Genomic DNA, 115,343 nt, shown 5'->3' on the forward strand with positions numbered 1-115,343 from the left:
GACACGTTACGACAAAACGGCGAGGAATTATCTGGCAATGTTGAAACTGAGCTGCATCCGATTGTTTTACCAGAGGTTATGTAATTAAGGGACACAGCCTAGTGCTGATTCGTGTGTGATCTCGCATGCACTTTTACTGCCAGGTCATTTACCTTCTTTAGGAGTGTTGTAATGCAACGTATTGTGTATGTTGACGGTCAGTATGTAGAAGAGCAGGACGCCAAGGTTTCCGTTTTTGACCGCGGTTTTTTGTTCGCCGACGCCGTCTATGAAGTGACAGCGGTCATCAATGGGAAACTGGCTGAATATGACGGCCACATCACGCGCTTGCAGCGTTCCTGCCGTGAACTCGCACTGCAGCTGCCAGTCTCTATTGATGAACTGAAAAAGATCCATTTAGCGCTGATCGACAAAAACCAACTACACGAAGGGGCGATCTATTTACAGCTCAGCCGTGGCAACGCGGGCGATCGCGATTTTCATTTTCCCGGTGCGGAAGTGAAATCCACGCTGGTGCTGTTTACCCAGGCACGCTCGGTTATCGATAACCAGAAAGCCGAAACCGGCCTGCACGTAGTGACCTGCCCAGATATTCGCTGGCACCACCGTGATATCAAAACCGTCAGCCTGCTGGCCGCCTGTCTGGCAAAAGAAGTGGCCCACAGCAAAGGCGCGGATGACGCGTTTCTGGTGGAAAACGGGTTTATCACCGAAGGCAGTTCCTGCAACTGCTATATCGTGCTGGCCGATAACACCGTGGTAACGCGCCAACTGAGCAATGACATTTTGCACGGCATCCCACGTCAGTCACTGCTTGAACTCGCCACCAAGGACAATATCGCACTGAAAGAGCGTCCCTTCACACCGGAAGAGGCCTACCATGCCAGCGAGATTTTCCTCAGTTCAGCCACCACCTTTGTACTGCCAGTGGTTTCACTGGATGGTAAAACCATCTGTACTGGTAAGCCCGGCCCGATCGCCAAACGACTGCGTGAAATCTATATCGCGCGAGTGAAAGCACAGGTCGAATAACAACGCTAAAGCAGCTTGTTTCAGGCTAATAAGTAAAACGCCCATCATGCTTTTTCACGATGGGCGTTTTTGTTATTCCGGCAGCAAGGTCGTGTCCGAGGCGTTTTCCAGCACCATTTTCTGAGGAGATGCCAGCAGAATGCTGGCTGTGCGCAACCGCTTGATAATCTGAAACAACAAGTCGCTTTTTGCTCCTGAGACCATACGGGGGCTGGGAACATACCCTGTCACACTCAGCACCATCCCCGTCGGCGTAAGCTAGCTAAAGGTTACCGAAGGCGCGAGGGTTTCCAAAATGGATTCATGATCGCCATAAGCGCTGAGCAAGATCTACCGAATGGTTTCAGGATCGGCATCCAGAGGGAAAGTTAGCGCCAGCGTTGCCACTCCCATCGCATTCCCCATGGTGATATTACGAACGTTTTGCGAGATGAACTGTGAATTTGGCACAATCACCTTGGAGCGGTCGCCAAGTTGAATTTCCGTCGCGCGCACATTGATACGTCGGATATCCCCTTCTACACCGCTGATATTAACCAAATCCCCAACTTTGACCGGACGTTCGGTAAGTAAAATCAGCCCTGAGATAAAGTTCTTAACGATCTCTTGCAGACCAAAACCGATCCCGACCGAAAGTGTGCTGACAATCCACGCCAATTTATTCCACTAGATCCCCTACGCAGCCAACGTCAACAGAATAAGCAGGATATAACCGATATTGGTAAACAGGGTAACCAGCGAGGCACGAATCCCCTTTTCCAGCGTGGTCTTCGGCAAGAAATCATCTTCTAACCAACGCCGGGATGAGCGTAAAACATAGATACCAATCACCAGACAAACAGCGGCATTTACCAGATTGGCCGGGACGATACTTAACGACTCCAGTCCCTTACCGCCCCAGATTTCCACTGATTTTTGTAAGAACTCGATCGGTGTCGTGGTACCAAAGGTGCCGTTTAGCAACGCCACGGCGCCCATCAGAATCAGAAAGACTGTTCCACACACCGACACCAAGGAAGTCGCCTGCGCCAGATGACGATCGTCCAGATTGAGAGAGCGTTTAATACGGCGCCCGCTGGCGGTATTCGGCGAAAAAATGCTTTCACTGAGATCGGTTACCAGGGTTATCAGCAGATACAGGCAGGAAAGCACCATCCCCACCCATATCAGCTCATAAATCAAGAAACGCGCCAGCGAGATATAGCCAATTGCCAATGAAATCAGCACGGCAATCGCCGTCAGCAAAGTAGCCAAATGCACCAACCCTGACAGCGTAGAGCGCGCTTCCGGCTGCTCACCCGCTTCTACCATCTGCCGTCGCACCTGATTGCTGCGCAGCGCAATCGCCCCCACCGTTAACGCCAACGCCAATGCAGACAGCCCGTTCCCAACGATAGTGACAGCAACGGAGGTGCCCACCGTGGTGTTAAGCTGTTCAAGCATGCCAAACACAAACATCAGACTGGCGGCAATAATCGGGAACGGATCCATCGCTTTGGCAACCGGGTTAGCCATAGCAGGCAAGCGCCAGGATGGACCATGGTTGGAAAGAAACGCCCGCCCCAACCCAGCAATCATGGCGCTAAACACGGCAAGCCGCACCAGGTTATCGAGAAAACTCCCGATAGTGGCCGGTACATCGCCGGGGCGCGCTAACGTATAGTCCAGCAGATTCGCGGCAAACCCGATGGTCGTGACGGAAGAGAGCACAGTAGCAGAAGCGAGGAAACTGCGGCGCAACCGTCCTTCCGGCAGCCAACGGATCCCGGCACGTGCCAGATATTTTTCCAATAGACGCTGGCCAGCCGTGGCTAACGCCAGCGCCAACAGCAGATAAAATAGCGTTCCATACCGTCAGTCGGGCTCCCAGGTCGCACTCAGCGTATCGCTGAGCTGCGCCTGAAACTGCGTCAATCGCTTTTCATCTTCGGCCTGAGACGCCAACAACGGGGAGCAGAAACGTGCGCCCAGAATGCTGCCCGAGTTAAGCGCCAGTTGCGTTTTTAGCGCATTGCGACGCAGAGTAATAATCTGCGCCGAGAGATTGAGAGCCCCCGTTCGGATGGCCTGAATCTGCTCAAGTTGCGCGTCCAGTTTGGTTTTTTGCACATTCAACGTGGCACGTTTACGAGTGACCTCGCTGGTTTCCGTTATCGCGGTCCCCTGTTCTGGCGCAGGCCCCAGCTCATCGACTTGCGCCTGAAGCTGTGCCTGAAGCGGTGCTAATGCGGTTGCGAGATCGTTAGTGTTGCCGATTAACTGCTGCACGGCGTCATTCAATTCGCCGTATTTGCTGTCGCTGGCAGCGTTGGAGAACTGCTGCTTGATGCCATCTAGCTGCTTGATGCCATCTAGCTGCTTTTGCAATTTGGCGACTTCACTGTCTACATTGATTTTTGCAGCAGCAGCCACATCCACAGGCGTCGTGTTATCAGCGGCCGTAGCCGATGGCGAGGCGCACAACAGAGTAAACAATACGGCAAAAATGACGGGAAGCCTACCTGCACAGCGCGTTGAGGCACTCGCATCAAAAGGTTTCGTTGCATCAATAGGGCTCTTCTCTTGGCAATTGTCAGACCTGCATGTGCTTAATACACAATATATTGCCTTTGTACGCAAGGGGGATAATCTGGAAGCGAGTTAACAGATATCGCGCAAAACTGTACAGCGATTCACCGGATAACATAATTCCGGGCGCAATGCGTTGACTCACCAAGACGGGTGGGTATAATCCAGCCCACTATGGTTACCTACCATAGTGACACCGCACTATATGCGCCCTTAGCTCAGTTGGATAGAGCAACGGCCTTCTAAGCCGTAGGTCGTAGGTTCGAATCCTACAGGGCGCACCAATACAATCAATGGGTTACTTGGTTTTGTCTCCTAAGCGTTATCCAAAAGTGCCAGATTAGTGACATCGTTCGCCAACGCCTCGTCAATTTTCTTGGCATGCTCGGTCAGGTGGCTGGGCGAAAGGTGTGCGTAGCGGCGCACCATTTCGATAGATTCCCAGCCTCCCATTTCTTGTAAAGCAGACAATGGCACTCCTGCCTGTACTAACCAGCTTGCCCAAGTATGACGCAGATCATGAAATCTGAAATCTTTTATCCCCGAGCGCTTTAGGCCATATCGTTATACACATCTTTTGGCCATTTTTTGAACAGGATGCTCAGAACCCCGTGAATTAAGGCATTCAAGCCATCCCATTGGCTTTTTGAGGTTCAAAATGCCACTCTGAGATAAACCCGTAACTCATTGATTAAACAGTGCGTTAGAAAGATGTGTATAACGATATGGCTTTAGGCCGGTCTTCCAGGCTGAGTTATCATCTACGCGCAGTTTCCTGACTTCCGGCGTTTTTCCTCCTCCTGCTTTATGTTTCGCTTTAGTATGGACAAAGACATAACGGTTGTGGCGTCCTATCTGGTCTCTCAGAACCTTGCAGGCGGTATCATTCAGAGCAACGCCTATCGCTCTTCCTGCTTTGGCATTTTCCGGGTGTATCCAGGCAACCTTCCGTTGCATGTCCACTTGTGACCACTCAAGATCGATGATATTTGAGCGGCGTAGCCCGGTAGCGAGCGCGAAGATGACGATGTGTCGGAAACTTTCAGGCATACATTTAATCAGTGTGGAAGCCTCATCTTGCGTTAACCAGCGGATCCGCCGACTAACGGGTTTTCTAACTTTGACCACAGGTGCTTTTTCAATCCATTTCCATTCATCAGCCGCAATCTTCAACAGACCTCGCATAAAAGAGAGGTGCTGGCTCCGCGTAGCGGCAGATACAGGTTTTTCAACATAATAAGGAACAGGTAGACCTTTACGTAGTGCAGCATCCCGTCTGGCCTCCCATATCTGACGATGTTTACGATTTGGCATTTTTGCTACAGCTTGCATAATGTTATTTTCTGTTAGTGATCTTGACCCACCATCTCCGGACAGTTTTTGTATCTTAAGTTAACGATGCCCGCTGGCGCCGATATTCTCTTGGGGAGTTGTATCCCAGCGCACTGTGCGGATGGTTTTCATTGTAATGATTGAACGCCGCTGCAAGGTTCTTCAGCGCTGTTCGCACATCGGGTTTTGGCATGAAGGCGATTTCATCGTCTTCACGAACCGTTCTGCCATGCCGTTACTCTGTGGACGGCTCACTGCTGTTGTGCAGGGCTCCAGATTCAGTTCTCTGGCGAACTTCCGCGTTTCATGCGCTGTGTACGCTGAACCATTATCCGTCAGCCATTGCACTGGTTTATCCGGCAGCGCGCTACCGAAGCGTTTTTCCACCGACCTCAGCATCACATCCTGCACGGTTGAACTGTCATAACCCCTGGTGCTCGCTGCCCAGTCTATGACCTCCCGGTCGCAGCAGTCCAGTGCGAACGTCACCCGCAGCTTCTCGCCGTTGTCACAACCGAACTCGAAGCCATCTGAGCACCAGCGCATATCGCTCTCTGCTACCGCGATTTTGCCTTTATGCTCCCGCTTCGGACGTTCAGTTTTATCATTCAACAACAGCAGGTTATGCTCGCTCATTATCCTGTAAAGCCGTTTGGCGTTCACCGGTGGAAGTCCCTCTGCACGACGTTGCTTACGCAGGATACCCCACACTCGGCGGTAACCGTAACTGGGCATGTCGCTGATGATACGGAGGATGTCCGATAATATCTCAGCATCAGCTTCGTCATTACGCCGGTTGCTGCGCCTGTCCAGCCAGTCGGCAGAACGGTTAACCCGCAGTGACAGCTGCGCACGCGACACGCTCATGGCGCGGCTGACCAGAGCTATTCCCCGTCCTTTGGCAACAAGGGCGCGTGCGCTATCCATTTTCGCGACTGGCGGTACTCCACTGCTTCTTTGAGGATCTCAACTTCCATCGTCTTCTTACCCAGAAGGCGCTGTAGCTCCCGGACCTGCTTGAGGGCAGTCGCCAGCGCCGAAGCTGGAACCACTTTTTCTCCGGCCGCAACGGCGGTGAGGCTTCCTTCCTGGTATTGCTTCTTCCACTTAAACAAAAGGCTGGGCTGGATGCCATGCAGGCGGGCTACATGGGAGACGTTCATCCCCGGCTCCATTGTCTGCTGAATGATGGCGATTTTCTCTTGCGGAGTTTTACGCTTACGGACTTCTTGCCCTAACAGGATCCCGGTCATTTCAAAATTAGCATGATTGTTAGACATATATCTAAGCCTATCTCTTATCTGGAGATACAGCTACTGTCTGGTGTTACAGGGGGCTACATCATGTTATTTTCTGTTAGACTGGATAAAGATTTCCCTGAAAAATAGGTGAGGAAAAACTCTATCTTGGTGCGATCATCGTCTAAAGAACGCTTATGCCCTTTTTCATTGATCCAGCGTAGGCAAGCTTCATCAAAAGTATGATCAGGGATTTCTCCTAATTTACTGATCCGCCATGCTTCCGCTTTCAGCTGATCATAGAGTTCCTGCGCTTGCTTTTTGTCTGTCGTGTTAAGGCAGCGTCTAATTCTTTTGCCACCCGGTTCAACGCATATCGTTATACACATCTTTCTAACGCACTGTTTAATCAATGAGTTACGGGTTTATCTCAGAGTGGCATTTTGAACCTCAAAAAGCCAATGGGATGGCTTGAATGCCTTAATTCACGGGGTTCTGAGCATCCTGTTCAAAAAATGGCCAAAAGATGTGTATAACGATATGGGTTCAACGAAGTCACAGTACCAATTCCCATAACGTTGTTTGATTGCCATTTAGATTTCCTCTCTGAATGGCCGTTCTCTACATTCACGGCCTGATTATGTTGCTGATAGTGGATATATTCAAGGCAGGCGGACTTCAAAATCTCGAATTGCCCACCCCCATTACATCCAGATTTACTTGCACGAAGTCGTTTATCTTTAATAAGTTTGCGTACAGTTCGTGGCGATTTTTTAAGAAATTGAGCAGCTTCGTGAAGATTGAAAATCTCATCGTCCATTCTAAGGATTGTCATAAATGACCTCTGCTAAAATAAAGCCGCTACGCCGTTCTTCATGACAGCCAGCGGGTGTGTAGTGGCACACTGATACTGGCCACCTGATCGGAGGTGATATGCTCACCTCATCAACACGACAGGTGACCTCATGGGTAAACATTTTACGGCGGAATTTAAGCTCGAAGCCGCAAAGCTGGTTGTCGACCACGGCTACACATACGTTAAGGCCGCAGAGGCGGTTAATGTCAGCCATTCTGCCATTAGTCGCTGGGTCAATAAGCTTCGCCTTGAACGACAGGGAAAAACGCCAACGGGACTTCCTCTTACCCCTGAACAGCTCGAGCTGCGTGAGATGAAGAAAAAAGTCCAATGCCTTGAAATGGAGAACGAAATCCTAAAAAAGGCTACGGCGCTCTTAATGTCGGACTCACTCAACGGTTCACGGTAGTCGACAGGCTGAGGGCGCGATACCCGGTCACGGCGTTGTGCCAAACTTTTGAGGTACATCGCAGCAGCTACAGGCACTGGCAGGCTTCCGCTAATGAACCCGACGGTGAGCGCGTGGTTAAGTGTAGCCGCGTCATGGAAGCCTGGAACGCCAGCGGCGGCTCTGCCGGCGCTCGAAGTATCGCGACCATCGTCACCGGCAGCTCTGGTGTCAAAATGGGGCGCTGGCTGGCTGGCTGGCAAGCTGATGAAGGAGCTGGGTATCGCCAGCTGCCAGCGACCGGCTCACAAATACAAACGCGGCGGCAATGAACACGTTGAAATACCGAACTATCTCAACCGCCAGTTCGCGGTTACCGCGCCGGATCAGGTCTGGTGCGGCGATGTGACCTACATCTGGACGGGCAAATGCTGGGCTTACCTTGCGGTGGTGCTAGACCTGTTCGCCCGCAAACCGGTGGGCTGGGCCATGTCGACGTCGCCGGACTCGGCGCTGACAGTTAAAGCGTTGCAGATGGCCTGGGAACTCCGGGGACAACCAACAGGAGTCATGTTCCACAGCGACCAGGGCAGCCACTATACCAGCCGTCAATACCGGCAAGCCCTGTGGCGCTGCCGGATAAAGCAGAGTATGAGTCGGCGGGGTAACTGCTGGGATAATGCGCCAATGGAGCGGTTCTTCCGCAGCCTGAAGACAGAATGGGTGCCGACAAAGGGTTACAACAGCTTCAGCGAAGCCCAGGACGCGATTATCCGCTACATCACGGGGTATTACAGCGCTATCCGGCCTCACTGGTATAACGGCGGCTTAACTCCAAACGAATCTGAGCGACTGTTCTACATACAGTCTAATGCGGTGGCCAATATTAGTTGACCACTACACTAACAAAAAACTGAATAAATATGGGTCTTCCCCGATCATGGTGGGAAGGCTCAGAACGCCATATCCAGCTTCCCGTAGTGGAACATCACTCCCAGCTTAAAGCGCTCCCGGTTTCGGTATCCCCTGGCTTTTATCCTCAGCAGCCTGATCTTGCTGTTCAGTGCCTCCGCATTTCCGTTTGAGACTCTGTGTCGCATGGCATTCAGGATCCCGTACAGCCTTTTTCCTATCGTTTTCGCCGCGTTTTTCATCATGGGAACGTCACTGTTGGCCGCCAGTGCCAGCCATCTCTGCCTGTCATTCCGTCTTTCCTCGCTCCATGGCCTGTTCCAGATATCCTTTGCCAGCTCTTTCAGCGCCCAGCACTGGCTCGTTAGCTTCATCTGTGCACGCAGCCATATCAGCTTTTCCTGCCTGGATTCGGTCATCCACTTATCGCTGTACTGCCACAGGAAGCGGGTCCCCTTTGCCTGACGCCGACTTTCAACAGGAAGGTGCGGATGTTCATTCTGGCGGGTTTTATCCACCACTTCGCCCAGTTGCTTTGCTACATGGAAGCGGTCGAAGGCGATTTTCTCAACCGCACTGGGTAAGTGGATACGTGCTGCTCTTATATATCCTGCATTCATGTCCATTGAGAGCGTTTTGATAGCCAGCAACTGCCCGTCAGTGAGCGTGAGAAGATAGCCGGCGAGACTCTCTGTGCCGCGATCATCCGTTAAGGCCAGCGCCCGTCCATCGCGATCGGAGATCACCGTTATGTAACGATGCCCTTTTTTAAAGGCGACCTCATCCACATTCATATGACGGGAGGATAATGGCTTTTTTATCCGGGCAAGACCTCGCTTAACGGCCCGGATCATAATGCCGTCAACCGCATTCCAGCTGAGCTTAAGTTGTTTCCTGACAGCATCAACGGTGCTGATTTTCAGCCATGAGAGCACGAACGATTCGAACAGCAGCGTATACCGGCTGCCAGGCCCTGCCCACGGAACAGGCAACGTCTGGCAGCCATGCTCCGGACACATAATGCGGGGAACCTCTGCTTCAACCAGCGTGGTGAACTGGCAGGTATCGAGGTGCCGCCATTTACGATGACGGTGATCGTGAACAGAACAGGATTTACCGCAGGTCGGGCAGGCTAACCGGGTGTTTTCAGCGATTCCAACAGTGACAGTAACAGAACCGGCATTTTCATCGAGAGAAAGGGACCTTACCTGCCACGGAACGGACAGGTTGAGAATATGAGCGTAGAGAGACTTTTCGTCCATGACGTTGACCTCTGGCGATTAAATGCACCATTATCATGCCTTCAGCCACCACAACAAGAGAAGACTCATAAATATCCAGTATTTTAATGCAACAATGTAACCAATAAAAAAAGTGTGGATGCAACATCGCGGGTACTCAGCACAGTGCTGGCATGTTATGATTTCTGGCTTAGACTTTACGTATTGACTCATCAGGAGACACAAGCATGGCCAGCAGAGGCGTTAATAAAGTGATTCTTGTCGGGAATCTGGGGCAAGACCCGGAAGTCCGTTATCTGCCGAACGGTGGTGCCGTTGCTAACCTGACTCTGGCCACGTCAGATACCTGGCGCGACAAGCAGACCGGCGAGCAGAAAGAGCGCACAGAATGGCACCGCGTCACGCTGTACGGAAAGCTGGCTGAAGTGGCTGGAGAATACCTGCGCAAAGGCTCACAGGTGTATGTCGAAGGTCAACTGCGCACGCGTAAATGGCAGGATCAGAGCGGGCAGGATCGTTACACCACGGAAGTAGTGGTAGACATTTCCGGCTCCATGCAGATGCTGGGCGGCCGTCAGGGCGGTGGTGCCCCGGCAGGCGGCAACGCAGGCAACAACGCACCGCAGGGTGGCTGGGGACAACCGCAGCAGCCTCAGGGTGGTCAGGCATTCAGCGGCGGTGCACAGCAAGCACCGCGCCAACAGAACAATGCTCCGATGCCTGGCGGCAATGAACCTCCGATGGACTTTGACGACGATATTCCGTTTTAAGTTGTTGGTTCAGCAAAAACATAACGCCCTGCTAAAGCAGGGCGTTATGTTTGAAACATTTATGTTGAAATATTCATAATGTGTATTAGTCGCGACTTGATCTGACACTGGACCTTGAAAGGTTGAGAGTTACCGGTTTTGATATGGGTGTCGAATCCTTATACAAAACACGAGGTAACTCTCATGCTTCATACTAACAATCCCATCATCAAACACAAAGCCGGCCTGCTCAATCTCGCCGAAGAACTCGGTAACGTATCAAAAGCCTGTAAAATCATGGGGGTGTCACGCGACACGTTTTATCGCTATCAGGAACTGGCGGCAGAAGGCGGCATTGACGCACTGGTTAACCAAAACCGCCGGGTTCCCAACCTGAAAAACCGTGCTGATGAAGCCACTGAACGTGCGGTTGTTGATTACGCCATTGAGTTCCCGGCTCATGGCCAGCACCGGACCAGTAATGAGCTGCGTAAAAAAGGCGTCTTCATTTCTGGCAGCGGTGTGCGCTCCATCTGGCAACGACACGATCTGGAAAACTTTCGTAAGCGCCTGAAGGCACTTGAGGAAAAAGTTGCCAGAGAAGGCATCGTACTTACTGATGCTCAAATCGCTGCACTGGAGAAGAAGGCGCACGACGACGAAGCCTGTGGTGAAATAGAGACTGCTCACCCGGGTTATCTGGGGTCGCAGGACACCTTCTACGTGGGTAATCTGAAAGGTGTTGGCCGTATCTACCAGCAGACGTTCGTGGATACGTACTCGAAAGTGGCGCACTGCAAGCTTTACACGAGTAAAGCACCGATCTCTGCCGCCGACCTGCTCAATGATCGCGTGCTGCCGTTCTACGAAGCTCAGGGGCTGCCAATGCTAAGAATACTGACCGACAGGGGGACGGAGTACTGCGGTAAAGTGGAACAACATGACTATCAGCTGTACTTGGCTATCAACGATATAGACCATACGAAAACGAAAGCGATGTCTCCGCAGACAAACGGTATCTGCGAGCGCTTCCATAAAACTATTTTGCAGGATTTTTATCAGGTTGCGTTCCGTAAGACGTTATACGAGGACCTAGAAAGTCTACAAAAGGATCTGGACAACTGGTTGTGGCATTACAATAATGAGCGAACTCATCAGGGTAAAATGTGCTGCGGGCGTACGCCAATGGCCACGTTACTTGATGGTAAACGAGTCTGGGCAGAAAAAAATCTGAACCAGATTTAATCTGACAGACACCTGTATAAATAACCGGTAACTGTCAGATCAGGTCTGAGCTAATACAAAGTATCAGACTTGCGCGATTCGCCGCACTCAATTAAACCAATCGTCTGCCGATTCCCACGTTTCCTGTAACAGCTCACTCACCTCATCCCGATCCCCGCCAAATACCGTTAATCCGTCGCTACCCGCACGCCGCACAGTTAACTGACAATCGGGATATCTGGCTTCCAGTCGGCGGCCAAACTCTTTTTGCAGCGCTTCAGCGGCACCGTTGGGTAATTTCTTCTCTTTGGCGATCGTGACTTCGATTTTCATGGTGAGATCCTCATTGTAATGATGAGGTATTTATACTGTATAAATAAACAGCAATCAATGATTATTGGTAGCAAATACACGAAAGATTTTTGTTACTCTTTTTTACAAATAGAAAAGCCTCTGAGGTTAAATCAGAGGCTTTCAAATGACGCTAATGTGCGCGTGCATTTCATGTGCATATTTTTGTCTGCGTTGTGTCCGGTCTGTGTCAAGTCGCTGTCTTTAACTTGTTATTTCTAAAGGATTTGTCCTATCACAGTCCTATCAAAAGTGGTGGAGCTGGCGGGAGTTGAACCCGCGTCCGAAATTACTACACCGTCGGCACTACATGCTTAGTCTAGTCTTTACATTCGCCGGTTAGCTGCGAACAGACACGCCACTAACAAACTAGCCTGATTGGATTTAACGCTTCAACCCCAGGCATGGCATCCACGCGATCTCTTTTGGGTTTGACCTCTCTTGATCCCCGTCCTAAGAGCGGAGGCTAGGGAGAGAGGGCTCAGAGCAGGTTATTAAGCTGCTAAAGCGTAGTTTTCGTCGTTTGCGACTATTTTTTTGCGGCTTTTTACGAGGCAAACCGCCCCTCGGCATGCTCCTAAGGCTACACAATCCCGTCGAATCCAGAATCAGCCCCAAGTACTTCAGGAGTATAACAGAACCTTGACGCCCTAATCCACTGTTAGCGGTTGGCGTTTTTCATGATGCGCGCCTTGTCCGTTTGCCACTCGCGCTCTTTGATATCCGAACGCTTATCGTGCTCTTTCTTACCTTTGGCAACACCAATCTTCACTTTTGACCAGGCGTTCTTCCAATACAGTGAAAGCGCGACCACGGTGTAACCTTCACGATTAACCCGTCCATAAAGTGAATCCAGCTCGCGCTTGTTCAGCAACAGTTTACGGGTGCGTGTTGGGTCACAAACCACGTGGCTTGACGAGGCCAGTAGTGGTTGAAAGGTAGCACCAAACAGAAAAGCCTCACCGCTGTGCAACAGTACATAGCTGTCGCTGATGTTGGCCTTACCTGCACGTAGTGATTTTACTTCCCATCCTTGCAACGCCAATCCCGCTTCGAACTCTTCTTCAATGAAGTATTCGTGGCGAGCACGCTTGTTTTGCGCAATGGTGGCGGAGCCGGGTTTATAAGCTTTTTTCTTTGTCATAGTGTCGTCATTATACCGGATGTTAAAGGGAAAGACATCACTGCCGCATCAGTGAACGCACGTTGAGGAAGGGATGCGATCGTCGCCTCAGAATTTTTACCATCCGTTCCATCGGTGCTATTATTCCGCGCGTTTGAAGTAATACGGAAAAAGCCATGCCCAAGATTAGTCGCTCTGCACTGGTGCCCTACAGCGCGCAACAAATGTACCAGTTGGTGAATGATGTTGCCTCCTATCCCCAGTTTCTGCCTGGCTGTTCCGGGAGCCGAATTATTGCTGCCAACGCTGAAGAGATGACGGCCGCTGTCGATGTTTCTAAAGCCGGGATCAGCAAAACCTTTACCACGCGCAATACGCTCACCGAGAGCCAATGCATCAGTATGCAGTTGGTTGATGGTCCGTTTCGCCAATTGAGTGGCGATTGGCGCTTTATTCCTTTAAGCGCCGATGCTTGCAAGGTGGAACTGCATCTTGATTTTGAGTTCACCAATGCGTTGATCGAACTGGCCTTTGGCAAGGTGTTTAAAGAATTGGCAAGTAATATGGTGCAGGCCTTCACTTTACGCGCCAAAGAGGTATACCGTGCCTGAAATTCGTGTCGATGTGGTTTATGCGCTGCCAGAACGTCAGTATATGCGGTCCGTGACTGTGGAAGAGGGCGCAACGGTGGAGCACGCTATTGTTGCCTCCGGGTTGCTGACATTGCGTACCGATATCGATTTACAGGTTAACAAAGTCGGGATCTTTAGCCGACCAGCCCGTTTGACGGATGCAGTAATCGAGGGCGATCGCGTAGAGATCTACCGTCCGTTGATTGCCGATCCTAAAGAATTGCGCCGTCAGCGCGCGGCGCGTTCCAAAAAATAAGGCACATTCTGTGCCTTATTATGCGTGTTCTGATCACCGCTTCACTATCAATTCAGCGTCGGTTGATTTTTGACGTTGGTCAAAATGCCATCCTGGCTGAAGGTCAGTGTCAGCGTTTGCTGTTTTACCGCTTCATGCCCGGGTTGCTGGCGGAAAACGTAGAACCAGGTGTCACTGCCAAAGGGGTCTTGCATCATCGGCGTACCCAATGTAAAGGCAAGCTGTTGCTTGGTCATACCGGTGTGGATTTTTGCCACATCAGCCGGTGCCAGATAGTTCCCTTGGTTGATATCTGGACGATAAACCAGTCTTTCCAGCGTAGAACAACCGGCGGTCAGCATAACAACCATCGCGGCGATGACGGTCAGCGTTTTACAGCGCATAGTAAATACATTCCTTAAGGGCATAGGTTGCCGATGATAATAGACCTTGCCTGTCTTGAAAACCGGCAAGGCGCTTGTATGACCACCGGAATGCAAAAAAGTTGATTATTTTTGTCTGAACGCTAACGGTAACAACGATAAAACGCACTCAATTAGCCATGGCTCGCGATGCCTGATGCTGTTTTTACGCAGCCAGTAACTCTTTAGCGTTCGCCAATGTGTTTTTGGTTACTGCGCTGCCCCCCAACAAACGTGCCAGCTCTTGCAACCTTGCGCGTTTGTCCAGCGGTTGCATCAGCGTTTCAGTAGCAGCACCGTCGGTATGTTTGCTGACAAAGAAATGTTGATGACCGCAGCCAGCAACTTGCGGTAAGTGGGTGACACACATCACCTGCGTGGATGTGCCGAGTTGACGTAGCATTTTGCCAACAATCGCGGCGGTTGGGCCGCTGATACCGACATCGACTTCGTCGAAAATTAGCGCTGGAGTATCCATTTTACGCGCAGTGATCACCTGAATGATCAGTGCGATACGGGAGAGTTCACCGCCGGAGGCTATCTTCGCCAGAGCCTGATGCGGTTGACCCGGGTTAGTTGTGACCAGAAACGCGATGCTGTCTGCGCCATAGGCTGTCAGGCGCTCCGGAGAAAACTCTACTTCAATGGAGAAATGGCCGTGCGGCATGGCGAGTTCATGCATCTGTGCCGTAATCAACTGAGACAATTCATGCGCATGGTGTTGACGGCGGGCATGTAACTGTTCCGCGGCGTGCAGCGCCTGTTGGTGATACTCGCTAACGGCCAGGCTGAGCGTGGAGTGGTTGCTCTCTTGTTCTGCCAACTGCTGCTGTTCATCCAGCAGCTGTTGGTAGAATGTCGGCAGATTTTCCGGGGCGACGTGATGTTTGCGCGCCAGCGCCATTTGGCGCGATAAACGCTGCTCCAGCTCATAGAGCCGGGTCGGGTCCAGATCCGTTTGTTCGCTGTAGTGGCGCAACTCATCACTGGCTTCGCTGATCTGAATGCTGGCTTCTTCCAGCATATTCAGCACGCTGCCCAGCTTTTCATCCATAGTGACGAGTTCGCCGAGTTGGTGCTTTGCGCTGTGGAGCATGCTCATGATGTTCTGATCGTCGTTTTCGCTGAGCAACTGCAATGTCTGCTGGCTGAGTGACAGCAGTTGACCGCTGTTAGCCAACCGTTTGTATTCGAAGTCAATTTGTTCGTATTCGCCGGGCTGTGGGGCAAACTCTTTCAATTCCTTGAGCTGGTATTGCAACAGTTCACGGTGTGCCTCACGTTCGATATTCGCTTGTTGCAACTGTGCCAGATCGCGACAACTTTGGTGCCACTGCTGCCAGATTTGTTGCATGGCAGCAAGCAGTTGCGGTTCGTCGGCATAGGCATCCAGCAGATGACGTTGGTGTTCAGGTTTGAGCAACAACTGGTGAGCGTGCTGGCCGTGCAGTTGGATCAGGTGCTGGCCGAGCTCACGCAACTGCGATAATGGCACGGCGGTGCCATTGATAAAACCGCGTGAACGCCCGTCTGCACTGATCACCCGGCGTAGCAGGCACTCGTTGCTGTCATCCAGTTGGTTTTGCTCGAGCCATGCTTTTGCCGCAGGAGTATCGCTGAGGGCGAAACGGGCACAGATGTCGGCACGCTGTGCGCCGGGACGCACCATGCTGGCATCAGAGCGGTTGCCCAGGCACAGGCCCAATGCGTCAATCGCGATAGATTTGCCCGCGCCGGTTTCGCCGGTGATAACGCTCATACCTGATTGAAAATCAATTTCTAACTCACGCACGATAGCGAAATGACTGATAGTGAGTTGCGCCAGCATGAATCACCTTCCTGTATGTAACAACAGACTGTAATTGTATGCAGTATAATGCCGTTTTTTAACCAGTAAAGTGGCCAGCGCGAAATTTTAAAATAATTTTTTCGACCACCCCAGCTTTGTGCTTAGTGTATTGAAATAGCTGTAATTTTCTGGGTGTATCAAATTTAGTGAGTATTGGCTGCGAGTAATCAGTACCTCTTCCCCTTCCTGTACTGGCAGGGTTATCTGGCTGTCACAGCTCAACTCCAGATCGTGTGTGATATGAGAAAACTTCAGGCGGATGGTGCTGCTGCTGTTTATCACCAGTGGGCGCGCTGAAAGCGTATGGGGAAACATCGGCACCAGCGCGATGGCATTCAGTGTCGGTGTCAGGATGGGGCCGCCACCGGAAAGCGAGTAAGCGGTGGAACCGGTAGGCGTTGAGATAATCAGGCCGTCCGAGCGTTGGGAGAAGGCGAAGCGATCGTCAATATAGACTTCAAATTCAATCATATGGGCGACTTTTCCGGGGTGCAGTACCACTTCATTGATCGCCGTGCTGGTGCTGTCAGGCTGATTGCGACGGCAAACGTGCGCTTCCAGCATAAAGCGCCGTTCGCTCAGGTAGCGCCCTTCCAACACCTCGGTAAGCTGTTGCTGTGACTGATCGGGATCGAGATCGGTCAGGAAGCCGAGATTTCCCCGGTTGACGCCAATCACATCAATATCATAGCGAGAGAGCACGCGAGCGGCACCTAGCATATTGCCATCGCCGCCAACCACCACGGCCAAATCGGCTTGCATGCCGATTTCCGCCAGGCTGCCGGTCAACGCATCGGGCAGGTTTAGCTCGTGGGCAATATGCTGCTCCAGCATGACTTGGTAGCCCTTGCTGTGCAGCCAGTGATACAACATCTCATGCGTCGCCAGTGCCGTGGGGTGGCGCGGGTGGCCCACAATGCCAATGCAATTGAACTGTTTCGTCATCGTTATGCTTTTCCTTACCCTGAGCCGCCCGGTATCACGAAATCTGTCGGTATATGTGACTACTTCTCTTGAATCCCCGGTTTTCATCCCCATAATAAGCGAACAAGCGAGATGAATGCTAAAACCGCGGAGAATTTCATGAGTAGTAAAGAACAGAAGTCGCCTGACGAGCAAGTCGTAGATCAAATGGAAGCGGCACAGGGGCAACATGCGGAAGTGGAACCTGCAACGACAGACGTCGCCGATCCGCGTGATGAACGTATTGCCGAATTGGAAGCGCAACTGAACGAACTACAGCAGCGCGAGCGCGATACCGTGCTGCGCGCGCGTGCCGAAACGGACAATATCCGCCGTCGCGCTGAAATGGACGTGGAAAAAGCGCATAAATTTGCGCTGGAAAAATTTGCGGGTGAAATGCTGCCAGTGATTGATAACCTCGAGCGTTCGCTCGATGCAGCCGATCGCAGCAATGAGTCCCTCGCCTCGTTGATTGAGGGAGTGGAACTGACGCTGAAATCGCTGCTGGATGCCGTGCGCAAGTTTGGTATCGAGGTGGTGGGTGACGTGAACGTGCCGTTTAATCCGGAAGTGCACCAGGCCATGACCATGCTGGAATCGGCCGACCATGCGCCAAATTCCGTAATGATGGTGATGCAAAAAGGTTACACTCTGAACGGTCGTTTGCTGCGTCCCGCTATGGTTGCCGTTTCCAATGCGAAGAGCTGATTTCCCTGAGCGACCCGCGTCTGCCTTGAAGACGAGCGTAACAAATTGAAATCAATAAAAACCCCAAGTGACTTTACCTTGGGGTTTAATGAGATGGTCACCCCCACTCTGTGAGCGGTACGCTGGCAGGGTGTTTTTCTTTCAGGAGAGGCCATCATGGAAAACGTTACTCTTATTGGTATCGATCTCGGTAAACATTCTTTTCATCTTCATTGCCAGGATAAGTCAGGTAAAGCGCTTCTGCGTAAGAAGTTTACGTGCACAAAGCTAATGCAGTTTTTGGCGACGTGCCCGCCCTCGGTTGTTGTTATGGAAGCTTGTGCCGGTGCACACTTTATGGCGAGGCGTATCAATGATAGCGGCCATGAAGCAAAACTTATCTCTCCGCAATTTGTGCGCCCGTTTGTCAAGGGCAATAAAAATGATTTTGTTGATGCAGAGGCGATATGTGAAGCCGCATCCCGGCCGTCAATGCGTTTTGTTCAGCCGAAAACGGAGGTTCAGCAGGCGATGCGAGCACTGCATCGGGTCAGGGAATCTCTTATCAGAGATAAAGTAAAAACCACTAACCAGATCCACGGTTTTCTGCTGGAGTTTGGGATAAGCCTGCCAATCGGCGAGGCGGTAATAAAGCGACTGTCTCTGGTGCTGGCTGAGCACGAAATCCCCGCATACCTGAGCCGTCTGCTGATGAAGTTACATGCCCACTATCTTTACCTTGTCGAGCAAATAACAGCGCTGGAATCAGAATTAAATCAGTCAATCAAAGCTGATGATACTGCACAGCGAATTATGACAATTCCAGGCGTCGGTCCGATTACTGCCAGCTTACTTTCATCACAGTTCGGCGATGGAAAACAATTTTCATGTAGCAGGGATTTTGCGGCTTCCACAGGGCTTGTACCGCGACAATACAGCACAGGAGGCAAACCGACTCTGCTGGGGATAAGCAAACGAGGTGATAAAAATTTACGCAAACTTCTGGTTCAATGTGCCCGCTCGTTCATGATGCGACTTGAATATCAGCAGGGCAGGCTTGCTGAATGGGTTCGGGGGCAACTCGATAACAAACATTCAAATATTGTCGCCTGTGCTCTGGCAAACAAACTGGCGCGAATAGCCTGGTCAATCACAACTAATCACAATGAATATCAGGCCTGATGTTATGTAGAACTAAATCAACAGACTGATTATTGATGACATAAACGGCATATCGGCCTGCTGAAAAACCTGACGACAAAAATGGCTCACTGAAGCCGAGGGCCTTTTCAGGTTCACCAGGCGCGGAACTCATCGAGGCGCGGGCATCTCGCCCACAGAGACGCCGGATAGATTGAAGCAAGCCCACCATTAGTCAAAAATCAGTGTTGCAAAAATGGGGGTGACCATAGATTTTGTTTATATTTTGTTAATAACCTGCCGCAGATCACATTTTTAGCGATGCGTGCGTGTCGGGGGCCGTGCTGGTAGAGAGGTAGTCGTGAACCTATCAGGCTAAACGGATGCCCCTGCTAACGGTGTTGGTTTTAGCTATTACAGCAATCTGTTTTACCACTCTAAATTCATTTGATAATCATTATCGTTCATTGCAGAGTGAATCATTATAGAGGTAATAAAGGGTCATTGTATGCCGGGAAGCCGAGTGATAGAGACTGCCAGCCGCACGTCAAGGAAGCTTAAGCTTTCTCTGATTGGGCCAGCATTTATAGCGGCGATTGGCTATATCGATCCGGGTAACTTCGCCACCAATATTCAATTGGGGGCAGCCTACGGCTATCAATTGCTGTGGGTGGTGGTATGGGCCAATCTGATGGCGATGCTGATCCAACTGCTTTCTGCCAAGCTGGGGATTGCCACCGGAAAAAATCTGGCAGAGCACATTCGCGATCGTTTCCCTCGCCCTGCGGTGTGGGCCTATTGGGTGCAGGCGGAGATCATCGCCATGGCAACCGATTTGGCCGAGTTTATCGGTGCTGCTATCGGCTTTAAGCTGCTGTTGGGGGTTTCGTTGCTTGAGGGCGCAATTCTTACCGGTATTGCGACCTTCCTGATTTTGGCACTGCAACAGCGTGGTCAAAAGCCGCTGGAGATGATTATCGGCGGGCTGCTGCTGTTTGTCGCTGCCGCGTATATTGTCGAACTGATCTTCTCGCGTCCTGAAATGTCTTCGCTGGTGCGTGGCATGGCGGTGCCGCAGTTGCCCACCTCGGACGCGGTGCTGCTGGCCGCAGGGGTGTTGGGGGCCACCATTATGCCCCATGTGATTTACCTGCACTCTTCATTGACCCAGCAGGGGGAAGACCACACCCGTGCCGAACGCTATGCTGCGACCAAAATCGACGTGGCAGTAGCGATGACCATTGCCGGATTCGTCAATCTGGCAATGATGGCTACCGCTGCGGCAGCGTTCCATTTTAGCGGCAATCAGGATATCGCCGATCTGGAGCGTGCCTATCTCACCCTCGATCCACTGTTAGGGAAGGCAGCGGCGACTATTTTCGGTTTAAGTCTGGTGGCTGCGGGGCTCTCTTCTACCGTCGTGGGGACGCTGGCTGGTCAAGTGGTGATGCAAGGGTTTATCCGCTTTCATATTCCCCTGTGGGTGCGGTGCACGGTCACTATGCTGCCTTCATTTATTGTGATTATGTCCGGTATGGAACCCACTCGCGTATTGGTGCTGAGTCAGGTGCTTCTCAGCTTCGGTATTGAGTTGGCGCTGGTGCCTTTGCTGGCATTTACCGGAAATCGGGCGTTGATGGGATGTATGGTCAATGGTCGTTGGGTTCAGAATGCCGGTAATGTGATTGTTTTTATTGTTATTTCCCTCAACGCTTATCTGCTGATTAGCACGTTCTTCCTTAGTTAACGCAATATAATATTTCTTACGTCTAACGGATTGTCGTCACAATAAATGTGATGGCAGTCCATTTTTTTTATCAAAAGGCTGGCGCTCATTTTTCCTCCTCTCTATTATCTGGATCATTAATACAAACAGTGTTCGCATATGCGAACAAAAAGAGGTGAAAGATGCCAGCTTTTGATTACAGTAATCCCGTCAAATTTCATTTTGGATTAGGACGACACAAGCAAGTGGGCGACATTGCCCGCCCTTACGGTAAAAAGGCGCTGCTGGTGGCGTCAGGCAGCTCCAAACCCACCGGGCAGTTGCAGGCGGTGCAGCAATCGCTAACGGAAGCAGGCGTCGCGTTTGCGGTTTACGATCGCTTTATGCAGAACCCGCTGTCCACGCTGGTGGCTGAAGGGGCGTAGGTCGCGATCGATGAAGGGTGCGATCTGGTGATCGGTCTCGGCGGCGGCAGTGCGATGGACATGGCGAAAGGAATCGCCTTTTCTGCGGTTAATGAAGGTAGCATCTGGGATTACGTGTTTGGTCGTAAAGTCGGCACCAGCGCGTTGCCGATCATCCTCATCCCTACTACGGCAGGTACCGGCAGTGAGGCTAACCGCACCACGGTGTTCACCAATCCGGAAACGAATGACAAGAAAGGCTTGGTGAATCCGCTCATCTACCCGAAGGCAGCCATTATCGATCCTGAATTGATGCTGACCCCGCCAAAACGCGTGATCGCCGGACCGGGAGCCGATGTGCTGTTCCATGCGCTGGAATCCTACATTTCCAAGAATGCCACGCCGTTCAGTGAAATGCTGTCCCTGCGTGCGATTGAGTTGATCGCGCAGAACCTGCCACTGGTCTATGAAGATGTCACCAACGTGGCAGCCTGGGAGAACGTCACGCTGGCCAGCTCATTGGCGGGCATGGCAATTGACTGCGCGGGCACCACATTGCCGCATGCGTTGCAGCACCCGATGGGCGGTTTGTTAGATGTGGTGCATGCGTAAGGTATCGCGGCCATTTACAAACCCTTTATGGAATATACCTGGCCTGCGGCACCGGAGAAATTTGCTGCTATCGCCAAAGCCATGGGGGTCGATACGCGCGACATGAGCCAGGAACAGGCGGCAGAAAGCAGTGTGGCGGCGGTTCATCAATTCCTGATGGGCATTAATATGGTGCCTACGCTGACGCAATTGGGCGTTAAAGAAGAGCACTTCGATTGGTTGACTAATAATGTATTAACCACCATGAAAGTCGTGCTTTCGAATAATCCACGTGTACCAGACAGAGAAAAAATTCGGGAAATTTATCAGGGCTGCTTGTAATTCTGAATGCGTTATCCACCAGGGATAAACGCTTATTTATCTGGTGCGTGGTGTAATTAGGCTGTGTCCCTTAATTACATAACCTCTGGTAAAACAGGCGGATGCAGCCCAGTTTCAACATTGCCAGATAATTCCTCGCCGTTTTGTCGTAACGTGTCGCAATGCGACGGTATTCTTTCAGACGGCCAAAGCACCGCTCAACAACGTTCCGATTGCGGTAGGCGTCACGATCGAGCTTTGAACGACCATCCACCGCCATTTTTTCAGTGAATTTTCGGGGGATGACAGTTTTTATACCTCTGTTTTTCAGCTCGTTACGTAATACATGCCCGGAGTACGCCTTGTCAGCGAGTACCGCATGACCACGGCGTTTCATACTGCCGTTCTGGCGTTGAACACCAATACCGTCCAAAAGACGTAGTGCAAACTGACTTTCATGAGCCTGACCGGGGCTCAACACGATGTTTAACGGAAGACCACTTCCGTCTGTAGCCATATGGATTTTGGTGCCAAAACCACCGCGAGAGCGACCCAGCCCATTATCTTCGGTGATATCGGGATGTTTTTTTGAGCACCGGCAGCACATTTCAGCGCCCTGATATTGCTACCATCCAGCGCAGTCGCTGACCAGTCCAGGAGGCCATGGGCATCAAGTGATGAAAGTAACTTATTGAAAATAATGTTAATGACTCCCGATTTTGACCATCGGTTAAAGCGGTTATAAACGGTTTTCCATGGGCCGTATCGCTCAGGTAAATCACGCCATGGGGCACCAGGCACAGCACCCAGAACATGCCATTGATAATCATGCGATGCTCAGCCCATGGGCGTCCGGCCTGTGGTGTTGCTGGTTCAGCAGGGAGTAAGGGCTGGATGATAGCCCATGCTTCATCGGGAAGGTCGTAGCGAGCCATAGTTCAAAATGATGTAGAAACAAACAGTTAGTATAACTCATGGGATTAAGGGACACAGCCTAATATCAATCCGCACCAGACAATAAAAAGCTATTCCGACTGATGAGATTTTATCGTCAGAGGACTTCTATACCCTATTTTTATGGCCGTTATAAATATTGTGACAATAAGAGGCTAACGATTATGTTTGTGGTTATTGATTGCGGTTCTACCAATACTCGCCTTTATCTGATCAAAGATCAGGCGGTAATCAGTAAAAATGAAATTCCGGTCGGGGTAAACAGCACGGTAGCGACCGGTAATAATGTCGCTTTGAAAGAGGGCATTGCCGCCGGTTTCCAACAATTGCTGGCGCAGGAAAGCCTGACACTCAACGATGTGCGTTTTGCCATCGCTTCAGGAATGATCACCTCTAACCTGGGACTGGTAGAGATCCCGCACCTGACCGCCCCGGTCAACATTGATGATCTTGCCACCTTTGCCCGCCAGTATCGCGATCCGGCCATTTTCCCGATCGATATTCCCGTGGTGTTTATTCCCGGCATTAAAAATGCGGCTGGCAAGGGGGGTTGGGAAGGGATCGCATCGCTGGATTTGATGCGTGGTGAAGAAACGCAGGCGATTGGTGTGTTGAGCCGCCATAAGCCCGCGTTGCCATGCACCATTATTGAGCTGGGATCGATCACCAAGCTGATTCACATTGATGCGCAAGGAAGACTGGCGGGCAGCATGACATCGCTGAACGGTCAGGTGTATGCCGCTGTTCTGAAAGAGACCTTTATTGGCTCCAGCGTTAAAAGTGCTGAATCCCAACCCGACGACTTCTCTGAGCAAATTGCCGATGCGGCCTACCGCAGCGTGCAGCAAAGTGGTCTGTTGCGCACCATTCTGCTGACCCGCTTTATTCAATTCTCACTGGATACCCAACCGGCGGAACGCAAGCTGTTCTGCGAAGCGGCGATGGCGGCTGACGACATGAAACTGTTTGCCGATGCCTAGCGGCAAGGGTTTGACCTGAAGGGTGAAGTTATTTTTGTCGGTAGCGCGCAGCGCTGCCATATCTACCAGCACATGATGAAAAACGCGCTCGGTCTGACGCGTCCGGCGACGCTTATCACCGCGCGGGACGAGATTGACAGACTGGTGGTGGAAGGCGCGGGCTATATCGCCGCTCGCGTTGAACTGGGGCAACAGGGTTAAGGGCCATATCGTTATACACATCTTTCTAACGCACTGTTTAATCAATGAGTTACGGGTTTATCTCAGAGTGGCATTTTGAACCTCAAAAAGCCAATGGGATGGCTTGAATGCCTTAATTCACGGGGTTCTGAGCATCCTGTTCAAAAAATGGCCAAAAGATGTGTATAACGATATGGGTTAAGGGCAGGAGAGATACATGTATTCCGTTACGATTGATACTGGCACCACCAACACGCGCGTTTTTGTCTGGCAGGACAATCGCATTATTGCTGAAGTTAGTCAGGCGGTTGGTGTGCGCGACACGGCTATCACCGGCAGCAAAGAAACCCTGACGCGTGGCGTCCAGGCGGCAGTTCAGGTCGCGCTGGCACAGGCTGCGTTACCGCCAGAGGCTAAAGTGACCTACCTTTCTGCTGGCATGATCACCTCCAATGTTGGCCTGTGTGAGATCCCACATGTTGTGGCTCCAGCGGGCATTAACGAATTGGCGGCGGGCATGGTGCAGCAGGTTATTCCTGAAGTGAGCGATAAGCCGATCTGGTTTGTTCCTGGCATTCGCAACAAAGACGGTGCGGTTGCGCCGGATAACGTTGAAAAAATGGATGTGATGCGCGGTGAGGAAGTGGAAACCATCGGTGCCATTGCCGCGTTAGATATTCGTGGTCCGGCGCTGATTATCCAGCCAGGCTCTCACTCCAAATTCATTAAAGTCGATGCGGATAACCGCATTGAAGGCTGCGTAACGACTATTGCCGGTGAGTTATTGGATGTTATTACGCAACGCACCATTCTGGCCAGCTCGCTGAAACACCAGTTTGCCAATGAAGTAGAAGCGCAGTATCTGCTGCAAGGCGCACGTGATTGTGCCGCCGTCGGTCTGGCGCGCAGCTGCTTCTCGGTGCGCATTCTCGATATGTTCGCTTCACTGAGTGATAACCAAAAGGCGAACTATTTGCTCGGTGCGGTATTGCAAACGGATATTCTCGCGATCAAAAACAGCAAAGCGCTGAATATCTCCCCGGATGCCACGTTGGTGATTTGCGGCAAGAAAATATTAAAGAACGCTTTTGAAATATTAATTAAGGATGATGCCTTTTTTACCGGCGACGTGGTGGTGATTGATGATAATCAGCCTTCGCTGTCTGGCTTAGGTCACCTCGTTATACACAAGTCCGCAACGCCTTATATGCCAAGGGTTAGCGGGCTGAAATAGGCAGCCGGTGGGATTGTAAATGAAGTGAAACCGACGTGTACTATCGCCATTTACGGCGCTGAAAAATGACACGGGATTCAGATGGCTGGGCACACCAAGAACTGGAAGGGGTAAATCTTGGTGACATGAGGCTCAATAAGCGTGCCAAAGGGCTTTTGATACGGCTGGCTGAGAATCCGCAAGCCAGCATTCCGCATGCGTGCCTCGGATGGTCTGAGACGCTGGGTGCTTACCGCTTCATGGAGAACCAAGCATTCGAATGGCGAGACATTCTGCAACCTCACTGGCAGCGTACGCAGGAAAGGATCCGAGAACACGAGGTTGTGCTGTGTATCCAAGACACTACCGAGCTTGACTTCAACGGGCAGCAAATCCAAGGCTTGGGTCCCTTGAACTACGAAGCCAGGCGTGGTCTGTACCTGCATCCGACCTACGCGGTCAGTCCGGATCGCGTGGGGTTGGGCGTACTGGATGCGTGGATGTGGGCAAGAGAGCCGAAGGATGCAGACGGAAAACGCGATGGGCTCAAGGAGAGTACGCGCTGGCTCGAGGGATACGAGCGAGTTGCTGAACTCGCCTCGGAGTTGCCAAACACACGTCTGGTGTACTTAGCCGATCGCGAAGCGGATATCAAGGCGTTGATGCAGCTCGCTGATGACCTTGGCACTCCGGCTGACTGGTTGATCCGCTCGACTCATAATCGCAGTCTGGACTGTAATGAGAAGCTTTGGCAGAAGGTTGGAAAGACCGTGCCGGTGGGAGAAATCCAATTCGTTATGGCGGCTCGCGCGGGGCAGAAGGCGCGTACGGTGAAACAGGCGCTGCGCGTGAAGCGAGTGTCGCTGCGTTGCGGATTGGCAGTGACTTGTGTGATAGCCAAGGAAATTGAGCCGCCAGCAGGCGTGAAGCCGGTCGAGTGGCGGTTGCTGAGCAATCGCGTACCTGAAGGACGAGAAGATATCGTGGAGCTGATCGACTGGTATCGGGCTAGATGGGAAATCGAGATGTTCTTCAATGTGCTGAAGAACGGCTGCTGTGTCGAAGCGTTACAGTTATCGACCGTGGATCGCATTGAGCGGGCATTGGCGCTGTTCATGATCGTGGCATGGCGCATCGCCTATTTAATGCGTATGGGACGAACCTGTCCAGAGCTGGACGCAATGTTGTTCTTTGATTCCGACGAGACTCATGGCGCTTACCTACTGATGAACAAGCGTATGCCCAAGGGCCGCCCTAAGCTAAACGAAGTATTGCGCTTAGTTGCGCAACTGGGAGGCTTTCTTGCTCGAAAAGGCGACGGTGAACCAGGCGCAAAAACTATCTGGAAAGGCTTGCAGAAAGTCATGACGGCCGCCGAAACGCTACGCGCGCTCAGGCACGAACAGAGATGTGTATAACGAGGTGGGCTTAGGTCATATCGTTATACACATCTTTCTAACGCACTGTTTAATCAATGAGTTACGGGTTTATCTCAGAGTGGCATTTTGAACCTCAAAAAGCCAATGGGATGGCTTGAATGCCTTAATTCACGGGGTTCTGAGCATCCTGTTCAAAAAATGGCCAAAAGATGTGTATAACGATATGGGCTTAGGTGCATTGGAAATTGCCCGAGTCAGGAAAATTATTTAACGAACATTCCGCCTGTTAGCAGGCAGAAGAATGTCATTACCTCTTACCCTACAGGTATTATTATATGTATTAGTCGCGACTTGATCTGACACTGGACCTTGAAAGGTTGAGAGTTACCGGTTTTGATATGGGTGTCGAATCCTTATACAAAACACGAGGTAACTCTCATGCTTCATACTAACAATCCCATCATCAAACACAAAGCCGGCCTGCTCAATCTCGCCGAAGAACTCGGTAACGTATCAAAAGCCTGTAAAATCATGGGGGTGTCACGCGACACGTTTTATCGCTATCAGGAACTGGCGGCAGAAGGCGGCATTGACGCTCTGGTTAACCAAAACCGCCGGGTTCCCAACCTGAAAAACCGTGCTGATGAAGCCACTGAACGTGCGGTTGTTGATTACGCCATTGAGTTCCCGGCTCATGGCCAGCACCGGACCAGTAATGAGCTGCGTAAAAAAGGCGTCTTCATTTCTGGCAGCGGTGTGCGCTCCATCTGGCAACGACACGATCTGGAAAACTTTCGTAAGCGCCTGAAGGCACTTGAGGAAAAAGTTGCCAGAGAAGGCATTGTACTTACTGATGCTCAAATCGCTGCACTGGAGAAGAAGGCGCACGACGACGAAGCCTGTGGTGAAATAGAGACTGCTCACCCGGGTTATCTGGGGTCGCAGGACACCTTCTACGTGGGTAATCTGAAAGGTGTTGGCCGTATCTACCAGCAGACGTTCGTGGATACGTACTCGAAAGTGGCGCACTGCAAGCTTTACACGAGTAAAGCACCGATCTCTGCCGCCGACCTGCTCAATGATCGCGTGCTGCCGTTCTACGAAGCTCAGGGGCTGCCAATGCTAAGAATACTGACGGACAGGGGGGACGGAGTACTGCGGTAAAGTGGAACAACATGACTATCAGCTGTACTTGGCTATCAACGATATAGACCATACGAAAACGAAAGCGATGTCTCCGCAGACAAACGGTATCTGCGAGCGCTTCCATAAAACTATTTTGCAGGATTTTTATCAGGTTGCGTTCCGTAAGACGTTATACGAGGACCTAGAAAGTCTACAAAAGGATCTGGACAACTGGTTGTGGCATTACAATAATGAGCGAACTCATCAGGGTAAAATGTGCTGCGGGCGTACGCCAATGGCCACGTTACTTGATGGTAAACGAGTCTGGGCAGAAAAAAATCTGAACCAGATTTAATCTGACAGACACCTGTATAAATAACAGGTAACTGTCAGATCAGGTCTGAGCTAATACATATTATAGGAATATCACGATGAGTACTCTGGTTAATACCGATGCCGCGAGTAAAAAAATCGGCAAGAAACGGTGGTTTGTCGTTTTGGTAATGACTCCAATTAGTAGAACATGTGTTTTTCGATGAAGGCTCCGATGACTTTTTCGTGGATCTCGACGGAGCGCGAGAAGCAAATCGTTTTACGCGCCAGTCGTTTAATGCGGGTACGGAGCGTCAGGTTATTGCGCTCTATGCGTTGCGTGAAGATCTTGCCAGTCAGATGTTTCTGCTTCGGAACCTCTCTTGCATAGCTGCCCCAGTTGTCACTGGTAATCATGCCGATGTTGAACGGTGTCAACAGAGCCAGCAATTCACGGCAGGTCTCATCGGTTCGGGGGCCAAAAGTGTAGGCCAGAACACCGCCCGTTTTGGTATTGTAAGCGTACCAGAGCCAGTGCTGTAGCGCCTTACTGCCAATGAAGCTCCATTGCTCATCAAGTTCACAGATAAGGGCGACGTCGGCGTGAGCAACGGGAGAAGACGTTATCCTGCGGGGCGAGAGCTTTTTAAAGCCCGGATGACCGTATTGATGCCGATTTTCAACATTCTGGCGGTATCGCGAACACCGGCACCGTTGAAGGCCATATCAACGATCTGCTCTTTGACTCCCGGCTTTCGCGCTTCATAGCGGTAGGTAAGCTGGAATACACGGCGACAGCACTGACACCGGAAGCGTTCGCGCTTAGTTGGACTAAGGCCATGTCGATAAACTTTATCTGAATGGCAGCGAGGGCAATGAACAAAAACAGTAACCACGTGGAAACCTCAAATAGCGGCAGAATATCACAAAAGCCAACTATTTGAAGGCATTACCGTCGTTTTCTTGTTATTAATTGGCGGCATTATCAATTATCTCGATCGCGCTGCATTATCCATTGCCGCACCCGATATGATGAAAGATCTGCATTTGACCAATACCGATATTGGTTTGATGGGGTCCGTGTTTGCACTGATTTACGCCATGTGCCAACTGCCTTCCGGCTGGCTGGTCGATAAATTTGGTCCGAAGAAAGTCTACAGTTGGGCAATTGGCCTGTGGAGCGGTGCCACCATGCTGACCGGCGCTTGCAGCAACCTCACCACGCTGCTGTTTGCGCGCGGCATTCTGGGTATCACGGAAGCGCCGTGCTGGCCGGGTGCAGCGAAAATTACTGCCTCTTGGTTCCCGAAAAAAGAACGCGCACTGGCAACCGGTTTCTGGGATGCGGCATCCAAATGGGGCCCGGCCATTGCACCGCCGATTCTGGTGGCCATTATTGTCCCGTTCAGCTGGCGCGTCCTGTTCTTTATCGCCGGTGGTATTAGTCTGATCTTCTTGGTATTTTTCATTTTTGCTTACCATCAGCCGGAAAAGCATCCGACGTTGAGCAAAGAAGAGCTGGATTACATTAAAGAAGGTGGCGGCGGTACCGCAGAAAAACTGGGCAACAGCGAAGTCACCATTAGCTGGTGTGGGCTGTTCAAGTACAAATGCGTATGGGGCATGATTCTGGGCTGGTTCTGCTATGTGTGGATGATGAATATCTTCACCACCTTCCTGCCGCTCTATTTGATGAAAACCCAGAACATCGAACTTAAAGCATTGGGCATTTACGCCAGTATCCCTTACTTCGGCGGTATCGTTGGGGCGATTGGCGGCGGGTATCTTTCCAAATATTTGATAGACAGGGAAATTTTTAGTGATTCACTGGTTGCCAAACGCGTCACCATCAGCGTCTCCGCGCTGTTGGCAGGCGTTGCCGTGGTGGCGATTCCGTTCGCGACCAGCCTGACCGGTACGCTGGCTCTGTTGGTGATTGCGATGGCACTGCTCTCGGCGCTCTCGGCAACCGGCTGGGCATTACCGGGTGATGTCGCTCCGGCGTCAATGGTGGCCTCCGTAGGCAGTATCCAGAATTTCGGCGGTTACTTTGCCGGTTCACTCTCACCGTTGGTGACCGGCATGATCGCCGATGCTACCGGTTCTTACACCATGGCGTTCGTCAGCGGCGGGATCATCGCTGGCTGTGCCGCCCTGTGCTACTGGTTCATCGTCAGAAAACCGATCGTTGCTAACGCATGATCGCAGTGAAGGCGGCCTCGCGCCGCCTTTTTCGCCGTTTGTTGCAGTCGATTTAATAGTTAATTAAAGGGTTAGAGGTTATCAATGATTAAGCACCGAGTGATTCACGCTATAGAAGACACGGGCATTATCGCGATTGTCAGAGGCTACGATGGAGGCGTGCGCGTGTTGGAAGTGACCTGCAACACGTCAGGTTATCTGCGCAGTATTGAAGCGCTCACGGTGGAATTGGGCGATAAGATGTGGATCGGTGCGGGAACCGTTATCAATCCGGTAATGGCGCAGTTGGTGATGGATGCGGGTGCCAATTTTGTACTGGCACCGGATTTTAATCCGCAGGTGGTCAGCATGGTGCATGAAAAACAGAAGCTGATGATCCCAGCTGTCGCCACGCCGTCAGAAATATTGCAGGCGTGCCGCATGGGCGTCAACTACCTGAAGGAGTTGCAGGGGCCGCTCAACAATCTCTCCATCATTCCTGTTGGCGGCGTGACGTTGAATAATGTCGCTGACTTTGCACAGGCCGGTGCATTTGCCGTTGGGGTGGGTAGCGAACTGATCAATAAAACGTTAGTGGCTGAACAGGCGTGGCAACAGTTAACCGATCTGGCACAGACTTTTATTACCCGTTTCCGGGAAAATAAAAAGCCAGACGACGTTTGTTATCCTCTCTGATTGGCTATCATCTTCCGATAAAGGCTGCCTGCCGCATTATCAACGCGGGTTGCCCTTATCGGGCACTTTTATTTTTTCTTACCGCTATGGTTATCTTGTATAATCCCGCGCAAGCGAATGCATGGGGATGGATGGCGTGGAAAAAATCAATCGCTCGGTGGCCAGAGCGCTGGATATGCTGGAGTTGGTAGCAGGAACGTGGGATGAGTTAACCATAACGGAAATCAGTACTCAGTTAGGCATACCGAAAAGCACCACCTTCGATATTATTTATACGCTGGTGGATAAAGGCTACCTTGAAATCGCCAATCCCCGTGTCAAATCTTTCCGTCTGGGGCTTAAATTGTTCCAGACCGGTGCGGTTTATCTAGATCAAACGCCGTTTCATAAAGCCGCGCGTTCCGTGCTGGAAGAGCTGGCTGCCAGCGCGCAGGAAACCTCGTTCCTGGCGATGGAAAACGACGGTATGCTGGTCTATCTGGATAAAGTGGAGAGTGCTGCATTAGTACGCACATCTGCGCGCATCGGTTCCAATAACCAACTTTATTGCACCGGCCTTGGCAAGGAGCTGCTGGCGACCATGCCGGATGAACAGGTCAAAGCCATTCTCGATAAAACCGGTGGTTTGCAGCCGATTACCCCCTTCACAGTGACGGATGAAGCGCGTTTTTTCGGCGTGCTGAACGAAGCGCGCCAGCGCGGCTACGTGATTGACGATCGTGAGCATAACGCGGAAGTCTTTTGTGTCGCGGCACCTATTTATAACGCGCGAGGTAAGGTGCAAGCGGCGCTGAGTATTGCCAGCCTGTTTTCCAAAGTAAAAAACAACACTGAACGCATTGCTGAGCTGGGGGCGCTGACGCTATCACGTCGTATCGGTTTTCGCGGTGAACATCTGTATCAGGAGTTTCGTTAAGTCAGCCGTGTGTGTTCGCACGTGATGGAGTGTTGTGATGTCGTCTCCCATAAAGCTCATTGAAAAGAAACTGCTGTCCGATAACTGGTATGTGCTGCACAACTACACGTTCGATCTGCAACGTAAATGCGGCGGTGTGGTGCGACAACGGCGCGAAGTTTATGACAAAGGCGACGGTGCTACCATTCTGCTCTATAACCGGGATAAAAAGACGGTAGTGCTGACGCGCCAATTTCGTATCCCGACTTACCTCAACGGTAATGAGAGCGGCATGCTGTTGGAAACCTGCGCGGGATTGCTGGATGAGTTGTCGCCGGAAGCGTGCATCCGTAAGGAAGTCATGGAAGAAACCGGCTATCGTATCGAGCAGGTCGAAAAATTGTTTGAAGCCTACATGTCGCCCGGTAGCGTGACGGAAAAGGTGCATTTTTTTGCCGCAGAATACGCGCCTTCCCAACGTCTGGCGAGCGGAGGCGGCGTGGAAGATGAAGACATTGAGGTTATCGAACTGCCGTTTACTGACGCGCTGGCGATGATCAAGGACGGGCGTATCTGCGATGGGAAAACCATCATGTTGCTGCACTATGCACAGCTACAGGGGTGGTGTGCATCCTAAGTACTCAAGACCTGTAACCACGTCTTTTGAAACTGTAGTGGCACACTGATACTGGCCACCTGATCGGAGGTGATATGCTCACCTCATCAACACGACAGGTGACCTCATGGGTAAACATTTTACGGCGGAATTTAAGCTCGAAGCCGCAAAGCTGGTTGTCGACCACGGCTACACATACGTTAAGGCCGCAGAGGCGGTTAATGTCAGCCATTCTGCCATTAGTCGCTGGGTCAATAAGCTTCGCCTTGAACGACAGGGAAAAACGCCAACGGGACTTCCTCTTACCCCTGAACAGCTCGAGCTGCGTGAGATGAAGAAAAAAGTCCAATGCCTTGAAATGGAGAACGAAATCCTAAAAAAGGCTACGGCGCTCTTAATGTCGGACTCACTCAACGGTTCACGGTAGTCGACAGGCTGAGGGCGCGATACCCGGTCACGGCGTTGTGCCAAACTTTTGAGGTACATCGCAGCAGCTACAGGCACTGGCAGGCTTCCGCTAATGAACCCGACGGTGAGCGCGTGGTTAAGTGTAGTCGCGTCATGGAAGCCTGGAACGCCAGCGGCGGCTCTGCCGGCGCTCGAAGTATCGCGACCATCGTCACCGGCAGCTCTGGTGTCAAAATGGGGCGCTGGCTGGCTGGCAAGCTGATGAAGGAGCTGGGTATCGCCAGCTGCCAGCGACCGGCTCACAAATACAAACGCGGCGGCAATGAACACGTTGAAATACCGAACTATCTCAACCGCCAGTTCGCGGTTACCGCGCCGGATCAGGTCTGGTGCGGCGATGTGACCTACATCTGGACGGGCAAATGCTGGGCTTATCTTGCGGTGGTGCTAGACCTGTTCGCCCGCAAACCGGTGGGCTGGGCCATGTCGACGTCGCCGGACTCGGCGCTGACAGTTAAAGCGTTGCAGATGGCCTGGGAACTCCGGGGACAACCAACAGGAGTCATGTTCCACAGCGACCAGGGCAGCCACTATACCAGCCGTCAATACCGGCAAGCCCTGTGGCGCTGCCGGATAAAGCAGAGTATGAGTCGGCGGGGTAACTGCTGGGATAATGCGCCAATGGAGCGGTTCTTCCGCAGCCTGAAGACAGAATGGGTGCCGACAAAGGGTTACAACAGCTTCAGCGAAGCCCAGGACGCGATTATCCGCTACATCACGGGGTATTACAGCGCTATCCGGCCTCACTGGTATAACGGCGGCTTAACTCCAAACGAATCTGAGCGACTGTTCTACATACAGTCTAATGCGGTGGCCAATATTAGTTGACCACTACAGTTCGTGCCTGAGCGCGCGTAGCGTTTCGGCGGCCGTCATGACTTTCTGCAAGCCTTTCCAGATAGTTTTTGCGCCTGGTTCACCGTCGCCTTTTCGAGCAAGAAAGCCTCCGAGTTGCGCAACTAAGCGCAATACTTCGTTTAGCTTAGGGCGGCCCTTGGGCATACGCTTGTTCATCAGTAGGTAAGCGCCATGAGTCTCGTCGGAATCAAAGAACAACATTGCGTCTAGCTCTGGACAGGTTCGTCCCATACGCATTAAATAGGCGATGCGCCATGCCACGATCATGAACAGCGCCAATGCCCGCTCAATGCGATCCACGGTCGATAACTGTAACGCTTCGACACAGCAGCCGTTCTTCAGCACATTGAAGAACATCTCGATTTCCCATCTAGCCCGATACCAGTCGATCAGCTCCACGATATCTTCTCGTCCTTCAGGTACGCGATTGCTCAGCAACCGCCACTCGACCGGCTTCACGCCTGCTGGCGGCTCAATTTCCTTGGCTATCACACAAGTCACTGCCAACCCGCAACGCAGCGACACTCGCTTCACGCGCAGCGCCTGTTTCACCTTACGCGCCTTCTGCCCCGCGCGAGCCGCCATAACGAATTGGATTTCTCCCACCGGCACGGTCTTTCCAACCTTCTGCCAAAGCTTCTCATTACAGTCCAGACTGCGATTATGAGTCGAGCGGATCAACCAGTCAGCCGGAGTGCCAAGGTCATCAGCGAGCTGCATCAACGCCTTGATATCCGCTTCGCGATCGGCTAAGTACACCAGACGTGTGTTTGGCAACTCCGAGGCGAGTTCAGCAACTCGCTCGTATCCCTCGAGCCAGCGCGTACTCTCCTTGAGCCCATCGCGTTTTCCGTCTGCATCCTTCGGCTCTCTTGCCTACATCCACGCATCCAGTACGCCCAACCCCACGCGATCCGGACTGACCGCGTAGGTCGGATGCAGGTACAGACCACGCCTGGCTTCGTAGTTCAAGGGACCCAAGCCTTGGATTTGCTGCCCGTTGAAGTCAAGCTCGGTAGTGTCTTGGATACACAGCACAACCTCGTGTTCTCGGATCCTTTCCTGCGTACGCTGCCAGTGAGGTTGCAGAATGTCTCGCCATTCGAATGCTTGGTTCTCCATGAAGCGGTAAGCACCCAGCGTCTCAGACCATCCGAGGCACGCATGCGGAATGCTGGCTTGCGGATTCTCAGCCAGCCGTATCAAAAGCCCTTTGGCACGCTTATTGAGCCTCGTGTCACCAAGATTTACCCCTTCCAGTTCTTGGTGTGCCCAGCCATCTGAATCCCGTGTCATTTTTCAGCGCCGTAAATGGCGATAGTACACGTCGGTTTCACTTCATTTACAACCCCACCGGCTGCCTATTTCAGCCCGCTAACCCTTGGCATATAAGGCGTTGCGGACTTGTGTATAACGAGGTGGCTTGAGGGCAGTCGCCAGCGCCGAAGCTGGAACCACTTCTTCTCCGGCCGCAACGGCGGTGAGGCTTCCTTCCTGGTATTGCTTCTTCCACTTAAACAAAAGGCTGGGCTGGATGCCATGCAGGCGGGCTACATGGGAGACGTTCATCCCCGGCTCCATTGTCTGCTGAATGATGGCGATTTTCTCTTGCGGAGTTTTACGCTTACGGACTTCTTGCCCTAACAGGATCCCGGTCATTTCAAAATTAGCATGATTGTTAGACATATATCTAAGCCTATCTCTTATCTGGAGATACAGCTACTGTCTGGTGTTACAGGGGGCTACATCAGGTCACTTAGTTCATCGAACTGAATGACCCGTAATTTGACTCACTTTTTTCCGGATACCTAGGGATAACTAAGAGCACATCAGGATAGATTTTTACGCCACACTGATTACATTACAAACACATAGGGATTTATAGGAACGTATAGGGAGGCATAAAAAAGGAGAAGTGGTGCCCGGACTCGGAATCGAACCAAGGACACGGGGATTTTCAATCCCCTGCTCTACCGACTGAGCTATCCGGGCAACGGGGCGCATTAAACCGTATTGGCCGCTTGCCGTCAACGGGTTTGTGCAGGAAAAGCATCAAAACTACGTTGATTGCCGACTTTTCAGTCAGGATGATGCATTTCTCAGCGTTGCGGCCCCGGTTCTATCAGGTCAGTGCTCCGTTTTTGCGGCATAGTGCAAAACGCAGTACATCCTCCGCCAGACGGCGGGCGGTTGCAATGTCATCCGCGTGGTGTTTTACCATCAATCGACTCAGGCAACCTTCGAGGATCAATTCCATCTGCTGAGCGACCATTTCAGGATCGTCCGTTTCCAACTGCGCCAGAAGTTCGCGCGTGTAGTGGAGTGATGCCTGTTTTTGACGCTCTGCAATCTGATGAATGGGGTGATGGATATCAGGATAAAAACTGCATGCGGCAATAAACAAGCAGCCTGGATAGCGTTGGTTTTGCAACGCCTCATACAGTACCTGATAGCGTGCCAGCAGCTTTTCCTCAATGGAGAGCGATTCATCCAACAACAATTGACGCCGCCAGGTATCCACCTGCTAACTATGATGCCGTAGGCAATCATAGAGGAGTGCTTCACGATCTGGCCAGAAGGCAGTCATGGCCTCGGCGGTGATGCTGTGCTTCTCAGACAGGGTGTCTAATGTTAAGGCGGCAACACCCTGTTGTTCCAGTAAGATCAGCGCGTTCTCAAGAACCTCGTCCCGCTGTAGTTGCATGATATTCCCCTTGATTCAGACTGGGCCCGCCACCGTCGCAGTGGCTTATACCCGTCATATTTCAAGTTGCATGTGCGTTGGCTACGTTCGTTATTCGGCCCATCCTTGGACCTCACCTCTTACGAGGCCGCAGCACGCGGCGTTCAAATCTGCTCCCGGCAGATTTGTCACCCGAATCACTTACTGGAGTAAGCTCATCGGGATAAATGAATCTCATCCCTGATATTCATCTTGTGGGCCAGCGCAGTCGCTGGTCAAATCTGTCCCAGACAGATTTGTCCTTCACTTGCCGCCTTTCTGCAACTCGAATTATTTAAGGTATATTGCCCAGTTTTTGCAAATGTGCCCTGAACTCCTCGGCATTAATAAAACCCGTAATGCGTGAGTCGGGAATCTCCCGGCCATTACTGTCAAAAAAGAGTATGGTTGGTAATCCCATAACCTGAAATTTTTTCAGCAATGCATTTTGCTGCGTGTTGTTGGCGGTCACATCCGCCTGAAGAAGTTGAAACCTGGCCAGATCCTGTTTGACGCTCGCATCGCTGAAGGTGTACTTCTCAAACTCTTTGCAGGCTACACACCAGTCGGCATACAAATCCAGCATGGCAGGCTGCTGGCTGATCGCCAGAGATTGGTTTACTTCCTCCAGATTATGCACCAGTGTAAATGGCAGAGAAGTGGTGTGAGCGGTGCTGGCTTGGCTTGATGAAGGCATTAGCCACTCTTGCAGTGGACGAGCGGCGGTCACGGCACCAATCAAAAGCAGCAGTTGTATCAAACGCATACCGCGCCAATGGCTGCGTAAACCCAGCATGATCAGCCAAGCCAGGAAGGAAATCGCCAGCAGGCTCCACAGACGCGCTCCCCAGGTATCGCCTACAACGCGTTCCAGCAGAAAAATAGGCAAGGCCAGAATGACAAACCCAAAAGCGGTTTTGATGTGCTGCATCCAGGGGCCGCTGCGGGGTAAAAAGCGATTGCCAAACAGGGTTACTGCGATAAGCGGCAAGCCCATGCCAAGCGCGTAGAGATAAAGAATGCCGCCTCCGGCGACGCTATTACCGCTTTGCGCAATATAGAGCAGGATGGCGCTGAGAGGGGCGGTGGTGCAGGGCGAGCAAATCAGCCCAGCCAATGCCCCCATGCAAAAGACTCCGCCAAGAGAGCCGCTTTGTTGCCGATTGCTCCACTGTGCCAGACGGGTTTGTATGGCGGAGGGCATCTGTAGGTTATAGAGACCAAACATCGACAGCGCGAGTGCGATAAACAGCAGTGATAAGCCGATCAACACGGCCGGATGCTGTAGCGCCGCCTGAAAGCGCAGTCCTGCTGCCGCGATGATAATGCCGAGCAACGTGTAGGTCAGCGCCATGCCTTGCACATAGGTGAACGCCAGCAGCAGGGTACGGCGTGCGGATAATTGCTGTTTCCGGCCAAGAATCAGCCCGGAAATCAGTGGGTACATTGGGAGTACGCAGGGAGTGAAGGCAACACCGATACCGATTAACAACGCCCAAAGTGGAGAAAATGGCAGCTGTGCTGGTGCTATAGGTGCTGTGACGGTTGGCGCTGTATTGCTGGTCGTTGGCTGGTGGCCTGCGGTCACTGTACTTAATGGAATTTCCCGCGTTTCAGGTGGGTAGCAAAAACCCGCATCGGCGCAGCCCTGATAGGTAACACGCACCGTTGCGCCCGCCGTGCTCTGCGTAATAGGGACGGTTACTGTGAGACTATCGCGAAAGATTGCCACTTCGCCAAAAAAATCGTCTTTGTGCGGCAGGCCAGCGGGTATGGATATGTCGCCGAGTACGGCTTGGCTGGGAGTAAGACTGATTTTGTCTCGATAGAGGTAATAGCCCGTTGGATTTGCCAGCGTAGCGTCAGCGTTTCTTGCTGTTGCTGAAAATCGAAAGCAAATGCGCGATCTACCGTCAAGAAGCGGCTGTTTTGTACCGAAGATGACGGTGCAAACAGGGATGCACCTGCCAGTTGAGGGCAGATCAGTGTGCTTAACAGCAGGATCAGCGTAAGGATGCGGTTAGCCATGTCAGGTAATCTTTGTCGCCATCCGTGATCGGAACCACCAGCAGTTCCGGCGTTTGATAAGGGTGTTGCTGTTTCAGGCGTTGCAGCAGCGCAAGTTGGTGCAAGGTATCGCTCTTGATCACCAGTTGCACTTCCTGTTGCTGCTCCAACTTACCTTCCCAGACATAGAAAGAGTGCGCGCCAGGCAGTACTGTGACACAGGCTGCCAGCCCGGCATTGAGCACATCCGTCGCCAACTGTTGTGCTATGGGTTCGTCAGGTGCAGTACACAGGACAACGATGGCGGTGCAGCTCGCAGAATTTTCCATGGTCACCCCAGTGAAAGAGGAACTGGGGCGTACTATACCCTGCTTTGGGGGCCGAGGGGAATGGATGCCGGGCGGCGAGGTGCCGCCCGGGGTGAATACCGGAGGGACGTTACAGCACCAGATTCCCTAAATAGCTGTTCCTAATACCGCTACACTTTTGCCTGTCCATGTTTTCCACTGGGAAACGGGCTGACGGTTTCCATGAAGCGGCGAACCTTGTTCAGTAACTGCCACATTGAACAGCATTGATGATTGCGGGTGATGGTTTCATGCAACGCCTGCCATAACCGCTCTACATGATTTACCCATGGTGAGTACACCGGCTGATAAATAACCCTGAATTTCGGGTTTTCTTCCAGCCAGCGCTGCGTCTCCCGGCTTTTGTGAATAATGTAGTTATCAACTATCAGCGTGAGCGTTTTTGCCCGTCTGTACGTTGCTCTCAGATGCTCTAACATACTGATAAACAAACACGAACTTTTACTGCTTCCTCCAACATCGCTGACTTTTCCCGTCCCGCTGTGTAATGCACCCGCCAGATAATATTTCTCGTTCTGGCCCGGCGTCACGATGCGTTTCTGCTTCCCGCGAACCTGCCAGTCCGCGCCAATTTTGGGATTCAGATGAATATCCACTTCGTCTTCGTAAAAGACGGGATGTTCCGCGCTGCATTGTTCCAGCGCCATCGCGATGGCCTCCATTTTTTCTTCATTATGCGGGTCGCGGATACGCAGCGTAGGAGCTGCGCGTCGCCACACCAGACCGGCAGAAGGCCGCCAACGGCGCACCGTGGAAGCATGCAACTGGCAACCGGTTATCTCATTGATTTTTATCGCTAGCAATTCCGTGCTCCAGCGCGAACGCTGATAGCCAAAATCATGAGGGGAACGCTTTACGAGCTGGATTAATAGTGCGCAGATCTGTTCAAACGGCCAGCGACGGCCACGACCGGGCCGCAGAGATTTGAGGCCTTCAATGCCGTACAGGGTGAGCCAGTTAATCCATCTGCCGATTGACGAACGGGCGCAGCAAAGCATTCTGGCGACATCGCTCACGCGCTCGCCCCGGTGCAACATCAGGATGGCGGTCAGCCTGCGGGCGTGATTCTTGTCACGCGTTTTATGGAGAGTTTTCTTCATCAGGCGTCGTTCGTTACGGGGTATCGGTGCTATGCTCGACATCGCTCAGTCCGGTTGATGATTTGGGATCTTTATCGATTGATCAGATCGCTCAACTCGGACTGAGTTCCCTTCAGGTGATCTACTATTCGGAACAGTTATTTAGAACAAAGCCAAAGATGACGGATAGCGTAATCGCCAGAACTCCAGGTACCAGGAACGCGTGGTTGAAGACGTATTTGCCGATGCGGGTTGAACCTGTGTCATCCATTTCTACGGCAGCGAGCAGCGTGGGATAAGTGGGCAACACGAACAGCGCTGACACGGCAGCAAAAGATGCCACGGCAGTGACTGGCGTCACGCCCAACAATAGCGCGGCAGGCATCAGCGCCTTGGCTGTCGCCGCCTGTGAGTAAAGCAGGGTAGAGGCAAAAAACAGTATTACCGCCAGCATCCACGGGTAATTCTGCAACAATGCGCCTGCCGTGCCCTGAATTTCACAGATGTGAGCTTTTACGAACGTATCGCCTAACCAGGCTACGCCCATTACGCAAATGCAGGCGCTCATGCCGGATTTGAAGGTGCTGGCAGAGAGGATTTTGGCGGTATCCAGCTTGCAGGTGATGCAGATCAGGGTGGCGACCGTCAGCATAAAGACCACAATGGCTTCGTTACGGGGCAGTATGGGTTTGGCGATGAGCCCAACGGTGTCGCTGATGGCGGTGGCGTAAAGCATCACCGCGACAATACCCACTAAAAACAGCAGTACAGAGCGCTTGGCCCCAGTTTTTATCTCCAGCTTGCTGACGCCGCGCAGCACGGTTTCACCCTTTGCCAACCGAGCCTGATAAATCTCATCGTCTTTCAATTCCTTGCCCAGAAAATTGGTCACCACGGCGGTAAGCAACACCGCACACAAGGTCGTAGGGATACAGATTCCGAGCAGCAGCAGATAGCTGACGCCTTTTGGTTCAAGAATGCTGGCAACGAAAACCACGGCGGCGGAAATCGGTGAGGCAGTGATGGCGATTTGCGACGCCACAACGGCAATCGATAACGGGCGAGAGGGGCGAATCCCTTGTTCTTTAGCCACTTCTGCAATCACCGGCAGCGTCGAGAACGCTGTGTGCCCCGTTCCTGCCAACAGTGTCATAAAATAGGTGACGAAAGGGGCCAAAAAGGTGACGTATTTAGGCTGACGCCGTAGCAATTTTTCCGCCAGACTCACCAGATAATCCATCCCTCCCGCGACCTGCATGGCCGCGATCACTGCCATGATGATTTGAATCACGTCGAAGGGAATGGCGCCGGGTTTTATTTGAAATACCAGTGTCAGAACCAAAACGCCAAGACCGCCCGCGAAACCGATACCGATCCCACCGAGCCGTGCACCGAGGTAGATAGCCAATAAAACGATAACCAACGCAAAGGCAAACATAGTAATGCTCCTTTTTTAGATAAGAAACTCTTATGGTTATGAGCAAACCTGAGGCCATAAAAAAGGCACGCCCGCAAAATGCCGACGTGCCTGTCAGGAGTAACGCTAGCGCGCCCGATGGTTAGACGCGCTGGGTTAACCGATCGAACGCTTAAGACGCGTCGTTATCATCCGTGTAACGTTTGGCCTTGTAGGCAGGGTGCATCAGGTTTTGTACTGAGAAAATGTCATCCAGTTCGCTTTCGGTCAGCAGACCGCGCTCCAGTACCACTTCACGCACGCTCTTGCCGGTTTCGGCGCAAATTTTGCCGACAATGTCGCCATTGTGGTGGCCAATAAACGGGTTGAGGTAGGTAACAATGCCGATGGAGTTGAACACGTAGGCTTCGCATACCGCTTTGTTGGCGGTGATGCCGTTAACGCATTTTTCCAACAGATTGTGGCAGGCGTTGGTAAGAATATGGATAGATTCAAACATCGCCTGACCGATAACCGGTTCCATCACGTTGAGCTGCAACTGACCCGCTTCAGAGGCCATAGTGACGCAGGTGTCGTTGCCGATCACCTTGAAGCACACCTGATTGACCACTTCCGGTACCACCGGATTGACCTTGGCTGGCATGATGGAAGAGCCTGCCTGCAATTCCGGCAGGTGGATTTCATTGAGGCCAGCGCGCGGGCCGGAAGAGAGCAGGCGAAGGTCGTTACAGATTTTCGACATCTTCACCGCCAGACGTTTTAGCGCACCGTGTACCATCACGTAAGCGCCGCAGTCGGAGGTGGCTTCGATCAAATCCTCGGCCGGCACGCACGGCAGACCGCTCACTTCAGCCAGACGTTGTACCGCCAACTGCTGGTAACCGTCCGGTGTGTTTAACCGCGTGCCGATGGCCGTCGCGCCCAGATTTACTTCCAGCAGCAACTCGCCGGTGCGCAGCAGGTTTTTGTTCTCTTCGTTAAGCAGCACAGAGAAAGCGTGGAATTCCTGACCCAACGTCATCGGCACAGCATCCTGCAACTGGGTACGCCCCATCTTCAGAATGGTTTCGAATTCTTTGGCCTTGCGCTCGAAGCCATCCGCCAACTGGGTGATAGCCTCTACCAGCGTCAGGATGGCGCTGTACACCGCAATACGAAAGCCGGTGGGGTAGGCATCATTGGTGGACTGGCACTTGTTCAGATGATCGTTAGGGTTGAGGTACTGGTATTCACCTTTGTTATGGCACATCAGTTCCAGGCCAATATTAGCCAGCACTTCGTTGGTATTCATGTTCACCGAGGTGCCCGCGCCGCCCTGATAGACATCAACCGGGAACTGATCCATGCATTTGCCGTTGTTCAACACTTCATCGCAGGCACGGATAATAGTATCGGCAATTGGGCGGGGAATGGTTTTCAGCTCGCGGTTTGCCAGGGCAGCGGCTTTTTTGACCATCACCATGCCACGCACGAATTCGGGGATATCGCTGATTTTGTGGTTGCTGATGTAAAAATTTTCAATTGACCGCAGGGTATGAATACCATAGTAGGCATCGGCGGGAACTTCACGGGTACCTAACAGGTCTTCTTCAATACGGATGTTGTCTGACATGAGAGCCTTCTCTTGAATCCTGCAACTTGATGAGAACGCGTTTTGCTAACCACCTTGGTGTTAACAAAAAAGCGTGTTAACAAATAATCGTCCCAATAAATGCGAGTTATTATCACGATGGTGTTACCACAAAATGTATCACCACAGGCAACAGTCGCAGAACGATTGACCATCACTGCCTCCGCTGGGGTGATGATATATTGTATAGAATCCCAAAAGCGTAGTTTCGATCACTAAATGAAGATGTGTAATTAATAAAGTAAATAAATTGTGATAGTCGTCACTCGTGATTATTGCGAAATGAAATTTTCTGCCTACAGGTTGAAAATGCTCGCTTGCGCTACCACTTCATTAAATTATAAGGGTTGATGTTTGATCTCAGGTGATATGTCTTAATGATGGCCGGATGCACAACAGATGACGGCAGGCTGTGAGTCATGCTGGCATCAATCATATTAGTCCTTTTTATAACAATCAGTTAAATAAATAAGGAGAATCCAGTGCGCTGGTTACCGCTATTCCTACTCTTTCTTTTTGCCTACATTGAAATTTCGCTGTTCATCCGCGTTGCGGAAGTACTGGGCGTTGCGGTGACGTTGCTGCTGGTAGTGTTCACCTCTTGTATTGGTGTTTCTCTGGTGCGCAATCAGGGTGTGAAAACGTTTATTCAGATGCAGCAGAAAATCGCGGCGGGAGAGAGCCCTGCGGCGGAAATGGTCAAAAGCGTATCGCTGGTATTGGCGGGCTTTTTGCTTCTGCTTCCCGGTTTTTTCACTGACTTCCTTGGATTGCTGCTGCTGTTGCCCCCGGTGCAAAAACGATTGACGGTCAAACTGATGCCTCATCTGCATATTTGGCGCGGCGCTGGCACCACATCGTCCGGCAGTAACGGCAATACCTTTGACGGTGAGTTTTACCGCAAAGATGACGATCGCAAAAATCTCGAGCATAAAGACGATCAAGACAAATGATACTGATTGAGAAAAAGACATTAACTGCATGTTTTATATCTTTTTTTATTTCATCTCATCAGAATTTCATCACTATCGCAAAAAAAATCCTTTTTCTCCCTTGAAGGGACGCGAATCGTCCCCATTTAGAAATTGACAAGGCGGGTATGAGAATGTACCCGGCGTTAATCCCAAACTGATATGGACTTTCTCAAAGGAGAGCTATCAATGAAAATTCGTCCATTGCATGACCGCGTGATCGTCAAGCGTAAAGAAGTCCAGTCCAAATCTGCTGGCGGTATTGTTCTGACCGGTTCTGCTGCGGCTAAATCTACCCGTGGTGAAGTACTGGCAGTTGGCCATGGTCGCATTCTGGAAAACGGCGACGTAAAACCGCTGGATGTGAAAGTTGGCGATATCGTCATTTTCAATGATGGCTATGGCGTGAAAGCCGAGAAGATCGACAACGAAGAAGTCCTGATCATGTCTGAAAGCGACATCCTGGCGATTGTTGAAGCGTAATCATCTGAATCGAAAGAATTTAAGGAAAATAAACCATGGCAGCTAAAGACGTAAAATTCGGCAATGACGCGCGCGTAAAAATGCTGCGCGGTGTGAACGTTCTTGCTAACGCAGTAAAAGTGACTTTGGGCCCGAAAGGCCGCAACGTCGTTCTGGATAAATCTTTTGGTTCTCCGATCATTACCAAAGACGGCGTGTCAGTAGCGCGTGAAATCGAGCTGGAAGACAAGTTCGAAAACATGGGCGCTCAGATGGTGAAAGAAGTGGCCTCCAAAGCGAACGACGCAGCGGGCGACGGCACCACCACGGCAACCGTACTGGCACAGGCTATCGTAAACGAAGGTCTGAAGGCCGTTGCCGCAGGCATGAACCCGATGGATCTGAAGCGCGGTATCGACAAAGCGGTTATCGCTGCGGTTGAAGAACTGAAAAAACTGTCCGTCCCTTGCGCTGACACCAAAGCCATCGCTCAGGTCGGTACCATCTCTGCTAACTCTGATTACACAGTGGGTAAACTGATCGCTGAAGCCATGGAGAAAGTGGGCAAAGAAGGTGTTATCACCGTAGAAGAAGGCTCCGGCTTACAAGATGAACTGGCCGTTGTGGAAGGGATGCAGTTCGATCGCGGTTATCTCTCCCCGTATTTCATCAACAAACCGGAAACCGGTTCTGTTGAGCTGGAAAGCCCGTTCATCCTGCTGGCTGACAAAAAGATCTCCAACATCCGTGAAATGCTGCCGGTACTGGAAGCCGTTGCCAAAGCAGGCAAACCGCTGTTGATCATCGCAGAAGATGTTGAAGGCGAAGCGCTGGCGACGCTGGTAGTGAACACCATGCGCGGTATCGTTAAAGTTGCCGCTGTGAAAGCACCGGGCTTTGGCGATCGTCGTAAAGCCATGCTGCAAGATATCGCTACCCTGACTGCGGGTACCGTTATCTCTGAAGAGATCGGTCTGGAACTGGAAAAAGCCACTCTGGAAGATCTGGGTCAGGCAAAACGCGTTGTGATCAACAAAGACACCACCATCATCATCGACGGTGTGGGTGATGAAGAAGTTATTAAAGGTCGTGTAGGTCAGATTCGTCAGCAGATCGAAGACGCAACCTCCGATTACGATCGCGAAAAACTGCAAGATCGCGTTGCCAAACTGGCAGGCGGCGTTGCAGTTATCAAGGTCGGCGCAGCCACCGAAGTGGAAATGAAAGAGAAGAAAGCACGCGTCGAAGATGCGCTGCACGCGACCCGTGCTGCCGTTGCAGAAGGCGTGGTTGCTGGTGGTGGCGTAGCGCTGATTCGCGTAGCCAATGCCATTCGCAGTCTGCAAGCTGAAAACGAAGACCAGAACGTTGGTATTCGTGTTGCGCTGCGTGCGATGGAAGCTCCGCTGCGTCAAATCGTGGAAAATGCCGGTGAAGAACCTTCCGTTGTGGCTAACAACGTGAAAGCAGGCGAAGGTAATTACGGTTACAACGCCGCAACAGAAGTTTACGGCAACATGATCGACATGGGTATTCTGGATCCGACCAAAGTGACCCGTTCTGCACTGCAATATGCCGCATCCATTGCTGGCCTGATGATCACCACCGCATGTATGGTGACCGAGTTACCGAAAGAAGATAAAGGCGACTTAGGTGCTGCTGGCGGTATGGGGGGCATGGGTGGTATGGGTGGTATGGGCGGTATGATGTAATCAACACCGGGCTCTCTCGCGCCGCGCTGAGAACCGGATGAGTAACATCAACACGTTTTTACGCTTACATGAACACTATCTGGTATATCACCAGATAGTGCTTTTTTATGTCCCGTTTTTGTCTTTTTTCTGTGCAAGCAGCGATCAAATTTTGCCAACGCGCTGTCAAAGATTAAAAAAATGTTTGATCTTGACCCACCATCTCCGGACAGCTTTTGTATCTTAAGTTAACGATGCCCGCTGGCGCCGATATTCTCTTGGGGAGTTGTATCCCAGCGCACTGTGCGGATGGTTTTCATTGTAATGATTGAACGCCGCTGCAAGGTTCTTCAGCGCTGTTCGCACATCGGGTTTTGGCATGAAGGCGATGTAATCTTCCTTCATCGTCTTCACGAACCGTTCTGCCATGCCGTTACTCTGTGGACGGCTCACTGCTGTTGTGCAGGGCTCCAGATTCAGTTCTCTGGCGAACTTCCGCGTTTCATGCGCTGTGTACGCTGAACCATTATCCGTCAGCCATTGCACTGGTTTATCCGGCAGCGCGCTACCGAAGCGTTTTTCCACCGACCTCAGCATCACATCCTGCACGGTTGAACTGTCATAACCCCTGGTGCTCGCTGCCCAGTCTATGGCCTCCCGGTCGCAGCAGTCCAGTGCGAACGTCACCCGCAGCTTCTCGCCGTTGTCACAACCGAACTCGAAGCCATCTGAGCACCAGCGCATATCGCTCTCTGCTACCGCGATTTTGCCTTTATGCTCCCGCTTCGGACGTTCAGTTTTATCATGCAACAACAGCAGGTTATGCTCGCTCATTATCCTGTAAAGCCGTTTGGCGTTCACCGGTGGAAGTCCCTCTGCACGACGTTGCTTACGCAGGATACCCCACACTCGGCGGTAACCGTAACTGGGCATGTCGCTGATGATACGGAGGATGTCCGATAATATCTCAGCATCAGCTTCGTCATTACGCCGGTTGCTGCGCCTGTCCAGCCAGTCGGCAGAACGGTTAACCCGCAGTGACAGCTGCGCACGCGACACGCTCATGGCGCGGCTGACCAGAGCTATTCCCCGTCCTTTGGCAACAAGGGCGCGTGCGCTATCCATTTTCGCGACTGGCGGTACTCCACTGCTTCTTTGAGGATCTCAACTTCCATCGTCTTCTTACCCAGAAGGCGCTGTAGCTCCCGGACCTGCTTGAGGGCAGTCGCCAGCGCCGAAGCTGGAACCACTTCTTCTGCGGCCGCAACGGCGGTGAGGCTTCCTTCCTGGTATTGCTTCTTCCACTTAAACAAAAGGCTGGGCTGGATGCCATGCAGGCGGGCTACATGGGAGACGTTCATCCCCGGCTCCATTGTCTGCTGAATGATGGCGATTTTCTCTTGCGGAGTTTTACGCTTACGGACTTCTTGCCCTAACTGTAGTGGTCAACTAATATTGGCCACTACAAACGGTATCTCTGCCATCATCATGCTCCGCCAGCCACAATTGGAGTAGGGATATGCCCGATGCAGCGCTAACACTGCTGCGCAACATAGCATGGTTGCACGCGACTGATTGGTTAAAAGAAACGCCGATGGAGCTGCCATCCCCTGTCGATACCTGGCTGAAAGAAACCAGTTCGATGACGCAGCGGCTGGAACGACATTGCACACAGTTGACGGTGGTACCGTACTATAATGGTTACATTGCGACTGAGATGCTGGGTGATGAACAGCGCGAGTTACCACACAGCGCGCGTTATTGGTTGCGAGAGGTGATAATCTACGGTGATGGACAGCCCTGGGTGGCCGCCAGAACCTTGATTCCGCCTTCAGCCCTTGACACCTCTGTGTCGGCGTTGACAACGCTTGGTGATACACCGCTCGGGCGCTATCTGTTTAAACAGGATTCCCTGCAACGCGATTACATTCACATTGGGCGCTGTGAAAACCTGTGGGCTCGGCGATCCCGTCTGCGTTTGTTTAATCAGCCAATACTGCTGACAGAATTGTTTTTGCCCTCGTCGCCTGCATATCATTTTCAAGGCGTTGAGCGGGGTAACCGTTAAGGAGAAATGACGTTGGAAAGAAGTATGACAGCGGGAAAATGGGGCGCTTATTGTAGGTTAATGCGAATTGATAAGCCGATTGGTTCCCTGCTGTTGCTCTGGCCAACCCTCTGGGCATTATGGCTGGCGGGCGGTGGCGTGCCGAGCCCGTGGACGCTGCTGGTCTTCGTTGCGGGCGTATTTCTGATGCGCGCGGCAGGCTGTGTTATCAATGATTACGCTGACCGCCATTTTGATGGGCATGTAAAACGCACCGCATCTCGTCCTTTACCCAGCGGCTTAGTGAGTGAGCAATCGGCAAAAGTGCTGTTTGTTGTTCTGGTGCTGATGGCGTTTGCTCTGGTGCTGACATTAAATCGTATGACCATTTGGCTCTCCGTGGCAGCGTTGGCATTGGCATGGATATACCCCTTCATGAAACGCGTCAGCCACCTGCCACAGTTTGTGTTGGGCGCAGCGTTCGGCTGGTCAATCCCCATGGCGTATGCCGCTGTCAGCGAATCCCTGCCCGCAAGCGCCTGGATCATGTTTTTAGCTTACATCTGCTGGACCGTCGCCTACGACACACAATATGCCATGGTCGATCGCGATGATGACCTCAAGATTGGCATCAAATCCACCGCTATTCTGTTCGGGCGTTTTGATACCTTGATCATCGGCTTGTTGCAGGCGAGCATGCTGGCACTGATGGTGGTACTAGGCTTGCAAATGAAACTGGGGGCGGCATTTTACCTCACGGTACTGATGGCGGCTGGTCTGTTCGGCTATCAGCAATGGCTGACCGCCGGGCGTGAGCGCGATGCCTGTTTCCGTGCGTTCCACAACAATAACTTTGTGGGGATGGTGTTGTTTGCGGGGATTGTGCTGGGGCTGTGATGTTCCCCGGCATCACACATGGCGTGTGATGCCGGAGTAGCGGCAATAAACCGCGCAGTCGCACAACACTACGCTTGCGCTACTTCCTGCTTTTCATCTTCCGATTCTGCGCTGGCAGGTGTGCTGGCACTTTCAATCGTCAACCGAACTTCCGGTGTGATCAAATAGCTAAGAATGCGGTAGAGTTCCAAAGTATTGCGCGTATCCACGCTGCTGCTGTCGCTGATGTAACCCTCTTGGCGCAGTGTGGCAACCAGCGTTGAGAACACCGCCTTATCAAAGAACTCAGGCGCATTGATGCCATGCAGCACGGACAGGCGCTGCGCCATATTACGGCTCTCTTTTTCCAGCGTACCGCGGTTCATTTCCGGGTTAGCACCGAGTAATGACAGCGTAATCGCGTAGCGTTGCAGGGTCTCCCGCACGCCGGCTGCCAACAGTTGGAGTGTGCGAATTCGCAGCGGGTTCAACACCAGCGCATCTTGCTTGATGACAATAAGTTCCTGACGCACCAGTTCTGCGGTCAACGTTTCAATGACGGCAGGCAGTGCCTCTTTACTGTAATGCAAGAACAGTTCGGCTTGAATTAACGGGTAAATCAATGACATCTGCCGTGTTAACTCATCCGGCGTGATCCTTCCTCGGTGCATGACAATGCTGGCGATCATCGATGGCAGTACCAGCAAATGCTGGATGTTATTGCGGTAATAGGTCATCAACACAGCCTGTTCACGCGGCAGGATGATGATCTCGCCAATATTGTCTTGCTCGACCTCGAATTTGTTCATTGCCAGCGCGTGTTCCAGCAGTTCCCGCGCAGTCTTTTTCGGTGCAGTGACATCTTTGCTGTAAGGCACGTTGCGCAGCAACTGCAAATAGCAGTCCAGTTGCTCATGCATTTGCTCACGGGTCAGTGCGCGCTGACGTGACGCCAGCAGAGCCGTGGAGCACAGGTTCATGGCGTTGGCGGCGGCGGCATTGTTAATGCGCACCATGACGATATCGGCAATATCCTGCACGGTAGGCGTGAGCCAGGTAGGACGCTGCGCTTCAATCGGATCGATAGCTTCGCGCCACTGCGGTACATGGTGGTTGAGGTAAGGCGTCAGCGACAGCGGCTCGCCAAAATTCACATAGCCTTGCCCCAGATTGCGCAGTTTGCGTAACCCGCGCACCATCTGCATGAAACCTTCTTTCTCTTTGGTGGCACCGCGCAGTTCTTTCGCATAGCTGCCCACTTCAATCACATGCTCATAACCCACATAAATCGGCACCAGCGTAATGGGGCGGGTACCGCCGCGCAGCATCGTCTGAAGGGTCATGGCCAGCGTGCCGGTCTTGGGCTCCAGCAAACGACCCGTGCGCGAACGCCCCCCTTCCATAAAGTATTCGACGGAGTAGCCGCGAGAGAACAGCTCGCCGAGATATTCACGGAAGATGGTGGAGTAGAGCTTGTTGCCCTTGAAGGTACGGCGAATAAAGAAAGCACCCAGACGGCGGAAAATCGGGCCTGCTGGCCAGAAATTCAGGTTGATACCGGCTGCGATATGGGGAGGAACCAGACCTTGATGATACAGCACATAGGAAAGCAGCAGGTAGTCCATGTGACTACGGTGGCAAGGCACATAAACCAGTTCATGGCCATCCTGCGCCAACTGGCGTACGCGCTCGGCATTATGTACGTTGATGCCTTGATACAGGCGGTTCCAGGTCCAGCTCAGAATGCGATCGGAAAGCCGCACGGCCTCATAAGAGAAGTCTGCTGCAATCTCTTCCATCAGGGCGATGGCATTTTGCTGAGCTTTTTCATGGGAGATTTTCTTGCTGCGCGCCTCATCTTCAACGGCTTTCTTGATGGCCTTAGAGTCCAGCAGCTTATGGAATAACTCCTGACGTACCGGCAGACGTGGGCCAACGGCGGCCAGACGCTGACGGGCAAAATGCATGCGGGCGACACGCGCCAGTTTGTGCGCTATGGTTTTGTCAGTACCGTGTTCGGTTGCCATATGGCGCAGTGACACGATGCTGGAGAAGCGCACAAAGCTGTCGCGTCCCAGCCAGAGCACCGCAAAGAATTTCTCAATGCCGTTCAACAGACGCAGATGCGGCGTCGCGCCGTGCTGTCCTTCTCGGCCCGGAGAGCGGCCAAACATGACAGACACGAGCACCATCTGTACATCGAGATAGGGATTGTTGCGGTGCAGATCCAGATAATCATGGAACAGTTTGACGGATTCCTGCTTGGGCGTGTAATAGCGGAACACGCGCGGGCCATCGTTAATAAACACGTGGCTAGGCAGTGATACACCGTCAATTTCAGTGGGTTCCAGCGGATCGGGCAGTTCTAACGCTTGGCATTTTGCGCGCAGCGTCAGTAAATCCGCCTGTGAGTTATAGGGCAGCACATAAAGGATGGTGCGAGACGGATCTAGCCCTAACTCCGCCACGGGATCGTTAGGAATTATCTTGCTTTTCACTAACAATTTAAGTGGGAAATTCAGTAATTTATAGTAAATTTTACGCCAGCCGGACATAACAACCAGAAGCCTCTTGAGTAGCAATGCGCCGCAAGGATACCAGAAAGTACACGGGAGATCTGTGGTGTGATACAACGGTGTTACGGGAAAATTGCAAAAAATCTCTGATAAACGGGTGAAAAAACATGAATAAGGCTACCGGGGTAACTCGGATTATCAAAGCAACCGGGTACTCTCTCAAAGGGCTGAAACAAGCATGGCAGCACGAAGCCGCATTTCGGCAAGAACTGATGCTGCTGGTCGTAGCGGTATTGGTTGCGTGTTGGCTCCCCGTGTCACTGCTGGAACGGCTATTGTTGATTGGCGTGGTGGTGGTGGTGGTGGTGGTCGAGTTGGTCAACAGCGCGATTGAGGCCGTTGTCGATCGCGTGGAGCTGGAGCACCATGAACTCTCCGGGCGCGCCAAGGATATCGGTTCGGCGGCCGTGTTTGTGGCCTTGGTCTTTGCCGCCGTTGTCTGGGTGAGCATTCTCTGGCCGCTCGTGCTGGGGTGATTTCAGCATGATTTTGAGGTAAAGAGCATAAAAACACGGGTATTTGCCTCTCTGTCATTCCCAAGCCGCGATGACCTGTATATACTCACAGATAAACTGTATAAAAAACCAGGGGGCGGGATGAAAGCATTAACAACCAGACAGCAGCAGGTCTATGATCTGATTCGCGATCATATTGCGCAGTCCGGCATGCCGCCAACGCGTGCCGAGATCGCCCAGCAACTGGGTTTCCGCTCACCCAACGCGGCGGAAGAGCATTTGAAGGCGCTGGCGCGTAAAGGCGTGATTGAAATTGTCTCCGGTGCATCGCGCGGTATCCGTCTGCTGATGGAAGATGAAAATGTAGGCCTGCCGCTGATTGGTCGTGTTGCTGCGGGTGAACCGCTGCTGGCGCAAGAGCACATCGAGTGCCACTATCAGGTCGATCCGTCTATGTTCAAACCGCACGCAGACTTTCTGCTGCGCGTCAGCGGTATGTCGATGAAAGATATCGGGATACTGGACGGTGATTTGCTTGCCGTGCATAAAACGCAAGAGGTGCGTAACGGCCAGGTCGTTGTGGCACGCATTGAAGATGAAGTGACGGTTAAGCGATTGAAGCGTCAAGGTAATACCGTACAACTTCTGGCGGAGAATGAGGCATTTTCTCCCATCGTGGTTGATTTGCGTGAGCAGAGTTTCACTATTGAAGGGCTGGCCGTCGGTGTTATCCGTAACGGTGAGTGGAGCTAAACCGCGTTAGCCGACAGGGCATTTCTTTCAGAGAAAGCCTTGTCGGTGACGTGATGCCCTCTCAGCTCAACGACCGGGTTTCGAATTTTTGATGGGCACCGTATGGTCGTGATGACAGTGCCCATGTTCACGGCAATCAGCCACTTCCTGACAGGCTTCGCACAGGCCATGTGCCTCGACCACGCTGTGACGCAGCGTGAAATTGGCGCTTTGTGCCAACGGCTGAAGAATGGCTTCAATGCCTTCCGTCTGACGTTCCGTAACTTGCACGCAGCGATCGCAAATAAACAGCGCTGAAGTATGGCTATGCTCTTCAATGTGGTGACACATGACATAGCTGTTGGTCGATTCCACTCGATGGATAAACCCTTGCTCTAGCAGAAAATCCAGAGCGCGGTATACGGTAGGGGGTTTGGCTTGCGGTTCTGAGACGCGCAGCAGATCCAACAGATCGTAAGCACTGATAGCGCCGTGTTGCTGGGCCATCAGCCGAAGCACTTCGAGTCGCTGTGGCGTAAGGCGCACGTTGCGCTGTTGGCAAATACTTTCCGCCTGGGCAAGGAGTTTGTCTTGGTCGCTTGAATCCATTGGCCTGATCCTACCGCATGATGATGAACATGTTGTCCATCTTACCATGTAAGGCGTGGATCGCGCTGTGATAATCCATCAGTAGGTCGAATGTGCCTCAGGCAACCAGGATCGATAAGCAACGCGCGCAGCGGGGCTTTGGCGCGGATAGTCAGCTGTTTTTCCTGCTGAATGAAGGCGCCGTCTCCACACTGTAACATCGTTGCGTTCTCTTGCGGCGTCATGGCTTCCATCGCACCGTGAACCACCTGAAAATAGGCGCGGTTGCCGTTGAGCGTAAACGTGTGTTGTTCGCCTTCGTCCAATTGCAAATGGTGTACCCAAACCCACCTCGTTATACACAAGTCCGCAACGCCTTATATGCCAAGGGTTAGCGGGCTGAAATAGGCAGCCGGTGGGGTTGTAAATGAAGTGAAACCGACGTGTACTATCGCCATTTACGGCGCTGAAAAATGACACGGGATTCAGATGGTTGGGCACACCAAGAACTGGAAGGGGTAAATCTTGGTGACACGAGGCTCAATAAGCGTGCCAAAGGGCTTTTGATACGGCTGGCTGAGAATCCGCAAGCCAGCATTCCGCATGCGTGCCTCGGATGGTCTGAGACGCTGGGTGCTTACCGCTTCATGGAGAACCAAGCATTCGAATGGCGAGACATTCTGCAACCTCACTGGCAGCGTACGCAGGAAAGGATCCGAGAACACGAGGTTGTGCTGTGTATCCAAGACACTACCGAGCTTGACTTCAACGGGCAGCAAATCCAAGGCTTGGGTCCCTTGAACTACGAAGCCAGGCGTGGTCTGTACCTGCATCCGACCTACGCGGTCAGTCCGGATCGCGTGGGGTTGGGCGTACTGGATGCGTGGATGTGGGCAAGAGAGCCGAAGGATGCAGACGGAAAACGCGATGGGCTCAAGGAGAGTACGCGCTGGCTCGAGGGATACGAGCGAGTTGCTGAACTCGCCTCGGAGTTGCCAAACACACGTCTGGTGTACTTAGCCGATCGCGAAGCGGATATCAAGGCGTTGATGCAGCTCGCTGATGACCTTGGCACTCCGGCTGACTGGTTGATCCGCTCGACTCATAATCGCAGTCTGGACTGTAATGAGAAGCTTTGGCAGAAGGTTGGAAAGACCGTGCCGGTGGGAGAAATCCAATTCGTTATGGCGGCTCGCGCGGGGCAGAAGGCGCGTACGGTGAAACAGGCGCTGCGCGTGAAGCGAGTGTCGCTGCGTTGCGGGTTGGCAGTGACTTGTGTGATAGCCAAGGAAATTGAGCCGCCAGCAGGCGTGAAGCCGGTCGAGTGGCGGTTGCTGAGCAATCGCGTACCTGAAGGACGAGAAGATATCGTGGAGCTGATCGACTGGTATCGGGCTAGATGGGAAATCGAGATGTTCTTCAATGTGCTGAAGAACGGCTGCTGTGTCGAAGCGTTACAGTTATCGACCGTGGATCGCATTGAGCGGGCATTGGCGCTGTTCATGATCGTGGCATGGCGCATCGCCTATTTAATGCGTATGGGACGAACCTGTCCAGAGCTGGACGCAATGTTGTTCTTTGATTCCGACGAGACTCATGGAGCTTACCTACTGATGATGTATGCCCAAGGGCCCCCTGTAACACCAGACAGTAGCTGTATCTCCAGATAAGAGATAGGCTTAGATATATGTCTAACAATCATGCTAATTTTGAAATGACCGGGATCCTGTTAGGGCAAGAAGTCCGTAAGCGTAAAACTCCGCAAGAGAAAATCGCCATCATTCAGCAGACAATGGAGCCGGGGATGAACGTCTCCCATGTAGCCCGCCTGCATGGCATCCAGCCCAGCCTTTTGTTTAAGTGGAAGAAGCAATACCAGGAAGGAAGCCTCACCGCCGTTGCGGCCGGAGAAGACGTGGTTCCAGCTTCGGCGCTGGCGACTGCCCTCAAGCAGGTCCGGGAGCTACAGCGCCTTCTGGGTAAGAAGACGATGGAAGTTGAGATCCTCAAAGAAGCAGTGGAGTACCGCCAGTCGCGAAAATGGATAGCGCACGCGCCCTTGTTGCCAAAGGACGGGGAATAGCTCTGGTCAGCCGCGCCATGAGCGTGTCGCGTGCGCAGCTGTCACTGCGGGTTAACCGTTCTGCCGACTGGCTGGACAGGCGCAGCAACCGGCGTAATGACGAAGCTGATGCTGAGATATTATCGGACATCCTCCGTATCATCAGCGACATGCCCAGTTACGGTTACCGCCGAGTGTGGGGTATCCTGCGTAAGCAACGTCGTGCAGAGGGACTTCCACCGGTGAACGCCAAACGGCTTTACAGGATAATGAGCGAGCATAACCTGCTGTTGTTGCATGATAAAACTGAACGTCCGAAGCGGGAGCATAAAGGCAAAATCGCGGTAGCAGAGAGCGATATGCGCTGGTGCTCAGATGGCTTCGAGTTCGGTTGTGACAACGGCGAGAAGCTGCGGGTGACGTTCGCACTGGACTGCTGCGACCGGGAGGCCATAGACTGGGCAGCGAGCACCAGGGGTTATGACAGTTCAACCGTGCAGGATGTGATGCTGAGGTCGGTGGAAAAACGCTTCGGTAGCGCGCTGCCGGATAAACCAGTGCAATGGCTGACGGATAATGGTTCAGCGTACACAGCGCATGAAACGCGGAAGTTCGCCAGAGAACTGAATCTGGAGCCCTGCACAACAGCAGTGATCAGTCCACAGAGTAACGGCATGGCAGAACGGTTCGTGAAGACGATGAAGGAAGATTACATCGCCTTCATGCCAAAACCCGATGTGCGAACAGCGCTGAAGAATCTTGCAGCGGCGTTCAATCATTACAATGAAAACCATCCGCACAGTGCGCTGGGATACAACTCCCCAAGAGAATATCGGCGCCAGCGGGCATCGTTAACTTAAGATACAAAAGCTGTCCGGAGATGGTGGGTCAAGATCAGTCATGACGGCCGCCGAAACGCTACGCGCGCTCAGGCACGAACAGAGATGTGTATAACGAGGTGAGATAACCCCCATGCCCGCTGCTATGCCCAATATACCGGCGACAGCATTCTTCAGGTTAAAGTTAAGCGTATTGGTTATTGTCAGCAACACCCCCGGGCCTGGACTGGCAATGGTCAAGCTTGATAATAAAATATAGAGATAGAGTTGAGGCATGTGTTATTTATCACCTATTTATTAAGTGAACTTCGATTATTAAATCGTTTTAATAATAAAATACTGTGTTTGAACCGTATAATCCTGTGATTCAACGCATGAGTATACGAACAAACATTACTTTATATCTTTGTTTATAAATAACAGAAACCACTCGATATGGATACGTTAAATAATGCCACACGAAATAAAGGTGCAAAAGAGGAAGTTTTGCACGCGCAGGAATGACGGAAGAAAGAGATATATAATGCGGCCGAGCCGATAAATCAGCCCGGCCCACAGATTACGGATGAGCGACGAAACCTACCGCATCGTACACTTTTTTCAGCGTCGCAGTTGCTTTGAGACGCGCTTTTTCAGCACCGTCACGCATCACCTGTTGCAAGAAAGCTTCATCGTTGCGGAAATGATGATAGCGCGCCTGCAACTCGGTCAGCATACCGGAAACGGCTTGTGCGACCTCACCCTTCAGGTGACCATACATCTGGCCTTCAAAGGCTTTTTCCAGTTCAGGAATCGGTTTTCCCGTAACCCCGGACAGAATATCCAGCAGGTTGGATACCCCCGCCTTGTTGACAATGTCATAACGCACTACTGGCGGTTCATCGGAATCCGTCACCGCACGTTTGATTTTTTTCACTACGGCTTTCGGATCTTCCAGCAGTCCAATCACGTTATTGCGGTTGTCATCCGACTTGGACATTTTTTTGGTGGGGTCCAGCAGCGACATCACACGCGCGCCGGATTTGGGAATAAACGGCTCTGGCACTTTGAAAACGTCACCGTAGAGCGCATTGAAGCGCTGAGCAATATCGCGGCTCAATTCCAGATGCTGTTTCTGATCTTCACCCACCGGCACTTGATGGGTTTGATACAGCAGAATATCGGCCGCCATCAGTACCGGATAGTCAAACAAACCGGCAGTGATATTGTCGGAATAGCGCGCTGATTTGTCTTTGAACTGCGTCATGCGACTCAGTTCACCAAAGTAGGAATAGCAATTTAGCACCCAGCTCAGTTGCGTGTGCTCTGGCACATGAGACTGAACGAAGATGGTGCTTTTCTGTGGATCAATACCACAGGCCAGATAGAGCGCCAGCGTATCCAACGTTGCTTTGCGCAACTGCTGGGGGTCCTGACGCACGGTGATGGCATGCAGGTCAACGATGCAGTATATGCAATCGTAATCATCCTGCATGTTCACCCACTGACGTAATGCACCCATGTAGTTACCAATGGTAAGTTCACCGGACGGCTGTGCGCCGCTAAAAACTATGGGCTTATTCATGCTGACGCTTCCTGATTTTTTGACGTAAGTGGCCCCAGGGCAAAAGTTGTGAGAAGCGCTCAAGCACCACGTCAGGTTGACTCAGCGCAATGGCTTCTCCGTAGTTATAGCCATAAGTCATGCCCACGTTCGGGCAACCTGCGGCCTGTGCCGCCTGAATATCGTTGCGCGAATCGCCGACAAACAACAATTCGGATGCCAGTAAACCCTGCTGTGCCAATACCAGATAGAGCGGCGCAGGATGCGGCTTTTTCATTTTGACATCATCACCGCCGACAATCTGGCTAAACAACCCGGCAATACCCATATCGTTATACACATCTTTTGGCCATTTTTTGAACAGGATGCTCAGAACCCCGTGAATTAAGGCATTCAAGCCATCCCATTGGCTTTTTGAGGTTCAAAATGCCACTCTGAGATAAACCCGTAACTCATTGATTAAAAAGTGCGTTAGAAAGATGTGTATAACGATATGGGCAATACCCAGCGTCTCCAGCAGCGGCGCGACAAAAGGCGTCGGCTTATTGGTGACTAACGCCAGCGGGTAGCCCCAGTCAGCCAGTTGGGTCAGCGTGGCGTGCACGTCGGGAAACAGCTTACTGCCGCTGTCCACCGTTTGCGCATAGTAGCGATCAAACAGTTCGCGCGCCGTGCGGGTATCTTGCGCCGTAGGCGTCATTCCCGCCCAGCACAACGCCCGCTCCACCAGCACATCAGCACCGTTGCCGATCCAGGTAGCAACGCGCGCTTTACCCGCCGCAGGCAGATTCAGCGCTTGCAGCGCCATATCAACGGCATCCGCCAAACCCGGCGCGCTGTCGACCAGCGTGCCATCCAGATCGAAAGCCAACCCGCGAACCATACTGATGTCAGCCATGAGATACCTTACTCAATTCACTGCGCATGTTATCAATTACAGCGCGATAATCGGGGTGACCGAAAATAGCAGAGCCTGCCACGAACATATCCGCACCGGCTTGCGCAATCTGGGCAATATTATCGACTTTTACACCGCCATCCACTTCCAGTCGAATGTCATAACCGCTCTCATCGATGCGTTGACGCACCTGACGCAGCTTATCTAACGTGCCGGGAATAAAAGATTGCCCGCCAAAGCCAGGATTGACCGACATCAACAGAATGATATCCAGCTTGTCCATTACATAATCAAGGCAACTGAGCGGCGTCGCCGGATTCAGCACCAGCCCGGCTTTGCAGCCGTGATCCTTGATCAGTTGCAGCGAGCGATCGACATGCTCGGAGGCTTCCGGATGGAAGGTGATAAAGCTGGCACCGGCTTCGGCGAAATCGGGAATAATACGGTCTACCGGTTTCACCATCAGATGAACATCGATAGGGGCGGTAATGCCATAGTTGCGCAATGCTTTAAGCACCAGCGGCCCGATAGTCAGGTTGGGGACATAGTGGTTATCCATGACATCGAAGTGAACCACATCGGCTCCAGCAGCCAGCACACTGGCGGTGTCTTCCCCTAACCGGGCAAAGTCGGCCGATAAGATGGACGGAGCGATCAAGAAAGGCTTCATTCGTATCTCCAAACAGTTTGTAGGATAACCAGCGCTATGCGCGCGCATCGGGTATTAACGCAGTGGCGCACCATAGAGCGCCAACAGCTCATTAACCTTGCTCCGCCCCATGATATTGCGACTGATGGTGCGTCTCGCCCTTACCACATACAGCGCCGCATCCTGATACCACGCTCGAGTCAGCTCGGTATCATGGTTGGATATCAGTACGGGAATGGCACTCTCCACCGACAACCGATACGCCAGCGTCGCCAGGCTCTGTTGATCGATGTTGTTGAAATTATTCGTGTGATACGCCGTAAAATTCGCCGTTGCGGAAAGCGGAGCATAAGGAGGATCGCAATAGACCACCGCACCTTGCGTTGCTTTGAGCAAAGTCTGCTGATAATGCTCACAAACAAAAGTGGCATTGCGCGCTTTGAGAGCGAACCAGCGTAACTCCTCTTCGGGAAAATACGGTTTTTTGTAACGGCCAAAGGGCACGTTGAATTCGCCCCGCATGTTATAGCGGCACAATCCGTTATAACAGTGGCGATTCAGATACAAAAACAGTACCGCACGACGATAGGGCACCGCACAAAGATTGAACTCATCACGCAACAGATAAAATATTTCCGCCACGTTGTACTCATCGGTGAACAGTTCGCGCGCGTCACGAATGAAATCGTCGGTTTGCGTCTTAACGATATCGTAGAGATTGATGAGGTCACTGTTAATGTCCGCCAGGATGTAACGGGCGTATTCCGTATTCAAAAACACCGAACCGGCCCCGACAAACGGCTCAATTAAACAGTCTCCTTCAGGTAGATAGCGGCGAATCTCTTCTACCAGCGAATACTTCCCACCAGCCCATTTTAAAAAAGCGCGGTTCTTCTTCATGCCGTCGTTAGTTACTCATTACATTTCAGAGCCGCGGATTGTACTCTGTGTCAGACAGCACATCAGGGCTAAAATTGGTGTTACTTATTCAAGTCCTGCTTCACCTGACGGATCGGCTTAACCCATGGTTTTTCTGCCTGCACGGCCGCAGGAAGCGATGCTGCCGCCTGTTTCGCTTCCGCAGAAGAAGCGTAAACACCGTTCACCAATACATACCAGGGCTTACCGTCCCGCTTGGTTTCATAAACCCAGGCGTTGGGTAGGTTGTGCTGTGTGGCGTAAGCTTTCAGCGTATCTGAACGTGATGCACTGCTCAATTGCAGTGTGAAATGGCTGGCGGGCGCATTCTGAATCGATCCCCCCTGCCCTGAAACCGTAGCCTTGTTCCCAGAGGATGTCGGCTTGTCTGATGTCATCGGCACTTTTTGCGCTGGCGTTAGGGCTGATTTGCTCTGTGCGGCCTTATCCTGAACGTTTTTAGCATGTGCAGCCTTCTCCTGCGCCGTCTTCTCTGAGACGTGCGGCGGGTTTTTCGCTGAAGGAACCACAGTAGCAGGCGCAATCGGCAGAGTAGTTACCGGCGAGGAGCCCGAGGTCGCTCCTTGCGAGAAGGCGTTAACCTTCTCTTGCTGCGTCGAAAGCGCATCCGTCATGTTGCCCGGCAACTCAACACGCTGCTGCCCGACAGGCGGAGGCGTGACTTGTGCTTGTGTCGGTGAACTTGCGACCAGCGGCGCATTCAAGGTTTGCGGCTGACCCGGCGCGGTAGCGTTTACTGATGCGGCGTCCCCTTGGGCGGGCGTTACCTGCGCCATCGAAGAAGAAGAGGATAAATCGATACTCTTCTCACCGTTACCCGACGCTGCCGTTGGCGCGCCTTCCGCCGGTTTAGACGGCGATTGCAAGGCTGAGCCTACGCCGATGATCAACAACACCAGCACCACGATCCCGATACCAATCATCAAATGTTGACGAGAGAGCGCTAACTGCGGCGCAGAAAGACGGGGGCTGCGTTGCTGACGTTGTGGCCGCCGATCACTGGTATCCGGTTTTAACGCATCTTCTGGTTTAAATTCGTCCATTTAAACCCCTCCAACTATAAAAAACATATACCCGCTGCGCGGTAAGCGAATTGTTGAATTATAAGACATTATCTTCTATTAACCATAAACCATCAGCGTGAATATGTCTGCAAATACCCGAAAAACCGCATTCACGCCCGGCAATCAGCGATAGACGCCAACACAATATCGTGTGATACGCCGCCACGGACTTCCGAGCGTCCAATTGCGGTAGGTAAAACCAGGCGCAGCTCGCCCGACTGTACCTTTTTATCACGCATCATATGGGGAAGATAAGATTCTGGCGACATCGCATCTGGGCCCTGAATCGGCAATCCTGCAAGCTCGAGCAATGCGCGAATACGATCGATGTCCGACACGCTGAACTGGCCTAGCCTTCTCGCCGCGTGCGCGGCCATCATCATGCCCGCCGCCACCGCTTCACCGTGTAACCAGTTGCCATACCCCATTTCAGCTTCGATTGCATGACCATAAGTATGACCCAGGTTAAGCAGCGCACGCACCCCGCTTTCGCGTTCATCCGCAGCCACCACCTCGGCTTTAAGTTCACAGCAACGGCGAATGCAGTAAGAGAGCGCCGCAGGCTCCAGCGCACGTACAGCGTCAAGATTATTCTCCAACCAAACGAAGAACTCGCCATCAAGAATAATCCCATATTTAATCACCTCGGCCAGGCCGGAAGAAAACTCCCGGGCCGGTAAGGTGCGAAGACAATCCAAATCGATAACCACAGAAGCGGGCTGATAGAACGCGCCAATCATGTTTTTACCGAGCGGATGATTGACCGCCGTCTTCCCGCCGACAGAGGAGTCAACCTGTGATAGCAGCGTTGTAGGTACCTGAATAAAGCGCACGCCACGTTTATAGCTGGCGGCAGCAAAGCCCGCCAGATCGCCAATCACACCTCCACCCAGAGCAACGATCGTTGTGTCCCGACCATGGGGTTTTTGCAGCAATGCGGTAAAGACGTCGTTCAATACCGTTAGCGATTTATACTGCTCGCCGTCTGGCAATATGACGTGGTCGACTTTCACGCCAGCCTGTTCCAGCACACGGCTCACTGCCTCAAGATAGAGCGGAGCCAGCGTCTGGTTGGTCACCAACATCACCTGTTCGCCCGCGGTCAGCGGCATAAAAGAAGCCGGGTCAGCAAACAACCCAGCGGCTATCGTAATGGGATAGCTGCGTTCCCCTAATGTTACGGTAATTCTTTCCATGCGCGTGGTTCACCCGCTTGGCCCCGGAGCTCAGGGCGATGTTGTTACTCAGTTGCCATCCAACATACTGATAATCTGGTTGGCAACCACCTTGGCGCTCTGCTCATCCGTGCGAATGGTGACATCAGCAATTTCTTCATACAGCGGGTTACGCTCTCTTGCTAACGCCTCCAACACTTCGCGCGGCGGATCCTCTACCTGAAGCAAAGGACGCTTTTTGTCACGCTGCGTGCGCGCCAACTGTTTTTCAATGGTGGTTTCCAAATAGACCACAACGCCGCGCGCAGACAGGCGATTGCGCGTCTCGCGTGATTTTACTGAGCCACCTCCGGTAGCCAGTACGATACCCTGTTTTTCGGTCAATTCGTTGATGACTTTTTCTTCGCGTTCGCGAAAACCTTCTTCGCCTTCGAGATCAAAAACCCAGCCAACATCAGCCCCGGTGCGTCGCTCAATTTCTTGATCGGAGTCGAAAAACTCCATATTGAGTTGCTGAGCTAACTGACGGCCAATAGTGCTTTTGCCGGCACCCATAGGCCCAACCAGAAAGATATTGCGTTTCTCTGCCATGTTTTTTGGTGTTACTAAGACTATTCGTTAATGATAACCCGCCCCGCCAATCAACCCAGCGGCGGGACCTAAACTGAAACCTCATGAGCGATAGTTCGAGAATCAGACAGAAAATTATCTCAATACTCAGGGGCATTTGGCAACCGAATAAAATGTCTCGCCCCGCGCCAAACAGCAAAAAGAGTATTAATTAGGCATCTTTCGGTAAGATAATTCCGCTTCGACAGACCGCAGCGCTCAATGGGCTAACCTTGTATGCTAAATCCAGCTCAGCGTCAAACTGGGAAAGCGGAAACGGGTAAAACGTGGATCGCCGAGCACACCGTTATACACCTATCACGACGAAGCGGCGACCAATGTCGGAGTGATAAAAATCACCAGTTCACGCCGCCTACGCTCAGTTCTTTGATGTTGAAACAGTGAACCCAGCAGCGGTACTTTTCGTTCCCCTCGATTTTTTTGTTGTTGAAAAATCCCACCCAACACAATCGTCTCACCATCAGACACCGTAACCTGGGTTTGAATTTCTTGTTTATCGATCGCGAGTGTTTCGCCATTGTCGCTCTGTTTAATCACCAACCCTGGCATGTTTTGGCTGATTTTCAGGTTAAGGATAATTTTGCCCTCACGCAGCACCGTAGGCGTTACTTCCATACCCAATACCGCTTCTTTAAACTGGATGGCGGTCGCACCGCTGGTGCCGCTGGATACCTGATAGTGAATTTCCGTACCCTGCTTGATGCTGGCCATCTGCTTATGCGCAGTAAAAAGACGCGGGCTGGCGATGATTTCAACCTGGTTCTCATGCTCAAGCGCTGACAATTCTAAATCGAGCAATCTGCCACTCAAGCGCGCCAGATTGAATCCAACGCTACCCGCGGGCGATTCCACCGGCAGGTTAACGTTAAAGTCATTCAGGCGCAGCGTTCGGCTCGCTTGCGTCGGCTCGCCCATGCCCCAACTAACCCCTAATTCCCGTAAACTGTCGCTGCTGATGGTGACAATGTGTGCGGCTAATTGTACTTGAGCAACAGGCCTATCCAGCGCGTCAATCCACGCCTGTAACGACTGCACTATCGCCGGAACATCGCGCACCAAGAGGGTATTGGTGCGCGTATCAGCACTCACGCTACCCTGTTCCGATAACAGCGTACTGCGCTGTGCCAGCACGCTGGTGGCAACCTCTTGCGCATCGGCGTATTGCAGGGTGAAAAGGCGATTTTCCAACACTGCCTGACGAGTTTCTGTCGCAAGTGAAGACACCAGCAACACATTACCCCTGCGCTCAATTGACAGCGCGCCCTGAAGCGCAACAATGTCTAACGCCTGCTGCCAGGGAACGTGGTTTAAACGCAGGTGTAGTGGCACACTGATACTGGCCACCTGATCGGAGGTGATATGCTCACCTCATCAACACGACAGGTGACCTCATGGGTAAACATTTTACGGCGGAATTTAAGCTCGAAGCCGCAAAGCTGGTTGTCGACCACGGCTACACATACGTTAAGGCCGCAGAGGCGGTTAATGTCAGCCATTCTGCCATTAGTCGCTGGGTCAATAAGCTTCGCCTTGAACGACAGGGAAAAACGCCAACGGGACTTCCTCTTACCCCTGAACAGCTCGAGCTGCGTGAGATGAAGAAAAAAGTCCAATGCCTTGAAATGGAGAACGAAATCCTAAAAAAGGCTACGGCGCTCTTAATGTCGGACTCACTCAACGGTTCACGGTAGTCGACAGGCTGAGGGCGCGATACCCGGTCACGGCGTTGTGCCAAACTTTTGAGGTACATCGCAGCAGCTACAGGCACTGGCAGGCTTCCGCTAATGAACCCGACGGTGAGCGCGTGGTTAAGTGTAGCCGCGTCATGGAAGCCTGGAACGCCAGCGGCGGCTCTGCCGGCGCTCGAAGTATCGCGACCATCGTCACCGGCAGCTCCGGTGTCAAAATGGGGCGCTGGCTGGCTGGCAAGCTGATGAAGGAGCTGGGTATCGCCAGCTGCCAGCGACCGGCTCACAAATACAAACGCGGCGGCAATGAACACGTTGAAATACCGAACTATCTCAACCGCCAGTTCGCGGTTACCGCGCCGGATCAGGTCTGGTGCGGCGATGTGACCTACATCTGGACGGGCAAATGCTGGGCTTACCTTGCGGTGGTGCTAGACCTGTTCGCCCGCAAACCGGTGGGCTGGGCCATGTCGACGTCGCCGGACTCGGCGCTGACAGTTAAAGCGTTGCAGATGGCCTGGGAACTCCGGGGACAACCAACAGGAGTCATGTTCCACAGCGACCAGGGCAGCCACTGTACCAGCCGTCAATACCGGCAAGCCCTGTGGCGCTGCCGGATAAAGCAGAGTATGAGTCGGCGGGGTAACTGCTGGGATAATGCGCCAATGGAGCGGTTCTTCCGCAGCCTGAAGACAGAATGGGTGCCGACAAAGGGTTACAACAGCTTCAGCGAAGCCCAGGACGCGATTATCCGCTACATCACGGGGTATTACAGCGCTATCCGGCCTCACTGGTATAACGGCGGCTTAACTCCAAACGAATCTGAGCGACTGTTCTACATACAGTCTAATGCGGTGGCCAATATTAGTTGACCACTACATGGAGATAAAAACCTTCGCCGATTGCTTGTTCAATGTGCGCGGGTATTTATCCTAAGAATTGACCATCAATCAGGGAGATTAGCTGATTGGGTAAGGTCTCAGTTGGGCAGGAAACATTCTTGCGTTGTGTGCTGTGCATTAGCAAATAAATTAGCTCGAATAGCTTGGGCAATAACGACACGAAATACCGTGTTTGAACAGTAATGCTGGTCTAACAGTCAGCAATTTAACGAAGTTACCCATCTGGTTTTGCGAAGACTGATTATTGATGACATGAACGGCCTGACGGCCTGATATAAAACCAAAAAATGAAAATGGCTCAATGAAGCCGATGGCCTTTTTAGGAATATCAGGTGCGAAACTCATCGTGGCGCGGGCATCCTTGGCCATAAAGACGCCGGATAGATTTAAGCAAGCCCACCATTAATCAAAGATCAGTGTTGCAAAAATGGGGGTGACCATAGAAAAAATGGGGGTGACCATAGATTTCATCTTGTTTCCCTCCGTGTGCAGCGCTGCAAAACTCAGCGTATCGCGCCATGGCGCGATGACCGTGCAACAGGCAGCGTTCGCACCCAATGGCGTGCTTGTCCGGTTACATCCACCACCGACTTTTCCACCTGAACACCGTACTCGTCGATGGCGCTAATGGTCCACCCCGTGGATGCCAGCGCATCGCCCACGTTCACCATGAGCCAAGTCTCCCCTGGCATAGAAAGCCAGCCAAACCACCCTGCGCTATCCTCAATCATACCTTCCAGCCGCCATCGCACAATTTCATCCCCATCGACTGTGTGCCTGGCGACTGGCTGAAAGGGATCACGCCCTGTGCGTGCAAGATCGCTGAGTGCTACCGGTGAGTACAGCGCCAGCACCAGTATCCAGCCATAAGTCACTTTCACCGTTGCGCCTCCTCACCAGAGCCAGGAACAGCAATCTGCATTTCCAGATGCAACACGTCGTGTTGCACATCAATGGAGAGCGAGTGTATATGCAGCGGTTGCGTAGATGCAGTGATGTGCTGAATGAGCATCAACGCACCAAAAAAGTCAGTACTTACTATCATTTTCCACGGCTGTAGATGTGGGGTATTCGGAGGTTGTAATGTTATTAATGCTGCATTCGATGCAGAGAGCGGCAGCAGCAGGCGCTCTGTCAGCGCCACCGTCGCGTGATGAACTGGTTTATCCGGCAAGGTATCCCACTGTTGTTGCAACGTCGCCAATGCAGGGAAATTATCCAAACGCAGCACCAGCGCAGCGTTCGCCTCACTAGAGTGCGCAAGATGTTGTCGCAAGCGCTCCACGGCAACACGTTCCGGTTGCAGCGCCGTGTAATATCCCAACGCAGCTAGCATTCCCATCACCAGACCTTGCACCAACCACTGCGTCCATTGTGAGGTTGCCATAAACCTCAGCCACAGAGAGCGCACACTACTCATCATGGGGCTCGTCCTGCCAAGAAAGGCGCTCAACGCGCCAATCCGCCTGAAGGTGGAACGTCAATACCGGCACGTCACCCTTGGGTGACGCCATTATTTCCTGCCGTGTTTGCATCAGACGTGCTGACGTCAGCGCTGTTTCGGTTGCGAGTCGGGAGCTGAAGTGCACGATATCGGCATACTCATGGCTTCTGCCCGTCAGATAGACCTTGCCATCCTGCACGGTGATGGCGGTAAGCCACAGCCCATCAGGCACCCACTACGCCAGTTGCGTTAACAGCTGTTCATAACCCCGGTTAAGCACTCGGGTGTTGTTTTCTGCTTGCTGCTGCGCGTGCCACTGTTGCAGGGCGACCATCAACCGTTCTACCTCACGCAGTTGTGCGCTGTCGGCGAGGTGCTTTTGTTGCAACGTGTGCAGCGTTTCCTCCATCGCGCCACGTTGTTGGTCAAGCCCCCCACGGCACACCGCCAGCGCGATCAACAAGCTCCCCAGGAAAAACAGCAGCCACAGCCACCAACGGCGAGTATCTCGTACCCATCGGCGTTGACGCCATGGCAGCAGATTGACGCGAAAAGGTGTGCATTAATCGTCCGCCCGCAGGGCCAAACCACCCGCCACCACAAACTGGGACGGGTTAAGCGGCAGCGGCGGATAGGCTTTATGCAAAATGTCAAACGGCGACCACGATGCCATCGGGTGCACAGAGAACGAAATGTCCTCGCCGCATTCACCACTGTAATACGTCATTTCACCGCGCTTACCAGGGTAGTGATTGCTCACACAGGTGACGATATCGCCACACTGTGTCACCACGTCTTGCGAGATAACACCAAACGACAGCGGCTGAGATAACGGCGAAACCCACAGCCAGTGATCGGTATCAAGGCGGTGCAACAGCAGGGAATCAGAAGCCACCCCCGCCAATTGGGCATGGTGCGCAACGCGCAGGGCACAATATCCAACACATCCGGCGTTAGCCCGGCACGATGCAGGCAATCTTGCCACTGCGCCACCTCTTCACGTTTGGCCGCGGTGATCAGTAATGCCCCCGGTGACTGGGACTCACTGCGATAGTCGAGCACCAACGATTCTCGACCAATGGGAAACTGACGCGCCGCCTGATGGTCAATATACCAGCCACGCTCTGGCTCCCGCAGACGGCTGTCAGGGGCCGCCATAAGCTGCTGCAACACACGCTGGGCCGGAAAGCCAACGCGCAACGATATTCGGCGCGGTAGCACCCGCCGCCATTGCGTCAGGACATCGCACAACGCGTCGGAATGCTGTAAACTCCCCTCCCTTAATGTGTCCGCAGGCAGTGGGATTTGCCACCACTGACGCAGTTGCCAGCCATAGCGGCGGCGCTGTACGGCCAGGGCACGCAGACATCCGTTTTGTATATCTAATCCGACCTGCCAATGGTGATAAGCCATGTTCAATGCGACCTCTCCCTCGTCGTTGAGAAGGGCACGCGTTGCTGAAAACGTGTGCTGAATAAAAGAACGTATCCACAGTGCAGGCTTACCTTTATACTAGCGGGCAATTGTTTAGAAACTGTCCACACGCTACTGAATGGAAAATTCCCGGTGAAGTTCGTAAAGTATTTATTCATACTTGTAGTGACTTGCATTCTGCTTGGAGCCGCGTCGATATATGGGCTATATCGTTATATCGAGCCTCAGTTGCCCGATGTAGCAACGTTGAAAGATGTCCGGTTACAAACGCCTATGCAGGTGTTCAGCGCCGACGGTGAGCTAATTGCCCAGTTCGGTGAGAAGCGCCGCATTCCGCTGAAGTTGGGTCAGATTCCGCCTGAAATGGTCCACGCGTTTATCGCTACCGAAGACAGCCGCTTCTACGAGCATCACGGTGTCGATCCGGTAGGGATTGTGCGCGCCGCCACTATTGCGTTGACCTCCGGGCACGCATCGCAAGGGGCGAGTACAATCACGCAGCAGTTGGCGCGCAACTTCTTTTTGAGCCCTGAACGCACGCTGATCCGTAAGATCAAAGAAGTGTTTCTGGCGATCCGCATTGAACAGTTGCTGACCAAAGACGAGATCCTGGAGCTTTATCTCAACAAGATTTATCTCGGATATCGCGCCTACGGGGTAGGTGCTGCTGCGCACGTCTACTTTGGCCGCTCAGTTGACCAACTGACGCTGAGCCAAATGGCCACCATCTCCGGTTTACCTAAAGCACCGTCCACCTTTAACCCGCTCTACTCCTACGATCGCGCCGTGGCGCGCCGCAATGTGGTGCTGGCCCGTATGCGCGATGAAAATTACATCACGCAGGCCCAGTACGATCAGGCGCGTAATGAGAAGCTGGTGGCCGACTACCACGCACCGGAGATTGCCTTCTCCGCATCATATCTGGCCGAAATGGTGCGTCAGGAGATGGTGAAACGCTACGGTGAAGACGCCTATAACAATGGCTACAAGGTCTACACCACCATCACCAAGAAACGTCAGCTCGCCGCAGAAGAGGCGCTGCGCAATAACGTCATGGCCTATGATATGCGCCATGGCTATCGCGGCCCGGAAAAAGTGCTGTGGAAAGTGGGTGAAAGCGCCTGGGATCAAACCCGCATTATCAATGAACTGAAAAACACGCCTAACTACGGTCCGCTAAATCCCGCGGTTATTACCCAAAGCGATGCCGACAAAGCCACCGCGCTGATGGCCGATGGCAGCAGCGTTGTGCTGCCACTGGCCGGTATGAAATGGGCGCGTCCGTTTAAATCTGACGTACTGCAAGGGGCGATGCCACGCCACGTCACTGATGTGGTGCAAACCGGCCAGCAAGTGTGGGTGCGTAAAGTGGGCAACTACTGGTGGCTGGGACAAGCGCCGGACGTCAACTCCGCGCTGGTGTCCATGAACCCGGCCAACGGTGCCATTGAAGCGCTGGTGGGCGGCTTTGATTTCAATCAGAGCAAGTTCAACCGCGCCACGCAGGCGCTGCGTCAGATCGGTTCCAATATCAAACCGTTCCTCTACACCGCCGCCATGGATAAGGTGCTGACGCTGGCTACCATCCTTAACGACGTACCGATCACCCGTTGGGATGCGGGCGCTGGCTCAGACTGGAGTCCGAAGAACTCTCCGGCAACCTACGACGGTCCGATTCGCTTACGTCAAGGGCTGGGTCAGTCTAAAAACGTGGTGATGGTGCGCGCGATGCGCGACATGGGCGTTGATTATGCGGCTGATTACCTACAGCGTTTCGGTTTCCCGCAGCAAAACATTGTGCGTACCGAATCGCTGGCGCTGGGTGCTGCCTCCTTCACGCCGCTCCAGGTAGTCAGAGGCTATGCCGTGATGGCTAACGGGGGTTACCTGGTTGACCCTTACTTCATTTCCCGTATCGAGAATGACGCTGGTAACACGCTTTTCAACGCAACGCCGAAAACCGTGTGCGACACCTGCAATCTGCCGCTGGTTTATGGTGAAACACCGCGCTCAGCCGTACTCTCAACGGACAGCATGGAGAACGTCGCCACTTCGCAAGAGCAGCAGGGCACTGTGCCTCAACCACAGATTGATGCCGTCACGCCAACCGAAGCGCAGGTAAGTACGTTGCCGTATGCACCGCATGTCATCAGTACGCCGTTGTCGTTTCTGATGAAGAGTGCGCTCAACAGTAACGTCTTTGGCGAACCCGGCTGGATGGGAACGGGCTGGCGTGCTGGTAAAGATTTGCAGCGCCATGACATCGGCGGCAAAACCGGCACCACCAACAGTTCCAAAGATGCCTGGTTCTCCGGCTACGGACCCAACCTTGTCACCTCGGTGTGGATTGGCTTTGATGATCATCGCCGCGATCTGGGCCGCAGCACGGTTTCTGGTGCAATTAAAGATCAGATATCGGGTTATGAGGGCGGCGCAAAAAGCGCCCAACCCGCGTGGGATGACTATATGAAAGTCGCCTTGCAAGGCGTGGCAGAGCAGCCGCTGACGCCGCCGCCGGGCGTCGTTACCGTCACCATCGATCGCTACACCGGTAAACTCTCCAGCGGCGGTAGCAACAGCCGTGCGGAATATTTTATCGATGGCACACAGCCTACGGAGTTTGAAGTCCACGAGGCAGGCACCACCTTGATGGAAAACGGTCAGAGCGAAGAGCTGTTTTAACGCTTCGCCACGGACGAGCACCTTCCCGTCATTCCCGCGCAGGCGGGAATCGCTTACAAACCAAACGGATTATTTCTGCAAGCGTTCCCCGACCTAGGCCGGGGACGATGAAAGTGTCTGTCCTGCCAACCACTCGCGCGTTAAAAACAGCGCACTGACGTTACGCGCTTCGCGAAAATCCGGTTCCTGCAACAGGCCCAACAGATTATCCAACGGCCAGCGCACTGGAATCAGCGGCTCAGGCTCATCCCCTTCTCGCGTCTGCGGATAAAGGTCACGCGCAACCACGATATTCATGCGGTTGGAGAAATAGGAAGGCGCCAACGTCAGCGTCGCCAACAGCGACATCTGGTGTGCGCCGAATCCCGCTTCTTCCATCAATTCACGATTCGCCGCTTCAAAAACGGTTTCCCCCGGATCGATGAGTCCTTTGGGGAACCCCAATTCATACTGCTCGATACCGACGGCGTATTCGCGCACCAGCACCAGTTGATTGTCGATAATCGGCACAATCATCACCGCTTCTCGCCCCGAAGGGCGCATCCGTTCATACACGCGGCGCACGCCGTTGCTGAACTCAAGATCAACCGATTCCACGTTAAACAGGCGCGAGCGAGCCACCGTATCCACGTTCAGAATTTTCGGTTTTTTCAGATTGTTATCCATAAATATATTCGCCCTACGAGGCATTCCTGCGACAACAAAAAAAACTGATGTCCGTCAAAAAAAGGTGAGGAACCGGCACTGTAGTGGTCAACTAATATTGGCCACCGCATTAGACTGTATGTAGAACAGTCGCTCAGATTCGTTTGGAGTTAAGCCGCCGTTATACCAGTGAGGCCGGATAGCGCTGTAATACCCCGTGATGTAGCGGATAATCGCGTCCTGGGCTTCGCTGAAGCTGTTGTAACCCTTTGTCGGCACCCATTCTGTCTTCAGGCTGCGGAAGAACCGCTCCATTGGCGCATTATCCCAGCAGTTACCCCGCCGACTCATACTCTGCTTTATCCGGCAGCGCCACAGGGCTTGCCGGTATTGACGGCTGGTATAGTGGCTGCCCTGGTCGCTGTGGAACATGACTCCTGTTGGTTGTCCCCGGAGTTCCCAGGCCATCTGCAACGCTTTAACTGTCAGCGCCGAGTCCGGCGACGTCGACATGGCCCAGCCCACCGGTTTGCGGGCGAACAGATCTAGCACCACCGCAAGGTAAGCCCAGCATTTGCCCGTCCAGATGTAGGTCACATCGCGGCACCAGACCTGATCCGGCGCGGTAACCGCGAACTGGCGGTTGAGATAGTTCGGTATTTCAACGTGTTCATTGCCGCCGCGTTTGTATTTGTGAGCCGGTCGCTGGCAGCTGGCGATACCCAGCTCCTTCATCAGCTTGCCAGCCAGCCAGCGCCCCATTTTGACACCGGAGCTGCCGGTGACGATGGTCGCGATACTTCGAGCGCCGGCAGAGCCGCCGCTGGCGTTCCAGGCTTCCATGACGCGGCTACACTTAACCACGCGCTCACCGTCGGGTTCATTAGCGGAAGCCTGCCAGTGCCTGTAGCTGCTGCGATGTACCTCAAAAGTTTGGCACAACGCCGTGACCGGGTATCGCGCCCTCAGCCTGTCGACTACCGTGAACCGTTGAGTGAGTCCGACATTAAGAGCGCCGTAGCCTTTTTTAGGATTTCGTTCTCCATTTCAAGGCATTGGACTTTTTTCTTCATCTCACGCAGCTCGAGCTGTTCAGGGGTAAGAGGAAGTCCCGTTGGCGTTTTTCCCTGTCGTTCAAGGCGAAGCTTATTGACCCAGCGACTAATGGCAGAATGGCTGACATTAACCGCCTCTGCGGCCTTAACGTATGTGTAGCCGTGGTCGACAACCAGCTTTGCGGCTTCGAGCTTAAATTCCGCCGTAAAATGTTTACCCATGAGGTCACCTGTCGTGTTGATGAGGTGAGCATATCACCTCCGCTCAGGTGGCCAGTATCAGTGTGCCACTACACCCCGAAAAAAATAAAAGTCAACACATCGCAATAAATTCAGATTTTCCCCATGTTTTCTTCTGATTTTCTCTTGGTAAGATCGAAGAAATATAGGAAAAATTTATTGCGTTAATGAGTGATTCAAGCTGATTAACAATGACATACGGATTATCACTCTCGGGATAAGTTTGCTAGTATCCGAATTATCAGCGTTGGAATGAGGATGGCATGAGCACAATAGTTATTCTTTTATCCCTATTGTTTGCCTGTCTTATCGTCATCGGAAGTTACACTGGATACCGTATGCGTCGCCATTTACCCTTTACAAAACCGTCCTTCGCCGTCATGCACGCGCGAGAACGCACATTAACGCACGATGAGCGTGCCGCAATCGAGCGCTATTTGACACTCGCCAATCTGCAACTGTCAGCATCCAGCACGTTGCCTGTGTTACAGCGTACTCGCCAAGATCCGCGCGTCTATGTGCTCACTCACAGCATTACGCGTTATGGCCTCACTACCAACACGGCGAACAAATGGCGTTATTTTATTGATACGCAAGAGATACACCTGCCTGCTGACTGGGAACAATACATCACCGAGAACAACCATATTGAGCTGATTAACACCCGCTCAATTCCGCTGGTCGTTGCGCTCAACGGACATTCCTTGAGTGAATGCGTTGAGCACAGCGATCAGAGCATTTTACCGCCGCCGGTAATACCTGAACGTAATGCCTCGATTCGAGAAGAGGGGAATGAACGCGCCGAGCTGGTTGCCGTTCGCAAGGAAACACAAGAAGAATACGCAGTGCATCACGCCTCGGGCATTCGGGAATCGCTTTTGATTTCATTGGCTTTTCTGCTGTTTTTTATCAGCCTGATGACGCCGTTGGCGGTGATGCCCTGGCTTGCCGCTGCCGCCGTGCTGCTGGCGGCCTGGAGCTGCTGGCAGCTGTTTCGCGCCCCCTCCGAGCGTGAACTGCAAGAGGTACATTGCCTGAATGGCACGCCACAGTGCCTCGGCCTGTTTGGCGAATCGAACCAGGAGCAGATTGGCAATATTTCGCTGGGCAATATCGATCTTATCTATCCACCCCATTGGCAGCCTTATATCGCCTACGATCTGGCGCAGAAAACCCAAGTCGACATCTATCTGAATCGTCAGGTCGTTCGCCAAGGCGAATTTCTCTCGCTCCACGAGGAAGTCAGCCGTTTCCCCCTTCAGCGCTTTGGAAAAAACCTGATTCTCTCTGCGGGTGCGCTACTGCCCCTGATCTTGCTGCTCAGCTTCTTGCCGTTGAAATTACCGCTCAACCTGAGCATGAGCTGGCTGCACGGCGCACAGAATATCAAAGTGGTACAGGTTGACGAATTGCAAAACGCCCACCTGAAAATCGGCGATAAGTTGGATATTCAAAGCACCGGCATGTGCGATGTGCCTGCGGGCAACCGCTATCCGAGTAACGTAAAGCCCTATGCTTTTACCCCGTTTGATTGCTCTGCCATCTACTGGAACAAGGCCGGGTCGTTACCGCTACCTGAGTCGGACGTGATCGAAAAAGCGTCGGCGCTACTGTCCGTGGTGAACGCACAGTTGCATCCCGTGGCCAACGGTGAAGGTAAAGTCAGTACGCAGCTCGCGTCCGCCATTCAGAAATCAGGTATGGTACTGCTCAACAATTTCTCTGATATCGTGTTGAAAACTCAGGAGCTGTGTACGCGTGAAGAGGATTGCACGCGGCTGAAAAATGCGCTGGTCAATCTGGGCAATGTGAAAACCTGGGATGCTTTGGTCAGACGCGCAAAATCAGGATCGCTTAAGGGGATGAACGTTCTGCTGCGCTCCGTTAATGCTGAATCGCTGGAATCGTTGGTGGTCAGCGCCACGGAGTCCTTTTTCTACCAAGAGATTAACGCGGCCACCGACTCGCTGAACAGCCCGCCACCCAGCGGCTTTCTTATCCGCAGCGACGAAGGCCGCCAACTCGTAAACTACCCGCTGCCGCCCAAACCGTTTAATGAATATCATGCAACAGAGCAATGGCAAGAGTTGCAACGGCTTTCCGCCATGCTGCTGCACACGCCCTTTAGCGCCAAAGGGGTTATCACACAACTCTCCACCGATGCCAACGGAACGCAGCACATCAATTTACGCAGCGATCCTGACGCAATCACGCCGTGGCGCTATTTCGGCACTGGGTTATTGATGCTGGTGCTCTCGGTAGTACTGGTTGCCAATCTGGCGCTGATGCTGGTAAAAATGCGCAAAAGTCAGCAGCGCGAACGCGATATCAAACAGTACTACGATGCGTGCTTTTCAACCCGACTCGCCACACCTATCTTGATGGAAGGCCGCGCCTACCGGATGAATGATTAGGCGCGTCTAAACACGAACTGTTGCTGACGACCGCAGAGAGCATGCTACCGACGCCGTGCGACGCGGTGTTTTTCTGCACGATGCCCCCACCGCCGCTACTGGAGTAGAGATGCAGCAAGAGCTCAATTGGAATGATATCGATACCGTTATCCTGGACATGGATGGCACCCTGCTGGACCTGGCCTTTGACAGCTACTTCTGGCTGCAACTGGTGCCGCAGCGATTGAGCGTGGAAAGGGATATCTCCCTGAGGGATGCCAAAGCGGTGATTGAACGGGAGTATCACGCCGTCCAACACACATTGAACTGGTACTGCTTTGATTACTGGAGCGAACGCCTCGGTCTGTAGTGGCACACTGATACTGGCCACCTGATCGGAGGTGATATGCTCACCTCATCAACACGACAGGTGACCTCATGGGTAAACATTTTACGGCGGAATTTAAGCTCGAAGCCGCAAAGCTGGTTGTCGACCACGGCTACACATACGTTAGGCCGCAGAGGCGGTTAATGTCAGCCATTCTGCCATTAGTCGCTGGGTCAATAAGCTTCGCCTTGAACGACAGGGAAAAACGCCAACGGGACTTCCTCTTACCCCTGAACAGCTCGAGCTGCGTGAGATGAAGAAAAAAGTCCAATGCCTTGAAATGGAGAACGAAATCCTAAAAAAGGCTACGGCGCTCTTAATGTCGGACTCACTCAACGGTTCACGGTAGTCGACAGGCTGAGGGCGCGATACCCGGTCACGGCGTTGTGCCAAACTTTTGAGGTACATCGCAGCAGCTACAGGCACTGGCAGGCTTCCGCTAATGAACCCGACGGTGAGCGCGTGGTTAAGTGTAGCCGCGTCATGGAAGCCTGGAACGCCAGCGGCGGCTCTGCCGGCGCTCGAAGTATCGCGACCATCGTCACCGGCAGCTCCGGTGTCAAAATGGGGCGCTGGCTGGCTGGCAAGCTGATGAAGGAGCTGGGTATCGCCAGCTGCCAGCGACCGGCTCACAAATACAAACGCGGCGGCAATGAACACGTTGAAATACCGAACTATCTCAACCGCCAGTTCGCGGTTACCGCGCCGGATCAGGTCTGGTGCGGCGATGTGACCTACATCTGGACGGGCAAATGCTGGGCTTACCTTGCGGTGGTGCTAGATCTGTTCGCCCGCAAACCGGTGGGCTGGGCCATGTCGACGTCGCCGGACTCGGCGCTGACAGTTAAAGCGTTGCAGATGGCCTGGGAACTCCGGGGACAACCAACAGGAGTCATGTTCCACAGCGACCAGGGCAGCCACTATACCAGCCGTCAATACCGGCAAGCCCTGTGGCGCTGCCGGATAAAGCAGAGTATGAGTCGGCGGGGTAACTGCTGGGATAATGCGCCAATGGAGCGGTTCTTCCGCAGCCTGAAGACAGAATGGGTGCCGACAAAGGGTTACAACAGCTTCAGCGAAGCCCAAGACGCGATTATCCGCTACATCACGGGGTATTACAGCGCTATCCGGCCTCACTGGTATAACGGCGGCTTAACTCCAAACGAATCTGAGCGACTGTTCTACATACAGTCTAATGCGGTGGCCAATATTAGTTGACCACTACACACCTTGATTTATTACTTTCCACCCATACGTATGGGTATCCGAAGGAGCATCAGCAACTGTGGCAACAGGTGCACGCGCAGGTAGGATTTGATCCTGAACGCACGCTGTTTATCGATGACAGCGAACCGATTCTGGATGCTGCCAAAGCGTTTGGCCTGCGCTACTGCCTGGGAGTCACCAATCCTGACTCAGGCCAACAGGAGAAATCCTTTGCTCGCCATCCAGCTATGAATGATTATCTGGCGTTCCTGCCCGCTTTACGCCACCTCGTTATACACAAGTCCGCAACGCCTTATATGCCAAGGGTTAGCGGGCTGAAATAGGCAGCCAGTGGGGTTGTAAATGAAGTGAAACCGACGTGTACTATCGCCATTTACGGCGCTGAAAAATGACACGGGATTCAGATGGCTGGGCACACCAAGAACTGGAAGGGGTAAATCTTGGTGACACGAGGCTCAATAAGCGTGCCAAAGGGCTTTTGATACGGCTGGCTGAGAATCCGCAAGCCAGCATTCCGCATGCGTGCCTCGGATGGTCTGAGACGCTGGGTGCTTACCGCTTCATGGAGAACCAAGCATTCGAATGGCGAGACATTCTGCAACCTCACTGGCAGCGTACGCAGGAAAGGATCCGAGAACACGAGGTTGTGCTGTGTATCCAAGACACTACCGAGCTTGACTTCAACGGGCAGCAAATCCAAGGCTTGGGTCCCTTGAACTACGAAGCCAGGCGTGGTCTGTATCTGCATCCGACCTACGCGGTCAGTCCGGATCGCGTGGGGTTGGGCGTACTGGATGCGTGGATGTGGGCAAGAGAGCCGAAGGATGCAGACGGAAAACGCGATGGGATCAAGGAGAGTACGCGCTGGCTCGAGGGATACGAGCGAGTTGCTGAACTCGCCTCGGAGTTGCCAAACACACGTCTGGTGTACTTAGCCGATCGCGAAGCGGATATCAAGGCGTTGATGCAGCTCGCTGATGACCTTGGCACTCCGGCTGACTGGTTGATCCGCTCGACTCATAATCGCAGTCTGGACTGTAATGAGAAGCTTTGGCAGAAGGTTGGAAAGACCGTGCCGGTGGGAGAAATCCAATTCGTTATGGCGGCTCGCGCGGGGCAGAAGGCGCGTACGGTGAAACAGGCGCTGCGCGTGAAGCGAGTGTCGCTGCGTTGCGGGTTGGCAGTGACTTGTGTGATAGCCAAGGAAATTGAGCCGCCAGCAGGCGTGAAGCCGGTCGAGTGGCGGTTGCTGAGCAATCGCGTACCTGAAGGACGAGAAGATATCGTGGAGCTGATCGACTGGTATCGGGCTAGATGGGAAATCGAGATGTTCTTCAATGTGCTGAAGAACGGCTGCTGTGTCGAAGCGTTACAGTTATCGACCGTGGATCGCATTGAGCGGGCATTGGCGCTGTTCATGATCGTGGCATGGCGCATCGCCTATTTAATGCGTATGGGACGAACCTGTCCAGAGCTAGACGCAATGTTGTTCTTTGATTCCGACGAGACTCATGGAGCTTACCTACTGATGAACAAGCGTATGCCCAAGGGCCGCCCTAAGCTAAACGAAGTATTGCGCTTAGTTGCGCAACTCGGAGGCTTTCTTGCTCGAAAAGGCGACGGTGAACCAGGCGCAAAAACTATCTGGAAAGGCTTGCAGAAAGTCATGACGGCCGCCGAAACGCTACGCGCGCTCAGGCACGAACAGAGATGTGTATAACGAGGTGGCTTTACGCATGGCGCAACGCGCGTCCGGATAATGCGTTTTATGCTCCAGACGTATATGAGCAAGAGGTTGATATGAAAGAGAAGACCGAGTCAGATGACAGTATTCGCCTGGACAAATGGCTCTGGGCTGCTCGATTTTACAAAACCCGTGCTGTCGCGCGCGAAGCCATCGACGGCGGCAAGGTGCATTACAATGGGCAGCGCACCAAGCCCAGCAAGCTGGTAGAACTGGATGCTGAAATCAAACTGCGCCAGGGCAACGACGAACGCACCGTACTGGTCTTAGCCCTGAGTTCACAACGTCGCTCGGCTCCTGAAGCGCAATTGCTGTATCGAGAGACCGAGCAAAGCGTCGAAAAACGCGAAAAGGTCGCCTTGGCTCGCAAGATGAACGCCCTGACGATGCCGCACCCGGATCGTCGTCCCGATAAAAAAGAACGGCGCGATCTGATAAAATTTAAACAAAGTGATTCAGAGTAGTTCCTGACCATTAAGAGAGAAACCATGTCCAACCATGACCAACTACACCGTTATCTGTTTGAAAATCATGCCGTTCGCGGCGAGTTGGTGACGGTCAGTAATACCTACCAACAGATTCTGGAAAACCACGACTACCCGGCACCGGTGCGACTGATTCTGGGTGATATGCTTGCCGCCACCAGCCTGTTGACTGCGACGTTGAAGTTCAATGGCGATATCACCGTACAGCTTCAAGGCGACGGCCCGCTGAAACTCGCCGTCATCAACGGCAATAATCAGCAGCAAATGCGCGGCGTTGCCCGCTTGCAAGGCGAGATTACGCCTAACGCGACGCTGCGAGACATGGTAGGCAATGGCTATCTGGTGATCACCATTACGCCCGAGGAAGGTGAACGCTATCAAGGCGTGGTGGGTCTGGAGGGCGATTCGGTTGCCAGCTGTCTGGAAAACTATTTCCTGCAATCCGAACAGTTGCCTACCCGGTTGTTTATTCGCAGCGGGGAGCATGAAGGCAGCCCGGTTGCCGCAGGCATGCTGCTGCAAGTGCTGCCCGCCCAGCACGTTGGCCACGACGATTTTGATCATCTGGTGCAATTGACAACAACCATCAAAAACGAAGAGCTGTTTACCCTGCCTGCGAACGAGGTGTTGTATCGCCTTTACCATCAGGAATCGGTGACGCTCTACGAGCCGCAGGCCGTATCGTTTCACTGTCACTGTTCGCTTGAACGTTGCGCAGATGCATTAATGACGCTGTCGGATGCCGATCTACATGAGATGTTGGAGCAAGAACAAGAAATCGATATGCATTGCGATTACTGTGGTACTCACTACTTGTTCAGCGCCAGCGAGATCAGTGACATTCGTCACGCCAGCGCAGACGCCACAAGGCATTGATCGTAGAGATCATTAATACCAAGCTACTGACTAAGCGGGCACTTCGGTGCCCGTTTTCATTTTTCGCCCCCACAGGAGGAGAATCGTTTCACTTAACGAAAATTAAACAAAACTATGTCTTAAATTATTTAATTTTATGATTGTTATCCCAGCTAAAATAGGCTTACTCCGTACAATGATTATCAGTATGACTATTGAGGAGTAGAGATATGCAGATCAAATGTATTGCACCACAAGCCCTCTCCGCTTATGGAATCCGCGATGTCAGCGAGATTGTCTACAATCCGAGTTATGAAGTACTTTTCCAGGAAGAGGTCGCTCCCGACCTGGAGGGATATGAACGCGGCAGAGAAACCAAGCTGGGCGCTATCGCCGTCGACACCGGGGTTTTTACCGGTCGTTCGCCCAAAGATAAATATATCGTTCGTGATGACACCTCGCGTGAACACGTGTGGTGGTCGGATCAAGGCAAAGGCAAGAACGATAACCACCCCATGACGCAAGAAGTCTGGAGCCACCTGAAACAACTGGTGACCGAGCAACTGTCCGGCAAACGTCTGTTTGTCATCGATGCCTTCTGCGGAGCCAACCCCGATACCCGTCTGAAAGTGCGTTTTATCACCGAGGTTGCCTGGCAGGCCCACTTCGTCAAAAACATGTTTATTCGCCCGCAAGAGGATGAGCTCACGCAGTTTGAGCCCGATTTCATCGTGATGAACGGGGCGAAATGTACCAATCCACAATGGCAGGAGCAGGGGCTGAACTCAGAGAATTTTGTCGCCTTCAACCTGACGGAGCGGATCCAACTGATCGGCGGCACCTGGTACGGCGGCGAAATGAAGAAAGGGATGTTCTCGATCATGAACTATCTGCTGCCGCTCAAGGGTATCGCTTCCATGCACTGTTCAGCCAACGTCGGAGAAAAAGGGGATGTGGCCATTTTCTTCGGTCTGTCCGGCACCGGAAAAACCACGCTGTCCACTGATCCGAAGCGCCAGTTGATTGGCGACGACGAACACGGCTGGGATGATGACGGCGTGTTTAACTTTGAAGGCGGCTGCTACGCCAAAACCATCAAACTGTCGAAAGAAGCAGAACCGGATATTTACGGTGCCATCAAACGCGATGCGCTGCTGGAGAATGTCACGGTACGGGAAGATGGCAGCGTGGATTTTAACGATGGCAGCAAAACGGAGAACATCCGCGTCTCCTATCCCATTAACCATATTCACAACATCGTCAAACCGGTTTCCAAAGCGGGACACGCTCGTAAGGTGATTTTCCTCACGGCCGATGCTTTCGGCGTTCTGCCGCCGGTATCGCGCCTGACGCCCGACCAGACGCAGTACCATTTCCTGTCCGGCTTCACCGCCAAACTGGCTGGCACAGAGCGCGGGATCACCGAGCCTACGCCGACGTTTTCCACCTGTTTTGGTGCGGCGTTTCTGTTGCTCCATCCCACGCGTTATGCAGAAGTTCTGGTCAAACGCATGAAAGCCGCAGGGGCACAAGCCTATCTGGTTAACACCGGCTGGAACGGTTCGGGGAAACGCATCTCGATTAAAGATACCCGCGCCATCATTGATGCCATTCTCAATGGCAGCATTGATGATGCTGAAATGCATACGTTGCCAATCTTCAATCTGGCTATTCCGCGCTCACTGCCCGGCGTCGATGTTCAGATTTTGGATCCGCGCAACACCTATGCCAGTCGGGCTAAGTGGCAAAAGAAAGCCGAAGATTTGGCACAGCGTTTTTGCACCAACTTCGACAAGTATACCGACACCCCTGCGGGTAAGGCGCCGGTGAGCGGCGGACCAGAAATTGGGGCGGAAATCACACCATAAAATGCAAAAGCGCGGGATTGCCCGCGCTTTTTTCTTCTGCGTAAACCGCCGTGTTTCACCCTTCTGACGCCTCTTTTTCAACAGCTGACGACCCTTCTTTGGTCCGATCATAGGGTAAGGGCAGATAAGCACGCACGCACAGCCCACCGCGTTCGCTGGTGCCCACGTCTAGCGCGCCGTCATGCGCATCAATGATTCGCTGCACGATTGCCAGCCCTAATCCCGTACCGCTGGTAGTACGCGCGCTGTCGCCGCGCACAAACGGTTGGAACAGATGTGCCAGCTGCGCAGGATCGATACCCGGACCATCATCCTCCACCTGGAACCAGACGCGTTGCAGTTCTCGTCCGCTGCTGACCTTGATCCAGCCGTTACCATAGCGCGTCGCATTGACTACCAGATTCAGCGCCGCACGTTTGATGGAGAGCGGACTGATACGCACCATCAGTTCACCGTCGGAGAAATCGCTGTCAATCTGGCGCTCGTAGCCGCTCTCAGCCGCCACGACCTCGCCCAGAATACTGTTCAGATCCGCCGCTTCCATCTGCATCTCCTGGCCCGTACGCAGATAGTCGATAAACTGTTCGATAATGGCATTACACTCTTCAATATCCTTGTTGATGGACTCAGCCAGATAGTCATCATCCTTGCTCATCATCTCGGTTGCCAACCGGATACGTGTTAACGGCGTGCGTAAATCGTGGCTGACGCCCGCCATCAAGAGCGTGCGATCGTCGGCCAGCAGTTTGACCCCTGACGCCATCTGGTTGAAAGCGCGCGTTACCGAACGAACCTCGGAGGCACCATACTCACGCAAAGCGGGCGGAATAATGCCTTTCCCCACTTGCAGCGCCGCATACTCCAGCGCCACCAGCGGCCGGTTCTGCAAACGAATAAACAGCCACGCCCCGCCGATGACCAGTAGCATAATCGCCAGCGTGTATCGGAATAGCGGAGAAAAGTCGCCTTGATGGATTTCCGTCAGGGGCACCCTCACCCAGATATAGGGTGAAAGCCAGGTTTTCAACCACACCACGGGGGTGTTCTTGCTGACTTCAACGCGTACATCCGTCGGGCCGCCAAGCTGCTGGGCCATTTGCTGGCTCAAAAACTTGTAGTGCTGCGCCCAACGTAGGCCGCTCTCCTCCGCCGCGGCGTTGGTATACAGGGAAATCCCCAGCTCGCGATAGATTTCACGCCGGAACGCCGGTGGCACTTCCAGCGAAGAGCCATCCTCCAGTTGCAGCCTGTCGGTCATCAGCATGCGCACTTCGTAGGCCAAAACTTTGTTGAATTGCTGCAAACTTGGCAAAATGGCAAAATTGAGCACCACCAGATAGGTGGTGACCAGGCTGACAAACAACAGAGTAACAATCAGCAACAGCGTCCGGGCAAACGAACTGCGCGGAGAAAAGCGCCATCGTCTCATGCTTTACTGCCGTCCGGCACAAAGACATATCCCAGGCCCCAGACGGTTTGGATATAGCGCGGATGCGCCGGATCTTCCTCCACCATACGGCGCAACCGCGAGATCTGCACGTCGATGGAGCGCTCCATGGCGCTGTATTCACGACCACGCGCCAGGTTCATCAGTTTATCGCGAGATAACGGCTCACGCGGGTGGCTGACCAACGCTTTCAACACCGCAAATTCGCCACTGGTCAACGGCATCGGCTCATCATCGCGAAACATTTCGCGCGTGCCAAGGTTAAGCTTGAACTTGCCAAAGGCGATCACCGCCTCTTCCTGTGACGGCGCCCCCGGTAGTTCGTTCGCCTGACGGCGCAACACGGCACGGATACGCGCCAACAGCTCGCGCGGGTTAAATGGTTTAGGAATGTAGTCATCAGCGCCAATTTCCAGGCCAACGATACGGTCAACCTCTTCCCCTTTCGCCGTCACCATAATGATGGGCATCGGATTGCTTTGACTGCGCAGGCGGCGGCAAATAGAGAGCCCATCTTCGCCCGGTAGCATCAGGTCCAACACCATCAGGTGAAAAGACTCACGCGTCAGTAAACGATCCATCTGTTCAGCATTGGCTACGCTACGTACTTGAAAACCTTGCTCCGTCAGGTAACGCTCCAGCAGTGCGCGCAGGCGCATATCATCATCTACTACCAGAATTTTATAGTTCTCTTGCATTTTCATTCTCCAAAAGCGTAATCGATGCCGTATTGTTCAAAAACCTATGAATTACTGACAGTCGTTTCTGGTATATATTGCAGGCAAAATTGTTACAAAGCATAATAAAATAGGGATTAATCAATCATTTCACAGGCGCAATCGCCTTAGGATGTAGCAACGCCTATACTGCTCACAGTGTATCAACGCCGCGCTATGCGTACTCGTAATAACCGATGGGCTTTGTTGAATAAATAGAAAGTTTGGGTAATCATCGGATCAGATCACCATAGTTGTTTCAACATCAGGTCTCCATGGCAAAACAAAATTTTAAAATCACTAACTGGCCCTCCTATAACAAGGCCCTCAAGCAGCGCGGTTCTCTAACCGTATGGCTAGATGAATCAGCCATTGCTGCATGGACGGAAAAAACGACTACTGAACGGCGTGGACGACCGCTCCACTACTCAGATATGGCCATCACCACAGTCCTGATGATGAAACGCGTGTTTGGTCTAATGAGATGGTCACCCCCACCCTGTGAGCGCTACGCTGACAGGGTGTTTCTTTATGGAGAAGGCCATCATGCAAAACGTCACGCTTATTGGTATCGATCTCGGCAAACATTCTTTTCACATTCATTGTCAGGATAAATCAGGCAAGGCATTACTGCGGAAAAAGTTTACCCGCACCAAACTCATCGAGTTTCTGGCTACGTGTACACCTACTACCGTTGTAATGGAAGCCTGCGCCGGTGCCCATTTTATGGCTCGTCGGATCAGTGAGCTGGGGCATGAAGTAAAGTTGATCTCTCCGCAGTTTGTCCGCCCTTTTGTCAAGAGCAACAAGAACGATTTCGTTGATGCCGAAGCAATATGCGAAGCCGGATCACGCCCTTCCATGCGGTTTGTGCAGCCAAGAACTGAGGCTCAGCAGGCTATGCGAGCCTTGCATCGCGTCAGGGAGTCGTTGGTCAGAGACAACGTTAAAACGACTAACCAAATGCATGCTTTTTTACTGGAGTTTGGTATCAGCATGCCGAAAGGTATTGCGGTAATCAAAAGGCTTTCAGCTGTTCTGGCTGATAATGACTTGCCACCTTATCTGGCACAGTTGCTGCTTCGATTACACGATCATTACCAATATTTGGTTGGGCAGATAGCAGAGCTCGAAAGAGAACTTGGGCAGGCACTCTCTCTAACTAACTGTTCCGAATAGTAGATCACCTGAAGGGAACTCAGTCCGAGTTGAGCGATCTGATCAATCGATAAAGCTCCCAAATCATCAACCGGACTGAGCGATGTCGAGCATAGCACCGATACCCCGTAACGAACGACGCCTGATGAAGAAAACTCTCCATAAAACGCGTGACAAGAATCACGCCCGCAGGCTGACCGCCATCCTGATGTTGCACCGGGGCGAGCGCGTGAGCGATGTCGCCAGAATGCTTTGCTGCGCCCGTTCGTCAATCGGCAGATGGATTAACTGGCTCACCCTGTACGGCATTGAAGGCCTCAAATCTCTGCGGCCCGGTCGTGGCCGTCGCTGGCCGTTTGAACAGATCTGCGCACTGTTAATCCAGCTCGTAAAGCGTTCCCCTCATGATTTTGGCTATCAGCGTTCGCGCTGGAGCAGGGAACTGCTAGCGATAAAAATCAATGAGATAACCGGTTGCCAGTTGCATGCTTCCACGGTGCGCCGTTGGCGGCCTTCTGCCGGTCTGGTGTGGCGACGCGCAGCTCCTACGCTGCGTATCCGCGACCCGCATAAGGAAGAAAAAATGGAGGCCATCGCGATGGCGCTGGAACAATGCAGCGCGGAACATCCCGTCTTTTACGAAGACGAAGTGGATATTCATCTGAATCCCAAAATTGGCGCGGACTGGCAGGTTCGCGGGAAGCAGAAACGCATCGTGACGCCGGGCAAGAACGAGAAATATTATCTGGCGGGTGCATTACACAGCGGGACGGGAAAAGTCAGCTATGTTGGAGGAAACAGTAAAAGTTCGTGTTTGTTTATCAGTATGTTAGAGCATCTGAGAGCAACGTACAGACGGGCAAAAACGCTCACGCTGATAGTTGATAACTACATTATTCACAAAAGCCGGGAGACGCAGCGCTGGCTGGAAGAAAACCCGAAATTCAGGGTTATTTATCAGCCGGTGTACTCACCATGGGTAAATCATGTAGAGCGGTTATGGCAGGCGTTGCATGAAACCATTACCCGCAATCATCAATGCTGTTCAATGTGGCAGTTACTGAACAAGGTTCGCCGCTTCATGGAAACCGTCAGCCCGTTTCCCAGTGGAAAACATGGACAGGCAAAAGTGTAGCGGTATTAGGAACAGCTATTTAGATGAAACTGGCCAGCATTTAATGACCATCCCTGGTGTTGGACCGATAACAGCCAGCGTTTTGTCATCACAGTTAGGCGATGGCAAGCAATATGAAAACAGTCGTAATTTTGCCGTTTCCACCGGTCTTGTACCCCGCCAATACAGTACTGGAGGGAAGAATACTCTGCTGGGTATTAGCAAGCGTGGAGATAAAAACCTTCGCCGATTGCTTGTTCAATGTGCGCGGGTATTTATCCTAAGAATTGACCATCAATCAGGGAGATTAGCTGATTGGGTAAGGTCTCAGTTGGGCAGGAAACATTCTTGCGTTGTGTGCTGTGCATTAGCAAATAAATTAGCTCGAATAGCTTGGGCAATAACGACACGAAATACCGTGTTTGAACAGTAATGCTGGTCTAACAGTCAGCAATTTAACGAAGTTACCCATCTGGTTTTGCGAAGACTGATTATTGATGACATGAACGGCCTGACGGCCTGATATAAAACCAAAAATGAAAATGGCTCAATGAAGCCGATGGCCTTTTTAGGAATATCAGGTGCGAAACTCATCGTGGCGCGGGCATCCTTGGCCATAAAGACGTCGGATAGATTTAAGCAAGCCCACCATTAATCAAAGATCAGTGTTGCAAAAATGGGGGTGACCATAGATTCATTGAGGGCTTTACAGGGTTTTGTTGACTCGATTTTTAAACTGATTAAATTGTCGCTGCATTGTCCAGACTATTCGCTGCTCAGCAAGCGAGCAAAGACAGTGAACATCAGCATAAAAACGCCAACCCGTGGTGAAATCTCACATCTGGTCATTGATGGAACCGGCCTGAAGGTCTTTGGCGAAGGCGAATGGAAAGTCCGGCAGCATGGTGCCGACAGACGCAGGGTGTGGCGTAAGCTGCATCTGGCAGTAGACAGTGCGACGCATGAGATTATCTGTGCGGATTTGTCGCTCAGTGGTACGACTGATGCCCAGGCTCTACCGGCACTGATAAACCAGACCCACCGGAAAATCAGAGAGGCATCGGCTGACGGCGCTTACGATACAGGTTACTGCCATGATGCTCTGCTGAGGAAGAAAATAAGGCCGCTTATCCCGCCGCGAAGGGGGGCGCAATATTGGCCGGACCACTACCACGAGCGTAACCACGCTGTTGCAAATCAGCGCCTGAGCGGCAGCAACGATACCTGGAAAAAGAAAGTGGGCTATCACCGACGTTCAGTGGCTGAAACGGCCATGTTCCGGTTCAAAACGCTTCTGGGTGGTCATCTAAGTCTGCGTGACTACGATGCTCAGGTGGGTGAAGCCATGGCGATGGTCAAAGCGCTTAACCGGATCACGCTATTAGGAATGCCGAACAGTATTCGCATCAGGTAACAATCGACCTGGGGCACAGTCGTTACAAGTTCTGATTTATTCAACAAAGCCACGGCAACCAGCGCCACCAGGCAACGCTCGCCGCCATTGCCGCGTTTGAAAAAGCGCACCCGGACATCAAGGTGAAAGCAGAACCCGCGGGGTGGGATGGCTACCTCTCCAAATTAACCACCCAGTTGGCGGGCAACACCGAGCCGGACGTGATGCAAACCAACTGGAACTGGCTGGTGCTGTTTTCCAAGGACGGCAACGGTTTCTATAATCTCAACAATGCCAAAGGGATAGACCTGACACAGTTCTCCCCGAAAGCGCTCAAAATGACCAGCGTGGACAACAAGCTTAACGCTATTCCTGTCGCTATGACGGGGCGTTCCATGTATTACAACCCGGAGTTGTGGAAAAAAGCGGGATTGAGCTATCCGCAGACCTGGGATGACATGCTGGCGGCTGGTCCGGTTTTTAAACAGAAACTGGGCGACGATCACTACCCGTTCGTGCTGGCTAATCACGACACCACCATCATGACGTTTCTGAACTCGTACATGATTCAGAAATACAACAAAACCATGATCGATGATAAAACCCAGTCCTTCACCTTTAACCCGCAGGAGTGGCTGGACTACTTCGGGATGTATAAAAAACTGGTCGACAGGCACGTCATCCCTAATATGAAGTTTTTCGCCGCCTACGGCAAAACCAACGCTTGGGAAATTCCCAATTGGCTGGAAGGCAAGATTGGCGGAGTTCACACCTGGAGTACCGACAACACCTTCTCCGGCAGCCTGAAAGCGCCGACCACGCTGGAAGTGGGGCCCTATCCGACGCTGCCGGGCGCCAAAGACAGCGGCATGTTCTACAAGCCTGCCATGATGTTATCCATCGGCAAAAACACTCGATATCCCCAAGAGTCTGCCCAGTTGATCAACTTCTTGCTGAATGCGCCAGAAGGGGTCAGCGCCATGGGGCTGCAACGCGGTGTGCCGCTGAGTAAGGTTGCCAGCAAACAGTTAATGGATGCGGGTACGCTCAATGCCACGCAGTTGCCCGTGCAGGGGCTGAAACAGGTGGAATCGCTGTATGGCAATATTGCGCCGTCTCCCTATATGGAGAACCCACAGCTGTTGGCCTCGTTCCTGGAACACCTGCAAAAATACGACTATGGCCAGATGACGCTGGAAGAGATGGCGCAGTCGTTCCCCAAATCGGGGCAGCGCATTCTGAAAAAAATCATGTAATACTTGCACCTGCGCTACACAGCTGTGTGGCGTAGGCGCTATTAGCAATGGGTAAACCGTTTTATTCTGTCACTACGTTATTTGTAAACATGCGAGAAAACTATGAACGCCTTTGACACTGCGCACACGGACACCGCGGCAGACGCACGCCGCTACGACGCGATTTATCAAAAACTTGAGCTGTTGTTCAATGAGATCATTACCGTTCGCACGGACGATGCCGCATTGAAGAAGCAAAAGGTGATCGCCTCCGATCTCTCGATCGAAAACTGGGACTGGTCGCAAGGCCTGGGGATCTACGGTATCTGGCGTCTTTATCAGGTCACGGGCGAACAGCGTTATCTGGACTATGTGCTGGCATGGTACCAACGCCGCCTGGCGGAAGGATTACCGGAGAAAAACATCAATCGCATGGCACCAATGCTGACGCTCACCACCATGGGGATCGTCCAGGAGACACGCGAGCATCAGGCGCTGATCGAGGAATACGCACACTGGATTGAGCACGAACTGTTGCGCACCCAGGAGAATGGGTTCACCCACTGCACCAGCGATCACCTTAATGAAGAGCAGCTCTGGGTCGATACGCTGTTTATGAGCGGCTTGTTCTACACTCGCGCCAGCACCTACCTCAATCTCCCAAACTATCTGGATGAAGTCAGCTATCAGTTCCTGTTGCATATCAAATACCTGATCGACAGAGATACCGGACTGTGGATGCACGGTTGGAACTTCACCGGCAATGGCAACTACGGTAAGGCACTGTGGGGGCGTGGTAACGGTTGGGCAGCCATCAGCACCGTCGATTTACTCGAGATGCTGGACCACCAAGATGCCAGCTATCAGATGATCCTCAACACGTTCAGCCGTCAAGCCGATGCAGCCGTGCGCTATCAGGATGCCAGCGGTATGTGGCGTACCCTGCTTAACCAGCAGGACAGCTATCTGGAGGCTTCCGGCACCGCCGGTTTCACCTACGCGCTGTTAAAAGGCATACGCCTTGGTCTGCTCGACGAACGCTATCACGATGCCGCCTGGAAAGGTGTCAATGCCCTGTTGAGCCGTATCAGCCCGCAGGGAGAAGTCGCAGATGTCTCCGCAGGGACGTCAGTCGGGCACGATCTCGATCACTATCGTAAGATTGCCATCAAACAGCGCGCGTATGGTCAGTCGCTTACCATGCTGGCGTTGACAGAGGCATTAGCCGGGCTGAAGTAACTCTGGCAGCCCCGTGGCGTATCGGGCCGTCGCGGGGCTTTTTCACTGCTGCTTACCGCGCCGTTTATGGGGTAAAAACCTGCTCCGCATCCGGTGGCAACAATCCGGCTTTCCAGCGTTGCTGCCAGCTGTGCGCAAAAGTTTGCATCCCGCTTTGACCGCCCATCTGCAACAGCCCCGGCAACTGATGGCTTTTGCCCTCACGAATCAGGCTGGCCACAGCTGTATTGGTCAGCAACACTTCATACAAAGCGACGCGCCCTCCTCCGCGTCGTGGCACCAGTTGCTGCGCCACCACACCTTGCAGGCACAGCGCCAGTTGGCTGCGCACAAAATCTTTCTCCTGTGCGGGATAACACATCCAGCAGACGTTCTACCGCCTGAGCGGCACCGCGTGTATGCAGCGTCGCCAGCACCAAGTGCCCGGTTTCTGCCGCCGTTAACGCCAACCGAATGGTTTCACCGTCGCGTAATTCCCCCAGCAAGATGACATCCGGGTCTTCACGCAGAGCACCGCGCAAGCCGTGGGCAAACGACGGGCAGTGTACGCCGATCTCACGCTGTTGGATCAGGCCGCGATCGGCGCAAAGCGCAGATGAGTAGACAAATTCAATAGGGTCTTCCAACGTAATAACATGGCAAGCCTGCTGCTGTCTGAGCGCATTCACAATCGCCACCAATGTGGTAGATTTCCCACTGCCGGTTGCGCCGGTCACCAGAATCAACCCGGCGTGTCGCGTGATTAACGAAGCAAGGATCGGTGGCGCATGCAGTGTTTCCAACGCGTGTGCCGTCGTAGCAATGTTACGTAACGCAACGGAAAGCCCGGCATGCTGACGAAACAGATGTGCGCGCAGCCGAATGCCGTCGGGTGTGGTCAACGCGCCATCGGCCTGCCCCTCAGTGTGTAATTGCTGGCGCTGATGGGCCGTCATCCAACGGTCTCCCCAACGCTCCAACTGCGCAGCGTTGCAACAGGCGCTGATCTGTATCGGTTGTAACTCGCCATCAATACGCCACATCGGTCGATATCCGCTACACAGGTGCAGATCGGAGGCATTCTGTTTTACACTACAGGTTATCCACTCATTGATATCCATAGACCCCATCCTTAGCATGACCATGAACCCGATTGAGCAGAATCTACAGAACGTCAGAGAGAAGATCGCCGCCGCCGCATGTGGACGCGACCCGCACGCGGTGACCTTGCTTGCCGTCAGTAAAACCAAACCTGTGGCAGCGATCGAAGAAGCGATTGCCAGCGGGCAGCGAGGTTTTGGGGAAAATTATGTACAGGAAGGCGTGGACAAGGTGCTTTATTTCCGTGAGGTCATGCCTCAGGTGGCATTACAATGGCACTTTATCGGACCACTGCAATCCAACAAGAGCCGTCTGGTTGCCGAACATTTTGACTGGTGTCACACCGTCGATCGCCCTAAAATCGCCCAACGTCTGAGCGAACAACGCCCAGCGGCATTATCGCCATTGAACGTGTTGCTGCAAGTGAACATTAGCGGTGAAGCCAGCAAATCGGGGATCGAACCAGCAGATCTTCCCGCCCTGGCCGCTACCGTCGCTGTCCTGCCACACCTGACGCTGCGGGGCCTGATGGCAATTCCGGCACCGGAAAGTGACTACGCACGGCAATTAGCCGTGTTTCAATCGATGAATGCCCTGTTTGCGCAGTTAAAATTGCATTATCCTCAGGTGGATACCCTCTCCATGGGGATGACGGATGATATGAGCGCCGCGATTGCGGCAGGCAGTACGCTGGTACGCATCGGCACCGCCATTTTCGGCGCACGGGATTATCCTCAGCATGTATAGGCCTCAACATGGATAATTCTCACCATGGATAATCCCCTTCGGGACTGAACGCTGCCACTGGCCGGTTGACGAACACGAGAGAACATAAATATGCAACACCGCAAGCTTACCTTTATTGGTGCCGGAAACATGGCTCAGGCCATCATTGCAGGGCTGGTTAACGGCGGTTATGCTGCCGATCGTATCCGCGTCTGCGCACCGAGCGCCGCACGACGGGATGCGCTGGCACAGCGCTATGGCGTTATCAGCAGTGACGACAACCTCGCGGGCGCGCAGGATGCTGACGTCGTGGTACTGGCGGTGAAACCGCAGTTGATGGCAAGCGTATGCGAGCCGCTGCGCGGCGTCCTGAACGCGCCGGGTAAGTTGGTGCTGTCTATCGCGGCTGGAGTGAGTGTGGCGCGCTTTCAAGCGCTGTTAGGGGAGCCGCTAACGCTGGTGCGCATTATGCCAAACACACCGTCATTGGTGGGCAAAGGCATGAGCGGCCTTTACGCGCCCGCTAACGTATCGGCGGAAGATCGTGCCTTTAGCGCTGAACTGATGCAAAGCGTGGGTAAAGTATGCTGGGTTGAGCAAGAGAGCGGCATCAACGGCGTTATTGCCGCCGCAGGCAGCGCACCGGCCTATTTTTTCCTGTTTATGGAAGCTATGCAGCAAGAGGCCATACGCCAAGGATTCACACCGGAAAGTGCACGTCAGTTGGTGCAGCAAGCCGCACTGGGTGCAGCTGCACTGGTAGAAGCCAGTCCGGATACGCCGCTTGCGACGCTGCGTGAGAATGTGACGTCCAAAGGCGGCACCACCGCAGAGGCGCTGCGGGTGTTTAACGAACGCCAACTGACACAAACCGTCGCCGATGCCATGCAGGCTGCCGTGCATCGCGCGCAGGAAATGGAAAAACTGTTTTAACGCACCGTTATTCTCTATATATCTGATAAGGAATCGATGTTTCTATGCTAACCCTGATGTTTCTGGTCAAGACACTGATCGACCTGTATGTAATGGTGCTGCTGTTACGCATTTGGATGCAATGGTCACTCAGTGATTTTTATAACCCGTTGTCACAATTCGTGGTGAAAATCACGCAGCCTATCGTCAGGCCGCTGCGCCGTATTCTGCCTGCACTCGGCCCCATCGATAGCGCATCGCTGCTGTTGGCGTTTCTGCTGACCACGTTGAAATACCCCCTGCTGATGCTGATTCAGGTTGGAGCCTTCGCGATAAGCCCGGTCAACTTGCTGGTGGGTTTGTTGGCACTGTTAAAATCCGCGGGCTATCTGGTGTTCTGGGTAGTGATTATTCGTGCGCTGATGAGTTGGGTGAGTCAGGGACGCAGCCCGGTGGACTACCTGCTGTTCCAACTTACCGAACCGTTTATGGCCCCGATTCGCCGTATTATTCCAGCCATGGGCGGCATCGATTTCTCCGCCATGGCGGTGATTTTGATCCTGTATCTTCTGAACTACCTCGGCATGGATCTGTTTCCTGAATTTTGGTTCCTGCTGTGAGTGCAATAGCACTGATGCCCGACGGGTTGGTCATTCGGCTCTATATTCAGCCGAAGGCCAGCCGAGACCAGATAGTCGGCCTGCACGGTGATGAGCTTAAAGTAGCCATCACCGCGCCGCCGGTTGATGGTCAGGCCAACGCGCATTTGGTCAAATACCTTGCCAAGCAGTTACGGGTGGCAAAAGGCGCAGTGAGCATTGAAAAAGGTGAGCTGGGCCGTCATAAACAGATTAGAATTGTTAATCCGCAGCACATTCCTACGGAAATCGCCGCATTGATCTCGCAGTAACCCTCCACAGGGAACTGCGCATCGCAACAGATAACTCCCCGCCATTCCCGACGATGGCATTAACAGAATGCAGGACACACGCATGGATACCACGAGGCAAAACGTCGTTTTAGCCACCGGCAACCCCGGAAAAGTTCGCGAACTCGCCGATCTGCTGGCAGATTTTGGCATGAATATCGTCGCACAAACCGAGCTGGGCGTTGATTCTGCCGAAGAGACCGGATTGACCTTTATCGAGAATGCACTGCTCAAAGCGCGCCACGCGGCGCACATCACCGGATTGCCTGCGGTGGCCGATGACTCGGGTCTGGCGGTTGATGCATTGGGCGGTGCGCCGGGCATCTACTCCGCGCGCTACGCCGGAGTAGATGCCAGCGATCAAGCCAATCTGGACAAACTGCTCGATGCCATCAAGGATGTCCCTGACGAACAACGCGGAGCCAGCTTCCATTGCGTGCTGGTCTATCTGCGCCACGCCGATGACCCGACGCCGCTGGTCTGCCACGGCCGCTGGCAGGGTGTGCTGACGCGTAAAGCTGTGGGCGAAGGCAGCTTCGGCTATGACCCTATCTTTTACGTGCCGAGTGCAGGCAAAACGGCCGCAGAAATGACGCGCGATGAGAAAAACGCGCTGTCGCACCGTGGTCAGGCGCTGCGTTTACTGCTGGATGAGCTGCGTCATGCATAAACTGCCGCCGCTCAGCCTGTACATTCACATTCCCTGGTGTGTGCAAAAATGCCCGTATTGCGATTTTAACTCCCACGCTCTTAAAGGTGAGGTGCCGCATCAGGAATATGTGGAGCACTTATTGGCGGATCTGGATGCGGATCTTCCGCTGAGCGGCGACCGAGCTCTCAGTTCAATCTTTATCGGCGGCGGCACGCCCAGCCTGCTGAGCGCAGAAGGCATGCAGGCACTGCTCGATGGAGTGCGTGCCCGCTTGCCCCTTAGCGCGGATGCCGAAATCACCATGGAAGCCAACCCCGGCACGGTAGAAGCCGATCGCTTTAGCGGCTATCAGCGTGCGGGAATTAATCGAATCTCCATTGGCGTGCAAAGTTTCAGCCCGGAAAAACTGACGCGTCTCGGACGTATTCACGGCCCGGAAGAAGCTAAGCGTGCCGCGCGTCTGGCGGCTGGACTTGGGCTGCGCAGTTTCAATCTGGACCTGATGCACGGCTTGCCGGATCAGACGCTGGAAGAAGCGCTGGACGATTTGCGTCAGGCGATTGCGCTCAATCCACCGCATTTGTCGTGGTATCAATTGACGATTGAGCCGAATACCCTGTTCGGTTCGCGCCCGCCGGTGCTGCCCGATGACGATGCGCTGTGGGATATCTTTGCGCAGGGCCATGCGCTGCTCACTGCCGCAGGCTACCAGCAATATGAAACGTCCGCCTACGCCAAACCGGGCTATCAGTGTCAGCACAACCTAAACTATTGGCGTTTTGGCGATTATCTGGGGATTGGGTGTGGTGCGCATGGCAAGATCACGCGCGCTGACGGGAGTATCCTGAGAACTGTAAAAACCCGCCATCCGCGCGGTTATATGCGCGGCACTTACCTGGACCAGCGCAATGAGGTGCAAGCGGAAGATCTGCCGTTCGAATTCTTCATGAACCGTTTTCGGTTGCTGGAACCCGCGCCGCGTAGCGAATTCAGTGCCTACACCGGCTTGGCAGAAAGCGCTGTGCGCCCGCAAATAGACTGGGCGTTGGCGCAAGGCTATCTGACAGAAACCGAGACCCACTGGCAGGTTACCGAACACGGTAAGCTGTTTCTGAATTCCTTGCTGGAAGGGTTTCTGGAGGAATGATTGCAACCAGAAAAAGAAAAAAACAGGTGAACGGTTAGATAATGCTGACCGTCACTTGTCCTCTGAATGTAGTGGTCAACTAATATTGGCCACCGCATTAGACTGTATGTAGAACAGTCGCTCAGATTCGTTTGGAGTTAAGCCGCCGTTATACCAGTGAGGCCGGATAGCGCTGTAATACCCCGTGATGTAGCGGATAATCGCGTCCTGGGCTTCGCTGAAGCTGTTGTAACCCTTTGTCGGCACCCATTCTGTCTTCAGGCTGCGGAAGAACCGCTCCATTGGCGCATTATCCCAGCAGTTACCCCGCCGACTCATACTCTGCTTTATCCGGCAGCGCCACAGGGCTTGCCGGTATTGACGGCTGGTATAGTGGCTGCCCTGGTCGCTGTGGAACATGACTCCTGTTGGTTGTCCCCGGAGTTCCCAGGCCATCTGCAACGCTTTAACTGTCAGCGCCGAGTCCGGCGACGTCGACATGGCCCAGCCCACCGGTTTGCGGGCGAACAGGTCTAGCACATATCGTTATACACATCTTTTGGCCATTTTTTGAACAGGATGCTCAGAACCCCGTGAATTAAGGCATTCAAGCCATCCCATTGGCTTTTTGAGGTTCAAAATGCCACTCTGAGATAAACCCGTAACTCATTGATTAAACAGTGCGTTAGAACGATGTGTATAACGATATGGGTCTAGCACCACCGCAAGGTAAGCCCAGCATTTGCCCGTCCAGATGTAGGTCACATCGCCGCACCAGACCTGATCCGGCGCGGTAACCGCGAACTGGCGGTTGAGATAGTTCGGTATTTCAACGTGTTCATTGCCGCCGCGTTTGTATTTGTGAGCCGGTCGCTGGCAGCTGGCGATACCCAGCTCCTTCATCAGCTTGCCAGCCAGCCAGCGCCCCATTTTGACACCAGAGCTGCCGGTGACGATGGTCGCGATACTTCGAGCGCCGGCAGAGCCGCCGCTGGCGTTCCAGGCTTCCATGACGCGACTACACTTAACCACGCGCTCACCGTCGGGTTCATTAGCGGAAGCCTGCCAGTGCCTGTAGCTGCTGCGATGTACCTCAAAAGTTTGGCACAACGCCGTGACCGGGTATCGCGCCCTCAGCCTGTCGACTACCGTGAACCGTTGAGTGAGTCCGACATTAAGAGCGCCGTAGCCTTTTTTAGGATTTCGTTCTCCATTTCAAGGCATTGGACTTTTTTCTTCATCTCACGCAGCTCGAGCTGTTCAGGGGTAAGAGGAAGTCCCGTTGGCGTTTTTCCCTGTCGTTCAAGGCGAAGCTTATTGACCCAGCGACTAATGGCAGAATGGCTGACATTAACCGCCTCTGCGGCCTTAACGTATGTGTAGCCGTGGTCGACAACCAGCTTTGCGGCTTCGAGCTTAAATTCCGCCGTAAAATGTTTACCCATGAGGTCACCTGTCGTGTTGATGAGGTGAGCATATCACCTCCGATCAGGTGGCCAGTATCAGTGTGCCACTACATGCAGCAATGGCTGATTCATCTAGCCATACGGTTAGAGAACCGCGCTGCTTGAGGGCCTTGTTATAGGACACCTCGTTATACACAAGTCCGCAACGCCTTATATGCCAAGGGTTAGCGGGCTGAAATAGGCAGCCGGTGGGGTTGTAAATGAAGTGAAACCGACGTGTACTATCGCCATTTACGGCGCTGAAAAATGACACGGGATTCAGATGGCTGGGCACACCAAGAACTGGAAGGGGTAAATCTTGGTGACACGAAGCTCAATAAGCGTGCCAAAGGGCTTTTGATACGGCTGGCTGAGAATCCGCAAGCCAGCATTCCGCATACGTGCCTCGGATGGTCTGAGACGCTGGGTGCTTAGCGCTTCATGGAGAGCCAAGCATTCGAATGGCGAGACATTCTGCAACCTCACTGGCAGCGTACGCAGGAAAGGATCCGAGAACACGAGGTTGTGCTGTGTATCCAAGACACTACCGAGCTTGACTTCAACGGGCAGCAAATCCAAGGCTTGGGTCCCTTGAACTACGAAGCCAGGCGTGGTCTGTACCTGCATCCGACCTACGCGGTCAGTCCGGATCGCGTGGGGTTGGGCGTACTGGATGCGTGGATGTGGGCAAGAGAGCCGAAGGATGCAGACGGAAAACGCGATGGGCTCAAGGAGAGTACGCGCTGGCTCGAGGGATACGAGCGAGTTGCTGAACTCGCCTCGGAGTTGCCAAACACACGTCTGGTGTACTTAGCCGATCGCGAAGCGGATATCAAGGCGTTGATGCAGCTCGCTGATGACCTTGGCACTCCGGCTGACTGGTTGATCCGCTCGACTCATAATCGCAGTCTGGACTGTAATGAGAAGCTTTGGCAGAAGGTTGGAAAGACCGTGCCGGTGGGAGAAATCCAATTCGTTATGGCGGCTCGCGCGGGGCAGAAGGCGCGTACGGTGAAACAGGCGCTGCGCGTGAAGCGAGTGTCGCTGCGTTGCGGGTTGGCAGTGACTTGTGTGATAGCCAAGGAAATTGAGCCGCCAGCAGGCGTGAAGCCGGTCGAGTGGCGGTTGCTGAGCAATCGCGTACCTGAAGGACGAGAAGATATCGTGGAGCTGATCGACTGGTATCGGGCTAGATGGGAAATCGAGATGTTCTTCAATGTGCTGAAGAACGGCTGCTGTGTCGAAGCGTTACAGTTATCGACCGTGGATCGCATTGAGCGGGCATTGGCGCTGTTCATGATCGTGGCATGGCGCATCGCCTATTTAATGCGTATGGGACGAACCTGTCCAGAGCTGGACGCAATGTTGTTCTTTGATTCCGACGAGACTCATGGCGCTTACCTACTGATGAACAAGCGTATGCCCAAGGGCCGCCCTAAGCTAAACGAAGTATTGCGCTTAGTTGCGCAACTGGGAGGCTTTCTTGCTCGAAAAGGCGACGGTGAACCAGGCGCAAAAACTATCAGGAAAGGCTTGCAGAAAGTCATGACGGCCGCCGAAACGCTACGCGCGCTCAGGCACGAACAGAGATGTGTATAACGAGGTGGTTATAGGACATATCGTTATACACATCTTTTGGCCATTTTTTGAACAGGATGCTCAGAACCCCGTGAATTAAGGCATTCAAGCCATCCCATTGGCTTTTTGAGGTTCAAAATGCCACTCTGAGATAAACCCGTAACTCATTGATTAAACAGTGCGTTAGAAAGATGTGTATAACGATATGGGTTATAGGAGGGCCAGTTAGTGATTTTAAAATTTTGTTTTGCCATGGAGACCTGATGTTGAAACAACTATGGTGATCTGATCCGATGATTACCCAAACTTTCTATTTATTCAACAAAGCCCAAGAGAGATAGAAACTGGATTTTTTTCAAAAAAATAATTGCGTTTAGCCAACGCAGCGTCATTATCAATAATTGACGATGGATTTTCTTTATAAGCAAAAGAGGCGGAATCAGAACGGTGTAAAAAATTAAACAACAGCATGAGTTGAATGGTCTTTGCCATTGCACTTCTTCGGGCGAAAAATGGGGTTAATGATGGACTCAATATTCTCGGTAAGTTTTCTACATGGCTAATCTGGGAACTGAAATAATAAATATTTGCAGAGGGATTTGAATTAATTGATTCTAAAGTTTTCTCATGCTTATTCTTGGGCGACTTATCGCAATAACATGCTGTAGATAGACGATGTTGTATAGCTGAAATAGGCATTTTTGACTCCATTCAAAAAAGAATGGACTATAGGCATCACATTTATGCCATCGTTATTAAAAAATAATCTGTATTAGTCGCGACTTGATCTGACACTGGACCTTGAAAGGTTGAGAGTTACCGGTTTTGATATGGGTGTCGAATCCTTATACAAAACACGAGGTAACTCTCATGCTTCATACTAACAATCCCATCATCAAACACAAAGCCGGCCTGCTCAATCTCGCCGAAGAATGATGTAGCCCCCTGTAACACCAGACAGTAGCTGTATCTCCAGATAAGAGATAGGCTTAGATATATGTCTAACAATCATGCTAATTTTGAAATGACCGGGATCCTGTTAGGGCAAGAAGTCCGTAAGCGTAAAACTCCGCAAGAGAAAATCGCCATCATTCAGCAGACAATGGAGCCGGGGATGAACGTCTCCCATGTAGCCCGCCTGCATGGCATCCAGCCCAGCCTTTTGTTTAAGTGGAAGAAGCAATACCAGGAAGGAAGCCTCACCGCCGTTGCGGCCGGAGAAGAAGTGGTTCCAGCTTCGGCGCTGGCGACTGCCCTCAAGCAGGTCCGGGAGCTACAGCGCCTTCTGGGTAAGAAGACGATGGAAGTTGAGATCCTCAAAAAAGCAGTGGAGTACCGCCAGTCGCGAAAATGGATAGCGCACGCGCCCTTGTTGCCAAAGGACGGGGAATAGCTCTGGTCAGCCGCGCCATGAGCGTGTCGCGTGCGCAGCTGTCACTGCGGGTTAACCGTTCTGCCGACTGGCTGGACAGGCGCAGCAACCGGCGTAATGACGAAGCTGATGCTGAGATATTATCGGACATCCTCCGTATCATCAGCGACATGCCCAGTTACGGTTACCGCCGAGTGTGGGGTATCCTGCGTAAGCAACGTCGTGCAGAGGGACTTCCACCGGTGAACGCCAAACGGCTTTACAGGATAATGAGCGAGCATAACCTGCTGTTGTTGCATGATAAAACTGAACGTCCGAAGCGGGAGCATAAAGGCAAAATCGCGGTAGCAGAGAGCGATATGCGCTGGTGCTCAGATGGCTTCGAGTTCGGTTGTGACAACGGCGAGAAGCTGCGGGTGACGTTCGCACTGGACTGCTGCGACCGGGAGGCCATAGACTGGGCAGCGAGCACCAGGGGTTATGACAGTTCAACCGTGCAGGATGTGATGCTGAGGTCGGTGGAAAAACGCTTCGGTAGCGCGCTGCCGGATAAACCAGTGCAATGGCTGACGGATAATGGTTCAGCGTACACAGCGCATGAAACGCGGAAGTTCGCCAGAGAACTGAATCTGGAGCCCTGCACAACAGCAGTGAGCCGTCCACAGAGTAACGGCATGGCAGAACGGTTCGTGAAGACGATGAAGGAAGATTACATCGCCTTCATGCCAAAACCCGATGTGCGAACAGCGCTGAATAATCTTGCAGCGGCGTTCAATCATTACAATGAAAACCATCCGCACAGTGCGCTGGGATACAACTCCCCAAGAGAATATCGGCGCCAGCGGGCATCGTTAACTTAAGATACAAAAGCTGTCCGGAGATGGTGGGTCAAGATCAAATCTCGCCGAAGAACTCGGTAACGTATCAAAAGCCTGTAAAATCATGGGTGTGTCACGCGACACGTTTTATCGCTATCAGGAACTGGCGGCAGAAGGCGGCATTGACGCTCTGGTTAACCAAAACCGCCGGGTTCCCAACCTGAAAAACCGTGCTGATGAAGCCACTGAACGTGCGGTTGTTGATTACGCCATTGAGTTCCCGGCTCATGGCCAGCACCGGACCAGTAATGAGCTGCGTAAAAAAGGCGTCTTCATTTCTGGCAGCGGTGTGCGCTCCATCTGGCAACGACACGATCTGGAAAACTTTCGTAAGCGCCTGAAGGCACTTGAGGAAAAAGTTGCCAGAGAAGGCATCGTACTTACTGATGCTCAAATCGCTGCACTGGAGAAGAAGGCGCACGACGACGAAGCCTGTGGTGAAATAGAGACTGCTCACCCGGGTTATCTGGGGTCGCAGGACACCTTCTACGTGGGTAATCTGAAAGGTGTTGGCCGTATCTACCAGCAGACGTTCGTGGATACGTACTCGAAAGTGGCGCACTGCAAGCTTTACACGAGTAAAGCACCGATCTCTGCCGCCTACCTGCTCAATGATCGCGTGCTGCCGTTCTACGAAGCTCAGGGGCTGCCAATGCTAAGAATACTGACGGACAGGGGGACGGAGTACTGCGGTAAAGTGGAACAACATGACTATCAGCTGTACTTGGCTATCAACGATATAGACCATACGAAAACGAAAGCGATGTCTCCGCAGACAAACGGTATCTGCGAGCGCTTCCATAAAACTATTTTGCAGGATTTTTATCAGGTTGCGTTCCGTAAGACGTTATACGAGGACCTAGAAAGTCTACAAAAGGATCTGGACAACTGGTTGTGGCATTACAATAATGAGCGAACTCATCAGGGTAAAATGTGCTGCGGGCGTACGCCAATGGCCACGTTACTTGATGGTAAACGAGTCTGGGCAGAAAAAAATCTGAACCAGATTTAATCTGACAGACACCTGTATAAATAACCGGTAACTGTCAGATCAGGTCTGAGCTAATACAAATAATCTCAATTAAGAATTAACGCAATTTTCATCCCTCCGTTGAGGGAGTGTTTATTATTAAAACACGTTATAGATTTGAACAATTCTATTATCTTTACCCATAAAAAAGCCAGCGCGCTCGCGCTGGCTTTTTCTTGGTTAGCGTGGATTAACCTTTAATTTGCGCATGCATTTCCTGCACCGAGGTCACCTTCTCGGTCGGATCCGCATTGAGCGCCATCGCCGTGGCGAAGCCGCCGTTCATGGTCGTATCGTAGTGCACCTTGTACTGCAACGCGCTGCGGCGAATCAGTTTGGAATCTTCAATCGCCTGACGCCCTGCGGTCGTGTTGACGATATACGTGTACTCGCCGTTCTTGATACGGTCCTGAATGTGCGGACGTCCTTCATGCACCTTGTTCACCAGACGCGGATTAATACCCGCTTCACCTAGCTCAATGGCGGTGCCGTGAGTCGCGTCCAACTCAAAGCCGTGTTTCAACAGCTTGGCCGCCAAATCCACAACGCGTGCTTTATCGCCTTCACGAACCGAGAGCAAGGCACGTCCTGATTTCTTCATCGGTGAGTTGCTGCCCAGCATCGCCTTGGCGAACGCTTCGGCAAAGGTGCGACCCACCGCCATTACTTCGCCGGTAGAGCGCATTTCTGGCCCTAAAATCGGGTCAACGCCGGGGAACTTGTTGAACGGCAGCACCACTTCCTTCACGGAGTAATACGGTGGGATAACTTCTTTGGTGACACCCTGCTCCGTCAGCGTCTTGCCTGCCATCACGCGCGCGGCCACTTTCGCCAACGGTACACCGGTCGCCTTGGAGACAAATGGAACGGTGCGCGCTGCACGTGGGTTCACTTCAATCAGGTAGACTTCGTTGTTCTTCACAGCGAACTGCACGTTCATCAACCCACGCACGCTCAGCTCGAACGCCAGTTTTTCTACCTGCTGGCGCATCACATCCTGAATTTCTTTTCTCAGCGTATAAGCCGGCAATGAACAGGCAGAGTCACCGGAGTGCACGCCCGCTTGTTCGATGTGTTCCATGATGCCGCCAATCAGCACGCGCTCGCCGTCACAGATAGCGTCCACGTCCACTTCAATGGCATCATCGAGGAAACGGTCCAGCAGCACCGGCGCATCGTTGGACACGCTGACCGCGTTCTGGAAGTAACGGCGCAAATCGACTTCGTCGTAAACGATTTCCATCGCACGGCCGCCCAGCACGTAGGAGGGACGAACCACTAGCGGATAACCGATGCCGCGCGCTTTTTCCACCGCTTGCTCGATGGAGGTAACGGTGGCATTTTCCGGCTGTTTCAGGCCCAGACGATTCACCGCCTGTTGGAAACGCTCACGATCTTCTGCACGGTCAATAGCATCCGGGCTGGTGCCAATAACCGGCACACCCGCAGCTTCCAGCGCACGCGACAGTTTCAGCGGCGTTTGGCCACCATACTGCACGATAACGCCTTTCGGTTTCTCGATACGGACAATTTCCAGCACGTCTTCCAACGTGACGGGCTCGAAGTAGAGACGATCAGAGGTGTCGTAATCGGTTGAAACCGTTTCCGGGTTACAGTTGACCATGATGGTTTCATAACCGTCTTCACGCAGCGCCAGCGCCGCATGCACACAGCAGTAGTCAAACTCGATGCCCTGTCCGATACGGTTCGGCCCGCCACCCAAAACCATGATCTTGTCGCGATCCTGATTCGGATTAGCTTCGCACTCTTCATCGTAAGTGGAGTACATATATGCGGTATCGGTAGCGAACTCTGCCGCACAGGTATCGACACGTTTGTAGACCGGGTGCAGATCATATTTGTCGCGCAGTTTGCGAATTTCGTTTTCAGACACACCGGCCAGCTTCGCCAGACGCGCATCGGCAAAGCCTTTACGTTTCAGGGTGCGCAGGAAATCGGCCGTCAGTGCCGTTGCGCCCTTCTCAGCAACCTGCTCTTCGAGACGCACCAGCTCTTCAATCTGCACCAGGAACCAGCGATCAATGTTGGTCAGGTTAAACACGCCATCCACAGACATGCCAGCGCGGAAAGCATCTGCCAGATACCAGATACGCTCAGCGCCCGCGTCTTTCAGTTCGCGGCGAATTTTGGTCAGCGCTTCCGGATCGTCCAGATCCACTTTCGAATCGAAGCCCGTTGCGCCGACTTCCAGACCACGCAGCGCTTTTTGCAGCGACTCTTGCTGGGTACGGCCAATCGCCATCACTTCACCGACCGATTTCATTTGGGTGGTCAGGCGATCGTTGGCACCAGCAAATTTTTCGAAGTTAAAGCGCGGGATCTTGGTAACAACATAGTCAATGGAGGGCTCGAACGATGCCGGGGTACGACCACCGGTGATATCATTCATCAGCTCATCCAGCGTATAGCCCACGGCCAGCTTGGCGGCAATCTTGGCAATCGGGAAACCCGTCGCTTTGGAAGCCAGCGCGGAGGAGCGCGATACACGCGGGTTCATTTCGATAATGATCTGGCGACCGGTTTTCGGGTTAACCGCAAACTGCACGTTGGAACCGCCGGTTTCTACCCCGATTTCACGCAGTACCGCCATGGAGGCGTTACGCATGATTTGGTATTCCTTGTCCGTCAGGGTTTGCGCTGGCGCAACTGTAATGGAGTCACCGGTGTGGATACCCATGGCATCCAGGTTTTCAATGGAACAGACAATGATGCAGTTGTCTTTCTTATCGCGCACCACTTCCATTTCATACTCTTTCCAACCGATGAGGGATTCATCAATCAGCAGCTCTTTGGTCGGTGACAGATCCAGACCGCGCGCGCAAATTTCTTCAAACTCTTCACGGTTATAAGCGATACCGCCACCGCTGCCGCCCATGGTAAAGGAGGGACGGATAATGCAGGGATAGCCCACATCGGCGGCCACGGCCAATGCTTCTTCCATGGTATGCGCGATGCCGGAACGCGCGGTTTCCAGGCCAATTTTCTTCATGGCGATATCGAAGCGGCGGCGATCTTCCGCTTTATCGATAGCATCGGCGGTCGCACCGATCATGGTGACGCCAAACTCCGCCAGCACGCCCTGCCGCTCAAGCTCGAGCGCACAGTTCAGCGCTGTCTGGCCGCCCATAGTCGGCAGCACCGCATCAGGACGCTCTTTTTCGATGATTTTACGCACCACTTCCCAGTGGATCGGCTCGATATACGTCGCATCGGCCATTTCCGGGTCCGTCATGATGGTCGCCGGGTTGGAGTTCACCAGAATGACGCGATAACCCTCTTCACGTAACGCTTTACACGCCTGCGCACCAGAGTAATCGAATTCACAGGCCTGACCGATAACGATCGGGCCGGCACCAAGGATCAGGATGCTTTTAATATCAGTACGTTTTGCCATTTTTCTGCTCCCGATTATTTACCATTGGCACGATAAGATTGAATCAGTTCGATAAAGTGATCGAACAAAGGGGCCGCGTCGTGCGGACCAGGGCTTGCTTCCAGGTGTCCCTGGAAACTGAATGCCGCTTTATCCGTGCGATGAATCCCTTGCAGGGAGCCGTCAAACAGCGATTTATGCGTCGGGCGCAGCGTCGCTGGCAGTGAGTTTTCATCCACCGCGAAACCGTGGTTCTGCGCGGTGATCATCACACAGTCGGCATCCAGATCTTTCACTGGGTGGTTACCACCGTGGTGGCCAAATTTCATTTTGACCGTTTTAGCACCACTTGCCAGCGCCAGCAGTTGGTGACCCAGGCAGATGCCAAATACCGGAATATCAGTCTCCAGGAAGGCTTTGATCGCCTTGATGGCGTAGTCACACGGCTCCGGGTCGCCGGGGCCGTTGGAGAGGAAAATACCGTCCGGATTCAGTTTGAGCACTTCTTCAGCAGAGGTCTGGGCAGGCACAACCGTCAAACGGCAGCCACGATCGACCAGCATACGCAGAATGTTGCGCTTCACACCGTAGTCGTAAGCCACTACGTGGTACGGCAATTCACTTTCCGCTTTGGCAGCAGGCAGGTCGCCGGTCAACGTCCAGCGACCTTGCGTCCAGCCATAACGTTCCTGCGTTGTCACTTCTTTTGCCAGATCCATGCCTTTCAGGCCAGGGAACGCTTTGGCTTTTTCCAATGCCAGTGCCGCATCCGGCGCATCCCCGGCAATAATGCAGCCATTCTGCGCCCCCTTCTCACGCAGCAAGCGAGTCAGCTTACGCGTATCGATATCGGCGATGGCAACGATGTTATTGCGTTTCAGATAATCTGAGAGGCTCTCTTCATTACGGTAGTTGCTGGCAATCAGAGGCAGATCGCGAATAACCAGGCCTTGAGCATGAACAGAGGGGTATTCTTCGTCGCTGGCGTTAGTGCCGACATTACCAATATGGGGATAAGTGAGAGTGACAATCTGGCGGGAATAGGAAGGATCAGTGAGGATTTCTTGATAACCGGTCATCGACGTATTGAAGACCACTTCCCCCACTGCCGTTCCCTCTGCCCCGATGGCACGACCGTGGAATTGGGTTCCGTCTTCCAGAACCAATAGCGCTGACTTAATCAAAACACCCTCCAAGGAATAAAAAATCATGTTATCTGCATATTAATTCAGGTTAGCCACTCCAAATCAATGCAAAAATTACCTTTTCAGTAAACTTTTGGAAAATTGCGCGCATTTTAATGATGGTCGTTCAACTTGTCCACTCTAACCGCTATTTTTCTTCATTTTTTATGGCTTACGGCGTCACTGACTTACCACAGCCACAAAAGCAGCCATCAAAAAGGCAAAGTAAACGGTTGCCTGGTGACATTGTTAGCCAGAAGGAAATATTTGACCAATAGATGCCTGACAGGGCAATGAGCGGTTAAAAAAACGCCAACAAAATCTTTATAAAGAAGAGAAAAAAAACTTACATCAACTACGACATAATAAAATTATAAAATGCATATAATTAAAAAGGATGGAAAATAATCCATCCAATTCAATAATTTAAATTACATATAAAATCAAAGATCATTGAGAGAAAGCACGTCTCTCATATCGAAAAGACCTGATTTATTATCCTTCAACCAGATTGCCGCACGAATAGCACCATTAGCGAAGGTCATACGGCTGGAAGCCTTATGGCTAATCTCAATGCGCTCACCAACATCCGCAAACATTGCAGTGTGCTCACCGACGATATCTCCGGCACGCAAGCTGGCAAAACCGATACTGTTTGGCACACGTTCACCGGTGTGGCCCTCACGCGCATAGACCGCGCAGGTTTTCAGATCGCGCCCTAACGCTCCTGCAATGGCTTCTCCCATGGCTAACGCCGTCCCCGACGGGGCGTCCACTTTATGGCGGTGGTGCGCTTCCAGGATCTCGATATCCGTGTAGTCGCCCATCACCGTGGCCGCTTTCTCCAGCAATTTCAGCATTACGTTGACACCCACACTAAAGTTGGCGGCAAACACAATGCCAATCTCTTGTGCAGCCTCGCTGATAGCCGCTTTGCCTGCATCATCAAAACCCGTGGTACCGATAATCATGCTCTTGCCATGCTGGCGGCAGAATGCCAGATGCGCCAATGTGCCTTCCGGGCGCGTGAAATCGATGAAGACATCAAAATCATCACGTACCGCATCCAGCGAATCCTGCACAATAAAGCCCAGCGTGCCCAGTTCGGCCAATTCTCCGGCATCAACGCCAACCAACGATGAGCCCTCACGCTCTAGCGCCGCACCAAGTACAGCCCCCTCCATCTGCGAAACAGCCTGGATCAGTTGACGCCCCATTCGACCACCGGCACCGGCAATCGCTACACGTATTGCATCCTTCATCGTTATCTCTCTTTTTTCACTTGCGCCGTAAAAACGTTCTCAGGTTAGCGGGCCAACGCGATGGCTGCCAGCGGATTTCACGCAGGATTAGAAATTTCTGACAAAAAGGGGAAATAATCAGTAAAAGCTATCAGTCAGAAGGCATTCACTGCACGCTGACAGATAAATCCCCCCAAATAGGCAACGCATAATCATGCAGTTTTTATGAATTCGAAAAAGGGGATAATTCAGATAAAAAAATAGCAGGGATAACACCCTGCTATTTTTTACTCTGCCTCATGCCAGTATCAATCGATCTGCTTTACTTCCACGCGCAGCTCTTTTGGTACTTCAAAGACAATGTTCTCTTCACGGCCTTCCAGCTCGAGCGCGACTTTCCCCCCGAAGGATTTAAGACGTTCAATCACTTGCTGCACCAGAATGTCCGGTGCAGACGCACCCGCCGTTACACCGACACACGCCACATCCGTGAGCCAGCGCTCCTGAATATCGTTCGCAGAATCGATAAGGTAAGCGGGAATGCCGGCACGCTGAGCCAGTTCTGCCAAGCGATTGGAGTTGGAAGAGTTTTTCGCCCCCACCACCAGCACCACGTTTGCGCGTTCCGCCAGATAACGCACTGCTTCCTGACGGTTCGTGGTGGCGTAGCAGATATCGTCTTTACGTGGGCCGATAATTTGTGGGAAACGCTCACGCAGTGCATCGATTACCGCGGAGGTGTCATCCACCGACAGCGTGGTTTGCGTCATAAAGCAGAGGTTACCCTCATCTTTAACCTGCAAATTCCACACATCTTCCGGTGACTCCACCAGATACATGCCGCCATCATCGTTGCTGTACTGCCCCATGGTGCCTTCTACTTCAGGGTGTCCCGCATGACCGATCAGGATAGCTTCTACCCCTTTACGGCTGGCGCGCGCCACCTCCATATGGACCTTGGTCACCAACGGGCAAGTGGCATCAAAGACGGTCAGATCGCGATTCTTTGCTTCCGCCCGTACAGCCTGAGACACGCCGTGTGCAGAAAAAATCAGTATTGCGCCATCAGGCACTTCGCCAATCTCTTCAATAAAGATCGCACCGCGATCGCGCAAGCCATCCACCACGTAGCGGTTATGCACGACTTCATGGCGCACATAAATCGGCGTGCCATAAATTTCCAGCGCACGCTCGACAATGCTGATAGCGCGATCGACGCCCGCGCAGAAACCACGCGGATTAGCCAGTAAGATTTGCACGCTCAACCTCCTGCGCGACAGGATCGATATCCATCACCTCAACATCAAAGCTTACGTGATGACCCGCCAGCGGATGATTGAAATCGACCATAATCGATTCTTCCGCCACTTCACGAATCACGCCGGGCATATCATTTCCCGCCACGCCGCTGAACAGCATGATGGTGCCCACGTCCGGTACGCCGGTCTCGGCAAAATCGCGGCGCAGAAAGAACTGAATCAAATCCGGATTGGACGGCCCGAAGGCCGATTCCGGCGGCAACGTGAAACAGTGTTTATCTCCCCGACGCAAGCCGAGGAGTTGCTGTTCCAGTGCCGGAGACAGGCTCTCATCCCCCAGGCGAAACAGCGCGGGTTTACCCCGTTCGCGGGTCGATTCCGCAACGCTGCCATCTTCCAGCGTCAGCACAAAATGCAGCAGTACGGCGCTGGTATTCTGTACGCTTTGCGTCATGCCTGCCCCTTCGGCTTCGCCGAGGCGTCGTGAGGTGCCAGAAAGCCTTCCAGCACTACCAGACCTGCCCCGATACAGATAGCCGTGTCCGCCAGATTGAACGTTGCGAAGTGCCAGTCACCGACGTAGAAGTCAATGTAATCGACCACAAAGCCGTGCCAGGTTCTGTCGAACAGGTTTCCCAGCGCACCGCCGATAATCAGCGCATAGGCGATATTGCTCAGCTTCTGGTCGGCGCGGTTACGGTACATCATCACCAACAGCGCCACCACGATCATGATGGCGACACCGGCAAAGAACCAGCGCTGCCAGCCGCCTTTATCTGCCAGGAAGCTAAACGCCGCACCGTAGTTACGGGCATAGTGGAGGTTTAACGAGGGGAACAGCGCCCAAGTTTCACCCAGTTCGAAATTCGCCAGCACCCAGTATTTGACGCCAAGATCCACCGCCAACACTACCAGCACCAGCCAGCGCAACCCGCTTGAACAGATCGATTTATTCATCAGACAAATTTACGCTCTTCGCCATTACCGCCCACATTCGTGGCACAGCGTCCGCATACCTCTGGGTGTGCAGCATCCACACCGATATCGGACTCATAGTGCCAGCAACGCGGGCACTTGTGCCCATTCGTTTTGCTTAAGGCAATTTTCAGGCCAGAGAGTTCACTCGCCTGCGCATCCGCCGGAGCATCTTCATAGCGTTCAACCCGCGCCCTGGAGGTCAGCAGTGCAAAATGCAACTCCTGTTGCAGACGCCCCAGCTTCTCGGACAGCTCAGCATCAGCATACAGCGTTACCGCCGCTTCCAACGAACCACCAATACGCTTGTCGTTACGCGCTTGCTCAATCACCTTGTTCACTTCGGCCCGCACTTTCAGCATGTCGGCCCAGAACGCATCATTCAGGGTTTCCTCTTCCGCCAGCCCGAACAGGCCGTCATACCACTCTTCGGTAAACACGTACTGTGCGCGTTTACCCGGCAGGTAGCCCCAGACTTCATCGGCGGTGAAGGACATGATCGGTGCCATCCAGCGAACCAGCGCTTCCGCAATATGAAACAGCGCGGTCTGGCAACTGCGGCGCGCCACGCTGTCATGCTTGGCGGTGTATTGGCGATCCTTGATGATGTCCAGATAGAACGAGCCCATTTCGATGGAGCAGAACTGCATCAGGCGTTGCACCACACGGTGGAAATCGTAGCTTTCGTACGCTTCAACGATCTCTTGCTGTGCGGCTTGCGCGCAGCCTACTGCCCAACGATCCAGCACGACCATCTCTTCCGGCTTCACACTGTGCAAGGCCGGATCGAACCCGTTCAGGTTTGCCAGCAGGAAACGTGCGGTGTTACGGATGCGGCGATAAGCATCGGCAGAACGTTTGAGGATTTCATCGGACACCGCGATCTCGCCGGAATAGTCGGTGGAGCCGATCCACAGACGCAGAATATCCGCGCCCAGCTTGTCCATCACGTCCTGCGGCGCAATGGTATTGCCGATGGATTTGGACATTTTGCGGCCCTGACCATCGACGGTGAAGCCGTGAGTCAGCACCTGACGATACGGGGCTTTACCCTTGATCGCCGTAGAGGTCATCAGCGAGGACATGAACCAGCCGCGATGCTGGTCAGAGCCTTCCAGATACATATCGGCTGCATGCCCTGCAAATTCCGGGCGCACATCCACCACCGAGGCGTGGGTCGATCCGGAATCGAACCACACATCCAGCGTGTCTGGCACTTTGACATAATTGGCAGCATCAGCACCCAACAAGTCGGCCGGATCGAGATCCCACCATGCCTGAATGCCGTCCTGCTCAACGCGTTTAGCCACCGCTTCGATCAGCTCCGGCGTGCGAGGGTGCAACTCTTCGGTTTCTTTATGAACAAACAGAGACATCGGCACGCCCCAGGTACGCTGGCGCGAGATACACCAGTCTGGGCGGTTGGCAACCATGGACTCTATGCGCGCCTGACCCCAATCCGGGATCCACTGCACGCCTTTGATTTCAGACAGCGACTGCTGACGCAGCCCTTTTTGATCCATGCTGACGAACCACTGCGGCGTGGCACGGAAGATGATTGGCGACTTGTGACGCCAGCAGCACGGATAGCTGTGTTGCAGTTTTTCCACATGCAGCAACGCGCCTCTTTCACGCAGCATGTCAACGATGAGGTCATTGGCTTTGAAGACGAACTTGCCGTCCAGATTGGGGTGCGTACCCGGCAGGTAACAGCCGTTCGGCCCCACCGGATTGGCGATTTCGAGCTGGTATTTCTGGCTGATGACATAGTCATCTGGACCGTGGCCGCCCGCGGTATGCACTGCACCGGTACCGGCATCCAACGTGACGTGGTCGCCCAGAATCGCAGGCACATCGAAATTCAGGAACGGGTGATTGAAACGCAACAGTTCAAGATCGGAACCCTTGCAGTCGCCCAGCACGGTCCAGCTTGTTACGCCCAGACGCGTCATCACTCTTTCCACCAGATCGGCGGCCAGAATCAGCGCTTTGCCTTCGATTTGCACCAGTTGATAAGCAAACTCGGCATTCACGGCGATCGCGCGGTTCGCGGGCAGCGTCCACGGGGTAGTGGTCCAGATAACCAGTGCAATCGGGCCTGCAACAGCAGTGACACCGAATTTCGCCGCAACAGCTGCCGCATCAACAGCAGTAAAAGCCACATCAATAGACGGAGAGGTTTTATCGTAATACTCCACCTCAGCTTCTGCCAATGCAGAACCGCAATCGGCACACCAGTGCACCGGTTTAGTCCCTTTGTGCAGGTGCCCGTTGTCGATGATCTTGCCGAGAGCGCGGATGATATTCGCCTCGGTATTGAAATCCATGGTCAGATACGGGCGATCCCAATAGCCCAACACGCCGAGGCGGATAAAGTCTTTCTTCTGCCCTTCAACCTGCTCCGCCGCATACTTGCGGCAAGCCTGACGAAATTCTGCCGCGCTCACCTTCTCGCTCGGCTTGCCAATCAGTTGCTCGACTTTCAGTTCAATAGGCAGACCGTGGCAGTCCCATCCCGGTACGTACGGCGAGTCATAACCGGCCAGTCCTTTGGATTTGACAATAATATCTTTCAGAATCTTGTTAACTGAGTGACCTATGTGAATGTTGCCATTCGCATACGGAGGGCCGTCATGCAGAATGAAGGTTTTCTTGCCCTTTTTCGCCTGACGAATAATTCCGTACAAATCCTGTTCATACCAACGTTTCAGCATGTCAGGTTCACGCTTGGCCAGATCGCCACGCATCGGGAACCCTGTTTCCGGCAAATTCAGGGTAGTTTTGTAGTCACTCATTAGATTCTCGATTTAGTTTCGGCCATACCTTGGGGTATGAATATTACACCCGTGCTGCTAACCCGAAAAACGTCCGGGCCGTCACCACATCCTCGGCGATTTGCTGCGTCAATGCCTCTAGCGACGCAAACCGCTGCTCATTTCGTATTTTCTTACACAGCGCCACGTCTATATGACGCCCGTACAGAGCCATGGCGACATCCAGCAGGTGCACTTCCAACTGCTGGCGTTTATCGCCGTCTACCGTTGGCCGGGTGCCGATATTGGCGACGCCGGGAAACGGCGTCGGGCCAAGGCCGTAGACTTCAACGGCATACACCCCACTAACCGGGGATACCTGGCGTTTCATCGGCAGATTCGCGGTCGGAAATCCCAACGTTCTGCCCAGCGCTTTACCATGCACCACGCGCCCGGAAATCGTGTAAGGGTGACCCAACAATTCTTGCGCCAGCGGCAGATCGTCATGCAGCAAGGCATCACGTAGTGCGGTACTGCTTACGCGCCTACCGCCATTGCAGAACGTCGCCGTGCTGATAACGTCGAAACCATGGGCCTGCCCCTCCTCCTGTAATAACAGGAAATCACCTCTACGACCAGCCCCGAAGCGGAAGTCATCCCCCACAACGAGAAATTTCACACCCAGTTTTTCCACCAGAAGGTGGCGCACAAAGTCTTGCGCATCGTGTGCGGCAAACGCTGCATCAAACTTAACGCACAATAGTGCGTCAACGCCTGCGCGCGCCAGATAGTTCACCTTGTCCCGCAGCCGGGTAAGACGCGCAGGCGCATGATCGGCAGCAAACAATTCGAGCGGCTGTGGCTCGAAAGTCATCACCATCACCGGCAAACCACGCGCCAGCCCCTCCTGCTTTAGTCGCTCAAGCAGCATTTGATGCCCACGGTGTACACCGTCAAAATTGCCGATGGTGAGCACACAACCATAATGGCGTGCCCGGAGATTGTGTATACCGCGGATTAGCTGCATGGCGACTCAGGAACAGTTTGGTTAACGATATGGAAATCGGCGGATTATACCTTGTACAGCGGTTAAGGTTAAGGCGCGATTCACGCCTTTTGTCACGCAATTGCTCGGTAGTGCCTACCGTTCTTGCCATGCATTGCCCCTACGGCGTTGCTTCGCATGAGCAAAAATTCCTCTTTCTTATCAAAAGTTCGTCAGGTAAACGCGAATTTCTGTCGGGAAACGCTGTATTCCCGAGCGCGAAGCTGTTAAAATCCTGCGCCATCACAACGTAACAAGCGTCGGCGTACAAACGGCGCTTATTTGCACAAATCCATTGACAAACGAAGGCTAAACGGGCATATTCCTCGGCCTTTGAATTGTCCTCGATAGAATATATTTGGGAGTTGGACCTTGGCTAATATCAAATCAGCTAAGAAACGCGACGTACAGTCTGAGAAGCGTCGCAAGCACAACGCTAGCCGTCGTTCCATGATGCGTACTTTCATCAAGAAAGTATACGCCGCGATCGCTACTGGCGATAAAGAAGCTGCACAAAAAGCGTTTAACGACATGCAACCGATTGTGGATCGTCAGGCTAGCAAAGGTCTGATCCACAAGAACAAAGCATCTCGTCATAAATCCAACCTGGCTGCTCAGATCAACGCACTGTAATTATTGCTTGCGTAGACATCTGTCTTCCTCGTTGTAAGAAAAAACCGGCTCTGGCCGGCTTTTTTGTTTCTGCGCGTTCAAAGCACATCCCGCATGTTTCCCCTGGCATTACCTCGCCCTTACCCTCTCCTTATGACGATTCAATCTGTAAGGCACTTATTTTTATAGTCGAAATTAACCGCTACTTTATGCTGGCGCGCATACAGCATCCAGAATTCATGAGGTTCTCTATGGTAGCGCCAGTAACCAAAAAATCTTCCCCCATCATATTGACAAACCAGGAGCCCAAAACTCAACAAGCGGCACTGATAACATCACAAATCTATGGTCACCCCCATTTTTGCAACACTGATCTTTGATTAATGGTGGGCTTGCTTAAATCCATATCGTTATACACATCTTTTGGCCATTTTTTGAACAGGATGCTCAGAACCCCGTGAATTAAGGCATTCAAGCCATCCCATTGGCTTTTTGAGGTTCAAAATGCCACTCTGAGATAAACCCGTAACTCATTGATTA

At 52.8% G+C, this 115,343-nt stretch carries 91 protein-coding genes, 2 tRNA genes, 1 other RNA gene and 27 pseudogenes (1 of these 121 running past the window's edge); 59 read left to right on the forward strand and 62 right to left on the reverse strand.

The window, feature by feature from the left end; genetic code table 11:
- A pseudogene (locus tag ACWWJF_RS13490) lies at positions 1 to 88 on the forward strand (IS5 family transposase); it begins 757 nt to the left of the window's first position.
- Between the two features lie 83 nt (positions 89 to 171).
- On the forward strand, positions 172 to 1,032 hold the full coding sequence (locus ACWWJF_RS13495) for a D-amino-acid transaminase (RefSeq protein ID WP_455869726.1): 861 nt from the start codon (positions 172 to 174) through the stop codon (positions 1,030 to 1,032).
- A 72-nt stretch (positions 1,033 to 1,104) separates the two neighbouring features.
- On the opposite strand, the pseudogene ACWWJF_RS13500 reads toward ACWWJF_RS13495, so the two are convergent.
- A pseudogene (locus ACWWJF_RS13500) lies at positions 1,105 to 3,519 on the reverse strand (DUF3772 domain-containing protein).
- Positions 3,520 to 3,807: 288 nt separating this feature from the next.
- Between ACWWJF_RS13500 and ACWWJF_RS13505 the strand changes: the two are divergent.
- Positions 3,808 to 3,884 (forward strand) — tRNA-Arg (locus ACWWJF_RS13505).
- A 31-nt stretch (positions 3,885 to 3,915) separates the two neighbouring features.
- Here the strand turns inward: ACWWJF_RS13505 and ACWWJF_RS13510 are convergent.
- From ACWWJF_RS13510 to ACWWJF_RS13530, 5 genes and pseudogenes are all read right to left on the reverse strand, one after another.
- A pseudogene (locus ACWWJF_RS13510) lies at positions 3,916 to 4,164 on the reverse strand (tyrosine-type recombinase/integrase); the annotation flags it as partial.
- A gap of 180 nt (positions 4,165 to 4,344) precedes the next feature.
- Positions 4,345 to 4,926: pseudogene (locus ACWWJF_RS13515) on the reverse strand (tyrosine-type recombinase/integrase); the annotation flags it as partial.
- Between the two features lie 61 nt (positions 4,927 to 4,987).
- Positions 4,988 to 6,185, reverse strand: a pseudogene (locus ACWWJF_RS13520) (IS3 family transposase).
- 89 nt (positions 6,186 to 6,274) lie between these two features.
- Positions 6,275 to 6,559, reverse strand: a pseudogene (locus tag ACWWJF_RS13525) (integrase); the annotation flags it as partial.
- Positions 6,560 to 6,678: 119 nt separating this feature from the next.
- Positions 6,679 to 6,990 (reverse strand): helix-turn-helix domain-containing protein, encoded by a 312-nt coding sequence (locus ACWWJF_RS13530; protein WP_455869727.1) that lies wholly within the window; start codon positions 6,988 to 6,990, stop codon positions 6,679 to 6,681.
- Positions 6,991 to 7,135: 145 nt separating this feature from the next.
- On the opposite strand from ACWWJF_RS13530, the pseudogene ACWWJF_RS13535 reads away from it, so the two are divergent.
- Positions 7,136 to 8,308: pseudogene (locus tag ACWWJF_RS13535) on the forward strand (IS3 family transposase).
- Between the two features lie 59 nt (positions 8,309 to 8,367).
- Here ACWWJF_RS13535 and ACWWJF_RS13540 read toward each other — a convergent pair.
- Positions 8,368 to 9,588, reverse strand: coding sequence for an ISL3 family transposase (locus ACWWJF_RS13540; protein WP_455869728.1), 1,221 nt, complete (start codon positions 9,586 to 9,588; stop codon positions 8,368 to 8,370).
- A gap of 206 nt (positions 9,589 to 9,794) precedes the next feature.
- Here ACWWJF_RS13540 and ACWWJF_RS13545 point away from each other — a divergent pair, with 206 nt between their 5' ends.
- Together ACWWJF_RS13545 and ACWWJF_RS13550 are read left to right on the forward strand one after the other, a co-directional pair.
- The gene (locus ACWWJF_RS13545) at positions 9,795 to 10,337 is read left to right on the forward strand and encodes a single-stranded DNA-binding protein (protein WP_291968279.1); all 543 of its coding nucleotides are present in this window, start codon (positions 9,795 to 9,797) and stop codon (positions 10,335 to 10,337) included.
- Between the two features lie 183 nt (positions 10,338 to 10,520).
- Complete coding sequence (locus ACWWJF_RS13550) at positions 10,521 to 11,561, forward strand: IS481 family transposase (protein WP_455868660.1); 1,041 nt, start codon at positions 10,521 to 10,523, stop codon at positions 11,559 to 11,561.
- Positions 11,562 to 11,648: 87 nt separating this feature from the next.
- Here the strand turns inward: ACWWJF_RS13550 and ACWWJF_RS13555 are convergent, their stop codons facing one another.
- The 3 genes from ACWWJF_RS13555 to smpB form a co-directional block, all read right to left on the reverse strand.
- On the reverse strand, positions 11,649 to 11,873 hold the full coding sequence (locus ACWWJF_RS13555; protein ID WP_455869729.1) for a DinI-like family protein: 225 nt from the start codon (positions 11,871 to 11,873) through the stop codon (positions 11,649 to 11,651).
- A 271-nt stretch (positions 11,874 to 12,144) separates the two neighbouring features.
- Positions 12,145 to 12,507: a transfer-messenger RNA gene (ssrA, locus tag ACWWJF_RS13560) on the reverse strand.
- A gap of 45 nt (positions 12,508 to 12,552) precedes the next feature.
- Positions 12,553 to 13,035, reverse strand: a complete 483-nt coding sequence (gene smpB, locus ACWWJF_RS13565; protein ID WP_264644211.1) for an SsrA-binding protein SmpB — start codon at positions 13,033 to 13,035, stop codon at positions 12,553 to 12,555.
- Positions 13,036 to 13,190: 155 nt separating this feature from the next.
- Here smpB and ACWWJF_RS13570 point away from each other — a divergent pair, with 155 nt between their 5' ends.
- Both ACWWJF_RS13570 and ACWWJF_RS13575 read left to right on the forward strand, forming a co-directional pair.
- Positions 13,191 to 13,625 (forward strand): type II toxin-antitoxin system RatA family toxin, encoded by a 435-nt coding sequence (locus tag ACWWJF_RS13570; RefSeq protein WP_455869730.1) that lies wholly within the window; start codon positions 13,191 to 13,193, stop codon positions 13,623 to 13,625.
- Positions 13,618 to 13,902: an RnfH family protein gene (locus ACWWJF_RS13575; protein WP_455869731.1), complete on the forward strand. Its 285-nt coding sequence runs from the start codon at positions 13,618 to 13,620 to the stop codon at positions 13,900 to 13,902. The genes ACWWJF_RS13570 and ACWWJF_RS13575 overlap by 8 nt, the downstream gene beginning before the upstream one ends.
- Positions 13,903 to 13,949: 47 nt before the next feature.
- Here ACWWJF_RS13575 and bamE read toward each other — a convergent pair whose 3' ends face one another.
- The 3 genes from bamE to nadK all read right to left on the reverse strand — a co-directional run bounded on the left by bamE (position 13,950) and on the right by nadK (position 17,097).
- Positions 13,950 to 14,285: an outer membrane protein assembly factor BamE gene (bamE, locus tag ACWWJF_RS13580; protein ID WP_455869732.1), complete on the reverse strand. Its 336-nt coding sequence runs from the start codon at positions 14,283 to 14,285 to the stop codon at positions 13,950 to 13,952.
- A 184-nt stretch (positions 14,286 to 14,469) separates the two neighbouring features.
- Entirely contained in the window at positions 14,470 to 16,131 is a 1,662-nt protein-coding gene (gene recN, locus ACWWJF_RS13585; RefSeq protein ID WP_455869733.1) for a DNA repair protein RecN, read from the reverse strand.
- A gap of 87 nt (positions 16,132 to 16,218) precedes the next feature.
- A complete protein-coding gene (nadK, locus tag ACWWJF_RS13590) occupies positions 16,219 to 17,097 on the reverse strand; it encodes an NAD(+) kinase (protein ID WP_455869734.1) in 879 nt (292 codons plus the stop codon).
- Between the two features lie 138 nt (positions 17,098 to 17,235).
- Between nadK and grpE the strand changes: the two genes are divergently transcribed.
- The 4 genes and pseudogenes from grpE (at position 17,236) to ACWWJF_RS13610 (ending at position 22,005) form a co-directional block, all read left to right on the forward strand.
- Complete coding sequence (gene grpE / locus ACWWJF_RS13595) at positions 17,236 to 17,823, forward strand: nucleotide exchange factor GrpE (RefSeq protein WP_455869735.1); 588 nt, start codon at positions 17,236 to 17,238, stop codon at positions 17,821 to 17,823.
- A 156-nt stretch (positions 17,824 to 17,979) separates the two neighbouring features.
- Positions 17,980 to 18,984: an IS110 family RNA-guided transposase gene (locus ACWWJF_RS13600; RefSeq protein ID WP_455869736.1), complete on the forward strand. Its 1,005-nt coding sequence runs from the start codon at positions 17,980 to 17,982 to the stop codon at positions 18,982 to 18,984.
- A 466-nt stretch (positions 18,985 to 19,450) separates the two neighbouring features.
- Complete coding sequence (locus tag ACWWJF_RS13605; RefSeq protein ID WP_455869737.1) at positions 19,451 to 20,689, forward strand: Nramp family divalent metal transporter; 1,239 nt, start codon at positions 19,451 to 19,453, stop codon at positions 20,687 to 20,689.
- Between the two features lie 161 nt (positions 20,690 to 20,850).
- Positions 20,851 to 22,005 (forward strand): annotated as a pseudogene (locus tag ACWWJF_RS13610) (iron-containing alcohol dehydrogenase).
- Between the two features lie 70 nt (positions 22,006 to 22,075).
- Here ACWWJF_RS13610 and ACWWJF_RS13615 read toward each other — a convergent pair.
- Positions 22,076 to 22,919 (reverse strand): annotated as a pseudogene (locus ACWWJF_RS13615) (IS5 family transposase).
- 183 nt (positions 22,920 to 23,102) lie between these two features.
- Between ACWWJF_RS13615 and ACWWJF_RS13620 the strand changes: the two are divergent.
- The 5 genes and pseudogenes from ACWWJF_RS13620 to ACWWJF_RS13640 all read left to right on the forward strand — a co-directional run bounded on the left by ACWWJF_RS13620 (position 23,103) and on the right by ACWWJF_RS13640 (position 28,170).
- Positions 23,103 to 23,918: a 2-dehydro-3-deoxygalactonokinase gene (locus tag ACWWJF_RS13620; RefSeq protein WP_455869738.1), complete on the forward strand. Its 816-nt coding sequence runs from the start codon at positions 23,103 to 23,105 to the stop codon at positions 23,916 to 23,918.
- A gap of 72 nt (positions 23,919 to 23,990) precedes the next feature.
- A complete protein-coding gene (locus tag ACWWJF_RS13625) occupies positions 23,991 to 24,119 on the forward strand; it encodes a hypothetical protein (protein WP_455869739.1) in 129 nt (42 codons plus the stop codon).
- Positions 24,120 to 24,315: 196 nt separating this feature from the next.
- Positions 24,316 to 25,332 (forward strand): 2-dehydro-3-deoxygalactonokinase, encoded by a 1,017-nt coding sequence (locus ACWWJF_RS13630; RefSeq protein ID WP_455869740.1) that lies wholly within the window; start codon positions 24,316 to 24,318, stop codon positions 25,330 to 25,332.
- 65 nt (positions 25,333 to 25,397) lie between these two features.
- Positions 25,398 to 26,729, forward strand: a complete 1,332-nt coding sequence (locus ACWWJF_RS13635) for an IS4 family transposase (protein ID WP_455869741.1) — start codon at positions 25,398 to 25,400, stop codon at positions 26,727 to 26,729.
- A 399-nt stretch (positions 26,730 to 27,128) separates the two neighbouring features.
- Positions 27,129 to 28,170 (forward strand): annotated as a pseudogene (locus ACWWJF_RS13640) (IS481 family transposase).
- A gap of 158 nt (positions 28,171 to 28,328) precedes the next feature.
- Here ACWWJF_RS13640 and ACWWJF_RS13645 read toward each other — a convergent pair.
- Positions 28,329 to 29,023, reverse strand: a protein-coding gene (locus tag ACWWJF_RS13645; protein WP_455869742.1) for an IS1 family transposase whose coding sequence is annotated in 2 segments (ribosomal slippage) — positions 28,329 to 28,780 and positions 28,780 to 29,023 — 696 coding nt in all. Because the reading frame shifts where the segments join, the coding sequence is not laid out codon by codon here.
- Between the two features lie 67 nt (positions 29,024 to 29,090).
- On the opposite strand from ACWWJF_RS13645, the gene ACWWJF_RS13650 reads away from it, so the two are divergent.
- The 5 genes from ACWWJF_RS13650 (at position 29,091) to ACWWJF_RS13670 (ending at position 33,811) form a co-directional block, all read left to right on the forward strand.
- The gene (locus tag ACWWJF_RS13650; RefSeq protein WP_455869743.1) at positions 29,091 to 30,329 is read left to right on the forward strand and encodes an MFS transporter; all 1,239 of its coding nucleotides are present in this window, start codon (positions 29,091 to 29,093) and stop codon (positions 30,327 to 30,329) included.
- Positions 30,330 to 30,428: 99 nt separating this feature from the next.
- Positions 30,429 to 31,004, forward strand: coding sequence for a bifunctional 4-hydroxy-2-oxoglutarate aldolase/2-dehydro-3-deoxy-phosphogluconate aldolase (locus tag ACWWJF_RS13655; RefSeq protein ID WP_455869744.1), 576 nt, complete (start codon positions 30,429 to 30,431; stop codon positions 31,002 to 31,004).
- Positions 31,005 to 31,131: 127 nt separating this feature from the next.
- Entirely contained in the window at positions 31,132 to 31,920 is a 789-nt protein-coding gene (locus ACWWJF_RS13660) for an IclR family transcriptional regulator (RefSeq protein ID WP_455869745.1), read from the forward strand.
- Positions 31,921 to 31,957: 37 nt separating this feature from the next.
- Positions 31,958 to 32,536 carry a GDP-mannose pyrophosphatase NudK gene (gene nudK / locus ACWWJF_RS13665; protein WP_455869746.1) on the forward strand — a complete coding sequence of 193 codons (579 nt, stop codon included), beginning with the start codon at positions 31,958 to 31,960 and terminating at the stop codon, positions 32,534 to 32,536.
- 106 nt (positions 32,537 to 32,642) lie between these two features.
- Positions 32,643 to 33,811, forward strand: a protein-coding gene (locus ACWWJF_RS13670) for an IS3 family transposase (RefSeq protein WP_455868400.1) whose coding sequence is annotated in 2 segments (ribosomal slippage) — positions 32,643 to 32,898 and positions 32,898 to 33,811 — 1,170 coding nt in all. Because the reading frame shifts where the segments join, the coding sequence is not laid out codon by codon here.
- 3 nt (positions 33,812 to 33,814) lie between these two features.
- Here ACWWJF_RS13670 and ACWWJF_RS13675 read toward each other — a convergent pair.
- From ACWWJF_RS13675 to aspA, 9 genes and pseudogenes are all read right to left on the reverse strand, one after another.
- Positions 33,815 to 35,137, reverse strand: a pseudogene (locus ACWWJF_RS13675) (IS4 family transposase).
- 126 nt (positions 35,138 to 35,263) lie between these two features.
- Positions 35,264 to 35,500 (reverse strand): annotated as a pseudogene (locus ACWWJF_RS13680) (transposase); the annotation flags it as partial.
- Positions 35,501 to 35,757: 257 nt separating this feature from the next.
- Positions 35,758 to 35,833 (reverse strand) — tRNA-Phe (locus tag ACWWJF_RS13685).
- 130 nt (positions 35,834 to 35,963) lie between these two features.
- Positions 35,964 to 36,545, reverse strand: a pseudogene (locus ACWWJF_RS13690) (transcriptional regulator).
- Positions 36,546 to 36,858: 313 nt separating this feature from the next.
- Positions 36,859 to 38,544, reverse strand: coding sequence for a protein-disulfide reductase DsbD (locus tag ACWWJF_RS13695; protein ID WP_455871080.1), 1,686 nt, complete (start codon positions 38,542 to 38,544; stop codon positions 36,859 to 36,861).
- Positions 38,545 to 38,566: 22 nt separating this feature from the next.
- Entirely contained in the window at positions 38,567 to 38,899 is a 333-nt protein-coding gene (cutA, locus tag ACWWJF_RS13700) for a divalent cation tolerance protein CutA (protein WP_455869747.1), read from the reverse strand.
- Positions 38,900 to 39,048: 149 nt separating this feature from the next.
- The gene (locus ACWWJF_RS13705) at positions 39,049 to 40,080 is read right to left on the reverse strand and encodes an IS630 family transposase (protein WP_455869748.1); all 1,032 of its coding nucleotides are present in this window, start codon (positions 40,078 to 40,080) and stop codon (positions 39,049 to 39,051) included.
- 82 nt (positions 40,081 to 40,162) lie between these two features.
- A complete protein-coding gene (locus ACWWJF_RS13710) occupies positions 40,163 to 41,455 on the reverse strand; it encodes an anaerobic C4-dicarboxylate transporter (RefSeq protein ID WP_455869749.1) in 1,293 nt (430 codons plus the stop codon).
- Between the two features lie 151 nt (positions 41,456 to 41,606).
- Entirely contained in the window at positions 41,607 to 43,046 is a 1,440-nt protein-coding gene (gene aspA / locus ACWWJF_RS13715; protein WP_455869750.1) for an aspartate ammonia-lyase, read from the reverse strand.
- Between the two features lie 500 nt (positions 43,047 to 43,546).
- On the opposite strand from aspA, the gene ACWWJF_RS13720 reads away from it, so the two are divergent.
- The 3 genes from ACWWJF_RS13720 (at position 43,547) to groL (ending at position 46,209) form a co-directional block, all read left to right on the forward strand.
- Complete coding sequence (locus ACWWJF_RS13720) at positions 43,547 to 44,017, forward strand: FxsA family protein (protein ID WP_455869751.1); 471 nt, start codon at positions 43,547 to 43,549, stop codon at positions 44,015 to 44,017.
- A gap of 207 nt (positions 44,018 to 44,224) precedes the next feature.
- Positions 44,225 to 44,518, forward strand: a complete 294-nt coding sequence (locus ACWWJF_RS13725; RefSeq protein ID WP_455871081.1) for a co-chaperone GroES — start codon at positions 44,225 to 44,227, stop codon at positions 44,516 to 44,518.
- A gap of 35 nt (positions 44,519 to 44,553) precedes the next feature.
- Entirely contained in the window at positions 44,554 to 46,209 is a 1,656-nt protein-coding gene (gene groL, locus ACWWJF_RS13730; RefSeq protein ID WP_455869752.1) for a chaperonin GroEL, read from the forward strand.
- A gap of 222 nt (positions 46,210 to 46,431) precedes the next feature.
- Here groL and ACWWJF_RS13735 read toward each other — a convergent pair.
- A protein-coding gene (locus tag ACWWJF_RS13735; RefSeq protein WP_455871082.1) for an IS3 family transposase occupies positions 46,432 to 47,582 on the reverse strand; the annotation gives its coding sequence in 2 pieces (ribosomal slippage) (positions 46,432 to 47,312 and positions 47,312 to 47,582; 1,152 coding nt in all).
- A 125-nt stretch (positions 47,583 to 47,707) separates the two neighbouring features.
- Here ACWWJF_RS13735 and ubiC point away from each other — a divergent pair.
- Together ubiC and ubiA are read left to right on the forward strand one after the other, a co-directional pair.
- Entirely contained in the window at positions 47,708 to 48,256 is a 549-nt protein-coding gene (gene ubiC / locus ACWWJF_RS13740; protein WP_455869753.1) for a chorismate lyase, read from the forward strand.
- Positions 48,257 to 48,262: 6 nt separating this feature from the next.
- The gene (gene ubiA / locus ACWWJF_RS13745) at positions 48,263 to 49,132 is read left to right on the forward strand and encodes a 4-hydroxybenzoate octaprenyltransferase (RefSeq protein ID WP_455869754.1); all 870 of its coding nucleotides are present in this window, start codon (positions 48,263 to 48,265) and stop codon (positions 49,130 to 49,132) included.
- A gap of 68 nt (positions 49,133 to 49,200) precedes the next feature.
- On the opposite strand, the gene plsB is transcribed toward ubiA, so the two are convergent.
- Entirely contained in the window at positions 49,201 to 51,666 is a 2,466-nt protein-coding gene (plsB, locus tag ACWWJF_RS13750) for a glycerol-3-phosphate 1-O-acyltransferase PlsB (RefSeq protein WP_455869755.1), read from the reverse strand.
- Between the two features lie 128 nt (positions 51,667 to 51,794).
- Here plsB and ACWWJF_RS13755 point away from each other — a divergent pair, with 128 nt between their 5' ends.
- Together ACWWJF_RS13755 and lexA are read left to right on the forward strand one after the other, a co-directional pair.
- Entirely contained in the window at positions 51,795 to 52,163 is a 369-nt protein-coding gene (locus ACWWJF_RS13755; RefSeq protein ID WP_455869756.1) for a diacylglycerol kinase, read from the forward strand.
- A 120-nt stretch (positions 52,164 to 52,283) separates the two neighbouring features.
- The gene (lexA, locus tag ACWWJF_RS13760) at positions 52,284 to 52,895 is read left to right on the forward strand and encodes a transcriptional repressor LexA (RefSeq protein WP_455869757.1); all 612 of its coding nucleotides are present in this window, start codon (positions 52,284 to 52,286) and stop codon (positions 52,893 to 52,895) included.
- Between the two features lie 66 nt (positions 52,896 to 52,961).
- On the opposite strand, the gene zur is transcribed toward lexA, so the two are convergent.
- A complete protein-coding gene (gene zur, locus ACWWJF_RS13765; RefSeq protein WP_455869758.1) occupies positions 52,962 to 53,483 on the reverse strand; it encodes a zinc uptake transcriptional repressor Zur in 522 nt (173 codons plus the stop codon).
- 41 nt (positions 53,484 to 53,524) lie between these two features.
- Complete coding sequence (locus ACWWJF_RS13770; protein ID WP_455869759.1) at positions 53,525 to 53,827, reverse strand: pirin family protein; 303 nt, start codon at positions 53,825 to 53,827, stop codon at positions 53,525 to 53,527.
- Between the two features lie 108 nt (positions 53,828 to 53,935).
- On the opposite strand from ACWWJF_RS13770, the pseudogene ACWWJF_RS13775 reads away from it, so the two are divergent.
- A pseudogene (locus ACWWJF_RS13775) lies at positions 53,936 to 55,108 on the forward strand (IS4 family transposase); the annotation flags it as partial.
- Positions 55,109 to 55,176: 68 nt separating this feature from the next.
- A protein-coding gene (locus ACWWJF_RS13780; protein WP_455871083.1) for an IS3 family transposase occupies positions 55,177 to 56,384 on the forward strand; the annotation gives its coding sequence in 2 pieces (ribosomal slippage) (positions 55,177 to 55,498 and positions 55,498 to 56,384; 1,209 coding nt in all).
- A gap of 538 nt (positions 56,385 to 56,922) precedes the next feature.
- Here the strand turns inward: ACWWJF_RS13780 and trpS are convergent.
- The 9 genes and pseudogenes from trpS to pilQ form a co-directional block, all read right to left on the reverse strand.
- Positions 56,923 to 57,927: a tryptophan--tRNA ligase gene (trpS, locus tag ACWWJF_RS13785; RefSeq protein WP_455871084.1), complete on the reverse strand. Its 1,005-nt coding sequence runs from the start codon at positions 57,925 to 57,927 to the stop codon at positions 56,923 to 56,925.
- Positions 57,920 to 58,231 (reverse strand): annotated as a pseudogene (locus ACWWJF_RS13790) (HAD-IA family hydrolase); the annotation flags it as partial. The gene trpS and the pseudogene ACWWJF_RS13790, both read right to left, overlap by 8 nt.
- A gap of 96 nt (positions 58,232 to 58,327) precedes the next feature.
- A complete protein-coding gene (locus ACWWJF_RS13795) occupies positions 58,328 to 58,804 on the reverse strand; it encodes an HAD family hydrolase (RefSeq protein WP_455869760.1) in 477 nt (158 codons plus the stop codon).
- The gene (gene rpe, locus ACWWJF_RS13800) at positions 58,797 to 59,474 is read right to left on the reverse strand and encodes a ribulose-phosphate 3-epimerase (RefSeq protein ID WP_264625109.1); all 678 of its coding nucleotides are present in this window, start codon (positions 59,472 to 59,474) and stop codon (positions 58,797 to 58,799) included. The genes ACWWJF_RS13795 and rpe overlap by 8 nt, the downstream gene beginning before the upstream one ends.
- 54 nt (positions 59,475 to 59,528) lie before the next feature.
- Positions 59,529 to 60,353, reverse strand: a complete 825-nt coding sequence (dam, locus tag ACWWJF_RS13805) for an adenine-specific DNA-methyltransferase (protein ID WP_455869761.1) — start codon at positions 60,351 to 60,353, stop codon at positions 59,529 to 59,531.
- 80 nt (positions 60,354 to 60,433) lie between these two features.
- Positions 60,434 to 61,435 carry an SPOR domain-containing protein gene (locus tag ACWWJF_RS13810; protein ID WP_455869762.1) on the reverse strand — a complete coding sequence of 334 codons (1,002 nt, stop codon included), beginning with the start codon at positions 61,433 to 61,435 and terminating at the stop codon, positions 60,434 to 60,436.
- A gap of 131 nt (positions 61,436 to 61,566) precedes the next feature.
- Positions 61,567 to 62,652 carry a 3-dehydroquinate synthase gene (gene aroB / locus ACWWJF_RS13815; protein ID WP_455869763.1) on the reverse strand — a complete coding sequence of 362 codons (1,086 nt, stop codon included), beginning with the start codon at positions 62,650 to 62,652 and terminating at the stop codon, positions 61,567 to 61,569.
- Between the two features lie 48 nt (positions 62,653 to 62,700).
- Positions 62,701 to 63,222: a shikimate kinase AroK gene (gene aroK / locus ACWWJF_RS13820; protein ID WP_222158785.1), complete on the reverse strand. Its 522-nt coding sequence runs from the start codon at positions 63,220 to 63,222 to the stop codon at positions 62,701 to 62,703.
- Between the two features lie 336 nt (positions 63,223 to 63,558).
- Positions 63,559 to 64,605, reverse strand: a complete 1,047-nt coding sequence (gene pilQ, locus ACWWJF_RS13825) for a type IV pilus secretin PilQ (protein ID WP_455869764.1) — start codon at positions 64,603 to 64,605, stop codon at positions 63,559 to 63,561.
- A 47-nt stretch (positions 64,606 to 64,652) separates the two neighbouring features.
- On the opposite strand from pilQ, the gene ACWWJF_RS13830 reads away from it, so the two are divergent.
- A protein-coding gene (locus tag ACWWJF_RS13830; RefSeq protein ID WP_455869765.1) for an IS3 family transposase occupies positions 64,653 to 65,821 on the forward strand; the annotation gives its coding sequence in 2 pieces (ribosomal slippage) (positions 64,653 to 64,908 and positions 64,908 to 65,821; 1,170 coding nt in all).
- A gap of 9 nt (positions 65,822 to 65,830) precedes the next feature.
- Positions 65,831 to 66,034: pseudogene (locus ACWWJF_RS13835) on the forward strand (IS110 family transposase); the annotation flags it as partial.
- Here the strand turns inward: ACWWJF_RS13835 and ACWWJF_RS13840 are convergent.
- The 7 genes from ACWWJF_RS13840 to pilM all read right to left on the reverse strand — a co-directional run bounded on the left by ACWWJF_RS13840 (position 65,981) and on the right by pilM (position 68,708).
- Positions 65,981 to 66,220, reverse strand: coding sequence for a hypothetical protein (locus ACWWJF_RS13840; protein WP_455868475.1), 240 nt, complete (start codon positions 66,218 to 66,220; stop codon positions 65,981 to 65,983). The pseudogene ACWWJF_RS13835 and the gene ACWWJF_RS13840 sit on opposite strands and share 54 nt — an antisense overlap.
- 134 nt (positions 66,221 to 66,354) lie before the next feature.
- On the reverse strand, positions 66,355 to 66,726 hold the full coding sequence (locus tag ACWWJF_RS13845) for a HofP DNA utilization family protein (protein WP_455869766.1): 372 nt from the start codon (positions 66,724 to 66,726) through the stop codon (positions 66,355 to 66,357).
- 2 nt (positions 66,727 to 66,728) lie between these two features.
- On the reverse strand, positions 66,729 to 67,238 hold the full coding sequence (locus ACWWJF_RS13850) for a hypothetical protein (RefSeq protein WP_455869767.1): 510 nt from the start codon (positions 67,236 to 67,238) through the stop codon (positions 66,729 to 66,731).
- 25 nt (positions 67,239 to 67,263) lie between these two features.
- On the reverse strand, positions 67,264 to 67,527 hold the full coding sequence (locus ACWWJF_RS13855; RefSeq protein WP_455869768.1) for a PilN domain-containing protein: 264 nt from the start codon (positions 67,525 to 67,527) through the stop codon (positions 67,264 to 67,266).
- A gap of 3 nt (positions 67,528 to 67,530) precedes the next feature.
- The gene (locus ACWWJF_RS13860) at positions 67,531 to 67,704 is read right to left on the reverse strand and encodes a hypothetical protein (RefSeq protein ID WP_455869769.1); all 174 of its coding nucleotides are present in this window, start codon (positions 67,702 to 67,704) and stop codon (positions 67,531 to 67,533) included.
- A 153-nt stretch (positions 67,705 to 67,857) separates the two neighbouring features.
- Entirely contained in the window at positions 67,858 to 68,190 is a 333-nt protein-coding gene (locus ACWWJF_RS13865) for a hypothetical protein (protein ID WP_455871277.1), read from the reverse strand.
- Positions 68,082 to 68,708, reverse strand: a complete 627-nt coding sequence (gene pilM, locus ACWWJF_RS13870) for a type IV pilus biogenesis protein PilM (protein ID WP_455869770.1) — start codon at positions 68,706 to 68,708, stop codon at positions 68,082 to 68,084. The genes ACWWJF_RS13865 and pilM overlap by 109 nt, the downstream gene beginning before the upstream one ends.
- Before the next feature lie 153 nt (positions 68,709 to 68,861).
- Here pilM and mrcA point away from each other — a divergent pair, with 153 nt between their 5' ends.
- The gene (gene mrcA / locus ACWWJF_RS13875) at positions 68,862 to 71,411 is read left to right on the forward strand and encodes a peptidoglycan glycosyltransferase/peptidoglycan DD-transpeptidase MrcA (protein WP_455869771.1); all 2,550 of its coding nucleotides are present in this window, start codon (positions 68,862 to 68,864) and stop codon (positions 71,409 to 71,411) included.
- Between the two features lie 93 nt (positions 71,412 to 71,504).
- Here mrcA and nudE read toward each other — a convergent pair whose 3' ends face one another.
- Together nudE and ACWWJF_RS13885 are read right to left on the reverse strand one after the other, a co-directional pair.
- The gene (gene nudE / locus ACWWJF_RS13880; protein WP_455869772.1) at positions 71,505 to 72,077 is read right to left on the reverse strand and encodes an ADP compounds hydrolase NudE; all 573 of its coding nucleotides are present in this window, start codon (positions 72,075 to 72,077) and stop codon (positions 71,505 to 71,507) included.
- 87 nt (positions 72,078 to 72,164) lie between these two features.
- A protein-coding gene (locus ACWWJF_RS13885) for an IS3 family transposase (protein ID WP_455869773.1) occupies positions 72,165 to 73,333 on the reverse strand; the annotation gives its coding sequence in 2 pieces (ribosomal slippage) (positions 72,165 to 73,078 and positions 73,078 to 73,333; 1,170 coding nt in all).
- Positions 73,334 to 73,614: 281 nt separating this feature from the next.
- Between ACWWJF_RS13885 and ACWWJF_RS13890 the strand changes: the two genes are divergently transcribed.
- From ACWWJF_RS13890 to pckA, 8 genes and pseudogenes are all read left to right on the forward strand, one after another.
- Positions 73,615 to 75,765, forward strand: coding sequence for an IgaA/UmoB family intracellular growth attenuator (locus ACWWJF_RS13890; RefSeq protein ID WP_455869774.1), 2,151 nt, complete (start codon positions 73,615 to 73,617; stop codon positions 75,763 to 75,765).
- 109 nt (positions 75,766 to 75,874) lie between these two features.
- Positions 75,875 to 76,111 (forward strand): annotated as a pseudogene (locus ACWWJF_RS13895) (GMP/IMP nucleotidase); the annotation flags it as partial.
- 71 nt (positions 76,112 to 76,182) lie between these two features.
- A pseudogene (locus ACWWJF_RS13900) lies at positions 76,183 to 77,350 on the forward strand (IS3 family transposase).
- A gap of 8 nt (positions 77,351 to 77,358) precedes the next feature.
- Positions 77,359 to 77,682, forward strand: a pseudogene (locus ACWWJF_RS13905) (HAD-IA family hydrolase); the annotation flags it as partial.
- A gap of 65 nt (positions 77,683 to 77,747) precedes the next feature.
- Positions 77,748 to 79,079 carry an IS4 family transposase gene (locus ACWWJF_RS13910; protein WP_455868936.1) on the forward strand — a complete coding sequence of 444 codons (1,332 nt, stop codon included), beginning with the start codon at positions 77,748 to 77,750 and terminating at the stop codon, positions 79,077 to 79,079.
- Positions 79,080 to 79,159: 80 nt separating this feature from the next.
- Entirely contained in the window at positions 79,160 to 79,567 is a 408-nt protein-coding gene (gene hslR / locus ACWWJF_RS13915; protein ID WP_455869775.1) for a ribosome-associated heat shock protein Hsp15, read from the forward strand.
- Positions 79,568 to 79,591: 24 nt separating this feature from the next.
- Positions 79,592 to 80,464, forward strand: coding sequence for an Hsp33 family molecular chaperone HslO (gene hslO / locus ACWWJF_RS13920; protein ID WP_455869776.1), 873 nt, complete (start codon positions 79,592 to 79,594; stop codon positions 80,462 to 80,464).
- A 209-nt stretch (positions 80,465 to 80,673) separates the two neighbouring features.
- Positions 80,674 to 82,311 carry a phosphoenolpyruvate carboxykinase (ATP) gene (pckA, locus tag ACWWJF_RS13925; RefSeq protein ID WP_455869777.1) on the forward strand — a complete coding sequence of 546 codons (1,638 nt, stop codon included), beginning with the start codon at positions 80,674 to 80,676 and terminating at the stop codon, positions 82,309 to 82,311.
- 55 nt (positions 82,312 to 82,366) lie between these two features.
- Here pckA and envZ read toward each other — a convergent pair whose 3' ends face one another.
- Positions 82,367 to 83,740 (reverse strand): two-component system sensor histidine kinase EnvZ, encoded by a 1,374-nt coding sequence (gene envZ / locus ACWWJF_RS13930; RefSeq protein WP_455869778.1) that lies wholly within the window; start codon positions 83,738 to 83,740, stop codon positions 82,367 to 82,369.
- Positions 83,737 to 84,462, reverse strand: a complete 726-nt coding sequence (ompR, locus tag ACWWJF_RS13935; protein WP_195315787.1) for an osmolarity response regulator transcription factor OmpR — start codon at positions 84,460 to 84,462, stop codon at positions 83,737 to 83,739. The genes envZ and ompR overlap by 4 nt, the downstream gene beginning before the upstream one ends.
- A gap of 287 nt (positions 84,463 to 84,749) precedes the next feature.
- Between ompR and ACWWJF_RS13940 the strand changes: the two are divergent.
- The 4 genes and pseudogenes from ACWWJF_RS13940 to ACWWJF_RS13955 form a co-directional block, all read left to right on the forward strand.
- Positions 84,750 to 84,953 (forward strand): annotated as a pseudogene (locus ACWWJF_RS13940) (transposase); the annotation flags it as partial.
- 67 nt (positions 84,954 to 85,020) lie between these two features.
- Positions 85,021 to 85,629, forward strand: a pseudogene (locus tag ACWWJF_RS13945) (IS110 family RNA-guided transposase); the annotation flags it as partial.
- A 106-nt stretch (positions 85,630 to 85,735) separates the two neighbouring features.
- Positions 85,736 to 86,767, forward strand: coding sequence for an IS630 family transposase (locus ACWWJF_RS13950; protein WP_455869779.1), 1,032 nt, complete (start codon positions 85,736 to 85,738; stop codon positions 86,765 to 86,767).
- 22 nt (positions 86,768 to 86,789) lie between these two features.
- Positions 86,790 to 87,179 (forward strand): annotated as a pseudogene (locus ACWWJF_RS13955) (transposase); the annotation flags it as partial.
- Positions 87,180 to 87,193: 14 nt separating this feature from the next.
- Here ACWWJF_RS13955 and ACWWJF_RS13960 read toward each other — a convergent pair.
- Positions 87,194 to 87,364: a hypothetical protein gene (locus ACWWJF_RS13960; RefSeq protein ID WP_455869780.1), complete on the reverse strand. Its 171-nt coding sequence runs from the start codon at positions 87,362 to 87,364 to the stop codon at positions 87,194 to 87,196.
- A 79-nt stretch (positions 87,365 to 87,443) separates the two neighbouring features.
- Here ACWWJF_RS13960 and ACWWJF_RS13965 point away from each other — a divergent pair.
- The 3 genes and pseudogenes from ACWWJF_RS13965 to ACWWJF_RS13975 all read left to right on the forward strand — a co-directional run.
- A pseudogene (locus ACWWJF_RS13965) lies at positions 87,444 to 88,160 on the forward strand (IS5 family transposase); the annotation flags it as partial.
- Positions 88,161 to 88,198: 38 nt separating this feature from the next.
- A complete protein-coding gene (locus ACWWJF_RS13970) occupies positions 88,199 to 89,395 on the forward strand; it encodes an ABC transporter substrate-binding protein (RefSeq protein WP_455871085.1) in 1,197 nt (398 codons plus the stop codon).
- 102 nt (positions 89,396 to 89,497) lie between these two features.
- Positions 89,498 to 90,613, forward strand: a complete 1,116-nt coding sequence (locus ACWWJF_RS13975) for a glycoside hydrolase family 88/105 protein (RefSeq protein ID WP_455869781.1) — start codon at positions 89,498 to 89,500, stop codon at positions 90,611 to 90,613.
- 64 nt (positions 90,614 to 90,677) lie between these two features.
- On the opposite strand, the pseudogene ACWWJF_RS13980 reads toward ACWWJF_RS13975, so the two are convergent.
- Positions 90,678 to 91,713: pseudogene (locus ACWWJF_RS13980) on the reverse strand (type IV pilus twitching motility protein PilT).
- Between the two features lie 22 nt (positions 91,714 to 91,735).
- On the opposite strand from ACWWJF_RS13980, the gene ACWWJF_RS13985 reads away from it, so the two are divergent.
- The 6 genes from ACWWJF_RS13985 to hemW all read left to right on the forward strand — a co-directional run bounded on the left by ACWWJF_RS13985 (position 91,736) and on the right by hemW (position 96,058).
- Positions 91,736 to 92,440, forward strand: coding sequence for a YggS family pyridoxal phosphate-dependent enzyme (locus ACWWJF_RS13985; RefSeq protein WP_455871086.1), 705 nt, complete (start codon positions 91,736 to 91,738; stop codon positions 92,438 to 92,440).
- Between the two features lie 90 nt (positions 92,441 to 92,530).
- Positions 92,531 to 93,352 (forward strand): pyrroline-5-carboxylate reductase, encoded by an 822-nt coding sequence (gene proC, locus ACWWJF_RS13990; protein WP_455869782.1) that lies wholly within the window; start codon positions 92,531 to 92,533, stop codon positions 93,350 to 93,352.
- Between the two features lie 44 nt (positions 93,353 to 93,396).
- Positions 93,397 to 93,951 carry a YggT family protein gene (locus ACWWJF_RS13995; RefSeq protein ID WP_455869783.1) on the forward strand — a complete coding sequence of 185 codons (555 nt, stop codon included), beginning with the start codon at positions 93,397 to 93,399 and terminating at the stop codon, positions 93,949 to 93,951.
- Between the two features lie 14 nt (positions 93,952 to 93,965).
- Complete coding sequence (yggU, locus tag ACWWJF_RS14000; RefSeq protein WP_455871087.1) at positions 93,966 to 94,241, forward strand: DUF167 family protein YggU; 276 nt, start codon at positions 93,966 to 93,968, stop codon at positions 94,239 to 94,241.
- 82 nt (positions 94,242 to 94,323) lie between these two features.
- Entirely contained in the window at positions 94,324 to 94,929 is a 606-nt protein-coding gene (rdgB, locus tag ACWWJF_RS14005; RefSeq protein ID WP_455871088.1) for an RdgB/HAM1 family non-canonical purine NTP pyrophosphatase, read from the forward strand.
- Positions 94,922 to 96,058: a radical SAM family heme chaperone HemW gene (gene hemW / locus ACWWJF_RS14010; protein ID WP_455869784.1), complete on the forward strand. Its 1,137-nt coding sequence runs from the start codon at positions 94,922 to 94,924 to the stop codon at positions 96,056 to 96,058. Before rdgB ends, hemW begins: the two co-directional genes overlap by 8 nt.
- 75 nt (positions 96,059 to 96,133) lie before the next feature.
- Here the strand turns inward: hemW and ACWWJF_RS14015 are convergent.
- Positions 96,134 to 96,577: pseudogene (locus tag ACWWJF_RS14015) on the reverse strand (IS3 family transposase); the annotation flags it as partial.
- A gap of 180 nt (positions 96,578 to 96,757) precedes the next feature.
- Positions 96,758 to 97,482: pseudogene (locus tag ACWWJF_RS14020) on the reverse strand (IS3 family transposase); the annotation flags it as partial.
- 267 nt (positions 97,483 to 97,749) lie between these two features.
- Between ACWWJF_RS14020 and ACWWJF_RS14025 the strand changes: the two are divergent.
- Positions 97,750 to 99,081 (forward strand): annotated as a pseudogene (locus ACWWJF_RS14025) (IS4 family transposase).
- A 297-nt stretch (positions 99,082 to 99,378) separates the two neighbouring features.
- Here the strand turns inward: ACWWJF_RS14025 and ACWWJF_RS14030 are convergent.
- A complete protein-coding gene (locus ACWWJF_RS14030) occupies positions 99,379 to 99,552 on the reverse strand; it encodes a hypothetical protein (RefSeq protein ID WP_455869785.1) in 174 nt (57 codons plus the stop codon).
- A gap of 532 nt (positions 99,553 to 100,084) precedes the next feature.
- Between ACWWJF_RS14030 and ACWWJF_RS14035 the strand changes: the two genes are divergently transcribed.
- Positions 100,085 to 101,292 (forward strand): IS3 family transposase gene (locus ACWWJF_RS14035; RefSeq protein WP_455871089.1). Its coding sequence is split into 2 segments (ribosomal slippage): positions 100,085 to 100,406 and positions 100,406 to 101,292, totalling 1,209 coding nucleotides; the frame shifts between segments, so codons are not numbered across the junction.
- A 1-nt stretch (position 101,293) separates the two neighbouring features.
- A complete protein-coding gene (locus tag ACWWJF_RS14040; RefSeq protein WP_455871090.1) occupies positions 101,294 to 102,322 on the forward strand; it encodes an IS481 family transposase in 1,029 nt (342 codons plus the stop codon).
- A gap of 208 nt (positions 102,323 to 102,530) precedes the next feature.
- Here the strand turns inward: ACWWJF_RS14040 and carB are convergent, their stop codons facing one another.
- From carB to ribF, 8 genes are all read right to left on the reverse strand, one after another.
- The gene (carB, locus tag ACWWJF_RS14045) at positions 102,531 to 105,755 is read right to left on the reverse strand and encodes a carbamoyl-phosphate synthase large subunit (protein ID WP_455869786.1); all 3,225 of its coding nucleotides are present in this window, start codon (positions 105,753 to 105,755) and stop codon (positions 102,531 to 102,533) included.
- Between the two features lie 14 nt (positions 105,756 to 105,769).
- Positions 105,770 to 106,918 (reverse strand): glutamine-hydrolyzing carbamoyl-phosphate synthase small subunit, encoded by a 1,149-nt coding sequence (gene carA, locus ACWWJF_RS14050; RefSeq protein WP_455871091.1) that lies wholly within the window; start codon positions 106,916 to 106,918, stop codon positions 105,770 to 105,772.
- Positions 106,919 to 107,361: 443 nt separating this feature from the next.
- A complete protein-coding gene (gene dapB / locus ACWWJF_RS14055; protein WP_455869787.1) occupies positions 107,362 to 108,180 on the reverse strand; it encodes a 4-hydroxy-tetrahydrodipicolinate reductase in 819 nt (272 codons plus the stop codon).
- A 287-nt stretch (positions 108,181 to 108,467) separates the two neighbouring features.
- Complete coding sequence (gene ispH / locus ACWWJF_RS14060; protein ID WP_455871092.1) at positions 108,468 to 109,418, reverse strand: 4-hydroxy-3-methylbut-2-enyl diphosphate reductase; 951 nt, start codon at positions 109,416 to 109,418, stop codon at positions 108,468 to 108,470.
- Entirely contained in the window at positions 109,399 to 109,872 is a 474-nt protein-coding gene (gene fkpB / locus ACWWJF_RS14065) for an FKBP-type peptidyl-prolyl cis-trans isomerase (RefSeq protein ID WP_455869788.1), read from the reverse strand. The genes ispH and fkpB overlap by 20 nt, the downstream gene beginning before the upstream one ends.
- Positions 109,869 to 110,375 (reverse strand): signal peptidase II, encoded by a 507-nt coding sequence (lspA, locus tag ACWWJF_RS14070; RefSeq protein ID WP_455869789.1) that lies wholly within the window; start codon positions 110,373 to 110,375, stop codon positions 109,869 to 109,871. Before lspA ends, fkpB begins: the two co-directional genes overlap by 4 nt.
- Positions 110,375 to 113,188: an isoleucine--tRNA ligase gene (ileS, locus tag ACWWJF_RS14075; RefSeq protein WP_455869790.1), complete on the reverse strand. Its 2,814-nt coding sequence runs from the start codon at positions 113,186 to 113,188 to the stop codon at positions 110,375 to 110,377. The genes lspA and ileS overlap by 1 nt, the downstream gene beginning before the upstream one ends.
- A 43-nt stretch (positions 113,189 to 113,231) precedes the next feature.
- The gene (ribF, locus tag ACWWJF_RS14080) at positions 113,232 to 114,173 is read right to left on the reverse strand and encodes a bifunctional riboflavin kinase/FAD synthetase (RefSeq protein WP_455869791.1); all 942 of its coding nucleotides are present in this window, start codon (positions 114,171 to 114,173) and stop codon (positions 113,232 to 113,234) included.
- 390 nt (positions 114,174 to 114,563) lie between these two features.
- Between ribF and rpsT the strand changes: the two genes are divergently transcribed.
- Positions 114,564 to 114,824 (forward strand): 30S ribosomal protein S20, encoded by a 261-nt coding sequence (gene rpsT / locus ACWWJF_RS14085; RefSeq protein WP_455869792.1) that lies wholly within the window; start codon positions 114,564 to 114,566, stop codon positions 114,822 to 114,824.
- Between the two features lie 328 nt (positions 114,825 to 115,152).
- On the opposite strand, the gene ACWWJF_RS14090 is transcribed toward rpsT, so the two are convergent.
- Positions 115,153 to 115,278: a hypothetical protein gene (locus ACWWJF_RS14090; protein WP_455869793.1), complete on the reverse strand. Its 126-nt coding sequence runs from the start codon at positions 115,276 to 115,278 to the stop codon at positions 115,153 to 115,155.
- Positions 115,279 to 115,343: the final 65 nt, after the last annotated feature.

This window comes from Symbiopectobacterium sp. Eva_TO (assembly GCF_053848865.1).

What these genes read in the sequence shown, in the direction of transcription:
- ACWWJF_RS13910 (WP_455868936.1), top strand. Translation starts at nt 77,748, where the DNA reads ATGACACGGGATTCAGATGGCTGGGCACACCAAGAACTGGAAGGGGTA.
- ACWWJF_RS13850 (WP_455869767.1), bottom strand. Translation starts at nt 67,238, where the DNA reads ATGGCAACCTCACAATGGACGCAGTGGTTGGTGCAAGGTCTGGTGATG.
- ACWWJF_RS13705 (WP_455869748.1), bottom strand. Translation starts at nt 40,080, where the DNA reads ATGTCGAGCATAGCACCGATACCCCGTAACGAACGACGCCTGATGAAG.
- ACWWJF_RS13545 (WP_291968279.1), top strand. Translation starts at nt 9,795, where the DNA reads ATGGCCAGCAGAGGCGTTAATAAAGTGATTCTTGTCGGGAATCTGGGG.
- ACWWJF_RS13495 (WP_455869726.1), top strand. Translation starts at nt 172, where the DNA reads ATGCAACGTATTGTGTATGTTGACGGTCAGTATGTAGAAGAGCAGGAC.
- ompR (WP_195315787.1), bottom strand. Translation starts at nt 84,462, where the DNA reads ATGAAAATGCAAGAGAACTATAAAATTCTGGTAGTAGATGATGATATG.
- hemW (WP_455869784.1), top strand. Translation starts at nt 94,922, where the DNA reads ATGCATAAACTGCCGCCGCTCAGCCTGTACATTCACATTCCCTGGTGT.
- pckA (WP_455869777.1), top strand. Translation starts at nt 80,674, where the DNA reads ATGCAGATCAAATGTATTGCACCACAAGCCCTCTCCGCTTATGGAATC.
- rpe (WP_264625109.1), bottom strand. Translation starts at nt 59,474, where the DNA reads ATGAAGCCTTTCTTGATCGCTCCGTCCATCTTATCGGCCGACTTTGCC.
- ACWWJF_RS13860 (WP_455869769.1), bottom strand. Translation starts at nt 67,704, where the DNA reads ATGGAGGAAACGCTGCACACGTTGCAACAAAAGCACCTCGCCGACAGC.
- ACWWJF_RS13605 (WP_455869737.1), top strand. Translation starts at nt 19,451, where the DNA reads ATGCCGGGAAGCCGAGTGATAGAGACTGCCAGCCGCACGTCAAGGAAG.
- ACWWJF_RS13950 (WP_455869779.1), top strand. Translation starts at nt 85,736, where the DNA reads ATGTCGAGCATAGCACCGATACCCCGTAACGAACGACGCCTGATGAAG.
- ACWWJF_RS13960 (WP_455869780.1), bottom strand. Translation starts at nt 87,364, where the DNA reads ATGGCCAAGGATGCCCGCGCCACGATGAGTTTCGCACCTGATATTCCT.
- nudE (WP_455869772.1), bottom strand. Translation starts at nt 72,077, where the DNA reads ATGGATAACAATCTGAAAAAACCGAAAATTCTGAACGTGGATACGGTG.
- proC (WP_455869782.1), top strand. Translation starts at nt 92,531, where the DNA reads ATGCAACACCGCAAGCTTACCTTTATTGGTGCCGGAAACATGGCTCAG.
- ACWWJF_RS13660 (WP_455869745.1), top strand. Translation starts at nt 31,132, where the DNA reads ATGGATGGCGTGGAAAAAATCAATCGCTCGGTGGCCAGAGCGCTGGAT.
- ubiA (WP_455869754.1), top strand. Translation starts at nt 48,263, where the DNA reads ATGACGTTGGAAAGAAGTATGACAGCGGGAAAATGGGGCGCTTATTGT.
- fkpB (WP_455869788.1), bottom strand. Translation starts at nt 109,872, where the DNA reads ATGACGCAAAGCGTACAGAATACCAGCGCCGTACTGCTGCATTTTGTG.
- ACWWJF_RS13810 (WP_455869762.1), bottom strand. Translation starts at nt 61,435, where the DNA reads ATGGACGAATTTAAACCAGAAGATGCGTTAAAACCGGATACCAGTGAT.
- groL (WP_455869752.1), top strand. Translation starts at nt 44,554, where the DNA reads ATGGCAGCTAAAGACGTAAAATTCGGCAATGACGCGCGCGTAAAAATG.
- rdgB (WP_455871088.1), top strand. Translation starts at nt 94,324, where the DNA reads ATGGATACCACGAGGCAAAACGTCGTTTTAGCCACCGGCAACCCCGGA.
- pilM (WP_455869770.1), bottom strand. Translation starts at nt 68,708, where the DNA reads ATGGCTTATCACCATTGGCAGGTCGGATTAGATATACAAAACGGATGT.
- ACWWJF_RS13555 (WP_455869729.1), bottom strand. Translation starts at nt 11,873, where the DNA reads ATGAAAATCGAAGTCACGATCGCCAAAGAGAAGAAATTACCCAACGGT.
- grpE (WP_455869735.1), top strand. Translation starts at nt 17,236, where the DNA reads ATGAGTAGTAAAGAACAGAAGTCGCCTGACGAGCAAGTCGTAGATCAA.
- smpB (WP_264644211.1), bottom strand. Translation starts at nt 13,035, where the DNA reads ATGACAAAGAAAAAAGCTTATAAACCCGGCTCCGCCACCATTGCGCAA.
- plsB (WP_455869755.1), bottom strand. Translation starts at nt 51,666, where the DNA reads ATGTCCGGCTGGCGTAAAATTTACTATAAATTACTGAATTTCCCACTT.
- envZ (WP_455869778.1), bottom strand. Translation starts at nt 83,740, where the DNA reads ATGAGACGATGGCGCTTTTCTCCGCGCAGTTCGTTTGCCCGGACGCTG.
- aroB (WP_455869763.1), bottom strand. Translation starts at nt 62,652, where the DNA reads ATGGAAAGAATTACCGTAACATTAGGGGAACGCAGCTATCCCATTACG.
- ACWWJF_RS14030 (WP_455869785.1), bottom strand. Translation starts at nt 99,552, where the DNA reads ATGGCAAAGACCATTCAACTCATGCTGTTGTTTAATTTTTTACACCGT.
- ACWWJF_RS13550 (WP_455868660.1), top strand. Translation starts at nt 10,521, where the DNA reads ATGCTTCATACTAACAATCCCATCATCAAACACAAAGCCGGCCTGCTC.
- aspA (WP_455869750.1), bottom strand. Translation starts at nt 43,046, where the DNA reads ATGTCAGACAACATCCGTATTGAAGAAGACCTGTTAGGTACCCGTGAA.
- recN (WP_455869733.1), bottom strand. Translation starts at nt 16,131, where the DNA reads ATGCTGGCGCAACTCACTATCAGTCATTTCGCTATCGTGCGTGAGTTA.
- trpS (WP_455871084.1), bottom strand. Translation starts at nt 57,927, where the DNA reads ATGAATAAGCCCATAGTTTTTAGCGGCGCACAGCCGTCCGGTGAACTT.
- ACWWJF_RS13995 (WP_455869783.1), top strand. Translation starts at nt 93,397, where the DNA reads ATGCTAACCCTGATGTTTCTGGTCAAGACACTGATCGACCTGTATGTA.
- ribF (WP_455869791.1), bottom strand. Translation starts at nt 114,173, where the DNA reads ATGCAGCTAATCCGCGGTATACACAATCTCCGGGCACGCCATTATGGT.
- ACWWJF_RS13725 (WP_455871081.1), top strand. Translation starts at nt 44,225, where the DNA reads ATGAAAATTCGTCCATTGCATGACCGCGTGATCGTCAAGCGTAAAGAA.
- lspA (WP_455869789.1), bottom strand. Translation starts at nt 110,375, where the DNA reads ATGAATAAATCGATCTGTTCAAGCGGGTTGCGCTGGCTGGTGCTGGTA.
- ACWWJF_RS13635 (WP_455869741.1), top strand. Translation starts at nt 25,398, where the DNA reads ATGACACGGGATTCAGATGGCTGGGCACACCAAGAACTGGAAGGGGTA.
- yggU (WP_455871087.1), top strand. Translation starts at nt 93,966, where the DNA reads ATGCCCGACGGGTTGGTCATTCGGCTCTATATTCAGCCGAAGGCCAGC.
- bamE (WP_455869732.1), bottom strand. Translation starts at nt 14,285, where the DNA reads ATGCGCTGTAAAACGCTGACCGTCATCGCCGCGATGGTTGTTATGCTG.
- ACWWJF_RS13630 (WP_455869740.1), top strand. Translation starts at nt 24,316, where the DNA reads ATGTATTCCGTTACGATTGATACTGGCACCACCAACACGCGCGTTTTT.
- ACWWJF_RS13840 (WP_455868475.1), bottom strand. Translation starts at nt 66,220, where the DNA reads ATGGCCAAGGATGCCCGCGCCACGATGAGTTTCGCACCTGATATTCCT.
- ACWWJF_RS13600 (WP_455869736.1), top strand. Translation starts at nt 17,980, where the DNA reads ATGGAAAACGTTACTCTTATTGGTATCGATCTCGGTAAACATTCTTTT.
- hslR (WP_455869775.1), top strand. Translation starts at nt 79,160, where the DNA reads ATGAAAGAGAAGACCGAGTCAGATGACAGTATTCGCCTGGACAAATGG.
- ACWWJF_RS13625 (WP_455869739.1), top strand. Translation starts at nt 23,991, where the DNA reads ATGATGAAAAACGCGCTCGGTCTGACGCGTCCGGCGACGCTTATCACC.
- ACWWJF_RS13755 (WP_455869756.1), top strand. Translation starts at nt 51,795, where the DNA reads ATGAATAAGGCTACCGGGGTAACTCGGATTATCAAAGCAACCGGGTAC.
- ACWWJF_RS13975 (WP_455869781.1), top strand. Translation starts at nt 89,498, where the DNA reads ATGAACGCCTTTGACACTGCGCACACGGACACCGCGGCAGACGCACGC.
- hslO (WP_455869776.1), top strand. Translation starts at nt 79,592, where the DNA reads ATGTCCAACCATGACCAACTACACCGTTATCTGTTTGAAAATCATGCC.
- cutA (WP_455869747.1), bottom strand. Translation starts at nt 38,899, where the DNA reads ATGGAAAATTCTGCGAGCTGCACCGCCATCGTTGTCCTGTGTACTGCA.
- ACWWJF_RS13620 (WP_455869738.1), top strand. Translation starts at nt 23,103, where the DNA reads ATGTTTGTGGTTATTGATTGCGGTTCTACCAATACTCGCCTTTATCTG.
- zur (WP_455869758.1), bottom strand. Translation starts at nt 53,483, where the DNA reads ATGGATTCAAGCGACCAAGACAAACTCCTTGCCCAGGCGGAAAGTATT.
- ACWWJF_RS13570 (WP_455869730.1), top strand. Translation starts at nt 13,191, where the DNA reads ATGCCCAAGATTAGTCGCTCTGCACTGGTGCCCTACAGCGCGCAACAA.
- dam (WP_455869761.1), bottom strand. Translation starts at nt 60,353, where the DNA reads ATGAAGAAGAACCGCGCTTTTTTAAAATGGGCTGGTGGGAAGTATTCG.
- carB (WP_455869786.1), bottom strand. Translation starts at nt 105,755, where the DNA reads ATGGCAAAACGTACTGATATTAAAAGCATCCTGATCCTTGGTGCCGGC.
- ACWWJF_RS13540 (WP_455869728.1), bottom strand. Translation starts at nt 9,588, where the DNA reads ATGGACGAAAAGTCTCTCTACGCTCATATTCTCAACCTGTCCGTTCCG.
- ubiC (WP_455869753.1), top strand. Translation starts at nt 47,708, where the DNA reads ATGCCCGATGCAGCGCTAACACTGCTGCGCAACATAGCATGGTTGCAC.
- aroK (WP_222158785.1), bottom strand. Translation starts at nt 63,222, where the DNA reads ATGGCAGAGAAACGCAATATCTTTCTGGTTGGGCCTATGGGTGCCGGC.
- ileS (WP_455869790.1), bottom strand. Translation starts at nt 113,188, where the DNA reads ATGAGTGACTACAAAACTACCCTGAATTTGCCGGAAACAGGGTTCCCG.
- nudK (WP_455869746.1), top strand. Translation starts at nt 31,958, where the DNA reads ATGTCGTCTCCCATAAAGCTCATTGAAAAGAAACTGCTGTCCGATAAC.
- ACWWJF_RS13985 (WP_455871086.1), top strand. Translation starts at nt 91,736, where the DNA reads ATGAACCCGATTGAGCAGAATCTACAGAACGTCAGAGAGAAGATCGCC.
- dapB (WP_455869787.1), bottom strand. Translation starts at nt 108,180, where the DNA reads ATGAAGGATGCAATACGTGTAGCGATTGCCGGTGCCGGTGGTCGAATG.
- ACWWJF_RS13710 (WP_455869749.1), bottom strand. Translation starts at nt 41,455, where the DNA reads ATGTTTGCCTTTGCGTTGGTTATCGTTTTATTGGCTATCTACCTCGGT.
- nadK (WP_455869734.1), bottom strand. Translation starts at nt 17,097, where the DNA reads ATGACGAAACAGTTCAATTGCATTGGCATTGTGGGCCACCCGCGCCAC.
- ACWWJF_RS13795 (WP_455869760.1), bottom strand. Translation starts at nt 58,804, where the DNA reads ATGGCTGACATCAGTATGGTTCGCGGGTTGGCTTTCGATCTGGATGGC.
- ACWWJF_RS13890 (WP_455869774.1), top strand. Translation starts at nt 73,615, where the DNA reads ATGAGCACAATAGTTATTCTTTTATCCCTATTGTTTGCCTGTCTTATC.
- lexA (WP_455869757.1), top strand. Translation starts at nt 52,284, where the DNA reads ATGAAAGCATTAACAACCAGACAGCAGCAGGTCTATGATCTGATTCGC.
- ACWWJF_RS13530 (WP_455869727.1), bottom strand. Translation starts at nt 6,990, where the DNA reads ATGGACGATGAGATTTTCAATCTTCACGAAGCTGCTCAATTTCTTAAA.